63 protein-coding genes and 6 pseudogenes are annotated in these 99487 nt (G+C 38.8%); 34 read left to right on the top strand and 35 right to left on the bottom strand.

Annotated elements, in window-relative coordinates:
- Positions 1-984: 984 nt before the first annotated feature.
- The gene (locus tag NNJ73_RS01115; protein WP_254492333.1) at positions 985-2061 is read right to left on the bottom strand and encodes a TIGR04086 family membrane protein; all 1077 of its coding nucleotides are present in this window, start codon (positions 2059-2061) and stop codon (positions 985-987) included.
- Positions 2062-2581: 520 nt separating this feature from the next.
- Here NNJ73_RS01115 and pyrF point away from each other — a divergent pair.
- From pyrF to NNJ73_RS01095, 4 genes and pseudogenes are all read left to right on the top strand, one after another.
- The gene (gene pyrF, locus NNJ73_RS01110; protein ID WP_254492332.1) at positions 2582-3427 is read left to right on the top strand and encodes an orotidine-5'-phosphate decarboxylase; all 846 of its coding nucleotides are present in this window, start codon (positions 2582-2584) and stop codon (positions 3425-3427) included.
- Between the two features lie 577 nt (positions 3428-4004).
- A pseudogene (locus tag NNJ73_RS01105) lies at positions 4005-4367 on the top strand (helix-turn-helix domain-containing protein).
- 390 nt (positions 4368-4757) lie between these two features.
- Positions 4758-6244 (top strand): annotated as a pseudogene (hisS, locus tag NNJ73_RS01100) (histidine--tRNA ligase).
- Positions 6245-7127: 883 nt separating this feature from the next.
- Complete coding sequence (locus tag NNJ73_RS01095) at positions 7128-7673, top strand: replication protein (protein ID WP_254492331.1); 546 nt, start codon at positions 7128-7130, stop codon at positions 7671-7673.
- A 572-nt stretch (positions 7674-8245) separates the two neighbouring features.
- Here NNJ73_RS01095 and NNJ73_RS01090 read toward each other — a convergent pair.
- The gene (locus tag NNJ73_RS01090; RefSeq protein ID WP_254492330.1) at positions 8246-8770 is read right to left on the bottom strand and encodes a peroxiredoxin; all 525 of its coding nucleotides are present in this window, start codon (positions 8768-8770) and stop codon (positions 8246-8248) included.
- A gap of 217 nt (positions 8771-8987) precedes the next feature.
- Between NNJ73_RS01090 and NNJ73_RS01085 the strand changes: the two genes are divergently transcribed.
- From NNJ73_RS01085 to NNJ73_RS01075, 3 genes are all read left to right on the top strand, one after another.
- Complete coding sequence (locus NNJ73_RS01085) at positions 8988-10616, top strand: alpha-D-glucose phosphate-specific phosphoglucomutase (RefSeq protein ID WP_254492329.1); 1629 nt, start codon at positions 8988-8990, stop codon at positions 10614-10616.
- Between the two features lie 269 nt (positions 10617-10885).
- On the top strand, positions 10886-11221 hold the full coding sequence (locus tag NNJ73_RS01080; RefSeq protein WP_254492328.1) for a zinc ribbon domain-containing protein YjdM: 336 nt from the start codon (positions 10886-10888) through the stop codon (positions 11219-11221).
- A gap of 436 nt (positions 11222-11657) precedes the next feature.
- Positions 11658-11897: a hypothetical protein gene (locus tag NNJ73_RS01075; RefSeq protein ID WP_254492327.1), complete on the top strand. Its 240-nt coding sequence runs from the start codon at positions 11658-11660 to the stop codon at positions 11895-11897.
- Between the two features lie 599 nt (positions 11898-12496).
- Here the strand turns inward: NNJ73_RS01075 and NNJ73_RS01070 are convergent.
- The 22 genes from NNJ73_RS01070 to NNJ73_RS00965 form a co-directional block, all read right to left on the bottom strand.
- A complete protein-coding gene (locus NNJ73_RS01070; protein ID WP_254474617.1) occupies positions 12497-13075 on the bottom strand; it encodes a NifU family protein in 579 nt (192 codons plus the stop codon).
- 61 nt (positions 13076-13136) lie between these two features.
- A complete protein-coding gene (locus NNJ73_RS01065; RefSeq protein WP_254474615.1) occupies positions 13137-13628 on the bottom strand; it encodes a universal stress protein in 492 nt (163 codons plus the stop codon).
- 63 nt (positions 13629-13691) lie between these two features.
- Positions 13692-14762: a tryptophan--tRNA ligase gene (gene trpS / locus NNJ73_RS01060; protein ID WP_254492326.1), complete on the bottom strand. Its 1071-nt coding sequence runs from the start codon at positions 14760-14762 to the stop codon at positions 13692-13694.
- Positions 14763-14821: 59 nt separating this feature from the next.
- Positions 14822-16393 (bottom strand): murein biosynthesis integral membrane protein MurJ, encoded by a 1572-nt coding sequence (gene murJ, locus NNJ73_RS01055; RefSeq protein ID WP_254492325.1) that lies wholly within the window; start codon positions 16391-16393, stop codon positions 14822-14824.
- A 784-nt stretch (positions 16394-17177) separates the two neighbouring features.
- Positions 17178-19223, bottom strand: coding sequence for a BID domain-containing T4SS effector (locus NNJ73_RS01050; protein WP_254492324.1), 2046 nt, complete (start codon positions 19221-19223; stop codon positions 17178-17180).
- A gap of 285 nt (positions 19224-19508) precedes the next feature.
- Entirely contained in the window at positions 19509-20822 is a 1314-nt protein-coding gene (locus NNJ73_RS01045; RefSeq protein ID WP_254492323.1) for a BID domain-containing T4SS effector, read from the bottom strand.
- A 356-nt stretch (positions 20823-21178) separates the two neighbouring features.
- Complete coding sequence (locus NNJ73_RS01040; protein ID WP_254492322.1) at positions 21179-22003, bottom strand: BID domain-containing T4SS effector; 825 nt, start codon at positions 22001-22003, stop codon at positions 21179-21181.
- A 342-nt stretch (positions 22004-22345) separates the two neighbouring features.
- Positions 22346-23491, bottom strand: a complete 1146-nt coding sequence (locus NNJ73_RS01035) for a BID domain-containing T4SS effector (protein ID WP_254492321.1) — start codon at positions 23489-23491, stop codon at positions 22346-22348.
- A 304-nt stretch (positions 23492-23795) separates the two neighbouring features.
- Positions 23796-25394 carry a BID domain-containing T4SS effector gene (locus NNJ73_RS01030; protein ID WP_254492320.1) on the bottom strand — a complete coding sequence of 533 codons (1599 nt, stop codon included), beginning with the start codon at positions 25392-25394 and terminating at the stop codon, positions 23796-23798.
- 1165 nt (positions 25395-26559) lie between these two features.
- A complete protein-coding gene (gene traG / locus NNJ73_RS01025; RefSeq protein WP_254492319.1) occupies positions 26560-28476 on the bottom strand; it encodes a Ti-type conjugative transfer system protein TraG in 1917 nt (638 codons plus the stop codon).
- Positions 28477-28624: 148 nt separating this feature from the next.
- Positions 28625-30259, bottom strand: coding sequence for a BID domain-containing T4SS effector (locus tag NNJ73_RS01020; RefSeq protein ID WP_254492318.1), 1635 nt, complete (start codon positions 30257-30259; stop codon positions 28625-28627).
- An 11-nt stretch (positions 30260-30270) separates the two neighbouring features.
- Positions 30271-30486, bottom strand: a complete 216-nt coding sequence (locus NNJ73_RS01015; RefSeq protein WP_254492317.1) for an antitoxin VbhA family protein — start codon at positions 30484-30486, stop codon at positions 30271-30273.
- Positions 30487-30566: 80 nt separating this feature from the next.
- The gene (gene virB11 / locus NNJ73_RS01010) at positions 30567-31637 is read right to left on the bottom strand and encodes a P-type DNA transfer ATPase VirB11 (protein ID WP_254492316.1); all 1071 of its coding nucleotides are present in this window, start codon (positions 31635-31637) and stop codon (positions 30567-30569) included.
- Positions 31634-32812: a type IV secretion system protein VirB10 gene (gene virB10 / locus NNJ73_RS01005; RefSeq protein WP_254492315.1), complete on the bottom strand. Its 1179-nt coding sequence runs from the start codon at positions 32810-32812 to the stop codon at positions 31634-31636. The genes virB11 and virB10 overlap by 4 nt, the downstream gene beginning before the upstream one ends.
- Positions 32805-33671 (bottom strand): P-type conjugative transfer protein VirB9, encoded by an 867-nt coding sequence (gene virB9, locus NNJ73_RS01000; protein ID WP_254492314.1) that lies wholly within the window; start codon positions 33669-33671, stop codon positions 32805-32807. The genes virB10 and virB9 overlap by 8 nt, the downstream gene beginning before the upstream one ends.
- The gene (locus NNJ73_RS00995) at positions 33668-34372 is read right to left on the bottom strand and encodes a virB8 family protein (RefSeq protein ID WP_254492313.1); all 705 of its coding nucleotides are present in this window, start codon (positions 34370-34372) and stop codon (positions 33668-33670) included. Before NNJ73_RS00995 ends, virB9 begins: the two co-directional genes overlap by 4 nt.
- On the bottom strand, positions 34326-34640 hold the full coding sequence (locus tag NNJ73_RS00990; protein WP_254474541.1) for a type IV secretion system protein VirB7: 315 nt from the start codon (positions 34638-34640) through the stop codon (positions 34326-34328). The genes NNJ73_RS00995 and NNJ73_RS00990 overlap by 47 nt, the downstream gene beginning before the upstream one ends.
- Before the next feature lie 211 nt (positions 34641-34851).
- Positions 34852-35856 carry a type IV secretion system protein gene (locus NNJ73_RS00985; RefSeq protein WP_254474540.1) on the bottom strand — a complete coding sequence of 335 codons (1005 nt, stop codon included), beginning with the start codon at positions 35854-35856 and terminating at the stop codon, positions 34852-34854.
- On the bottom strand, positions 35843-36376 hold the full coding sequence (locus NNJ73_RS00980; RefSeq protein ID WP_254492312.1) for a type IV secretion system protein VirB5: 534 nt from the start codon (positions 36374-36376) through the stop codon (positions 35843-35845). The genes NNJ73_RS00985 and NNJ73_RS00980 overlap by 14 nt, the downstream gene beginning before the upstream one ends.
- Entirely contained in the window at positions 36373-38727 is a 2355-nt protein-coding gene (locus NNJ73_RS00975; protein WP_254493183.1) for a VirB4 family type IV secretion/conjugal transfer ATPase, read from the bottom strand. Before NNJ73_RS00975 ends, NNJ73_RS00980 begins: the two co-directional genes overlap by 4 nt.
- A 22-nt stretch (positions 38728-38749) precedes the next feature.
- Positions 38750-39058, bottom strand: coding sequence for a type IV secretion system protein VirB3 (locus tag NNJ73_RS00970; RefSeq protein WP_254474537.1), 309 nt, complete (start codon positions 39056-39058; stop codon positions 38750-38752).
- 1 nt (position 39059) lies between these two features.
- Complete coding sequence (locus tag NNJ73_RS00965) at positions 39060-39383, bottom strand: TrbC/VirB2 family protein (protein ID WP_254492311.1); 324 nt, start codon at positions 39381-39383, stop codon at positions 39060-39062.
- Between the two features lie 394 nt (positions 39384-39777).
- Here NNJ73_RS00965 and NNJ73_RS00960 point away from each other — a divergent pair, with 394 nt between their 5' ends.
- The gene (locus NNJ73_RS00960; RefSeq protein WP_254492310.1) at positions 39778-40524 is read left to right on the top strand and encodes a hypothetical protein; all 747 of its coding nucleotides are present in this window, start codon (positions 39778-39780) and stop codon (positions 40522-40524) included.
- Positions 40525-41155: 631 nt separating this feature from the next.
- On the opposite strand, the gene NNJ73_RS00955 is transcribed toward NNJ73_RS00960, so the two are convergent.
- Positions 41156-41515 (bottom strand): helix-turn-helix domain-containing protein, encoded by a 360-nt coding sequence (locus NNJ73_RS00955; RefSeq protein ID WP_254474533.1) that lies wholly within the window; start codon positions 41513-41515, stop codon positions 41156-41158.
- Positions 41516-43046: 1531 nt separating this feature from the next.
- Here NNJ73_RS00955 and NNJ73_RS00950 point away from each other — a divergent pair.
- Positions 43047-43892, top strand: a complete 846-nt coding sequence (locus NNJ73_RS00950) for a TIGR01459 family HAD-type hydrolase (protein ID WP_254492309.1) — start codon at positions 43047-43049, stop codon at positions 43890-43892.
- Positions 43892-44908 carry a bifunctional riboflavin kinase/FAD synthetase gene (locus NNJ73_RS00945; RefSeq protein WP_254492308.1) on the top strand — a complete coding sequence of 339 codons (1017 nt, stop codon included), beginning with the start codon at positions 43892-43894 and terminating at the stop codon, positions 44906-44908. Before NNJ73_RS00950 ends, NNJ73_RS00945 begins: the two co-directional genes overlap by 1 nt.
- A 591-nt stretch (positions 44909-45499) precedes the next feature.
- Here NNJ73_RS00945 and NNJ73_RS00940 read toward each other — a convergent pair.
- Positions 45500-45835, bottom strand: a complete 336-nt coding sequence (locus tag NNJ73_RS00940) for a TIGR01244 family sulfur transferase (protein ID WP_254492307.1) — start codon at positions 45833-45835, stop codon at positions 45500-45502.
- A 1243-nt stretch (positions 45836-47078) separates the two neighbouring features.
- Between NNJ73_RS00940 and parA the strand changes: the two genes are divergently transcribed.
- From parA to NNJ73_RS00905, 6 genes are all read left to right on the top strand, one after another.
- Positions 47079-47708 carry a ParA family partition ATPase gene (parA, locus tag NNJ73_RS00935; protein WP_254492306.1) on the top strand — a complete coding sequence of 210 codons (630 nt, stop codon included), beginning with the start codon at positions 47079-47081 and terminating at the stop codon, positions 47706-47708.
- Positions 47705-47932 (top strand): hypothetical protein, encoded by a 228-nt coding sequence (locus NNJ73_RS00930; RefSeq protein WP_254492305.1) that lies wholly within the window; start codon positions 47705-47707, stop codon positions 47930-47932. Before parA ends, NNJ73_RS00930 begins: the two co-directional genes overlap by 4 nt.
- Before the next feature lie 1123 nt (positions 47933-49055).
- A complete protein-coding gene (locus tag NNJ73_RS00925; protein ID WP_254492304.1) occupies positions 49056-49346 on the top strand; it encodes an EexN family lipoprotein in 291 nt (96 codons plus the stop codon).
- A gap of 454 nt (positions 49347-49800) precedes the next feature.
- Positions 49801-50070: an EexN family lipoprotein gene (locus NNJ73_RS00915; RefSeq protein ID WP_254492303.1), complete on the top strand. Its 270-nt coding sequence runs from the start codon at positions 49801-49803 to the stop codon at positions 50068-50070.
- A gap of 3 nt (positions 50071-50073) precedes the next feature.
- Positions 50074-50292, top strand: a complete 219-nt coding sequence (locus NNJ73_RS00910; RefSeq protein WP_254492302.1) for an EexN family lipoprotein — start codon at positions 50074-50076, stop codon at positions 50290-50292.
- Between the two features lie 3003 nt (positions 50293-53295).
- The gene (locus tag NNJ73_RS00905; RefSeq protein ID WP_254492301.1) at positions 53296-53700 is read left to right on the top strand and encodes a flagellar protein FlgN; all 405 of its coding nucleotides are present in this window, start codon (positions 53296-53298) and stop codon (positions 53698-53700) included.
- Positions 53701-55306: 1606 nt separating this feature from the next.
- On the opposite strand, the pseudogene NNJ73_RS00900 reads toward NNJ73_RS00905, so the two are convergent.
- The 7 genes and pseudogenes from NNJ73_RS00900 to NNJ73_RS00870 form a co-directional block, all read right to left on the bottom strand.
- Positions 55307-56149, bottom strand: a pseudogene (locus NNJ73_RS00900) (tyrosine-type recombinase/integrase); the annotation flags it as partial.
- A gap of 67 nt (positions 56150-56216) precedes the next feature.
- Positions 56217-56459: a hypothetical protein gene (locus NNJ73_RS00895; RefSeq protein ID WP_254492300.1), complete on the bottom strand. Its 243-nt coding sequence runs from the start codon at positions 56457-56459 to the stop codon at positions 56217-56219.
- Between the two features lie 454 nt (positions 56460-56913).
- A complete protein-coding gene (locus NNJ73_RS00890; RefSeq protein ID WP_254492299.1) occupies positions 56914-59529 on the bottom strand; it encodes an autotransporter outer membrane beta-barrel domain-containing protein in 2616 nt (871 codons plus the stop codon).
- A gap of 129 nt (positions 59530-59658) precedes the next feature.
- The gene (locus NNJ73_RS00885; protein WP_254492298.1) at positions 59659-61440 is read right to left on the bottom strand and encodes an autotransporter outer membrane beta-barrel domain-containing protein; all 1782 of its coding nucleotides are present in this window, start codon (positions 61438-61440) and stop codon (positions 59659-59661) included.
- Between the two features lie 146 nt (positions 61441-61586).
- A complete protein-coding gene (locus tag NNJ73_RS00880) occupies positions 61587-64010 on the bottom strand; it encodes an autotransporter outer membrane beta-barrel domain-containing protein (protein WP_254492297.1) in 2424 nt (807 codons plus the stop codon).
- A gap of 677 nt (positions 64011-64687) precedes the next feature.
- Positions 64688-67165: an autotransporter outer membrane beta-barrel domain-containing protein gene (locus NNJ73_RS00875; RefSeq protein WP_254492296.1), complete on the bottom strand. Its 2478-nt coding sequence runs from the start codon at positions 67163-67165 to the stop codon at positions 64688-64690.
- Positions 67166-69442: 2277 nt separating this feature from the next.
- The gene (locus tag NNJ73_RS00870) at positions 69443-75265 is read right to left on the bottom strand and encodes an autotransporter outer membrane beta-barrel domain-containing protein (protein ID WP_254492295.1); all 5823 of its coding nucleotides are present in this window, start codon (positions 75263-75265) and stop codon (positions 69443-69445) included.
- 355 nt (positions 75266-75620) lie between these two features.
- On the opposite strand from NNJ73_RS00870, the gene NNJ73_RS00865 reads away from it, so the two are divergent.
- The 15 genes and pseudogenes from NNJ73_RS00865 (at position 75621) to edd (ending at position 92395) form a co-directional block, all read left to right on the top strand.
- Entirely contained in the window at positions 75621-76067 is a 447-nt protein-coding gene (locus NNJ73_RS00865; RefSeq protein WP_254492294.1) for a phage tail protein, read from the top strand.
- Positions 76064-76318, top strand: a complete 255-nt coding sequence (locus NNJ73_RS00860) for a tail protein X (protein ID WP_254492293.1) — start codon at positions 76064-76066, stop codon at positions 76316-76318. The genes NNJ73_RS00865 and NNJ73_RS00860 overlap by 4 nt, the downstream gene beginning before the upstream one ends.
- Positions 76318-77298: pseudogene (locus NNJ73_RS00855) on the top strand (phage late control D family protein). The gene NNJ73_RS00860 and the pseudogene NNJ73_RS00855 overlap by 1 nt, the downstream one beginning before the upstream one ends.
- Entirely contained in the window at positions 77295-78785 is a 1491-nt protein-coding gene (locus NNJ73_RS00850; protein WP_254492292.1) for a replicative DNA helicase, read from the top strand. The pseudogene NNJ73_RS00855 and the gene NNJ73_RS00850 overlap by 4 nt, the downstream one beginning before the upstream one ends.
- A gap of 779 nt (positions 78786-79564) precedes the next feature.
- Positions 79565-79974, top strand: a pseudogene (locus NNJ73_RS00840) (hypothetical protein).
- Between the two features lie 323 nt (positions 79975-80297).
- Positions 80298-81302 (top strand): MFS transporter, encoded by a 1005-nt coding sequence (locus NNJ73_RS00835; protein ID WP_254492290.1) that lies wholly within the window; start codon positions 80298-80300, stop codon positions 81300-81302.
- A 711-nt stretch (positions 81303-82013) separates the two neighbouring features.
- Positions 82014-82229 (top strand): hypothetical protein, encoded by a 216-nt coding sequence (locus tag NNJ73_RS00830; RefSeq protein ID WP_254492289.1) that lies wholly within the window; start codon positions 82014-82016, stop codon positions 82227-82229.
- Between the two features lie 302 nt (positions 82230-82531).
- A pseudogene (locus NNJ73_RS10065) lies at positions 82532-83047 on the top strand (class I SAM-dependent methyltransferase); the annotation flags it as partial.
- Complete coding sequence (locus NNJ73_RS00825; protein WP_254492288.1) at positions 83004-83144, top strand: hypothetical protein; 141 nt, start codon at positions 83004-83006, stop codon at positions 83142-83144. The pseudogene NNJ73_RS10065 and the gene NNJ73_RS00825, both read left to right, overlap by 44 nt.
- Positions 83145-83156: 12 nt before the next feature.
- Entirely contained in the window at positions 83157-84773 is a 1617-nt protein-coding gene (locus NNJ73_RS00820; RefSeq protein WP_371923242.1) for a GNAT family N-acetyltransferase, read from the top strand.
- A 654-nt stretch (positions 84774-85427) separates the two neighbouring features.
- Positions 85428-86855, top strand: a complete 1428-nt coding sequence (locus NNJ73_RS00815; RefSeq protein ID WP_254492286.1) for a glutamine synthetase family protein — start codon at positions 85428-85430, stop codon at positions 86853-86855.
- An 11-nt stretch (positions 86856-86866) separates the two neighbouring features.
- The gene (locus NNJ73_RS00810) at positions 86867-88150 is read left to right on the top strand and encodes an FAD-binding oxidoreductase (RefSeq protein ID WP_254492285.1); all 1284 of its coding nucleotides are present in this window, start codon (positions 86867-86869) and stop codon (positions 88148-88150) included.
- 120 nt (positions 88151-88270) lie between these two features.
- Positions 88271-89743 (top strand): glucose-6-phosphate dehydrogenase, encoded by a 1473-nt coding sequence (zwf, locus tag NNJ73_RS00805; protein ID WP_254492284.1) that lies wholly within the window; start codon positions 88271-88273, stop codon positions 89741-89743.
- Positions 89744-89760: 17 nt separating this feature from the next.
- Positions 89761-90513 carry a 6-phosphogluconolactonase gene (pgl, locus tag NNJ73_RS00800; protein WP_005773994.1) on the top strand — a complete coding sequence of 251 codons (753 nt, stop codon included), beginning with the start codon at positions 89761-89763 and terminating at the stop codon, positions 90511-90513.
- Positions 90514-90571: 58 nt separating this feature from the next.
- Positions 90572-92395, top strand: coding sequence for a phosphogluconate dehydratase (gene edd / locus NNJ73_RS00795; RefSeq protein ID WP_254492283.1), 1824 nt, complete (start codon positions 90572-90574; stop codon positions 92393-92395).
- A gap of 65 nt (positions 92396-92460) precedes the next feature.
- On the opposite strand, the gene folD is transcribed toward edd, so the two are convergent.
- Complete coding sequence (gene folD, locus NNJ73_RS00790; protein WP_254492282.1) at positions 92461-93360, bottom strand: bifunctional methylenetetrahydrofolate dehydrogenase/methenyltetrahydrofolate cyclohydrolase FolD; 900 nt, start codon at positions 93358-93360, stop codon at positions 92461-92463.
- A 320-nt stretch (positions 93361-93680) separates the two neighbouring features.
- Between folD and NNJ73_RS00785 the strand changes: the two genes are divergently transcribed.
- The gene (locus NNJ73_RS00785) at positions 93681-95561 is read left to right on the top strand and encodes an AsmA family protein (RefSeq protein WP_254492281.1); all 1881 of its coding nucleotides are present in this window, start codon (positions 93681-93683) and stop codon (positions 95559-95561) included.
- 319 nt (positions 95562-95880) lie between these two features.
- Here the strand turns inward: NNJ73_RS00785 and NNJ73_RS00780 are convergent, their stop codons facing one another.
- Complete coding sequence (locus NNJ73_RS00780) at positions 95881-96024, bottom strand: hypothetical protein (protein WP_254492280.1); 144 nt, start codon at positions 96022-96024, stop codon at positions 95881-95883.
- A 233-nt stretch (positions 96025-96257) separates the two neighbouring features.
- On the opposite strand from NNJ73_RS00780, the gene NNJ73_RS00775 reads away from it, so the two are divergent.
- Together NNJ73_RS00775 and NNJ73_RS00770 are read left to right on the top strand one after the other, a co-directional pair.
- The gene (locus NNJ73_RS00775) at positions 96258-97001 is read left to right on the top strand and encodes a 16S rRNA (uracil(1498)-N(3))-methyltransferase (RefSeq protein WP_254492279.1); all 744 of its coding nucleotides are present in this window, start codon (positions 96258-96260) and stop codon (positions 96999-97001) included.
- A 68-nt stretch (positions 97002-97069) separates the two neighbouring features.
- Complete coding sequence (locus tag NNJ73_RS00770) at positions 97070-98443, top strand: glutamate--cysteine ligase (protein ID WP_254492278.1); 1374 nt, start codon at positions 97070-97072, stop codon at positions 98441-98443.
- Positions 98444-99487: the final 1044 nt, after the last annotated feature.

The following is a 99487-nucleotide window of genomic DNA, read 5'->3' as shown; positions in this document are numbered from 1 at the left end:
AGAAAAATACCCCCAGTATAAATAAAAGTATAAATAAACATATTGCGCTTTCAAAAGCTAAAAACGTCAAAAAATGACACACTTCCCAAAGCATTAAAGAGCTGAAATCAATAACACTTGCAACCTTTCTCATATCGGAGAAAAAACACAGGTAAAGTTATGTTGAGGGGCTGGGGGCGACGGAAATCTTCCCGCGTAAAAGAACATAATGGACCGTAATAGAGGGGAAATGCCACTAAACAGCTTTCTCGCTAAGGCTAGAAGGTAGGAGCCTAGAGATATGTCATTCTGCGCATAAAAGCTTTGCCAGAAACTCAATCGATACTTCGCTCTCGAAAAGCCACTTGAAAAATAGGCTATATGCTCTCTTGTATGATATCTCTTCCCTTGGCTATTTCCAGAACGCACATCTCTATTCTGTGCACAATAGGCTTCCTTCTTGCGGCAACACCTGTGCATTATCTATCGGCTCTCTTCCCACCCTCCCTCCGTGAGGAAAGCTTTTTGCCTGCGCTGAAATGAAACTAACATTGAAATCGTTTACATTAACCTCCAGTTCTTTCACTATGTGGGGGAGCTTTGCTTGCGCCGATGATCATTGCAAGGGTGGAATGTGGGGGTGTTTTGTTTATTGATTTTGTGCGTGCGGTGTGATTTTCCCCATTACGGTAGCGCGCGCAGAGAAGGCTTCGTGTGCTATAGATGGGAGGTCGCTTGTAGCGTGCTTATGGGTTTATTACGCATTTAAATGCGTGCTTAATCCCATGGAAATTGCCAAAAACGCTAAAGCCTCTATACAACAGGTTTTTAAAAAAAACGCCATAAAACATGTCTCTAAAACCTTCTTCCTATCCTTTTTTAAAAAAATCTAATCAAGGGAGCTGTTAATCCGTAAAAATGCTTAACTCAAAAACGTATAGTAAGGATGAAAAAGCTGTACAAATCTATACAGCTTTTTTTACCTTTGTTTAAAGATGAGAAGTTTTAAAGCTTGAAAATATCCTTACGGCTTCTGTAACCATAATAGCCACAAATACTGGAAATGATGGCACCTATCAGACTCCCTAAGAAGCCCCACCATCCCATGTGTGATGCTTTTGTCGTGGCTTTGTCAGCTATGTGAAGAGCATCTTTGGCTCGTGCATCAAGCTTTTGAGACAAGGTATCGGCTTGTTTTTCTAGAGCTTTGAGGGTTTGTTCTGTTTTTTCCTCTGCCCCTTGATAGAGTTGAACGGCGCGGGTGGCTGTCGTTTGTGCCTCTGTACGCGACATGCCATTGTTCATCAGCGCTTTGATGATACCGCTTTGATCAAATTTTTCTGTCAGCGTTTCTAGGCGATTAGAAAGGGTATTTCCTAGATTTTTCAGAGTGGTGCGATAATGCGAAGGATCATTTTTAAAAGCGGTGATTGCAGAACCAATATCGTTGAGCGCAGCCTGATAGGTTTGTTTCAAGCGTTCAGGATTGAGAGCTAGAATATCACTTTTTTTGAGAAGCGTACGCAACTCATTACCCAGTTTATCAAAATTAATCCCATTGTCACGGTTTTCTGCAAAAAACTTTTCAAAATTTTCGCTGTTTAATTTTGCAAGTAGAGAGGGAAGGTTGTCGACGGTTTGTTCTATCATAGAAGTGCTTTTTCCAACTGCTTTAGCGCTTAAGTTTGCTGTATGTGAAATCACGTGGATGGCTTGGAATGTCATCAGCAGTGTGATGAGAGCCCAGGTTAAGAAACCGTGAAGAGCGCCAGAGATTTCAGCAAAACGCCCAGCAACAAAGCCTCCACTTGCAAGACTGATCACCATAACGATGAGGGAGCCAATACCCATCGAGAGGAAAGAACCTCTAAAAGGGGAGGACGAGGTAAAGTCCATTTGGCTTAAACCTAAAGCGGCTATGAGGAAAGACAGACAGATTGAAACAGCAAGAGCTGTAACCAGTCCAGCAAAAATGGCGGACCATGAAATAGGTGTATGAAAAAATGAATATTTTGTCTCTAGAGATGTTTCTTCTAGAAAATTCGTATCGAAAGGTGTTTTTTCAGGAATGCGGGTTTCCATGTTGTATCTCCTTGAATATGCTGGAGATACAATGTCTTTTTGCCAATTATGTTCCAAAGTTTATAGCCCATTTTGGATAATTTAGCTGCTACAAGGTGAATCGGAGAGATCTAAAGTTAAGATTGAAAACATCATGATGGTGCGTTTTTTTTGAAGCTTTTGTTTAAAGCGCATTTATCGGGAATTTTGGTTGAGCCTAGAAAAGGGGCGTGAAAAAGATAAAATGGGAGGGGTACGAGGGCATCGAACGAAATAATATGAAGTGTTTTTTTGTTCGTATTCTGTCATAAAGTTTGAATCTTTCATCTCATGATAACGTCCTGATTGATAAAAGTGTCTTGATCGATCAACGTGCGATAAGCCTTGTAAATGGGAATATCTTTCATAAACGAACGCAGACTTTGTCTATAAGAGCAATATGAGAGTGCTTTCTTAAAGGGGAGGCGTGTATTCTTTTGACAAATGCTTTTCTTTTTGATTGTATCAAAAAGTTTAAAGAGAGACCGTGTTAGGATATCAAATGTTTTGTTCAGTTTTTTTTAAAAACAGTGAAAAATATGGCCCCCTTTGTGTTGGGTTTGATCCGAGTCATAAAGTTTTGCAAGCATGGAATTTGAGCTGCGATGATAAAGGTCTAAAAGATTTTTGTGATATCCTCTTAACAGCGGTTGTGGGGAAGGTGGGGATCATAAAGCCGCAAGCGGCATTTTTTGAGTTATATGGGGTGGAAGGTCTCCAAGTTTTGAAAGAACTCATTGAAAATGCACAAAAACAAGGTTTGTTGGTTCTCGTTGATACAAAAAGAGGAGATATTGGCTCTACTGCTGAAGCTTATGGACAAGCTTGGCTTGGTTTCAATAGTCCCTTCAAAGCCGATGCTATAACAGTCAATCCTTTTTTAGGGTTTGATGCTCTTATTCCTTTGATAAAGATTGCAGAAGAAACAAAAACAGCGGTTTTTATGGTTGTTCAATCGTCGAACCCAGAGGGAAGACAAATTCGGAATGCTCGCATTGGGGATCAAACGGTTTCGGTCCATTTGGCGCAGCATATTTATGACTATAATAGCCAATCTTCAAATCAATATCGCCATATTGGTCCTATCGGAGCCGTGATTGGCGCAACATTAGGCAATGAAGCAAAAGAGACAATTGAACAGCTAGAAAATAGCTTGTTTCTTGTTCCAGGAATTGGGGCGCAAGGGGGAACTATAACACAATTAACCCAGCAATTTCCTCAAAGGCTATGGCAGAATATTATTCCTTCAATTTCAAGGTCGATTACAGAGGTTGGCCGAAATCCTGTTGATTTAAAAAATGCCATTCATAACTTTGCTGAACAATCTAAAAATACGCTTCTCTCTTAAATTTTTGGGCTCTTGCTCTAAGGGGGAAGGCTCTTCCTGATCAAAAAGATTTCACTTTCTGATTACGTATGGGGGCTCTCTTCTTTCAATGACGATGTTTTTATGGGAGAGCAGAAGAATCATTCGCTCAGAGCTCGTGTGAAGAATAAAATAAAAGCTGTTTTATTGGTTAAGGATGCTGTCTAGGTGAAGAATTAAGGTGAGATTTTTTCATAAAACGCAGGGGCTTGAGGATATGATTTTGATGTGTGTGTGTTCAAGAATTTGAAAAGACGATAACTTCTCATGAAAAAGAAATTCTGCGATCTCCTGAAAAACTATTTTTATTGTAAAAATCTTGAAATTACTTTACACATTGAAAAATGTTTTTGGTCGTATACGCGGCGACCAAGTGGGCTTTGAAAACCCTAAACCTTAGCGTGAAAATAACCCCACTTTGTGGGTGTCCCGGAATTCCGGGAGATTTTGTACTGTCCAGGTGTGTCTTACGCACTAAAAGCAAAATGCTGACTCGGATTCAGTTTTTTCAAGCTCCTGGAATACCAATGCGAGGGCGCTCGCACTAGGTGGGGGGCAAATGCAAGCTCAGAACCTTAATATTGATCTTTTTGTTGGCAAAAAAATTCGCTTTAGGCGAAAAATGTTGAGAATGTCTCAAAAAACATGAGGAGACGCTTTAGGGGTAAGTTTTCAACAAATCCAGAAATATGAAAAAGGCTTCAACCGTGTAAGTGCAGGACGTTTAAAGGAAATTTCCGATCTCCTAAATGTTCCGGTTTCCTTTTTTTATACGGATATCGTCACAAAAGAAAACACCCCATACCATCATGATGAGATTGCCTCAAATAGAGAAGAATATTTGCTTTTAAAAAGTTTTAGAGTTCTGACCTCTGTCAAACAAAAAGCTATTTTAAAATTAATTTCTGATCAGAAGATATGATGTATGGCGCTCTCTTTTCTCTATTTCCTTCTGATCTTAAAAGATGAGGATTTTTCACGCACACTGATTTTTAAAAAAAAAATCATTTGTAAATAATCCGGTGTTTTTTCTAACGCCTTTCATTGGGTTGGTTTTATATGAATATAGAGTACTTCTTTTCATAAAGATTTATGAAAGTATCTAGAAACATCTTATGGCAATAATGCGCTTGTTTCGCTTTGATCTTTTAACGGTTTTCAAGGGTAGAGATTTTTAAAGTTCTACAGAACCGTAGACAATAGAAAACCTCTAACATGTTGTTAAAAGTTTTAAGGGCGATAAAGTCATTGCAGCGTTTGTTTCTATGGGATAATGGTTATCCGTAAACACATATTGTTGCTAGAGAATAACATGTCATTAAAACAAGAAAAAACCAAAGCCCGTTTACCCCGTGGTTTTGTGGATCGTACAAGTGCACAATTGTATGCAACCGAAACCATGATTGCGAAAATTCGTGAAGTTTATGAACTTTACGGTTTTGAAGCGCTTGAAACACCCGTTTTTGAATATACGGATGTGTTGGGGAAATTCTTACCGGATTCCGATCGTCCCAATGCAGGGGTTTTTTCGCTTCAAGATGATGATGAACAATGGATGTCTTTACGCTATGATCTAACGGCTCCTCTTGCTCGTCATTTTGCTGAAAACTTTGAAACGTTAGCAAAACCCTATCGCAGTTATCGGTTGGGGTTTGTTTTTCGCAATGAAAAGCCTGGTCCAGGGCGGTTTCGACAATTTATGCAATTTGATGCAGATATCGTTGGAACACCAACCGTTGCAGCAGATGCGGAAATTTGCATGATGGCAGCCGATAGTTTGGAAAAATTAGGCATTGCACGCCATGATTATGCTATTCGTTTGAATAATCGAAAAATTTTGGAAAGTGTTTTGCAGGTGATTGGTTTAGGAGAAAAGGAGCAGCTTGATCGGCGCTTAACTGTTCTTCGAGCCATGGATAAACTGGATAAATTTGGTCCTGAAGGCGTGCGTTTGCTTTTAGGCAAGGGACGTTTAGATGAAAGTGGTGATTTTACAAAAGGGGCTGAGCTTCGAGATAAAGAGATTGAATGTATTCTTTCCTTACTCACGATAGAAGCAAAAACGGCAGAAGAAACGCTTGATGATCTCAGAAAAATCGTTGCTCAGAGTGCGCAAGGTCTTGAAGGGGTTCGCGAGCTCGAGGAAATGCAAACAATTTTTGCCGCCAATGGGTATCACAATCGCATTAAAATTGATCCTTCGGTGGTGCGTGGATTGGAATATTATACGGGACCTGTTTTTGAGGCGGCATTGCTTTTTGATGTCCTCAATGATGACGGGCAAAAAGTTGTCTTTGGCTCTGTTGGGGGGGGGGGCGTTATGATGGGCTGGTTGCGCGTTTTCGTGGGGAAAATATTCCGGCAACAGGCTTTTCAATAGGGGTTTCACGTTTGATCGCTGCTTTGCAAAATCTTGAAAAATTACCAGCAAAAAATACGCGTGGACCTGTTGTGGTGTTGATGATGGATAAAGAGCCAGAAGCTGTTGCACGCTATCAAAAAATGGTCATGAAATTGCGAAATGCGGGAATTTGTGCAGAACTCTATTTGGGGGCATCGGGAATTAAAGCACAGATGAAATATGCTGATCGGCGAAAAGCTCCTTGTGTGGTGATCCAAGGGACACAAGAACGTGAGAGTGGAAAAATACAGATCAAAGATTTGATTGAAGGGGCGCGTTTGTCTCATGAAATTAAGGATAATCAAACATGGCGTGAAAGCCGTCCTGCACAAGTGATGGTGGATGAAGAGCAATTGGTGCAAACAGTACAAGATATTTTGGAAGCCCAAAAACGCTAATGGTTTTTTTGAAAGAAATGGCGGGAAAGAGCTTGAATATTTCTTCTTCAATTTCACGGTGCCGTCCATGAGTACTATAACGATAAAGTCCAAATCATATAAAATCTATTGAACATCCCCATCTTTACGCTTGTGAAGGAGTAAATCGGCACCATCTCATACTTTTCCAGCCCCAGGGTGTTGCGGACCACCCCTTGGCATTTCTCGACGATTCAAGAAAAGGCATTTTTATTGTACAATTTTTACTCATACGCCAGCTCCGCTTGTGACGTGCAAGCCAATAGTTTTAATTGATGCAAGATAAACAGGTTTGAAATAAGAAAATCTTACCATATTAGGTTCTTGCATTCAATATGCAAAAAAGTTATTTATCATTATAAATCAATGTCTTATTTTTTAAAGGTCGTACAGCATAAAAAGAAAATCTTTTTAAAAGGTGCTTTTGTATTCATGATAAAATGAATGTTTTGAAGGCAGAAAAAGAGATCTTTTTAAGGTGTGGTGAGAACATCTTCGTGAGGTAAAATAGGGGGTGACTGAAGCGTTTGAGATTTTTACCTCGACCCTCTTTAAAAAAATCAATAATTTATCATGCAAAATCCAATCGTTTTTAGAATTATAGACCACTTGTTTAAATTTTCATGGGTTGGTGCCCTATTTTCTGACGGTTTCTTCATCACAGTCTAAAATTTCACATCCCTGAGAGATAAAAGAGATCTTTAAGCGTTTTATTTTAGAAGATTTTTTCGTTCCAAAAACAACAAATAACTTAAATCAGACAATTTTTAAAGAGAGAATATGAGGGTTCATTGTAAGATGTTACATTGATAACTCTTTGAAATAATTTATTTTTCATAAAGATTTTTTTAATGGAGAAATCAAAATGGCCCGATATGATTTTACCGTGTTATATGAAAGAAATCCCTTCATTTTGAAAAAACCCGAAGATATTGGAAAATCATTTAAGCTTCCTCCTTCAGGTTTTGGATTTGAAAATCTTCCACAAATTGCTTTTTCAGGCGCCTCGTCGTGTCGGCGTATGATTTTTGGATTGTCATTTAATGGAATGAAAGCTTTTTTTATGATGTTGTGGCAAGTAGGAAAAATGCTCGATGAGGGGGATGATGTGGATTTATGGTTTGATCAGATAATGTTGGATCATGATAGTCTGGAGGAGTTTTTGGCTTGTGATTTTTCAATTCAAGAGCCAGAATATCTTAATTTTAAAAGTTTTAAAGAAGGTCTTAAGGAATTAGAAGAGAATAAGATTGTCGCGAAGGGGACAAAGGAAGACTGTTATTTCATTAATCCCGATATTTTTGGTCTGCCTGAATGTGATGAAGATTTAGAGCTCGATGAAGAGGAAGAAATAGAAGAAGAAATGAAAGCACACTTTGCGGTAGAATATCCCAATAAACGCCTGCTTTAATCCTTTCTCTCTTAGAGAAAAATAAAAGTTTAGAATCAATAGCCATGAGAAAACCAACCTTGATGGTGTGTGGAGTGGAATGTTTGCGGGGTCTGTTTTGTTTTATCCTCTTTACCAACAGTTATGGGGGCTTATGGAGGCAGGGTCGTTTTTATGCCCTCTTTTATTCTCTTGATCATGAGATCAATTTGACGCGTGCGCCTCTTCAAACAAATCATTGATCTGTATTTTTCTTCTTGATGTTTTTATAAAACCTCGATGATCAATTCTCTTGGCATTCGAAAGCGTTTAATAAGAGGCATGTTTACGCCTTTTAATCGTTTTATTGATACGCCAGTCCTGCTTGCACGCGTGCAGCTCAGTGATTTTGATTGATGCAAGTTAAACAGGTTTGAAATGGAAAATATGACGATATTTCAGGATCTAATCCAAGTTGAATAATGCTTAAAGGATCATTATCAATCAAAATGTTATCAGGAAGAGATGTTTTTTAAAAAAATACAAACGACACAAATTCCCTTTTCTAAAGAAATTTGTGCCGTAAAATTTAAATAGAGGAATTTGGATTGGGATTAGCTTTTTAAAGCTTTTAAAACATTTTGTGGTGAAGAAACTTCATAAGGATCGGTTGCACAATTGTCTGAAAATCCTGCTTCTTCAAACCATTGTTCAATCTCACCATCATGAATCACAGCAGCATAGCGCCATGATCGCATGCCAAAACCAACATTGTCTTTTGCAACCAGCATACCCATTTTGCGTGTGAATTCACCAGAACCATCTGGAATTAATTTCACATTTTTGATATTTTGTGCTTTTCCCCAAGCATTCATGACAAAAGCATCATTGACGGAAAGACAATAAATTTCATCAATACCAGCTTGTTTAAATTCATCATAGAGTTTTTCAAAATCAGGCAGTTGAAAGGTTGAGCATGTGGGGGTAAAAGCGCCAGGAAGAGAAAAAAGAATAACGCGCTTTCCTTTAAAGTAAGCATCACTGTTAACTTCTTGCCACCGATAAGGATTATCTCCACTCACTGATTCATCGCGGACACGTGTATGAAATGTGACATTGGGAACTGTTTTTTTCATCATAAGGATGCTCCTGTCTTTATTTACGAAAATTGTGTTTTAAAATAGCCTTCATCTTTAAAAGCATATGGGAAAGAGTGTTTTAAAGAAAAAGGCTTCTTAAAAAATCCTGACTCCTCACAAGTGTGCAAATATTTCATTGTTCCGTCAAGTGGAATTAATGGTCGACTTTAAACACTCTTCATCTTAAAATTAAAGGAAAGAATATGAAGGTATTACCATGACCATAAAGACAGTTTTGACCACGGCTTTTGAGGGACAAAAACCGGGAACATCTGGGTTACGCAAAAAGGTGTCTGTTTTTCAACAACCCCATTATGTGGAAAATTTTATACAGTCTCTTTTTGATAATATTGGACCTCTTGACGGAAAGCTGTTGATTCTTGGGGGCGATGGACGCACCTTTAATCGGACTCTCCTTCAGATTGTGTTGAAGATGGCAGCGGCGCATGGTGTCTCTCGTGTTAAAATGGGGAGGGGCGGTATCCTTTCCACACCTGCTGTTTCGCATCTTATTCGTAAATACCATGCGCATGGTGGACTTATTCTTTCTGCAAGCCATAATCCTGGGGGGACAGATGGAGATTGTGGGATAAAATACAATATTGCCAATGGGGGACCTGCGCCTAATTCTTTATGTGAGGCTATTTTTGCAACATCGCAACGTCTTTCCTTTTATAAAATTCTTGAAGCGCCAGATGTTGATTTAGAGCGTCAAGGGATAACCTTTATGGGAGAGATGCAGATCGAGATTATTGATCCTGTTGCCGATTATGTTGCTTTGATGCAGGAAATTTTTGATTTTGATTGCATTGCTAAGGCTGTAGAACGAGGTTTGACTTTACGCTTTGATGCTATGCATGCGGTAACTGGACCTTATGCCCATGAAATTTTTGAAAAATGCTTAGGATTTTCTAAAGGGACAGTGGTCAATGGTCTTCCGTTACCAGATTTTGGAGGCGGTCACCCAGATCCCAATTTGGTGTATGCTAAGCCTCTTTATGATTTATTGATGTCAGAGAAAGGTCCAGATCTTGGCGCTGCGTCTGATGGTGATGGTGATCGTAACCTCATTATTGGACGTCAGCAATATGTCTCACCTTCTGATTCCTTGGCAATTATGGTAGAATATGCCAATCTTATTAAAGGGTATCGCCAAGGCATTGTGGGGGTTGCGCGCTCTATGCCAACAACGCCTGCTGCAGATTTGGTTGCTGAAAAACGCGGATTAAACTTTTTTGAAACGCCAACGGGATGGAAGTTTTTTGGAACGCTTTTGGATGCTGGGAAAGTAACCTTTTGTGGTGAAGAAAGCTTTGGAACTGGCTCTCATCATATCCGCGAAAAAGATGGTTTATGGGCTGTCTTATTTTGGTTAAATCTTTTAGCGGTAACAGGAAAAACGGTTGCACAAATTGTTCAACAGCATTGGCGCATCTATGGGCGCTTTTATGCACTGCGTCATGATTATGAAGAAGTTGAAGAAGGCAAAGCTTTGGCCTTACTCGAACACTTGCGGGCACATTTACCACAAGCTGGAACAGAATTTTTGGGATTTTTGATCAAAAAAGCAGACGATTTTACCTATCATGATCCTGTTGATCAGAGCGTGAGCACGCGGCAAGGGATCCGTATTTTTTTCGAGAATGGTGCACGATTGGTAGTTCGTTTATCGGGAACAGGGACGTGTGGTGCGACCTTACGGCTTTATTTTGAACAGTATGAAGGAGATCCGCGCAGACACAATTTAAATCCTCAACACGTTCTTCAACCTTTGCAACAGGTGGCCCTAAAACTGTTAAACATACAACAAGAATTGGGACGAGAGCGCCCTGATATTATCACATGAGATCATGGGAATGTTTTTTGCAAAGATATGATGATTGATCACATTCGAAAGGTTTTGATTGATTCAATATAAGAGGATTTTATGATCTATGAGGGGTATTGTACAATGTTATAAACGCATCGATTGTAGGGGATGATTGCATTTATGAACACAGGTGGCAGATCAAGAGGAAATAAAAGAACATGTTTTTCTAAAATAATGGACAATAAGCTCTTCTTGCTTTATGACCCATCGTCATGAATGGTTTTTCTTAAATAAAGGGGAAATTTATGACCCAATATCCCAAGTGTCCTCGTTGTGATTGCCTTTATAGTTATGAAGAGGGTGAAAATTTTGTGTGTCCTGAATGCGCACATGAATGGCCCCAAAAGGATGATGATACTGTTCTTTCTGAGATTGTTTATGATGCCAATGGTCAGATTTTGACTAACGGAGATACCGTTATGGTGATAAAAGATCTGAAGGTAAAAGGTGCTTCCTCTGTTTTAAAAGGAGGAACGAAGGTCAAGAATATTCGCTTGGTGGATGGGGATCATAATATTGATTGCAAAATTCCTGGGATTGGACAGATGGGGTTAAAGTCGGAATTTGTTAAAAAAGTTTAGGCAGTTACTCTCTTGCTATTGTTTTTGCTTTTCGTTGGTTTTCTGTTTTCATATTCTGCTTCAATAGAGTTCTTTTCCAATCGTTCTTTTCTTATTTCATAGATGATGCTCATTCGATAGACACAATATCTCTGCCCTTATGGGGATACAAAAATTATATCTTGTGAGAGAAATAGCTGTCTTTCCTTTCAGATATGTCTGTTGGTGATAGGGATTGGATGTTTATTGATTAAGAAAACAGTAAAAGAACGCGCTTTATGAGAAGAATAATGCCGTAAAGTGAGAAATTTACCATGGCTGAATTGAAGAATTCCGTGTTTTATTATCAGATCATTTCCAAAACAGCCCTCATAGAACTTGGCTTTGATTGATTTTTTTACAGGTTTTGATCACTTTTGCGTCTTCAGTTATGGAAATAAGAGTAAAGGGGATAGAGGTGGAATTCTTGATTTCAAGAAGAGGAAAAGCTGCTATGATCTTAAAAAAAATATCTTTCTTAAGATGTTTAAACCTATTTTGCAATGAGACTTATGCATGGTATAGGGAAAGCGTTGTTGAGCACTATCATTTAAAAGGGCAAACCATCATGCTCTTACATATTTTGTTAGTTTTCATCGTTGCAACAGGACTGATATTTGCTTTTATGTTGCGTTTTTCTATTAAAAAATATTCATAAGAGGTATTTTAAAAATCGTTTTTGTTATCTTCCAGTTTGTAATGTGTTTGCGAATGATTTTGGTTGATGCCATAAAGACAATTGAAATGAGAAGACTGTTAGGATTCCCACGAAAGGTGTGAAAGTATGGTCTTTGTTGATTGGTTGTTACAAGAAGAAATTTACGGAATTTTATCGTCGAAAATACTAAAAATGATGGGATGCAAGGGGACAAGTTTGTGCTCTGTCTTATATTCTTTTCTTTTTACTATAATGGATTCCTTATTTTGGAGGGATAAAATTGCATGACAAGGTTATAAGACAGAATAAATTTAAAGTACGCTCTGCCGGTGCGTTATTCTTGTATGTATGTGATGGGTTAGTGGAAATGATGCCTTTAAAGAGAGCAAAAACCATTTAAAGACCTATGGGTTAAGTAAAAGGAAAATTTCTCATTTTCTAGGATTTTTTTGAAGCCGTATTGTATTTTTTATGGTCAGCATGGCTTGCATCTAAAATGATGTAGGATAAAATGGTGTAAGATTTTTGCACCCCATGTTTAGAGCGTTGGTGAAGAAAGATAATCTGTGTGGTGGTTTTATCTATTGAAGTGTCAATATTTATTGTGGCATGGCTTCAACGCCTAAAACTTCAGGGATAAAATGACGTAAAAGATTTTCAATCCCATGTTTGAGCGTTGCCGTTGAAGAGGGACATCCAGCGCAGGCGCCCCGCATATTGAGATAAACAATCCCATTTTCAAACCCACGAAAAGTAATATCACCCCCATCATTGGCAACGGCTGGGCGTATACGCGTTTCAAGCAGCTCTTTAATGGTTAAAACAATATCAGCGTCTTTTTCGTCATAAAATTCTTCATTAAGGGCATGGGCTTTTGCTTGTGTTGTCGCGTTGGTGGTGATAACAGGCTCATTGGACAAAAAATGTTCCATAATTGTGCCTAAAATGACGGGTTTGAGATGTTGCCATTCCCCTTCTTTTTTGCTGACGGTGATGAAGTCATAGCCTAAAAAGACACCATTGACATTGGGAATATTAAACAGTTTGGCTGCCAAAGGTGAGTTTTTAGCTGCTTCTTCACGGTCACGAAATTCTAAGACGCCTTCAGAGAGAACCACCCGCCCTGGGAGAAATTTAAGTGTCGCAGGATTTGGGGTGGTTTCAGTTTGAATAAACATAAACTCTCCTTTTATCATGAAGAATTGGATAAGATCATACCATTTTAAAATATTATATTTTTTAGGCAATAGACTTAATATCTTCATCAGCAAGATTGCTAGGAATGACAATGACAGGGATTGAAAAAGCCGTTCCTCTATTCCCGATTAGTTGGATAAGGGGGCCTGGTCCTTCTGCATGTCCGCTGGCGGCTAAAACAATCAGTGCAATTCTTTTATCTTCGTCGACCAGTTTAGAAATTTCATCAATTTTTTTTCCTTCACGCACTACTATTTCTGTTTCAAGGGCATGGGAGGTGCGGACATCACTGGCAATGTCTCCTAATATTTTATGAGCACTTTGCGTTGATTCTGTACGCATAACATTGTTTACACCCAGAAAATGTTGAAATTCTGCACTATCAACAACACAAAGCAAGACCAAAGTTCTCTTGGTGTTTTGGGCATGTTGTGCGGCGAACGCAACGGCACGTCGACACTCCGGTGTTTCATCGATGATGACGAGGTTTTTTTTCTTGGGCTCTTTTTTCGGATTTTTGGGTTTAGAAATCATGCACTTTCTCTATTTTGTACAAACGATTTTTTTGCTCTCTACAGTTTTTTAAGTTTATTGTTTTTATGTATTATGCAAAAATCCAACAATTTCACGAATTTTTTTCATATTTTCTTCTGCGAGCATACTAGCACGTTCTGCGCCATCATGCAAAACAGAGTCAATATAATCGCTTTCTTGATGAAGACGACGTAATTCTTCTGTTATAGGGGCAAGCTTATGGACGGCAAGGTCGGCTAGCGCTGTTTTAAAATGTGAAAATTGATGACCAGAAAACTCTAAAAGGACCTTTTCTTTACTAACTTTGGCAAAGGCGGCATAAATACCAAGCAGGTTATCCACTTCTGGTCGTTCTGTTAAAGCGTCAAGAGAATCTGGGAGAGGCGCGGAATCCGTTTTGGCTTTGCGTATTTTTTGGGCAATAAGATCTGCATCGTCGGTCAAATTAATGCGTGAGAAATCTGAAGGATCTGATTTTGACATTTTTTTTGTCCCATCACGCAAAGACATAACGCGTGTGGCTGTTGTTCCAATCAGCGCTTCAGGGAGGGGAAAAAAGCTTGGTCTTTTTTCTTCATCCGTTGGCATAGAAATGCCAAAATTTAAGTCAGCAATACGGTGTGCATAATCATTGTTAAACTTTTGTGCAATATCGCGTGTGAGTTCAACATGCTGTTTTTGATCTTCCCCTACCGGAACATGCGTTGCACGATAGACTAAAATATCAGCCGCCATCAATGTGGGATAGGCAAAAAGCCCAAGGGATGCTTTTTCGCGATCTTTTCCTGCTTTATCTTTAAATTGTGTCATGCGTTGAAGCCAGCCGATACGGGCAACACAATTCAAAATCCAGGCGAGTTCAGCATGTTGAAAAACACGTGATTGGTTGAAAATAATGTGTTTTTGGGGATCAATACCGGCGGCTAGAAAGGCGGCTGTCACTGTTCTGGTGGATTCGCGTAAAATAAGGGGGGCTGGGTTGACGGTGAGCGCATGCATATCCACAACACAATAAAGGCAGTGATAAGCGTTTTGTAGTTCAACCCAATTTTGAAGGGCTCCAAGATAATTGCCAAGATGTAAGTGACCACTCGGTTGTACGCCGGAAAAAACAAGGGGAGTGAAGGTATCCATAGGAGTGCGCTTTCTAATTTAAGGTTATTCGTTTTATTATTTTTGACAAAGTATAGAGATTATGGACGTTTTTTCAAATTCTTAAGCGTGTGAAAAAAGGAACGGGGGTTGGATAAAAAATAGGCACTAAAATAGAGCAGGAATATGCCCAGCATGATCCCTGCCAAGGTGCTGAAACGCAAGAAAAAGGAGGCTTTTGAGGATAAAGGAAAAGATAAAAATCCAAATACATGTAATCCGTAATAGAGGGCGAGTGCACTCAAAAGGGAAGCGATCATGAGGCATAATATTCGCTTGATCAGTTGGGCGTCGTATTTCCAATACCCCCGTTTGATGAGAACACCCCAAAGCAGTAAGGTATTGACCCATCCAGAAGTAATTTCCGCAATAACAATGCCGCGTGCGGAAAAATAAGGAAATAATGTTAAAGCGAGGCTGATATTGATGAAAACACAAATGCCCGTAAAAATCATCGGTGTTTTGGTATCTTCATGGGCAAAGAAATTAGGAATAAAGACCTTGATGAGTACAAAAGCTGGAAGTCCTAGTCCATAAAGTCCCAATAACTGTGCAACATGCTGTGTTGATTGATCGGTAAATTGTCCACGTTCAAAGAGTAAACTAACAATGGGGGTGGACAGCAGCAAAAAAGCGATGGATGCTGGAAGCGTTAACAGGAGTGTTAATTCAATAGAGCGGTTTTGCAAATGGTGGGTTTCTTCCTGATTTTTGCTCCGCAACGCGCGGGTTAATTCTGGTAAAAGAACGGTTGCAACGGCAATGGCAATCACGCCTAGAGGCAATTGATAAAGCCGATCAGCATACATCAAGGAAGAGACAGCTCCCGATTGACTAGAAGCAATGTTGGTATTGATGAGCAAATTAATTTGTGTGATACCACCCGTGATGGCTGCGGGAAATGCCAAGGTTAAGAGCTTGCAAACATTAGGGGTTAAATGGGGACGACGGAAAAAAAATTTCATGCCACTTTGACGTAAAGCAACAGCAATTAGGACAAGTTGAAGAAGTCCTGCCGCCAACACACCCCAAGAGAGATTTAAGCCAATGTGCCAAGCGTCAAGTTGATAGATCCAAGCATAGGCGAGAACACTAATCAGAATAATATTTAAAAAGAGCGGCGCAACGGCGGCAATAAAATAGCGGCGCAGAGCATTGAGCATGCCCCCCATCATCGCAGCGAGCGACATGCAGGTTAAGTAAGGAAACATGATCGCAGTAAAATGAATGGTGGCATTAAATTTTGTTGCGTCTTCACTAAAGCCTGGAGCAATAATGGTTCGGACCAAAAAAGGCATACTCAGTTCCATCGCAATCGTTAACAGTAAAAGCAGCGAAAAGAGAACACCAAAGACTTCTTCTGCGAATTTGCAGGCAGATTCTTGACCATCTTCAGTGATTTTTTTAGCAAAAAGAGGAATGAAAGCAGCATTAAAGGCACCTTCAGCAAAAAAACGGCGGAATGTATTGGGAAAACGAAAAGCAGCATTGAAGGCATCAGAAACAGGACCCGTCCCTAGTGCTGCTGCCATAAGCATTTCACGGATGAAGCCAAAAATACGGCTCATAAGGGTCCCGGAAGCAACTGTTGCAATTTTTTTAATTAATGTCATAAAGATCTATCAGGTTCGTGGTAAAAGAGAAGCGGTGACAGGAAAAATAAGCCGTTTTAAATCGTAAAAATCTGATCTGTATTCCCATACAAGAATATATTTGTGCAGCGTTTTACGACGGTGTTTGTCTTTCTGTCAACAATGGTTGCGTGAAGACTTTTAACATGCTCCTTGTTTTATTGTTGCCTTACAATTTTTATTGTTGCCATAAAATCATTAAAATTTCTTTTTCAAATTGGAATATGGGAGTAATGTCATCACAATTTAAGGATATAGAATGATCATTTCTCTCTAGGGGAGTGATGTTCGTGAAGCGTGTACTCCAATGGCGCTGTGTTTTATTCCATGAGAGGCGTACCCCTATTTTAGGGACACGCAAATAAAAGCGTGAAGTGATGCGCCATTTTCATTTTTGAAAAAGATAGAGGGCTTTTGAGGCTTTTAAAAGCTTGTCAGGTTGAGCTCAACGGTGATGGCAAAGCCGTGTGATGGGTTTTCACTTTTACAGTTTTATAGCTTTATGTTCTCCTAAATGAAGATACCTTCCCGTTTCAGAGATTCTATAAACAGAGGACGGCAAGACGTAATTTTTCAACAGCGTCTTGCCTGTTTTTAGCCCTACAAGCAAGAGTACCATAGGCAATGAAAGGGATGAATGATCTTTTCAAATTGGCATAGGAGAGTTTATTCAAATTTTTCTGTAGGTTATACGCTATCCTTGGTGCAATTTTGGCAATATAATTGCACCAAAATTTTGTATGAAAAGCCAAAGGTGATGAGACTATCACGACATAGCCATGGCTTTTGATGCTTCACTTCTGCGTGGTTGAATAGGGGGGCGCTCTTCTTGTCTCGATGTTTCAGAAAGCTCTTGACGTCGCTTTGTTGTTGAGCGCTCAGGTAGCTGCGGGGGGTGCGATAGGCTTTGCTGCTTTTGCAATTGTTTATCGAGATCGGTAAGCGGTTGATGGCGTTGTTGTTGTTCTATCTGATGGTGTTGCACAATGGTTTCTCTTAATTGCTTTATCGTATCAGCATAATCCTGAATGGCGGTACAAAGGGTAGGAAGATTTTCTTCAGCGGCTTTGCGTGCTCCGTTTTTTATGCCAAGGACTTTTCTACCAGCAAGCGGAGCAAAAAATGTCGAATCCTTTTTAATTTGAAAGACAAGTTCTTCTCCCATATCTGGAATTTTGTGCATATCTTCCATTTGATATTGTAAAATAAATGGATTTTTATAGACAATTTGACACCAATATTGGACTTCTCTTTGACCATATTGAACCGATGGATCTTGTTGTACTCTGCGGGCAATTTCCTGATTTGACAGAGGCTGGATTTTCTTTTCTGAATTGAATGGATTTTGTGTGTGTTGAGTGATTGCTTCTTCCTGTTGCGCGTGTTGCTGCTGTCGTTGTTCCCCGTGAGGACTCTGTGAAATATTCTCTTGTATATATTTTGAGGTATATACAAAACCGTTAATGGCTTCACACAGATTAGGGAGCGTTTCTTCAGCTTGTTTGCGTGCTCCATTTTTTATGCCAAGAACTTTTTTACCCGCAAGGTTAGAAATAGACAGAGGTTTTTTTTGCATATCCCATAAGAGCTGTTCTCCCATAGCGGGGTTTTCTTTGATTTTTTCTATTCTTTGTTCTAAAATAAGCCGATCACCATAAACCTTTTCGCACAAAAATCGTATTTCTTCTTGATATGCTATGAGCAAGAGCTCTTTTTCCATTGTATTAATAGAGGCTTTTTGTTTCTGAGACGGTTTTGGTGGTTCACTTGCTGTTTGTTGAGAGCCCGTTTTTTGCACGACAGCGTCGCTTTTTTGTCTGTCTCCTCTTCGATGCGATTTTCTTGAACGAGGGATTGCATATATTTCACTATCTTGTGATGATGAACTGCTTTGCTGCCTGACTGTTCTATGCTGTAATGTTTTGGGTCTAACACTTGGGGCGAGGGGTTCAGGATTTTGGATTTTTGCGCCGGTTTGAACTCTGTTTTTCATGTATGCGGACGTTTGTGAAGGAGGCGTTGCATAGAGGGGAGCGCTCTCTGGAGTTGTTGCTTTGTGCTGAATTCTATCTTTTGCACGTGGTGGTCTTTGTGGCGCTGCTTTTATGGGCGCGGAGGGGCGTTCAAGGGTTTCAGGTTTTTGGATTTTTGCGCCGGTTGGGGTTTTGTCTTTTACACGTGGGGGTTTTGGCGGTGCCATTTTTGTTTGTAGAGGAGGCATCTCTTGGTTTTTTGTGCTGGTTTGCGTGTTTTCTCTCATGCGTGAGGGCGTTTGTGAAGGAAGCCTTGCATAGAGGGGGGCGCTCTCTGGAGCTGTTGCTTTGTGCTGAATTCTATCTTTTGCACGCGGTGGTCTTTGTGGCGCGGTTTTTATGGGTGCGGAGAGGCGCTCGAGGGTTTCAGGATTTTGGATTTTTGTGTCTATTGGTGTTTTGTCTCTTCCGCGTGGAGGAGGGGGGGGCGCCACTTTTTTTTGCGGGGAGGGCGAGGATTCAACTTGTGGGCTGTGTTGTTGTCTCTCTTTTGCACGTGGGGGTTTTGGCGGCGCTACTTTTTCCTGTAGAGGAGGCGTCTCTTGGGTTTCAGGCTTTTGGATTTTTGTATCGCTTGATGTTTTTTCTCTTCCGCGTGGGGGGGGCGGTGGCGCAACCTTTGAGGAGGAGGACAGATTTTCTGGGTGTTTTTGTACAGATGGTTTTTGCGGTTTGGGAGAAACTTGGGGAGGGGGGGTTCTGGTAGGGGATTGTTCAGCCTGTTGTTGAAATTTTTCCATCATTTCGGTGATAAAAGGGGAGGGGGTTCTTTTTTTCATGCATGGTCCTTTCAAACTCTTCCAATATTGCTTCTCAATACTATTTAAGAATATGCGTTGGTGTTTATTCTGTTTTATGCTTTTTCACTTGGGGTGTATGAGAGAGGATATGAAACTGAACGGTTTGATGAGATTTTGCTTTTTGGATAAAGTCTGTTTTATCAATAGCTTAGATTTAAGTGATGGGGAATGAACCGGTTTCAACGCTCTCTCTTTCTTGGCGCAAAGTAACTCTATCCTGTGTTGCGCCAAGATGTTGGATTCAATGTAAAAACTTATGTCTGCTTAGCTGGCAAAAGCCATCGCTTTTGGGGCGGTAGTTTTGCGAGGACGCAAATCTGTTTCTCTTTCTCGTTGCTGGGTAGAGGTCGTTGCTCCTTCATGCGTTATTATTGAAGCCTCAAGGCGTTGAGCAGACTGTGAGACGCCTTGTTGTTGCTGCAAGCTTTGCCTTCTTTCAGATGCTTCAGGGCGTTCTTGTTTTGCTTGCTCGGTTTGTAAAAGACTCTCTCTTACCTGTGTGACAGCTGTTGCATAATTGTCAACGGCATCAATGAGGTGAGAAAGACCCGCTTCAGCATGGATGCGTGCTCGATTTCTAAAGCCACAAAAATTACGACCAGCGTATTTCTGAAAAGATTGAGGGGCTCCGGCAAGTTGCTGTGCGAGCTGTTCTATTGTTTCAGGGTTTTGGAAAAGCTCTTCTACTTGTGATTGCAAAGTGTTTGCGTCGCCAAAAACAACTTTGCTCCAATATTGGATTTGCGCATGGTGTCTTTTGACTTTTGAATTTTGATGAATTTGGGTGGACATCTCTGCTTCTGAAAGACTTTCTTTTTTCTTTTCAGAATGACTCGGTTTTTTCAGCAGTTTATCGACAGCCTCTTTTCCCATGAGGCGTTGATAGTTTTTGAGTTCTTGCTCTGGAGATTGTGAGAGGCTCTCTCTTGCCTGTCTTACGGCTTCTGTATAACAATCAACGGTGACACAGAGGGCGGAAAAACTCTCTTCTGCTTGTCTGCGTGCTTGATTTTTTAAGCCCAAAATGCTTTTGCCGGAAAGTTTAGCAATGCTTTCAGGATGGGCTGTCATGCGCCATGAGAGCTCTTCTCCCGCTTGAGGGTTTCTTTGAATTTCCTGCATTTTCTCTTGCAAAATGTTGGGGTTGCCATAGGCTCTTGCGGATAAACGCTCGATTTCTTCTTGATAGGTTTTAACCAATGAATGGTTGGGAAGTAATCGAGAGATTTCTTCCTCTGAGAGAATTCTTGCTGCTCCTTGGGCAACCTGTGGAGCAGCTGTTGTGCGTGTTGTTTCAGCTTCTTGCGGTCTTTGGGTCGCGCGCGTGCTTGAAAGAGGCGTTGTTGAATGCGTCATTCTAACAGATGCCTGTGCACTTGTCTGCACAATCGTTTCTTCTTCTAAAAGAGAGAGCCTTCCCTCATCTTGTTCCGGTATCGTTGATAGTCTTTTGCTTTTTGAAGGCGTTTCTTTAGGAAGGGGGGCAGTGCCTGAGACCTCTGCTGCTGCTTGTTCATAGAGCCTTATCAGTTCTTGTATTGAAGAGGATGGAAAAGGGTGAGGGTGATCTTTTTTCATGCACGTTTCCTTTCAAAAATTGTTTTAGAAAACCTCTTTGGGGCATACTCATTCTTTATGCTTGATCACTTTGAGACAAAGGAAGATATCGAACTGATATGCGCTCCAAAGACCTGCGCTATTCGAGATCAGAGTAACGGATATTTATGTCTTTTATACAGTTTTTTTGTGAAATATTATCAATAAGTTACAATAAATAACAGGGGTCATTTTTAGGACCGTTTTAGGACTATTTTTTGTACCATTGTAAAACAATTCTTGGCGCAATCGTAATAAGATGCTTTGCGCCAAAAAACTCTCTGAAAAAAAGATTAAATAAAAAACAAAAATTGATCTGTTTTGATGTTTATGCCCCTTTACATGGCATAAGCCATTCCATGCCTTTGTCTGTGAGGGCTGTGCTCTGGACTATTTTGTTCTTGTCCTCTTGTGTGATGATGACGATGATGATGGCTTTCACCTTTCTGAGTATGTTCTTGATGGCGTCTTTGTTCCGCATGAGGGGTTTGCAAAAGCCTCTCTCTTGTCTCTCCTACAGCCTGTGTATAACCATCAATGGCGTTAACGAGGTGTCTAAAACCCTCTTCAGCTTGTTTGCGTGTTTGAGTTCTCATGCCAAGTGCGGAGCGGCCAGCGAGTTTATGAATAGTCTCAGGATTTTCAGCAAGTTGATCTGACAGTTCTTTTCCTTTACTGGGATTTGTAAGGATATCTTGCAAGTGTTGCTGTAAAATATTGTCTTGTCCATAAACAATTTTACTCCAATACACGACCTCTTCCGCATAGGCTTGCACCTGTGGATTTTTTAAAAGCTGTACAGTCATTTTGTCAGCTGTAAGGGGAGCTCTTCCTCTTTGTTGTGGGGAAACCTCTGTGTAATCGGTTTCAGATTCTGATAGTCGTTGTTGATGACGTCCAGCCCTTGAAGGAGAAACGCTGCTTACGGATGCGTATAAAACTTCCTCTTCGCGTCTTGGAGGAGCAACCGTTGTATAGTCTGTTTCAGATTCTGATAGTCTTTGTTGATGACGTCCAGCTCTTGAAGGATCAACGCTGCTCACGGACGCGTATATAATTTCCTCTTCAGGGATTGGACTGCGCTGGTTTCCTCTGTTTTGTTTATTCACGGTTGCATAGAGGGCTTCTGGATTTGCAGAAGGGTGTGGATGATGTTTTTTCATGCCTGTTTCCTTTCAATATTTTTAGAAAACCTCTTTGGTGCATTCCCCACTTTTAGTTTTGATAACCTTTATACAAAGGAAGATATCCAACTGAATGACCTCCAAAGATTTCGCGCTATTCGAGATCAGTGTAACGGACCTTTGTGTCTTTTATACAGTTTTTTTATGAAATCTTATCAATAAGTTACAATAAAATACAGCGTTCATTTTTAGGACTATTTTTTGTACTATTCTAAAACAACTCTTGGCGCAACCGCTATAAAACAATTTGCGCCAAGAATTTCACTGAAAAAGAGATGATATGAAAAACAAAAATTGATCTGTTTTTATGTTGATACCCTCTTACATGGCATGAGCCATTCCTTTAATCTCTGTTTTTCTTTGTCGTTGTGGGCTGTGTTCTGGACTATTTTGTTCTTGCCCTCTGGCGTGACGATGGTGGTGATGGTGACGTCTGTGTTCAGGGCTTCTTTCTGGGCTTTCGTGTTTTTGACCTCTTTCCAGATCACGTGTAAAGTCTTTGTGGAGCCTTTTTGTCTTATCTATATGTCTTTCAAGAGCTGAGCAAAGGTGGCGAAAACCGTCTTCAGCCTCTTTGCGGTCAGGGCTTTTTATACCAAGGACTTTGCTTCCTGCAAGCCTACCAACACTTTCAGGATTGGCTGCAAGGTTCCATAAGACTTTTTCTGCCCCTTTAGGATTTTCAAGAATCTCAGAAAGTTGCTGATTCAAGGCATGTGGATTACCATAAACAACTGTACACCACTCTTGGGTTTCTCTTATACCATATTGAAAGTCTGTGTGTTGTAAGAGCTTTGTCATAACCACATCTTTTTGGGTTCTGGGAGGGGGCGTTGTTGCTCTGCCAACGCCTTCGTAGAGGGGATTTTCCCGTTTCTGGGATTCTTGTCCACCTTCAGCGCCCATGCCTAGTGTTGCATAGACAGATTCTACTGGTTTATAGGGAGCGCGTCTGACTTCTGTTCTCGGATCAATTTCTGCATAGAGATGTTCTTCTGGTCTTGGGGGATGGCGCAGATCTTGATTGCTTCCGCTTGGTGAGTCATAGAGGGGGTTTCTTCGTTCTTGGAACTCTGTTTCACCCGTCGCTAGATTAACGACTGCATAGGGATCTACGAGTTTGTCGGGGGAGGGGGTACGCGATCCCCTTCCAACGGCTGCATGGGTGGATCCTAATGGGTATTGGGGTGCATAGATCGTTCCTCCCAGTGGATTTTGGGGGGCATAGACAGTTTCTTGTGGTCGTTGAGAAGGGGAGGTATCATATCCAGCTGCTTCCGTTCTTGGTGTGTTGTAGGGGGAATCTTCTTGGAGGGTTGGTTGACTTCTATTTGCTGCTTGTAAGTCTTCTGGGCTTGGGGTGCGCGGACTTCCTCTTCCTCTGTTTTTATTCACTGTCGCGTAGAGAGGCTCTGGCTTCTGGGTTTCTGGGGTTTGAGATTCTTGGTGTGGGTGGCTTTTTTTCATGGCTGTTTCCTTTCAATATTTTTAGAAAACCTCTTTGGTGCATTCCCCACTTTTTTGATAAATCTAAAGCAAATGAAGATATCAAATTGAATGCTTTCCAAAGATTTCGCGCTATTCGCCCCTAGTTTAATGGAGATTTATGTCTTTAATACAGTTTTTTTGTGAAATTTTATCAATAAGTTATAATAAATTACAGGATTCATTTTGGGGACTATTTTTTGTAATATTCTAAAACAATTCGTGAGCGTAATCACGATGAGGGTTGGCGTCAAGATTTCCGTTGGAAGACAAAAGATAGCATCTTTTAGCCAGTCAGAGCCAGTGATGAGGAACGGCTAACTTTCAAGCTGCGGGCTTGACATTGGACGTCTTTGGTGTTCTTGACAGCCTGTGCAATTTCTTTGGCTTTGCTTTCCGATGTTCCAAGGAGGCAAGCCAATCTTGGATGATCTTTTTCTTGTATGGCTTTACGATCTTCTGAGGAGAGACGATTGTGTAATTGGCGTGAAAAGGTATGGAGTTCTTGTCGGAGTGCAGGAGAATGCAATAAAGCTTCCCTTTGTCGTTCTTCTGGTAAGGCAAAAAGGTTTTGTAAATTTTTTCCAGGTTTTTCAATTATGTGGCTTAGGCGTTTTTGTTCTCTTTGGTGTTGTTTTAAAACTTCATCTTTTGTTTGTTTTGTTATGGCACCATAATTTTTAAGAGCTTGGCTGAGTTGTGGAACGGTCTGTTCGGCATGTCTGCAACTTGGACTTTTCATATCAAGGATTTTTCTCCCTGAAAGTTTAGAAACGGATTGAGGGTTTTCTAAAATTTCATCAGCAAATTGATTTCCTAAGTTTGGAGCTGCCGTTATGATATCTAGTTTTGTCTTTAAGGCTTGGGCTTTACCATAAACAATCCTTGATAGGTCTTCGACCTCTTTTCGGCTTGCTTCAACATAAGTGTCATTTGAAACTCTTGCAAATAACTCGTCGTTTGTGAGAGGAGCTAAGGTTTCTTGTGGAATGAGGGTTTCTTTTACACTTTGAACGTTGGTTTTTTGAAAGCAGAGGCGGTCGCCGTTCTGTAACGTTTTGATTTGTTCTGGGGGAAGATCATCTTTGTGGCCCACGACGAATCCCCCTCCGACTTCCATGACAAAACCTTCTGCTGAAGTGCCTCTAAAGATGCCGTCATAGGAAACACCTTCTTTTGCTGCAACAACAACGCGATTGTTAATTTCATCCAGTTTAGCTTCTCGCATTTGAGAGATAAATTCTTTTAAAACAAGAGATTTTTGCGGATGGGTAACATCTTCAAAAAGATCTTTCATCGGTTGAGGATTGCCATATTGCATGGCTTCAATACAAGCTGCTGTCATGCGTCCTTTTGTGATGAACGAAAAGTCAATGGTATGGCCTGCTGCTTGTCCAAGTTTTTCCATAAACATTCGATTGACGCGTCCATTGCCTTTTCGGAAAGGGTGTGCGTGCTCGAGCGCCATAAAAACTTCAGCGGCACTTTCAGCAAACTCTTGGCGTGATAAGCCTTGTAAATTGTTCTTCTCTCTCAGTGTTCTTTCCAGTTGTTTGAGCTCTTTTTTTATCTGTGGACCGATGGCAAAAGGAACTTCATAGCCTTTGGGGCGCATCGCTGGCATATGGGCGGAGGTGCCATCTTCAAATTTAAAGGATGTATCGCGGGTCTGACCTGCCCATTCAAAAGTTTTGTAGAACAAGCTCCAGTGGATTAATTTGAGATACGCGGTATCAAACTGTTGGGGTGGGGGGGCATGACGAAAATTAACAGCCTCTTTTGCGCTGTCATGGGCGCTGCGTTCATACAGTTTTTGGGGGTTTTTGATGCCATATTTATTTTTGAGTGTTGAAGTTCCTTTATAGAGGTAATTTTGCTCTAACATATCGTCTCTCCTGAGAAAGTAGTAATTGATACGCGCCCTTAAACGCGGGTCATGTTGAAAGTCCCCCATCGCGTATTCTTTTGAGATTTTGAGTGTTATGAGAGAAAGTACTCTTCCCTCTTTGAGGTAAGGGAAAGAAGCTAAAAAGAAAAATATTGTTTAAGATTTTTGCTGTTTTGCTTTTAGTAAAGTTGTTTGCAAAAGCGCTTTGATGAAGGACGCGGATATGGCGGAGAGAATTGCTCTTGGTGATCGGATGGCTTTGAGACTTTTCATATACAGCACTTAGATTGGGAAGTTTATGAATAAAAGCAGTCATCAAGAATTTTACTCCATAATATTTTTCTTCTTGGTCTCTGTGAACATCTTGTTGGTCTATATTTAAAACAAAATGTTTTTTACTTGGTCTTGTTACTCTTATTGTATTGTGCTCCTTTAAGATCCATAAGAGGGAAAAAACTTTCTGTGGTGAGAAAGAAAGGTGCTTTTTCAGCGCTTAGTTGTTAAAATAGAACACATTATGATATCGTAAAGGGGGGGGAAGCTTCTATAAGAATGATTTATTCATTTTGGTGTATCTCCTGAATGTTTTTAGGAAAAAATCAATGCTTATTGTGGGGGGAGAGCTCTTGTCTCAAAGGGAAATCTTTTGTTTATTATGTTCTTTCATGGAAGGTACGTCCTTTACGTAAAATAGAACACCATTGTGGTGCATCTTCTCAAGTTTGTTTTAAAGAGAAATCATTTATCCATTTAGCAATGGTGGCTCGTGAAGGGTACAACGGGAAAGCCTCCATAAAGTGTGTAAAATCTGTTGAGTGCTTCCATTTTTAAGCTTTATTTTTTACGTTTCATAAAGAAGCGGGGACCATTACACACTTTGCTAGCGCTAAAATATTGCGGATCAAACCTTGGATTTTGGGGTGTTTTGGGTATTGCTCTTGGTTGGGGGATGGGCGTTTTTTATAAAAATTTAAAGATCATGGGCGCTGGTAAAATGATACGCAAAATAGAAAGGGGAAAATATAAAAAAGAAAAATCACGGGCTTTTTGACCCTGTTTTTCTTGTATGGTAGCGGGGAGTTTTTTTGTTCGTAGGCTTTAAAAAAAACAGCAATGTATACTTTTTGTTGTTATTTTTCTTTCAGTATCTCATTGATGAAGGTTAGTTTTTCTTTTGTGGGGCAAAGCGGTTTTTTGCCGCTGCGGCTAGCATTTCTTTTCTTCTGAAATAGATGGCACGACCACATCGCAGAGGGGGTTGCCCTTGCATAAGAATAATTTGTTCATCTTGACGCATTTCTTGAATAACTTCGTGGGGTAAAATAAGAGCTCTTTGTTGGTAATTGATGTTGTAAGAACTCTTTCCTAAAGATAAACCTCTTGATTTGTTCGTTCCGGTGACTTCAACGGTCATTTGACCACAGCGTTCTGAAATGTCTTTCGCTGTTTGAAGGTCTTTAATGGCAGCATAGCTGACAAAGGAGCAGCTTTCAAACCATGAACGTGCTCCTGCTTCTCCAAAGTGATTGACCAACTGACCAGAAGATTGATAAAAGAGCATCAAGGATGTTCCGTATTTTCGTCCACGATCACGTGCTTCTTCTAAAATATTCATATAGCCTAAAAGATCAACTTCATCTAAGACAAATAAAACACGCTTTTTATACTTACCATCTGCTGTGACCATGGCATTGAGAAAGGCACCAATAATCACACGTCCGATTGCTGGATAACTGTTTAAAATGCTGGCGGGGAGATTGAGAAAAACATCTGTATTGCCATCTGTGATATCTGAGGAGGAAAAATCATCGCCGCAGACAAGATTTGCGTAATTGGACAAAGAAAGCCATTGGGTATCTTTTGAGGCGGTTGTATAAACGCCTGAAAAGGTTTGTTCTGCCATTTCTGTAAAAATCCCCACCATTTCGCGAATAAAAGGAGAAGGGGTGGTTTCTTGAATCATGCGTAATTGATTGACAACCGCTGTTTCTGATTGTGAGAGAATGCCACGCAATGTTTTTAAATTGCGCTCATCGTCCTCATATTCATCAGAAAATATAACATGAGCAAGAAGAGCCGTTAAAAGATTATGGGCTTGTGTCGAGAAATATTCCGCTGAAGAATTGTCGGATTTTTTATCTGTAAGAAGCAGTTTGGAAAAGCTTACAATATTCGCTTCACGTTGTGTGCGTGGGACGCTGTCATCTAAAAGCCAATCGATAACATTAAAATTTTTTGTTAAAAGTGAATTAGGATCGAGAACAATAACATTTCTATTGCCCATTTTTTGACGCGCAAATTTGACCATTGGGGCAACTTCTGTTGAAGGATCAAGACAAATAATAGAGCCTGGATAGGTTAAACACGTAGGAACTACTGTACTTGTGGTTTTATAACCACCAGAACCAGCAAAAAAAATCATATGGGTTGAACCAAAATCGAGATTAAAGGTGAGCAAAGGGGCTGTTCCACCCTTGCCCCATGTTGTTTTATTGCCAGGGGCAAAGGGAATTTTGCACACATTATCTTGATCAACACGGTATCTTTCTCCCACAACAATTTGCCCATTGGCAGGAAAGATTTTTGCTGCTTCATTTAAATTCATCCATGCGGCATCCCCAAAAACACCTTTTTTGGCACGCTTGACCCTATTTTTAGGGGGAGAGGTTGTGATGAATTGAATGATGGAAAAAAAAACACCAATGATGATGCCAAAGATAACCATGGGATCCATGAATTGAAGCGCATAGCTCCACGTTATTCCTTGTTGGCCAACATAGGGACTTAAACGTTTTAGTTCACCCCCAACATAGTAAAGAGCAATGGTGCCAAAAAAGACCAAGGAAACAAAAGTGATGATTTTACGCAAATGCAGTTTTTGCGAGAGACTATACAACAATGAAACAGCAGCTGTTAGTGCTAAGACTAATAAAGGCTCTGAACGAAGGGTCCAATACATTTGATCGCTCTTAAGGCCATTTGTTAACAGCAACAAAAAATGAGGGACAAGAAATATCGTTAAAGCACCTAAAGCAATAGGGGTTAAAATAAGGACCATTTGTGTCTTGGTATATTTCATTGTATATTACTTTCAATTCTTTTTAGAATATGCTGTGAAATGCTCTTTTTTCAGGGGTGCAATACTCTTTTTTGCAAAGGCGCAAGATAACGCTAACTCGTTTTCGTTTATGCGCTCTTTTCATGAAAGAGGAAGGTTTTATCCATTCTTAGCTGGCCATAGCGAGCACATTTGAACGGTTGATTGTACGCGTGCAAGTTTGTTGGTGTGCTTCTTGGACTTGCTTAATGGTTTGTGTAATTTGCTTGGCTTTATTTTCTGAGACACCAATGCTTTGAGCCAATGTTTCATAATTATTATTTTTGACAGCTTTATGTTCAGTTGCGGAAAGACGACTATTGATGTTTTTTACAAGATTGGTCAGCTCTTTTTGAAGTCCAGGATTTTTTGCTAAAGCTTCTTGCTGTAATTCTTTTGGCAAGGCAAAAAGATCTTGCAAGCTTTTACTTGGCATTTCTACTGTTTTTGCACAGCGCTTTTGTTCTGCCGTATGTTCTTGAGTAATTTCCTTCTCCGCATGTTTTACAGCATGAGCGAAATTTGCAACAGCAGTACAGAGGAGATCAACATGGTTTTTAGCGTTTGCACGTGCTTGATTTTGGAGCCCACATAAATCAAAACCTGCAAGATGAGCAACAGAGTCTGGTGCCTTTTCAATCTGGTTGGCAAGCTGTTGACCTAAGCTTGGTTTTTTAATAATCTCGACCATTTGTTTGTCTAATGTTTTTGCGTTGCCATAAACAATTTTTGCCAACTGATGAATTTGGTTTCGTGCTGTTTGAACACAGGCATCTTCTGCAACCCTTTCAGCCTTTTCACTTTTTGTCAAAGGGGCTAATTTCTCTTCAGGAATGAGAATGCCTTTTAACTCTTGTGTTTGTGGAACGGTGAAGGTAAATCTATCACCGGGTTTTAATGTTTTGAGTTGTTCTGGTGTGAGATGTTCTTTATTTCCGATGATGTAAGCTCCTTTCACATTGAAGGCAAAGCTGTTAAGGCCAGCACCTCTATACATGCCCGTGTAAGTTTCACCTTCTTTTACAACCATAACAGGACGATCATTCACGTTGCGTCCGCTGTTTTTCATGTTATCCATGAATTCTTTTAAAAGACATGCCTTTTCTGGATTGGAAATATCTTCAAACAGGTGTTGCATCGGTTCTAGATCACCCTTTTCTGCTACTGCAACACTGGCAAGAAGCATGCGTTCTTTTGTGACAAGCGAAAATTCAAGTTGATGGCCTGCGGCTTGAGCGAGATTTTCAAAAAATGCCCGTTGTGTGCGTCCATTGCCTTCTCTGAATGGGTGGATTTGGTTGAGAGTGTTAAATAAGTTTATTGCTTCAGAATTAAATTCTTCGCGCGATAAGCCTTGCAAATTGTTTTTTTCGGCAAGCGTTTGATCTAATTGTTGTAAACCTTCTTGGATCTCATCTCCGATTGCAAAAGCATTTTCCCAGCCTGTTCTTTTCATTTCGGGCATGACGGCTGTGGTGCCATCTGAAAATGTAACGGGGATATTCCGAGTCAAACCAGCCCACTCAAATGTGTTGCTAAACAATTTTTTATGAATATGGCATAGATAGGTGCTATCGAACTTTTCTGGTAAGGACTCTTCGCGCAGATTAATCATCGCCTTTGCTGTGTCATGCGAACATTTTTTCAAAAAAGTATCAAGGTCCTTTGTGCCATATTTATTTTTTAACGTAACAGTTTTAGGATAGAGATAATTATGGGGAGAAGGGGTGTTTATATTTTTTGTTTTTGCTTTTGCTTTGGGCATGGTTAATCTCCTTATAGTGGCGCGTTTTCCATAAGCGTATTAAATTCTTCGAGTGAAATATTTCCCCTTGCGTATTCTTCTAAAATTTTTAGCGTTGTGGAATGAAGCTTTATCCCTTCTATTGTATGGGTGTTGATGGCGGCATCAACGGCTTGGCGGCGTTGTTTTAATTCTTCCGCTGTCATCGATAAAAGGTTTTCTTTGTTTCCTGTTGTTTTGCTTTTCATGCATTTTTCCTTTTTCCTTTTATGGGCGATGTATGTTCAATCGTTGCTTTAAAAGAGCCTTCAACCGATGTGATCTTATTCTAGTCCCCGCCAAAGATGTTCCGTTGTTTGAAGGGATCATAATAAATTTCTGTGACCTTAAATTTCCCTTCAACCCGTTTGCATTGGATGATGATATCAATCATTGAAATCAATAAACCGCGAATATCATCACGCTCTAAATCACCCCCTCCTTCACTTTCTTTGACTAAAAGGGTCATTTGCTCAAAGGCAGCAAGGGCTGTTGAGGCATGGACCGTCGTAATGGAACCTGGGTGGCCCGAATTGACATTGCGGATATAATAAAAGGCTGTACCATCTCGAAGTTCCTGCAAAAGAATACGATCAGGACGCATTCGTAAAGATGATTCAAGCAATTCCTTGGGGCCAACAGAAGCTAAGCCTTGTCCATCTTTTGAATAGATCATCGAGACATGATTAGGGTGTGGGATTACTAATTCTTGGGTGTCTTCAATGGTGATAATACGCTCGTCTTGAGGAATTTTGGCGATTAATGCTTTTGATAATGTTGTTTTCCCCGAACCGGTTTTTCCCGCAATCAAAATATTTTTTTGGCATTTTACAGCTTGATTTAAAAAGGAAACAAAGTCTTTATCGCAGTAGGCATTGGCTAAGTTATACTCAATGACTTTGAGTTCATTAAAACGAGAATGATAATCATTCAATGGTGTGAAAGAAACCTGCTCACAGTGTGAAAAAAGACCTTTATTCGCTAGTTCTTCGAGAGAAAAACTCTGTGATGATGGTTTACGAATGGTCATACTAATCGTGTCTTTTTCGACAGCTGGTGGAATGACAATTTGAATGCGCTCATTACCTGGCAGAGTCGCGGATAATATTGGATTCTTATCTGATATATTTTGCTTGGAATAGGACGCGACAACTTTCGCGATCCCCATAAGCTCATTAAAAGAGAGAGCCGGTGCTTCTATTGTTTTCCATCCATCAATCCCTTCCGTCATTACTTGATAGGGACGATTGATCACAATTTCGAAAAGACTCTCATCTTTCAAAAAAACACTGATCGGTTCAAGTTTTGTTAGAACAATCGCGACGGTTTCATCGCTCATGGTGTGTAAGGTTTGGTTCATTCTAAAGGTATCGCAGAATTTTTGTAAAAGTTTTTTGAAACAGCTCGATTGATAATCTGTTTTTTGTTTTCGATGACGTTCAGTTTATAAACGCCAGAAAAATCTAAATCGCGGGCAACAAAAACATTCACTATTTCTCCTTGATTTTTAGATAAGGTTGGAGGAATATTGGCGTAATTTTCGACAATAATATTTGCGATGTTCTGTCCGGAAGAGATTGTTTCAGTCTCTTCTTTTTCTTGTTTTTTTGATAAACGTTTATTGGTATAGCTTGTTACATCTTTTATCAGGGATACAAGAAGTGCAGAGCCAATCCTCTCTAACCAATGATTATCAATATCACCATCAATTCCAGAGCGTCCTAAACTGTCTGTTGCCGGTGAAGCTAAGGATATAATGATACCATTGGGGGTTTTTGCTCTATTCCATAACACAAAGAGACGTTTTTGGCCTTTTTTCAATCCAGCGCGATATTCACCAACAATTTGAGTACCTTTATCAAGAAGCACAACACGACCATTGTCGGATAAAATATCTCTGGAGATGATACAACTGGCAAAACCTTGTTGATCGCTATTGATGGCTGTTTCTAAGATACAAGGGATAGAAGTTCCCATTGTGATGATATAATTTCGATTGCCAAGGGTTGAAGCACGAATCCCTTCAAGAACCGTGGGTTTGAGAAGATGATTAAAGCGTTGTGTTGTTTCATCAGGCTTGCTTTCTAGTTGGTGAGGCAAAGCGCTGTTATTGGTTTGTGAATCTGTTTTGCCTTGTTGTGCATTCGTATAAGCTAATACGGGAGCACGTTGTGCAGCTTCCAACAGAGGATCATCAGAATTTAATTGATTGATGTTGGGTGTTGGGAGCTCGACTTTGGGTAACAAAGCGTTCTTTCGGTGCGCCTGTTCAGGGGAAGAAGGGGTAGGCTTTGCAGGACGGAAAAGTTCTGTTTGTTTGATAACTTTTCCTTCTTTTAAAGACTCAATCGATTGTTTTTTCTCTGTTGGTTGTTTTTTGTCTGTGACAAGTGTGGAATAGGCTAAATAAAGACAGACACTGAAAAGAATAATAAGAGCAATGGCTTTGCCTACATTGCTTTGTTGACTTTTTCCTTGAGCATTTTTTATGGTATCGCGATCATTAATGTTTTTTTCATCCACGGTATTATTCATGGCTGTTTCCTATGTTCACTTTACGTTGTACAGATGGTGATGTTGTTCCTGTTTCAGGGTTAATTCCTTCTGGGACGAACCTTTTATTAAAGATGCACAATACTTCATTTCCACGCCGTAGCGTGAATTGTGCCGCTGTCGCATGAACAATAACCTTGTTGCCTTTGATTGATTTAGGAATAAGAGCTTCTTGCCCATCAGGCGTTACAAGGTAAATGGTGGGGATTTCAACATTGCCTAAAAAGGTAAAGGTGGTTGTTTTCCCATTGTCATAGACAGAAGCAGGTTCAATGAGGGATGAACCTTGGGCTTCATAAGCCCAATTGCGGGGGCCAAAATCTTCATGGATATTTAAAATATCATTGACATAATTTTCTTCACGTTGTGCGGCTTTTGCTGCTTCGGCTAACTTCTTACGCAAGGCTTCATCTTCTGGATAACGAAACTTGACCAAGAAATAGGTTTCATTGCCGGCTGAAACATCGCCTTCACGGATTTGCAGCTCAAATTGATAAGAGCGTTGTATTCCATCTTGGCGGCTTGTGACGATTTGTAAATTGGTTACAGGTTGGATTTCACGCGGTTTGAGAAAAACAAAATGGCCAGCTGGCGCAACTTGCCAAGCAACCGAATTGCCAATTCCTACATAGGTTACTTCTTCATCATCGGCAAATTCCAGCTGAACGGAAGAGCGAATGGAGCCAATGATTTGTACGACGTTGTAGGGGTCATAATTGACAAATCTGATGCGGTTGTCTTTACGGGCACTGACAGGCGCTGTTTCCGCAAATGAGAAAACTGTGTGAAAGCCTTGAGTGATCGTAAAAATTAAAAAGATTATTTGTAAAAGTCTGATCATTTTATCACCTCTGGATCAGATCTATATTCCGATACTTGAAAACCAAGTGGGTTGATGAGACGATCAGACGTTGAAATATGTGCGTTTACGTAAGAAAAATTTAAGATTGAAACCCAATGGGAAATATTTTCTTTTTCATTAAAGTCTCTGACCGTTTTATAGTAACGAACTTGAATAAGATCTTTGCTTATAAAAGAGATTGATTTGATTGTGACCGTTGCAATCATGTTATGATAAATATTTTGCGGACTTTCTGGATTATTGCCTGCGTACCATGTTGCAAAACGGTTTTGTTCTTTTGGAGAAGATAAAAGAGAGACTAAGCGAAAATTGTTTTCTGCTTCTGAGGCTTGAAAACCTTCACGTGCACGAACATATTGGCTGGCAAAATAACGCGTTATCGCTTCATCATAGTCATTAGGAGAGTCTTTTAGGGCGCTTACAGTATCGATGATGCCTGTTGAGTTATCAACGCGGATAACAAAAGGCTCTACCGTTTTCAAAGGCGTTAAAGCTGCGACAGCCAAAGCCAGTGCAATCGTCATCAATCCAAAAAGCACTGTTAAAGCCATGGAAATTTTCATCCGTATACGCATGCCATGCATGCGATCAATATCAAATGAGCGGGCTTCTTTTATATATTCTTCAAGGGCATCACTTTTCATGCGGAACCTCCACAGTTTTGTCAGATCGTGCTTCATGAATAGCCGGCTTTAATAAAGCTGGGTGAATTGCTAAGTTGGCTGTTGCTTTTTCACTTTCCAAAGTATTGAGAATGATAGGTGTGGTAACAGGCTTTACAGCCTTTTCTGGGTAGGCAACGTTTTTATTGTCCCAATTCCACTTATCTTTATTTAAAGCACGTGTCTGTTTGCCATTACAGCGTGGTGGTTTTTTGGGACCACTCAAAGAGGCACAGCCGGAAAGCGCGATTGTTAGGATCATAACAAAAGTTAGTTTTCGTTTCATTTTTTGAACTCACAGATATCTTGGAATACAATGCATGAGAGCCTTTTATTTTGAACACTTTTACAAGTTTATGGGAGGCAAGATTGTGATTGGTTTTATTGTAAGACTCAAGATGTTAAGTCTTTCATGGAACAGGATCATGGTGCGTGCGCCAAAGGGCGCACGCAAAGCAAAAACCAAAATGCTTCTTCTTTTAAAGAAATGCTTTATCTTAAAACCGACCACGACCACCTCCAAATCTTCCTGCTTTTGCTGCCGCGCCTGCTGCACCTTTAGCAGCATTCCCGGCAGCTCCTGAGATTTGTGAAGCAGCACTTTTTACAGCATTACCACTCGCTCTTGCACTATTGGCAAGCATTGTGAAGATCTGTCCTCCTGAAGAGACACCAGCACTAAAGTATGGTCCGCCAGAGGCCAGCGCTGTGGCAATACCAGGAAGCGCCCGGAAGATAATAACACCTATGATCGAAATGACGATGACAGGGGGAAAAAGAATGTAGATTGATTCATAGGAAACTTTGAGGACCTGTATGATAACTTGACATATAATTGTTCCAAGCATGATTACGAGAACTTGTAAAATGGTAAAATTAACCAAAGTTGTAATCCACGCATCGGTGTATTTTCGCGTTGCATTGAACAAATATAAACTAATGAACAGAGGTCCAAGACCTATAATCATGACCAGTGCAACTTGGGCAAACATTTGGACAATAAAACCACCTATACAAAAGAGAATAACAGCAAGAAGCATGATAGAACCAAGAAGACCCACAATGATCTTTTCAAAAAACCAAGCATTGTATAAAACTTCTTGATAGCGGTCACTTGCCTTTAACAAAATATAATCAAAAACATTGGAGTTTGCAGGATTGCTGTTTAACGCATTTCCAATAGCGTTGGACAAGTCATTGAAGAAAATATCTTTAACATAACTATTAAACGTTTCCGCATTCGTTGCCATCGTTGTTACAACAACGATTTTAACAACATTATTGAGAAGACTATGCATGGAAAGGGCAACGCGACCTGTCATAACATTATAGCCATAAAGAAAAATAAAAATGATTGCGGCAAGATTTAAGGGCGCTGAAATTGCAGAAGATAACCCACTCACCGTTGTGTCCATCACATTATCGAGGGGCTTTAAAATATACCCAGAAATGCTTTCAAAGGGAGAAAACTTATCAAATGTAGGAAAATTATAGTCTGACATCTGCACTAGTACTTTCAAGTTTTTCTTTTAGCTTTTCTTCTTTTTCTTTTAATTGTGTTTGAAGTGTTTTATGTTTTTGTTGCTCCTTTTCTTCACGCAGCTCTTCTTTTGTCTTCGTATCTCTGGCTTGAATCATATCAAGAGACTGAAGTTTTAAAGCATTCGCTTGAAGATCGGCTTGCAGAAGAGAAACTTTTACTTGAAGCTCTTGTCGAAGAGCTTGAAGATTCTGCAATTCTTCAAGTTTAGAGTTTTTGTCAGCGTCTGATGTCGTTTCAGTTTTTGTTCTCTCTATTTTTGATTTAAGTTGTTCAAGTTGATCTCTTAGTTCTTTAATTTTTTTTGTCGTTTCAGTAGCAGCCTTATAAATTGTCTCAGCGGTTTCTGATTTTGCAGCCTCGAGTTTTTGTGTATTCTCGAGCGCTTGCTTATAATATTCGTCTGCATCGGGGGATATTTGTGAGAGCGCATGAGAAATAAAAGAAAAAGATAACAGTGTCACTAAGCCATATTTTTTCATTGTTTTTTTCTCCTCTGATAAAAGATGGGCAGCCATTTTTCAGGGTCTGCGCCATGTTCGTTTATAATTTCATTCATAAGTTCAATATTTTTTGTTGTGCCGCTTAAAACGGCAATCTCATCGTTCATTCCCCGTAAGTTAAGTTCTGCAACGACGGAACTTTGCCCTTGTTTGACGAGAAAACGACGGGATTCTCTACTTAATTCTGACTGTATCAGTTCAAATTCACGCTCAGTGAGTTTAAAAGCTTCAACATAATCATTGTAATTTGCTTTTTGATTGGGAAAAAATATTTGGGTGGGGCATTGTTCAATAATGGTATGGGCGATTGTGGAGTTTAAAGCGTCTTTAGGACTTTGGGTTGCAAAGAGCATCATGCCATTTTGTTTACGGATTGTTTTAAGCCGATCTTGCGCAAAAGCTTTAAAGGAATCATCTTCCAAAGCTTTCCAGAACTCATCAACGACAATAATGATGCGTCGTCCATCAATCAGATCAAGAATGCGGTGAAAGAGGTACATCATCAAGGGGCGCCGAATTTCTTCATTGTCTAAGAAATCGGTCATGTCATAGCCAATGAATTGTGCATTTAAATTAAGATCATCTTGATCATTGTCAAAAACCCATCCTAAATCATTGCCTCTAATCCAGCGTTGTAGCCGCATGGCAATCCCTTCTTTGGATGTGTTGTCAAAAAACAGTTGAAGGGCTCCAAGAGAGCGGTGTGTTGGGGGTAAGTTTTCTAAAGAGTCAATGGCTTTGGCGATATCTTGTCGCTCTTCTTCTGTTACAATTTGCCCTTCAGCTGTGACGAGCTTTAAGATCCAATGACGAAGAAAAATTTTATTTTTTTCATTGTATTCCATGCCCTTTAAGGGAGCAATCCCCGTGGGCTGTCCATTTTTGAGAGGTTTATATTTTCCACCTCCAGCGCGGACAAAAATCTCCGCTCCTTGATCTTTATCAAAAAAAACCATGGTCGGATTGTGTTTTTGTAATTGTGCAAGAAGAAAATTAACAATCACTGTTTTACCAGATCCCGATGGACCACAAACAAACGTGTTGCCAAGATCACCATAATGAAAATTAAAATAGTAAGGTGAACCAGCCTGTGTTTTGAGCAATGCGACAGCTGCTCCCCAAACATTATCGTTCAATTTGCCAACGGGGAAAGAATGGAAGGGCGATAAAGCTGCAAAGTTTCGGCTGGTAATGGCGCCTGAACGCGCACGATAGCTAAAGTTTCCAGGCAATTGTGCCCACCATGCGGCTTCTAATCCTAAATCTTCTCTGGCAATTACGGCACCCCCATTGGTTAAATGAGAACGTGCTTTTGATAAGTTCTCCGTCAATATTTTGGGGTGATCCGCAAAAACGGCTAAAGAAATATGATGTTCGCCCAAAACAAAACGGTTTGACTCTAAATCATCCAAGGCTTCATCCAGTGCATCAATTTGTGAGCTAGCACGGTCGGCTGCATTAATCATTTGATTTTGCTTGCGGCTCATAATGGCACTGGCAACCGCTTTACTTTTAAAAACAAACGATTGTGTTAAGATGAATTCAAAGGGGACCGTAAGCAAACCATCGGTCATCCCTGGGCGGGTTTTTGAAGGGTATTCTTTCCAGCCAAACATGCCGACAAAGCGTTCATTGCTTTCATGGCGAATTTCAATAATTTCTTTCCCAAAAATAACACGATCTGAGTAAATCGTTGAGGCAATGGTGCCAAATGTAAGAGGAATACGTTCACGTCTTCCTCCCACCAGTTGGTGGAGAAATTCACTTTGTTCAGAAAATAAAAGTCCTTCATGTTCATAGATTGATAGGAGACGGACTTCATATTCTTCTAAACCTTGCATGAGATCTTGGCTTAACTCTTCGAGTTTCCGAATAGCTTCTGCGTCGGGTTCAGATTGTGTTTTTTTTGCTTTGCTCAAGCGCTGAAAAAATGAAGCTAGTTGTTGTGTCTTGTCCGCTGCGGGATTCCAAAGCAGTGAAATAAACAGATCATTGCGATACAGCTCTTGCGAAACCATTTTCTTTTTATATTTTTCATCTAATGTTGTTGCAAAAGATGAAAGAAAATGACCTTCTGGATAAATTGTTTCACGACGACGGATGATGTGAGAATATAAAGCAACCCGTTCATCTGCGATATTTTTCAAAAGAGTGTTTAATTGGTTGTGTAAAGAATTGAGTTGATCAATGTCTGCCGTGTCAAAATTGACACCTTCAACAGCCATCACAACCATTAAACAGCGTGAGTTTAAAGCAATGACATGCTGGTTGATGTAGCGTATGTAGGGAATATATTCTTCAGGCAAAGTTTCCCGTTTCATCATTGACATCTGTTTCACCGGTTTTGTTCCTTCAGCGTAGTTCCTTATAAGTGCGGACAAGGCGTAAGGGGGAGGTAGAACCGCCTCCCCATCGGCTGAGATTTTTTTGTTTTCCTCTTGTATTGAGCCACGCAAATAATACGCGAAATTGGTTGTGATCATATTTTGTCACTTCACGTAAAATAAAGTGCATCCCGATGCCTAAACCAAACATGGTAAAACCACTGGTCAAAATAAAGAGAATAGATGTTGCCATGACATTGAGTGCCATCGCTTCCATTGTAACACCGGCAAACATGGCCGGACGTGTACAGGCCAAGAAAAGGGTATCTTCGTTCATTTTATGTTGTGCCCGCTAATTTACCGACGAGAGTGGGAGCCCCAAAAACAATCGCAATACCCAGAACACAGTAAGCTGCTTTGCGTAAATCAATAAAGCCGTACATCCAGCCAATACCTACAGCAGCAACACATATAATGGCAATGAGCTTTGCCGTTGCGCCCGTCATCATTGTAACAATGTTGCCTAAAACACCATCAAGATTCCCGAAATCACCCCCACTAGGAGAAGAAGGAGCAGCATAAGAAAGATCGGACAAAAATACTGCTGTAAAAAGCAGCATGGTCACGATAAAAATGATGTTCTGAAATCTATTATCTGTCATTTTACCTCTCTTTAACAAACAATATTTGTTCATCTGTTGACATTTCATTGCCTCTAACAACTGGAGAATTCTGTTATTTTTGACAGTTTAAACTCCTTGTTTTTTTTGTTTTTAAAGTCTTGATCGTGGATTTTCTCACTCTCAAACGCTCTTCTTAAAGAGACAGAAGTCTTTTCAAACTGAGATTGTGTTATATAAAAATGGCAATTTTAAGTTGTGTTTCTGGTTAAGACAACAATATTAAAATAAGGTGAGAGAGAATATTATTTTTTACAAAATGTAGTTAATATACAAAACAGATATTTATATTTTTTTCTTTAAAAACAAGGGGATTGCTGATAAATAATGTAAAATGATAGAAAAATATGAACTTTTTGAGCGAGCGTGTTAAGAAATGCTATTTAAATGGATTGTTATTATTTACATTATGGGGGCCATAGTGTGGGGATTAAGCCAATATAGAGATAAAATAGATTTCAGCTTTCTTAAAATATTAAAAACGCAAGATATCCAAGATATTGTGGATCTCTATCGGGAAGAAAAAGATTTAAGTCAATCGATTACTCAACAGTCTTTAGAAAAAAATGAACCTGCGCTTGAAAAAAATAAACCAGTGCTCGATCGGCAGAGGACAGTTTTATCAAGTGATGGTGTCAATAATACAGTTGTTTTTCATGGAAGGGCATCGGTTACCAGTGGGGTTACGTTTAAATTGCTGACGCCTTCTGCACAATCTTGGCGATCTCATATGACTCGTGATATTCATCTTTATGGTGTGGACACATGCGCACCCCGCCAAAAAGCAAAATTAAAGGATCAAGAATGGCCCTGTGGTGTGGTTACAATGGCTTGGCTTGTTACCAAAACACTTGATCAGGATTTATCTTGTAAGCGGGCTTTTATGCACAATGGTGTTTATTATGCGCAATGTTTTGTTCAAGGGGTTGATTTAGCCGAGGCAGGTCTTACAGAAGGGATGTTGGTGCTCTCAAAGGAGGGCAAAAATCCTCTTCCAACGCAGTACCATCATGCAGAAGAAAAAGCACGTAACAACAAGATTGGTCTTTGGTCAAGCGACTTCACCGAACCTTCAAAATGGCGGCAAGATAATGGATCTTACAACCCCTTTGCAAGCCCGTGATTGGTTTTATTGATTCTCCTTGATGTTTATTGCAAAAATGTGTGAGATCAGGACAAACCTTACAGTCTCATGAGAGGCGGTTCCTTGAGGTTGGTGATATGAAATAAATCAAGTCAATGTGCTCACTTAAAAAGCTGGATTGTTGCATTATTTACAGACTGGATTGGATTGAAGCGTTTTTGCGCTTCAAGGTGCGCAGGAAGTTAACTTTTTAGGACGTTTTTGCTCGTAGAGCTTCATGGAACATTGTCCTTTGAGATGTTGAAGTCAGCTCAGTGAAACTGTTAGACAAGACATCAGATTGTAAGCTGGTCCTTTTAAACGCAGGGGAGAGGATAGAACTTTTTCAAATTTGGAACAGTCAAAAGAAGTATCGCTCAATATTTAAGGCTTATATCATAAATTGTTTTCATGATGGCTCAATGAGAGCACTCTTTCCATGATGTGTTGCGAGATATTTTCAGAAAAATATTGATGAAGTGGCATGAAGGCTTATGAAGAAAAAGTCGTGCTTTCTATCCTATAAAGTCAATCAAGGAGAACCTGTAAAAAAACGCGTTGTTTATAAATTGCAGGGCTTTGTTCTTTAAGATAGTAAGAAGATTAAAGGATAGAAATCACTTAAAATATTTTAATTTTGATCAGAAATTAATTTTAAAATGGCTTTTTGTTTGACAGAGGTCAGGACTCTAAAACTTTTTAAAAGCAAAAATTCCTCTTTGCTTGATGCAATTTCTTCATGAGGGTACGAGGTGTTTTCTTTTGTGATAATATCCGCATAAAAAAAGGAAACCGGAACTTTTAGGATATCGGAAATTTCCTTTAAACGTCCTGCGCTCACGCGATTTAAGCCTTTTTCATACTTTTGAATTTGTTGAAAACTTACCCCTAAAGCGTCTCCTAAGGTTTTTTGAGATATTCCCAACATTTTTCGCTTCAAGCGAATTTTTTTGCCAACAAAAAGATCAATATTAAGGTTCTGAGCTTGCATTTGCCCCCTCCGGTTGCGAGCGCCCTCGCATTTAGTATTCCGGGAGCTTGAAAACACTGAACCCTAGTCAGCATTTTGCTTTTAGTGCTGGGAAGCACCTGGACATAGCAAAATCTCCCGGAATTCCGGGACACCCACAGAGTGGGTTCATTTTTACGCTAGGGTTTTAGGTTTTCAAGGCCCACTTGATCGTTGCGTAGACGACCAAAACACCTTTTGATTCATAAAGTAATTTTAAGAGCTTGGCAATATTAAGATTTTGAGTTTGCATTTGTCCCCGCCTAGTGCGAGCGCCCTCGCATTTAGTATTCCGGGAGCTTGAAAACACTGAATCCTAGTCAGCATTTTGCTTTTAGTGCTGGGAAGCACCTGGACAGTGCAAAATCTCCCGGAATTCGAAAAAAAACGCAAAGCGGGATAAATTTATGGTTTGAGGTTTTGAATTTGTCGTTCCTCTTGATCTTTGCGTATGTGACCAAAATATCTTTCAGTGGGTAAAATAATTTTAAGAGCTTGGCAATAAAAATCGTTTTTCTGAAAACGGGTAGATTTATTGAAGGAGAGACTGTTTGCCTTTCAAATTTTTAAGACGTGCTCAGCAAAATGATGTCCTCAGCTCTGCATTTGTGAAGGGAGCAACAATCTCTCTGTGGAGTTTAAAATTCAGCTCTCTGTGGGTGCCTCACGAGGTCTTTGATCAATAACCAAAATGGCTTTTCTTATGTGGTTGAGATATCATAATGAGAGGGAAAAGCTTTCATGAGTGAACATCCCTCATGCAACACACAAAAACAGAATAGCTTGGATTTTGTCACTTCATCTGCTTGTTTAAAAAAAATCTTTCTCAAGGCTCGTCCTCATTTCATGAATGGTGCTGCGTGAAGTGTAGCAAGGGAAAGCTTCTATGGATAGGATAAACGCCATGTTTCTATCTTTCCTGAAAAAAGGTGTACAATGGCGCATAGTTCTAATCCTCTGTCAGTTCAAAATACTCCCACAATTTTTGCGTTTGAGAGGAAGAAATATTTTATTCTTTATCTTTAAGTGTTTTTATTGCTCATTCTACTCAATGAATGGGCAAACAAAGTGTTGTGATTGATTTAATATAAACAGATTTGAAATGAGAAAAGATATTTGGGCTTCTCATGAGGCTTGAAGAATAAACGATAATTATAAATCAAGGATTTTATCCCTAAGGAAGTAATTTTTAGGCGTTTTTTAATCTGTTTATTTTCCAAATTAAGAACTTGAGTATTTTCGCTAAAAAACTGTATCAACGCAGTTGTTGTTGGAATTGAAGTTTTTATGAAGAAATGAGTATTGTGGAATGATAAGCTTTTGTTATAAAGCGTTTTAGAATTTTGCACGACTTAACGATAGCTTATTTATTTTATCATTTCTTATGATCTTTAATAAGTGATGTAAAGTTGGGATATGGTTTGAGAAAGCAGATGACAGAAATATTATCTTTCGGTAAGTAGTTTTAAAGTAAAAGACAGCTTGATCAATGACAAATAGAGATAGGTCCCCCATGAATGAACTTACCCATATTGAGACTGTTATAGAACGTTATGATGCTGTTTTTTGTGATGTATGGGGTGTTGTGCATAATGGTGTACAGGCATTTGAACCAGCGTTGAAAGCATTGTATAAAATTCGACAAATGGGAAAAACGGTCATTTTATTGACCAATTCTCCTCGACTCCGGGAAGATGTTGCGGCCCAATTACAAAGCATGAATGTTCATCGTGACTATTATGATGCCATTATCACATCAGGGGATGTTACGCGGGATCTCATTTGTGCTGCACCGCGTAAAGTTTTTTTCATTGGTCCACAACGTGATTTGGTGTTGTTTGAAGGATTGACGTGTGAATTTGTTGAAGAAAGAGAAGCTTCTGTTGTCGTTTGTAGCGGTTTTCTTGAAGAGTTTGAGAAAGAACCCTCTGCTTATGAGGCGATGTTTCGTCGCATAAGGGCGCGGAATTTACCGTTTATTTGTGCTAATCCGGATGTGATTGTCCATTATGGAAATAAGGAATTTTGGTGTGCCGGCGCATTGGCACGTCTTTATCAACAATTAGGAGGGGAAGTTCGTATCGCTGGAAAACCTCATGCGCCTATTTATGAGTGTGCCTTTGAAAAACTTCAAAAAATACGGGGGACAGTAGAAAAAAGTCAAATTTTAGCGATTGGTGATGGTCTTTTGACGGATATTAAAGGGGCGGCTCAATTTGGTCTTGATGCCCTTTATATTATGGGGGGGATTCATCGTTATGATTATATGCAAAATGGTGTGGTTGATAAGCAAGCTTTGTATTCTTCTCTCGAACGTCATGGTTATAGGCCACAAGCAATCATGTGGGCACTTCAGTAATGGCTAATTTTTTGCGTCTTCAGGGAATTCGTACTTTTCCCTCAGTTTGGCGGGGAGCTGTGTTGGCACTTGGAAATTTTGATGGTGTTCATTGTGGGCATCAGGGGGTGTTGCAAAAAGCCCTTGATTTCGCACGGATAAAAAAGAAACCAGCTGTTGTTTTAACCTTTGAACCGCATCCAAGAAGTTTTTTTCAACGTTCAGCGCCTGTCTATCGTTTGACTGAGGCGGCTGAAAAAGCTGAAATTTTTAAAATCCTTGGCTTTGATGGCGTGATTGAACAGCCCTTTGATGCTCAATTTGCCACTCTTTCAGCCGATGAATTTATCAAATCGATTTTAAAGGAAATTTTTGATGTTTCCGTTGTGGTGACAGGTGAAAATTTTCAATTTGGTCATCAGAAAAGTGGAAATGTTCTTCTTCTTTGCCAAAGAGGAGAAGAAATTGGATTTCAGGTCGTGCAAGTCCCTTGCGTTTCTCATCCAGGTGTTTCTCGTTCTCAAGATTCACAACCGTTGATCATTTCCTCTAGTTTTATTCGGCAACTTCTTTCACAAGGGGAAGTGGACAAAGCTGCTCATTTGTTAGGCTATCACTATCGGGTATGCTCCAATATTATTCAAGGCGACAAACTTGGACGTCTTTTGGGATTTCCTACCGCTAATCAGATGTTGCCTCCTCAAGTTCGTTTGGCTCATGGTGTTTATGCGGTACGCTTGCGTCGTGCCAACGGTATTTTATATGATGGGGTTGCAAGTTTTGGCTGTCGTCCAACGGTTGTTAAAGATGGGGAACCCCTTTTGGAAACCTATTTATTTGACTTTAATGACGACCTTTATGGGGAAAGCTGTACCGTTTCTTTTTTCCAGTTTTTGCGCGGGCAAGAAAAATTTGATGGGCTTGAACCTCTGATTGCACAAATGCACCATGATGAAAAAAAAGCAAAAGAAATTTTAAAGACAGTTCAACCCCTCTCCAAGTTGGATAGGCTACTTACTTTTAAAAATATGCTCTAACTGTATCTGAAAAAGAGAGAAAACTCGCAAAAATAGCACTTAAAGTGATGATCATCACAAACATATATTCCAAAACATCACGGAATATATGTTTCTTGCGTTGTTGAGAGGGAGAATCGAATATCTGAAGATCTGATTGAGGCATTGTCTTTTTCAAAGTTAATTGTATGGTTTTTGTTGTCAATTAAAACTTTACTGCTTGTTTCTTTCTGATTCGTTAAAATTTATGATGAATCGTAAATGAATAAGGATACAGCATCTTTGGCAAGAAGAGATGAGAAGAAAAAGGAGAACTGTTTTTTTAACTTCTTACACTTTTAACCTTACAATTTCACAAAATTTAAAATCGATGACTTTTTTCTTTTAAAAGCTAATCGCTTTATCAATTTGCAGGAATTTTTATAGCTTTAGGGGTGGAGGTTTGTTGTATCTTTAAAGAGCAAAGCGTTTATCGTGTCCTAATGAAGAGGGCTCCAGGAAGAAGCTCAAGGAGAAGGCACGAGACAACGATGATTGACAGAGGATTTTTTTACAGATCAGTGCGCATTGAAGAATCTTTGCCTTTTAGAGTGTATGGGAAGCATGCGAAGCTTATGATTCAAGACGTGCTAAACGGTAAAGATGCAGCGAACGCGTTCCGCGATGGCAATAGGCGAGAAGAGGCAGAGATGCTGTTTTTAAAATTGTTTGCATGGTCTCAATATCTGATTTTTCTATGGTCGGAGGAGAAATGGGAAGGTAATAGGCTTTTATGCCATAGTCATTTGCGACCGTTTTAATGCTCAAAAAAGCAGGTTGATGAGGTTCTTCATGATCAGGGCGGTTACAGATAATTGTTTTAAAACCAGCTTCTGCCAATGTTTTGATATTTTCTATATTCACTTGAGCGCCGATAAAAATATCAGGAGCAATTTGCTGTAAATTCATTTTCGTTTATTCCCAATTGCACGATTTTTACGATACTCTGAGGTCTATAAGAGGACATGAAGAAGGTAAAATCTTTCAAGGGCATCTTAACAAAAATATTCTTTTTGTCGAGAAGACTTGCTTGGAAAAATGCGTTGTAAGGTGAATAATATTTCACAGCGCAACATATTCGATCTTGAATAAGATATTGATCTATAATGATAATATAGTGCTGTTGAACTTGAATTAGAACTCTGAATACCCTAAGATTCCCTTATTTTAAGTCTGTTCTATATTGCATCAGTCAAGATCTCTTGCTGATACAGCGGGGGGCGTGTGGAGTAAAATTGTATAAGAAAGGACGAAAAATGCCTTTTACCGTTTCAAGGGCCAAGAGCCTTATCGTATGCCCACGAGCTGGCACAAGTCTTATGATGGGGGCGGTTTTGTTCCTTCTCAAGCTTAAAGATAGATGTGCTTAATGAATTAACCGTTGTAAAAGATAACGCTCTTTATGGATGACTCATTGTTCTTGCGAAGCAGAGAACACTCCATTGTATTGCTTTTTTACCCTTATTTTCTCAAGCTCATTTCACTCTGTCGCACGGAACTGTATCAATTTAAAGAGTATAATATTCATTGTACACACCTCTTCTTTCATTCAAGAAAAGGAACAAACCGATACAATTATATACGCGCCACCGATGCGGACAGCCGTTCTTGACATTTCAGATATTTCATAAGACGTCTTTTTTTTTGTGTTTGTTCTCATATGTTAGCTTTGCTGGTGATGGTAGATAAATAATTTTAATTGATTGAAGATGAGAGTGGGAAATGAGCCAATTTTATGGATTTTGCTTTTCTCATTCAATATTCTCTCCCTGAATTCTCCTAGGGTATTTGTTATCTCTTTAAGGAAAAGGCTTGTTTGTCTGGGTGGAGCAAGGATCTCATGAAAGGTGAAACCCAAGGAAGATTATGGAGAGACCTTATTGATCTATTGGCATGGATTTAAGAAACCTTCATTTTAAGGCGAGGAGAGAGAAGCCTATCACTTGTTTAAACTTATTTTTTTCTTTTTAAGAATATTCCCTTCATAATGTTTTGGGCTTCATACTAAAAGAATATTCTCAAGATAAAATTGCGGGCTGTTGTTTTTATCGTAAAAGTTAAGAGAAATGGTTGTTTTGCAGGTGTTGGATGCTTGCTTCTTTTGTTGTTTTCAGTATAATCGTAAAAACGATAATACTGAAAGATGTAATGAATGATCATTGGACTTTTGAATCAAAAAGGGGGCGTCGGAAAAACCACGTTGAGTGTGAATCTGGCGGCGAGTTTTTCCCGTACCGGTGCACGGGTATTGCTTATTGATGTTGATCCTCAAGGGAGCGCATTGGATTGGGCTGCTGCACGTGAAGAGGCTCCTTTATTTTCCGTTATTGGTTTACCGCGTGCAACGGTTCACAAAGAGATTGCACAGATTGGTCATAGTTATGATCATATTATTATTGATGGTCCTCCGCGTGTGACGGATCTTGCGCGTAGTGCTCTTATGGCTTCGGATTTTGTGCTTATCCCTGTTTTGCCTAGTCCCTATGATATTTGGGCTGCTGATGGAATTGTAAAGTTGATTGACGAAGCACGCGTTTATAAAGAAAATCTCAAATCTGCTTTTGTTATTAATCGTAAAATTGTCAATACAGCGATAGGGCGTGATGTGAACGAAGCTCTTGGCATATATCCCGTGCGTGTTCTTTCTTCTAGCGTTGCACAACGTGTGATTTTCGCAGAAGCTGCAGCACAGGGTAAGGCTGTTTACGAAGTTGATAAGCAAGGACCAGCAGCTGCAGAGATTGAAGCTGTTGCAGCGGAAATCAAGGAGTTAGCGTCATGAATAAAAAAATTAAAATTAGTATGAAACCAACCAATAAATCTATTCCTTTAACGGCTGATGCATGGGTAGGAAGCCACAAAGGAAACGCGAATGGAGGGATGAAGCGTCTCACAATCGATATTCCAGAAACTTTGCATCGATTAATGAAGGTCAGTTGTGCAAGTCGTGGAACTAAAATGGCTGATGAGGTGCGCGAATTGCTTGCAAAAAAATACGGAAAATAAAAATAATATACGATAACAGATCTATGATAATAAATGTGCGTTGGTTTGTTTTTTTTAAAAAAAAGATGATATCGGTCATTTTTACATGAAAGTAATCGTAATAAAAGCGCTCATTTTTTACGTGTTTTTTTCATACGATTCATTTCATGAAAGAGTCATGAACCTATAAAAATTCTTCATTTCAACTTTTCTCCGATGGATGTGATCATCATCTCCTTTGTTATTTGTATCATCGCTGGATAGTTCAGTTTATTCTTCCATAACAATTGTTTTGATCATGATTTTAAATGTGGAGTTCTTTGTTGTTTATTTTACTAAAATACATGGATAAATAATGTAAATTAACAGTAGCGTTGTTTGTTTTTTTCTGCTAGATAATACTTCCTTTTTAAAGTTATATTCATGTTTATCAGGGGGGAAAAATCAATAAAATTGACTGATGTGGGTGCGCTATAAGCTTTCCTCATAACCAAAAGAAATCATCGCGTATGATATGAAAATTATTTCTTTCATTTGTGTGATTTTATAGACTATATGATTTTAGAGTCTGAGTATTGAAGGCTACTTGATGATGGTCAAGGAATAATCTTTTCTATGGCTATCAGGAATGTATAAGATCGCTTTTTTAGAATTTCTATTGGTATTTTAAAAGTGTAGGGGGCGTTTAAGTTTTTTCTTTCTCGGCGGATTAAGAAATAAGGAAGAGCGCAATCAAATCATTAAAAGAGTTGTTGTTTCATTTGCAGAAAGCTTGCAATGGATCTAGCTATGGTGAATTTTTGATACGATATTTGTGCTGCTTTTCATGATAAAGTAGTTCTTGAAAAAAAGAAAAATTCTTGAAAAAAAAGTGATTAAAAAGCTTTTTGAAAATATCAAGATATCAAATTGCTGCTGAAGTCTAAATAGTTCAAATATAAAGAGCCACTGCGTAGATAACATTCCAAATGCAAGTCCAATAAAACAACTCTCATGATTCAACATATTGGCGTTGAAGCTGTTCGTGTTTGTCAAAGGAAAGGTATACGTAAGAGCACGATACAGGGTTTTGTGAATCCAACGATGTCGTTCTCAAAGTATAAAACAAGTTCTTAAAGTATAAAATAAAGAGAGGGGTCAATTCATGAACAAGATCATTCTAACAGCACTATTACTTTGCACAGGACTTGTTGTTGTTGGTTGTGAAAAAAACTACAGTGTTGAGGAATTTAAAAAAGATGAAAAATTACGCAAAGAGTGGAAAGAGAAATGCGATAAGTTAGAGCCACCTGCTTTTATGAAATCCCAAAATTGTGTAAATTTTGTACAAGCCGATATGGAACTTTTTCAAGAGCATTATAGAGATCTTGCAAAGAAACTTCGTGAAAATAGCAAAAAGGGGAATGAAACTGAAAAACAGCAGGACAATAATTAAATTATCAACACTATCAATAGGAGGGCTTTCTTTGCATTCTATTGATTTAGGGATTGTAAAAAAAATTGCGTACAGAAGTTGGATTTAAAATTTTTGAAAATGCACAATGGACCAAATGTGCAATTTTTATGGGACGTTCAATTGTGTCCAAATTTTATCATCTAAAAGAAGGGGAATTTATTGATGAATAAAGTCGTTATCACAGCATTGCTGCTTTGTACTGGACTTGCTGTTGTTGGTTGTGAAAAAAAACTATAGCGTAGAAGATTTTAAGAAAGATCCTAAATTACTCAATCAGTAGTTAGAGAAATGTTTTATTGAAGGGAGTTTTGATTCAAAAAATTGTAAAAACGCAGAGAAAGGTGAATTAGAAACGCGTAAGAAATGGGGGATTTTCGGCTCTGGAAAGGACGACTAGGAAAAATCTGAAGAAAAAAAGGAAGGGAATTTATTGATGAATAAAGTCATTATCACAGCATTGCTGCTTTGTACTGGACTTGCTGTTGCTGGTTGTGAAAAAACCTATAGTGTAGAAGATTTTAAAAAAGATCCCAAATTACTTGAACAGTGGGCAATGAAATGCATGATATCAGGGGATTTAGATTCAACAAATTGTAAAAATGCAGACAAAGCTTATCGTATAGTTCATAGAAACGATTGGCCTGGCGCAAGTTTTGTACATGATGATGAGGAAAAATCTGAAGAAAAAAAAGAAGGGAATTAAATCATGAATAAAGTCATTATCACAGCATTGCTGCTTTGTACTGGATTTGCTGTTGCTGGTTGTGAAAAGACTTATAGCGTAGAAGATTTTAAGAAAGATGAAAAATTGATGCAAGAATGGGGAATGAAATGTGAAAAGATGGAGGAATCTTCCAGAGAAAAATCTAAAAATTGTCGACATGTTAAACAAGCATATATGGAATTTCTTTTTGGCTTTCATTAAAAAATAAAATTCAATAAGTTATTATCTCAATAAGGGATTGGGCCGTTATTGATTTTATTCCGTTTTTTGGATTTTTGTCTCTAACTTTTGGGGCGCTTTTGACTTCAAGAGCTAATCTTTTACGGTTTGCACTCTTTGTGGAACAGATGACATACTGTCATCTGTTCAGCTAAAAAGCGCTTTTAATTGTGGTCGTTGCACCGGAATGAGCAGCCGCGTGTTGCGGTTCATTTTTTTAAATTATGCGCTGATTTTTTTAATGTCTTGGTTGCATACATGATGAAATATGAGATTCAATCTATGCTGGGGTGTTTAATACACATAAAATATTTTATCACACGAAGAATGGCTTTAAGCTTTACGGTTAATTTTGAAAAAAATTAGGTGGGAAATATCTATTTGGAATTTATTTTTTTCTGTTTTTAAGAGAGGGAAAATCATTCTGAAGGGACTTATTATCGTTTTATAGTTAAATATTTTTCTTAAACTATTTAAAAAAAACCGCTTTTTATTGGTGAATATTATCACATCAATTAGAGTGTGAGCCAGTGTTGCTAGGATGGCTTTGCTGGATCTCTAAGATGTTGTTCGCCTTCCATGTCTTTTTGTTTTTTTCTTTCAAGTTTGTACGCCTTTTTCTTGGTGTTTGTTATTATAATTTTGCCGTAGTATTATCGTCTTGAGTGGTGGTGGAGCCCATGTAAAATTTACGCATGAGGTTTCTTTGTTCTCAATTGTTTGGTGAATATTCTTCGGACAATGCTTTGATGTGTAAAGAGTGTTCGTTGTTTTTCATATTGAATGAGCCCCCGATACTCATAGAATTCTCTTATTTCAAATCTGTTCTCGGTTAAGTTACGCAACCCCATGTTTTTTGTACGTCAAAAATGAAAGTGTTCTCTCGCGAATAAAAAACGATTAAGAAAGGTATACAAATGCTTCTTATAAACTTATTCTCAAGAGCCAAGGGGTGTCGCACCATGAGGGGGGTGAGTGTATGATGGGGCGGCTTACTTTCTCATAGAGGTCAAGATGGTGGTGCTTTTTAGCGTAAGCTTTAATATTATTCTTTAGGGGCGTGATATGCCTTGAGGGAGGAAATTAAGTGAAATCGGCTCGGTAAGCTGCTTGATAAGAAGATAAATTGTTTACAGATTGGATCTGCTCGAAAACTCTGTCCTTTAAGGCGGGGATGACGTTGGGATTCAAGGGAGCGTGAAAAGACAAAAACTAGTGGTTAAAAATGCAGATAAAAAGGAGAGGTTAACACCAAAAGAGTTGCAAGTGATGTTTGAAACTGGGAGGTGATTTATCTAGAGAGCTAAAATTTTACTTTGACCTTATGGAAAATTAAGATGCTTATTTGCACAGATTACGAAAAGTTAAGAGATTATGCTTAATATACCTCTATGATGAGCGCTAAAAATACAACAAAAGCGTTGAGGGTAATGATCAAGGTTGAATAAAGCATCGCGGCTTTTACGAGATCAGCCATAAGAATCTCTTTCTGTTCTTTTGGAAGTGATTTTATGAGTAACAATATGTTACAGCCTGTAATATATGCGGATACACCATATTCGGCAAGCTTAAAAACTTTTCTTTATTTAAAGGGGTGATGGTGAGAAGGGGGATGTCGTCGAAATTGGGCCTTTATTATAAACTATGTTTTTAGGTTAGGGTGCCTGTAAAGCTGCGATATTAAGAGTGGATTGTATGCTGTCCGTGAAATAATAGACAGGAAGATGAGGGGAAAATTTGCAAAGAGTTATAGGGGGAGAGTTAGGCGTTATTTATTGATAATATTTTTATTTATAAGAATAATCTAGAGTTCTTCAGCTTGAGTGAGAGTCTTGAATACCGAAATATTATCTTATTTTAAATCTTTTTATATTCAATCAACCAAAACTATGTTTCTTGAACATTACAAGTAGAGAGAGCCGTACGGTGTGAAACTGTACAAGAAAGGTATACTTCTTATGAAGCGTCTTCAAGTGCTAAAGGAGGTAACATTGGGGGATTGAGTGTGTGATGGTGGCGGCTCAATGGATTGGAGATTTATCATTATACTATTCATGGGAGCCGGTGCGCAATGGACTTGTCAAAATGGACTTGTGCGCAATGGGTTCGGGTGCCTTTTAAGAGATTGTTTTTTTCAAACAAGCGCGTGAAGATGTGATTGAAGACGTCTCGAACGGATGGGTTAAGAAACGCTTGAAAAGGTTTAAAAAATCTTATATAGTCGCTCATTGCAAAGAAAAGCAAAATGATAATTGAAAAAGAAAGATGGATGGCTATTTAGCTATTTTAAGATGTCTTTTTTAAGAGTGCTATATGGCTGATCTGTTCAAAAGAGCATTCTCTTTGTGTGTTGTGCAGAATACTGCGTGTATGCAGAAAGAGTTTGGGGTGGGGGTGTTTCCTTTTGAGTGGGAGCAAACTAATCTTGTAAGGTGCTATCTTATGGCATCAGAGAGTATGCAGGTTTAGGTGCGGGAAAAGCCGTAAAGTTATGGAGGGTAAAATGCTGCTATCGATGAAATGCTGAAGTTCTTAATGGGCTTAAGTCTCTATATGCTGCAAATTTTTGCTGGCAGGTGTTTTTTGCAGGCGTTTTTTTATTGTCAAGGTTATTGTCAGAGCATTGTCGTTTTCTGTTGAAGGCTTGGGGGTGATGAAATGGGCAAAGATAAAATAGGCAAGGCGAAATAGACAGAGAACGTGTGGGAAAATTTGGAAGTTTCGATATTGTTGTGCAGGGTTTTAAGTTTATATCGTTTTGGTGAATGCGTATACTAGCAAGAATGATTTTGGAGCAAAGCAAGAAAATATTTCAGAGAATACGTTGAAAGTTGAAGTGGTACGCACTTTGAAGGATTGTCGTGCTGTTGTCTGAGAAATGTTCACGTCACGAGCGCGATTGGGTGTATCAGCATTGAAGAGAAACTGTTTAATCTCCCTCATTTAAAAGCAAGATTGAACAATACGGTTGAAGGGGAAATAAAAATGTCTGTAGTGCAATATGGTGATGATAGTTTTGCAGCAAAAGCAAAAGCTCTTGATAATAATCTTATTGATCGTGATTGGGCGATGACAAAATTTGTCGCTGCTGTGAAAGGTTTAGCCCAAGTGGTTGATTATGAAAGCAATATGCTAGAGAGCAGTGGTATTCCAGATTACGAAGAAATAAATTTATGTAAAATACGTGGTTTGCGTGATCTTAATAAATCGATGAGCGATGTGAGACGCTACATGAATCAAGATATTGAGCATGAAGTTGAAAGTTTGCTGTCTGATTTACAAAAAAAATTACAGCGTAATAGTGAACTACTTCAAACACATTTAAATGCAGTCAATGACCTTTCGCAAGCTATGCAACTCTCTGGATTTGCAAAAGAATTAGAAGAGTAATTTAAATTTGATTCATAGCGGTTGTTCTACGCGATTATAATGATGAGGTAGGGCAGTGATTTGAATAAAAAGTGTGTTTGTTGAGTTTCCATGTTTTAAGCGCGTTTGGGTCTTAAAATTATCATTTTGCTGTTCTGTAAAACAGAGTCTCCAGTTTCTTTTAAGGTGATGTGACGCGTACACCTGTGTGGCGGTGAGCCAAGTGAAGCGGCTTTAAGAGAAGACGGATTGTTTATAGAACATTGTTTACAGAGTGGGTTGGTAGGCACTTCATTTTTTCGTTTAGGGAAGGGGGCAAGAGAATATTAAGACCGCCCCGTGATGCCTTATGCAACAGTCTCCTTTAAAGTGTTGTGATGTAAAAAGTATGGTGATGTAAAGTTTTCCTCATTAAGTACTTTTTAGAGTCTTTAGTGAATATTGCTTTTAAATCTTATGAAGCTCTGCTGTTTGAAGTGTGGTGATGTGAAGCGCACACCTGTGTGGTGGTGAGCCAAGTGAAGCGGCTTTAAGAGAAGACGGATTGTTTATAGAGAATTGTTTATAGAGTGGGTTGGTCGGTACTTCATTTTTTCGTTTAGGGAAGGGGGCAAGAAATATTAAGACCGCCCCGTGATGCCTTATGCAATCGTTTCCTTTAAAGTATGGTGATATGAAGCGGTTAGTCACTGCAAGCTCTATGTTTGAGATAAAGAGGCGGTTTAGTATTTTCTCTTCTGTTGTCGTTTTTGTATGCCAGATTGGAGTACGCGTTTCTCTGTTGGGATTCGTATTTGAAAAGGAGAGGGAGCTTCATTGGTAGAGAATTATAAAATTGTAAAGGTGATATTTTTACCATCACCTTTTTGCTTTACAGCTTTTAAAGGAATTTAAAGCGCTGTCTTTTAAAGAGTGAAGATCATACATTTTTTCATGTTTTTATATTTATTGCGTTTTTAATGGGATCGCGCCTCTCATGCAAAACAGAACGATTCAAAAAGAATAAATTTATTGTTTGCAATATACGCGCTTATTGTAAAGAAATATTTCTCAAGGCTTGCACATCCATTTTGTAATAGTGCCTATTTTGTGATGTCGATCTGTGACGTGACGGTATCCATGAAGGTATAAAGCCTTCATGGAAATAATATAAAATCTACAGAACACTCTCATCCCTATAAAGAAGCAAGTTGGCATTGCCATATTTTTCAGCAACGTTACTTTATCATTTTCCAATGTTGCGACAGCTTTTGGCACTTGAGATTCTGGGGATATTTTTATTCTTGTTTTACTTATATACACCTTTGCTTGTGATGAGAAAACAAGTGATTTTGATTGATTTATCCATAGGAGAAGGGCGGTGATGAGAGAACCCTTACACTATTTGGTCTTAAAGTTGTAAAAGATGATTTATGAGGATAAATCAATGTGTTATTTTAATAGAATGATGGGTGCAGAGATATTTAGAAGATGGATTGATAGGAGTGATCAACAGTGAGACCCCTCTTGATAAGAAATTGGATTGTTTACAGATCTGAGGAGGAAGTGAAGGACAAACAAGAGTGCTCTCGCCGTGATGCGTTTTAAGATATTTTCAGAAGTATTTATGAAGCGGCAGGAAGGCTTATGAAAAGAAAATATCGTGTTTCATATTGTAGGAAGTCAGCCCAATAGCCTGTTCAATTACTTTCATCGCCTCTGATGATAAAGGCACGCGAAACTCTGTTGTAGCATCACGTCTACCTTTCATATTCTCAGCAGGGATAGTCCAGATATCACCCTCAACTTGATCTTCACGAATATGACGCAAGGAATTGGTACGAACCCCTGTAAGGATAAGCAAGCGCAAAGCCAGTTGTGTTAGGGTTGTTTTTTCGCAAAGTGTTTTATAAAAAGCCGGTATATCTCTCCAATCCATGGCTGGTATATTTTGTGCTTTATGGAGTTGCTTTCCTAAGAGAGCGCGTGCTTTTTCTGTTGCTTGTAAATCAACATTCAATCCTAAGGCAGCCGCATGTTTGAGACAAATATTAAGACGATTCAGTGCTTTACGCGCTGTATCAGCTTTTGTATGCCAGATAGGGGCAAGGGTATTGCGTATCTCTGTTTGTGTAATCTCAGAAACGGGCAGACAGCCTAATTTAGGGAGAATATAAAGCCGCAAAGGTGCAAACCAATGTCCATCTTTCCCATCCCCTTTTAATTCAGCTTTACGACTTTCAAAAGTATCCAAAGCGATATCTTTTAAATAATGGAGATTACGCATTGCTTCACGCTTTTGTTTTTCACGTTCTTTAATAGGGTCACGCCCATCATGTAAAACAGAACGCCATTGGTTTGCCAATTCACGGGCTTTTTTTAAAGAGACATGTCTTAAGGCACCCAAGCCCATTTCACGACGGCGCCCGTGAATGGTATAACGATAAAGCCATTGAGCACCACCATCAAAAATTATTTTTCTAGAGTGAAGAGATTTCTTGAATAAGAGACTGTTTGCCGTTCAATTTTTTTAAGATGCGTTCACTCAACTCATGTTCTCAGACTTGCTTTTCACAGAGAAAAATCTTGGTTGTTAAGTTTAAAGCATCTCCTACGGTGCTATTCTTAATCAATAACCAAAATGACTTGTTTTGTCCTTTTGCTGCGGTTGAGATATCATAATAATAGGGTAGAGCTTTCATGAGCGGATACGCTTCATACAAAATAACATACCCCAAATAGAATAGATTTGTTATTGCCCGTTCAATGCTTGTTTTAAGGAGATTTTTCTCAATGTTCATACTTATTTCATAAGAGTGTTCATGAAGAGGGATAGGGTGCTTTTTGAAGTGATAAAGACTCTCATGAGTAGTACAAAAGAATGGTACAAAAGCTGCTATTTTTGTGCATAGCAAAGGAGTAAGCGGGTCGTATGATTCACTTTGCCAATTCCCTGTGTTGCTTTTTGTTGTGGTTCATAAAGAGGCATGCTTTTTTTGTACCGTTTTACTGCATCGAAGTTTTCTCGGCTTGTGATGCGCAAGCAAAGCGTTTTGATGGCTTCAAAATGAGCAGTTTGGACATGAGAGAATGCTAAGCTTTCTAGTTTTTTTGTTTGGTTGGTAAAAAGTATTATAAATCAATATGTTATTTTGATAAAATAACGGCTTTTGAGAATTTTAAAAATAGACGTTTAAATAAAAAGCAGCACACTGTGCTGCTTTTTATTTTATTGAAATTAAAAGTGCTTTTGCTTTAAAAATGATACCTTATTCCACCAGAAACATTGGTCCCCGATACACCGGTTTTTTGCAGTTTTTGCCGATAGCTAATGTCGGCGTTTAGCACGATCTTTTGAGAAAGATAGGCATTCACACCCATGCCTCCCTCAATTGAAGAACCCGCAGGATCAAGATCAAAGGTATCCGCAATTTTTATTGTTTTACCATCACCAAAAGTTCTGATCACATTCATTTTACCATAGAAGGAAACAGCTTTGTTTTCTTCAACAGCTGTTATCGTTTTTGTTAAACGTCCACCAAAACGGATCAACCATTGACGCGGATTGCCCATGTCTACTTTTAAGCCATTGGCATCTGAGAAAATATCAAACATGAGATTTTGATAAATCAATTGCGCTTGTGGTTCAAAGACTAGCCCTTTTGTGCTGGTTGCTAATTTCTGACCAAGGGTTGCAGAGAGATTAAGGATTTCAGTCCCATCCAATTTTGCAGCATTCCCAACAAGAGCTGTGGTAATATTTCCTTTTAACCTTCCGTAAGAAAGAAGCGTGTTGAGATATAGACCATTGCTATGCTCGATGGTGCTATAAGCGGCGAGAGACCATTTATCAAGGGTCGTCTTTTCAGAATCTTGCATCTCTTTTGGTGTAAAGGCAAGTTTTCCGTATGTTCCTAAAAGACCAAAACGTGCGCTTATGTCTTTGCTTTTCGAAGTGGCTAATATAACCCCCAATTGCAAAGCTTTATAGTTCACATCAGCATCATAACCATAGCGCAGGGGGCCACGGTTGGAGGACAAGGTGACTTTCTCGCCGTAGGAGGAGAAAAAGAGATTATGCTGTTTATGATCTGCTGCGCCAAAGACTGTTGTTCGCATCGCATCTAACAACCTGTTTTGGTTGTTTACATCAGCAAATCCAGAAGAAAATAAAGTATTAGGTAGGGTTAAATAGTTTGCCACCTGTGGCAAAAGTGCTCGAACTTTTTTATCCTTATCAATGTAGGCATTTTGTAAGCGGAAATCCCAGAAATCATTCTTATTGCCAAAAAGACTTTGACTTTCATGAGATGTTCCAGGTTTATAGCTTGCGAGGACATATTTATAAGGTTGTCCACCTATTGTCATATAGTTTCCGGCGAGCGTAAAGGAATTTTCGTTTGCTTGTCCGGAAACTTGAATGATTGAAACCCCATGTGTCCCTAAAGGAAGAGGAGCCATCTGCTCTCCCCAAACAACAGAGCCATCGGTTATCATTTTATCTGTTTCTTGGAGATTGATGTGAACAATGGTATTCCCTGATACATCACCATTAATCACAATACGATCGGTTTGTTGTTCCGTGACAGGAGAATGTTTGTTCCATTGCGTGTTGACATAAATCTCTGCAACACCTGTTGCATGATAAACTGCTGTTGTATGTGCTGTTTCGTCTTCTTGCGAAAGATGAGGCCCTATAAACAAAGTTTGGTAATGTCCTTCCATAGGCTTGTCAAACATAATGGCACTGTCGGTAAGGCGCAATACAGAAAGATTAGAGAAAGATTTTTCATCAAGACCAAACTGTCTATAGTTATACGAAATAGTATCGTCCTCTGAGATACGATCGTTATTTGCAGTGTTTTTATTGGGCTTTAAGAGCCATTTTGTCCCTTCTTTTAGATCAAAAGTTGTTCTATTATCTCTGGAAGTTCTGACGCGGCCTTCTAAAGAAGAGTGGTCCGCAACAAGCGTAAGGGTGTTTGTGGATCCGCTTTCATTTTTTATATTTTTTAATAAAATATCGGCATGAATTTCTGAGTTTTTAAGGCTGACGTCACCGTTTGTGTTTGTTCCATAAAGGCTGATACCTGTATCATTTTCAACAAAAAGCTTTGTATTCTCTAGATTTACTTTACCGGCAATATCTTGTTCTTGAATGGCGTTGGCATTTCTTTCTGCATTGCGTGGATGTCGCCTTTGAGGAGCACGATAGAGATTATTGCGGAAAATAATACCATTCGCTTCATATTTCCCTGTGACACGGATGCTTGAATCTTTAAGATTGATTGTCCCTTCTATGTTGACCAACCCCGTTGTTTCTGCTGTCACTGTAATATCTGTGGCCTCAATTTTTCCACCCTCTGATACACTGAGTGCAATAAAACCCGCATCAACGCTTCCCCCGTTCATTTCGATTTTTGAATTCTTCCCCTCTGCATCTAAAGCACTCCATCTATCTTGAATCTTTTTGTTATGCAGCGTGACAGTTGCACCGTTCTTAGCTTTAACGCCAGCGCTTATATCTTCGATTTGTGCAGGCTTTTTAGGCTGTATGGGGGATATCGGTTGTGAATCATTTAATTTTTCAGATTGTGAAACTACAGTAGAATTGGGTGCTGTTTTTTCACTAGAAGAATCCGTAGGAGAAGCAGGAGCACCTGGACGTCTTCTCGATTTGGCTACGTCTATTGTTGAATCTGTTCCAGTTCCATCAGGTGAATTATCATATGGATCAAAAGTTGTGGATGTATCTACTACTTTACGCGGTGGGAGATTAATAGAAGAAGAGTTCTCAAGAGCATAAGACAAACTGGTTGAAGAATAAAATAGAAGTCCAGAAACGGTGCAGAGTAAAACATTTTTTTTCATATAGATGTATTCCTAAATATTTTCCCCCTCATAAAATATAAAATTTTTACCTCATTATGTCTCTTTTGTAAGAGACAAAACGAAACATAATGAGAATACTTTATATTTCAAGATAGAATACAAGTATTTTTAAAAGTGGTAGCGCATTCCAGCAGAAATATTGATTCCAGAGATGCCAACTTTTTTGAATTTATGTTGATAGCTTAGATCACTATGAAGCTCAAGATTTGGTGATAAATGCGCCTGGAGACCAAATCCACCTTCGATTAAAGACCCCATCGCGGCAAGCTGAAAATTTTTACTAAAAGTTTTAATCAGATTCAGTTTGCCGTAGAAGGAAAAGGCATGGCCTTTGTTTTGCGTTAAGCGACTGCCAATACGCAGCAACCATTGATCAGGTTTGCTTATGTTTATTTTAGAGTTATCGTCATTTGAAGAAGAGCCATCATCTGAGGAAGTGGTATTATCTGAGGGAGAACCAAGTATGAGACGCTGATAAACAAGTTGTGCTTGCGGTTCTAGGATGACACCCTCGAAACCGGTTGACAGTTTTTGACCAATCGTTGCAGCAGCCCCTAAAATTTTACTATTTTCTATTTTGGGGGATTCTTCGATGAAATCTTTGCCATCATTTTCTTTAAAAATTCCATAAGAGAGAAAGCCACTTGCATAGATGCCACCATCATGCTGAATGTTTCCATAGGCGGTGAGTGACCATTTATCAAACATCTTCCTATGAGAGTTTTCTGCATTTTTAGGAGTAAAAGATAATTTTCCATATGTTCCGAAAAAACCAAAATTGGCGCTGATATTTTGATCTTCTCGCGCGATTAATATTGCCCCTGCTTGCAATGCGGCATAGCGAATATTCGCATGAATGCCCCCTTGTTTTGCTTGAACATCCTCTTGTTCTAATTGAATGTCATTTTGTTCTGCTTGAACACTTTCTTGTTCTTTTTGAACGCCCTCTTGTTTTATTTGAACGCTATTTTGCGCTGAATTCTGTCGAGAGAAAAACGTGTTTTTATTGCCATAAGTGGATAAGAAAATGCTTCTCTCTTGATACTCTCTGGGTTCAAACATTGTTATTTGCATATTGTCTAACAAGATATTTTGATTGTTGACATCAGAAATTCCAGCAGCAAACATTGCGATAGGCATGACCAAAGAGTTTTCTATTTGTGGTGTAAGCGTTTTGCTGTTTGCTGCTCCATCAAGAAAAGCAGGGGCAGTTGCTTTACCATCTGTAAGTGGAGATGTACTCTCAGTATCAGCTGTGGGGGTATTCTCAATCTTTGTGGGCAATTTTACATGAGATTCTGCGGATGTGTTAAGAGCCATTTTCGATACTGAGGAAGCCGTGTTTGTTTTGGGATCAACATCAGATTGCGTCTTTTTATTTGTCTCAGTCTGCGTAATTCCACGATCTGTTCTTAAGGATGAATTGTCCTTGTGTTGTGAAACGACATCAGCGGATAATTTATCACTGGTGCGTTTTTGTCTTGCGTTGGAATCAATCACAGGACGCTTATTCTCTTTATGTGCAAGAGAGGTTTCTTGTCCTTCCACGTTTGTTATTCTACCGGTGTTTGAGGTATTTTGGTGGTGTGTGTTAAGATACGATGTATTGGGTAAAACGTTTGTCGCAGTATTGTTTTGTCCTTGTAAGGCACTCCGTTTTATTCTCACTTGGTTAAGTTTTCCGTTGGAATCCATTCTATATTGTGTATCTTGAGGATATTGGTTTGCCATGGCTATGGCATAGCGATATTGTTCCGGTAATTTGATCATTCCTTCAAGGGCGTGGCGTGTTTCAGGACTTAGGCCAGAGGCGGTACTGATCGATGTGAAGGTAAAAGAAGAAAAAAACAAAGCACAAGCGGCTGTACATAACAAAAGATTCTTATACATAGAGACGTTCCTTAAGATATTTTCTTTGTTTTGATAAAAAATGTACCACTCTTTGACACATCATGATTTTTTTAGAATGTGCCAAAATAAGCAGCACTGCTTACATTTGAGTGCTGCTTATGTGTCAAAAGTGAAGGCTAATATTTCTAAAAGCGATAATGCAACCCACCGGAAAAATTCACTCCAGAAATCCCAGATTTTTGAAGTTTATGTTGGTAATTAACGTCAGTATGAAGCACGATATTTTTAGAAAGTTGCGCGTTAATGCCAAGTCCTCCTTCAAGGGAAGAGCCCATAGAATCGAGACGGAAAGGTTCAACAATATCAATCGCGCTTTTTTCATCAAAAGCTTTGATGACGTTCAATTTACCGTAAAAAGAAAGAATACGATCGTTTTCAATAGGAAGTATGGTTTTCGTTAAACGCCCTCCAATACGCACCAACCATTGATGAGGAGTCTTGATATTAACTTGGAAGCCATCGATATCCGAAAGCGTGCCAAATGCAACATGTTGATAAATAAGTTGTGCCTGCGGTTCAAAGGCCAATCCTTCAACACCAGTTGCTAGCTTTTGTCCAATGGTTGCTGATATATTTAATGTATCCGTATTTTTAAACTCCGTGGTGTTGCCGATAAGAGCTGTTGTAATATGTCCGTTTAAAATACCGTAAGAGAAAAGTGCATTAACATAGAGACCATTATCATGGTGGAGGTTCCCATAAGCTGTCAAGGACCATTTATCCAGTATGCTTTTGTCAGAACCTTCCATATCCTTTGGCGTAAAAGCGAGCTTTCCATAGGTGCCTAAAAGACCAAAATTCGCGGTAATGTTTTGATTTTCTAGCGTTGCTAATGTCATGCCTGCTTGTAAAGCAGCATAGCAAACATCCGCACCATAACCATATTCCAATGGACGACGGTTGGAAGATAACGTCACCTTGTTGCCATAAGTTGATAAGAAAATCCCTTTCTTTTTATGACCTTCTAATCCCAAAACGGTTGAGTGCATATTATCTAACAGTGTATTTTGATTACTTACATCCGCCAATCCAGAAGAAAAGAGTGCGTTAGACATAACCAAATAGCTTGCCACTTGAGGAACAAGCGCTCTGATTTTTCCTTCATCATCGACAGTCGCACTTTGTAAACGGAAATCCCAGAAATCCCCATTTTCTTCCAAAGAGACTTGGCCATTGTTTTCTTTTCCAAGAGATGATGCATTGGTATTTTGCGCATCTTTCCCTTTTGATTCTTGTGATATTCCACTGAAATGACTTTGTGTCCTATCGGCTTTCCCACGGCTGGATGTTGGTCCATAGCCATTGAGTGTATATTGATAAGGTAAGCCCCCCATTGTGGTATAGCCATGGGCAAGTTTGAAGGAATCTTCACTGGCTTGCCCAGAAACTTGAATGAGTGAAAGCCCTCGCATATTCAAAGAAATGGAACCCTCTGCTTCTTCATTATCGGATGTTTCTGCATGCTTTGACAATTTGTTGAAATAGATTATTGTGGTGCCTGAGACATCACCATGAACGAGAAAACGGTCAGTTTTTTGTTGTTCTTTTGTCAGACCATTACTCCATTCAGTATTAAAGTAAATCCTTGCGTCGCCCATTGCATTGTAAACGGTTGTTGCATTGGAGTTTCTGTTTTGCTCTGCTTTTTGTGGATATCTTCCTACATGCAAGGTTTGATAATGATCGCCTGCTAGTTTATGCGGCGCATTAAATAGGATAGAGCTATTATTAAGGTTTAGGACTGAAACATCTGATTGTGCGCGTTGCTTAAGGTCAAGGAGCTTGTAATCAAAGAGACTAAAACTATTTTCTAATTCGAATAAACTAATCTTTAAATGCCACTTGCTGTTATTGTTTAGGGTGAAAACTGTTGTATTTTGAGGAAGCGTTTTGGCTCTTCCTTCCATAATCGAATTATCAGCGTCTAATGTAAAAGTGGTAGGTTGAACCTCAGTGAAGGGTGAGCCTTCGTTTTTTAATAACATATCAGAACGAATTTCTGAGTTTTTAAGGTAAACCGCATTCGCAACAGCTTTGGAATAATAAGGTCCGAAAATACCGACACCATCCTTTACAAGAAGTTTTGTATTGTTAAGAATGGCTTTGTTTACAACTTCTTCTCCTTCTTTTATTGTGGAGCTTAGAATATAACCAAAATTGATCCCATAGATTTTGCTGTGCCCTATGACGTTGATGGTTGAATCTTCAACATGGATTGTGCCGTTTGTGAGTGATAAACCACGCTCTTCTGCTCTTCCCACAATTCCTTTAGCATTAATTTGACCCCCTGACGTTGCAGAAAGCAAAGTAAAGCCTGAATGCATGATTGAGTTTGTAATGGTAACATGACCTTTTTTAGCAACTACGGCATCATACTTACCACGAATAAAAATGTTATTAAGGTTCTTCTCTTCTCCATTAGCGACTTGAACCGTAGGAATCTCAGGAGGTTGTTTATTTGCATAAGTTGGAGCAAAATGAGAAAAAATGAAAGTTCCAGCAATTGTACATAACAAAAAATTTTTCTTATAAATATATTTCTTACACATAGAGATGCCTTTAGTATTTGGTATGCTTTGATGCTTACTTCATTCCCCTGATGGCGCAAGTACCCAATCAGCTTTTTATATCATTATGTTTTTATTGTAAATAACAAAACAAATATTAAGTTTTGTTGTTTATCTTTTAAAAATTGATCTTAGAAGCGTTTTTTTTTTTAATAGAAAGCGCAATCCATAGCGACGATGAATTTTAGAAAACCGAGCTTGATAAATATTTTTTGTTTTAAAGTGCTAAGAATCAAAATATTTTACAAGGATGTTTATTGCTTAAAGCTGTTTAAAAACGCTACAAAGTTTTGAAGAAAATTTGTTGTCTGCTTATAAAAAGCTTTCAGTCAATTTTTTTGCATATAGAATTATTCACGGTGAATTTTTGAATATAAAAAAAGCTAAAATATTGTGTATTTTCCATCGATATACAACACTGTTTATTAAATTCATTCGATTTTTATAAATCAAAAAGACCGCTCTTTTGAGAACTCAACCGTCATTGAGGGATAAAGGATTGTGTTGTATTTCGTTTGAATGAAATTAATCTTTTCAAGAAAGGTGTATAGACAGAATCGTTATCGATGGATCTTGCCAAAAGACTGCAAAAAAGGCAGCATATTGTGCTGCCTTTTTTATTAAATTAAATAAGACTATAAGTTGCTTTTTGCTTGTTCTTAAAACTGATAGCGTATTCCACCTGAAAAGCTTGCTCCAGATATACCCGTTTTTTGAATTTTCTGTTGATAATGAACATCAGCATGAAGGGTAATATTTTGTGATAATTGTGCATTCACACCAAATCCACCTTCAATGGCTGCGCCCATAGAATCAAGACGGAATGATTCACCAATCTGTATAGTACTATTATTGGAAAAAGCTTTAACAATATTCAACTTCCCATAGAAAGAAAGAATACCGCCGTTTTCAGTGGGAACTGTTGTTTGCATTAAACGCCCTCCAATACGAACCAACCATTGATGAGGATTGCCCATATCCACATCAAAGCCATCAATATCTGAGAGTGTGCCAAGCATAAGACGTTGATAAACAACTTGTGCTTGTGGTTCAAAGGTCAATCCTTTCGTACTGGTTTCGAATTTTTGTCCAATGGTTGCCGATGCACTGAATGTATCAGTGTTCGTCAATTCTACTGTCTTTCCTATGAGAGCTGTGGTGATATTTCCCTTGAGCATTCCATAGGAGAAGAGTGCATGGACATATGTCCCATTATGATGATGCAGGTCACTATATGCAGTCAGTGACCACTTATTGAGCGTACTCTTGTCAGCACCTTCCATATCTTTTGGGGTGAAAGCCAATTTCCCATATGTTCCTAAAAGACCAAAGTTGGTGGTCACATTTTGATCTTCTAGAGCGACCAATGTAAAGCCTGCTTGTAAAGCAGCATAGTGAATATCGGCACCATAGCCATATTGTAATGGCGTACGGTGAGAGGATAATGTCATCTTGTTGCCGTAAGTCGAGAAGAAGATTCCTTTGTTTTTATGATCCTTTGTCTCAAAGCCTGTTTCTTGCATCGTATTCAGTAACGTATTTTGATTGTTTATATCAGCCAATCCAGCTGAGAATAGAGCGTTAGGCATGACCAAATAGCTTGCTACTTGAGGAACGAGAGCCTTGATCTTTCCTTCATCATCGAGCGTTGCACTTTGCAAGCGGAAATCCCAGAAATTCTGATTTTTTCTCAAATGGTTTTGTTCGCTGTCTGCTTGTCCAGAATTTGATGTTGATTCACCTTTTATATTATTCTCAACGCCTAAAATCATTCCCCCTAATACAACGGGAGTTGTATCGATTTTTGCGCTCTTGTCTTTTGATTGTTGAGATACTTCCCCTAAATGGCTTTGTGCGCTCTCTGCTTTTCCAAGACTTGATGCCGGTCCATAGGCATTTAAAACATATTTATAGGGCAAACCACCCATTGTGACATAGCCATTTGCTAGTTTGAAGGCATTTTTATCTGCCTGTCCAGATACTTGTATGAGTGACAGACCACGCATATTCGCTGGAATAGAAGACTCTGCCTGTGATGGCTCCCCTTTTGAGAGACTATTGAAATGAATTGTTGTGGTACCTGAGACATCTCCGTGAACAAGAAGGCGGTCCGTTTTTTGCTGTTCTTTTGTCAGACCATCACTCCATTTTGTATTGAAATAAATCTTTGCATTGCCTGTTGCATTGTAAACAGTTTCTTTAGCGGAGTCCCTATTTTCTTGTGAATGAGGAACCTCAAGGGTTTGTCCTATACTCAAGGTTTGATATTGACCCTTTGCCAGCGTATGGGGCGCATTAAACACAATAGAACTATTATTAAGGTTCAGGGCTGAAACGGTAGACAGCGCTCGCTGCTCAATGTCGTGGAGAGCATAATTAAATGTACTAAAATCACGATTTATGTCATATTGACTTACATTTAAATACCATTTGCTCTTGTTGGTTAAATTAAAAACAGTTGTATTGACTGCTAAGGTTCTTGCTCTTCCTTCCATAATTGAATTATCGGCGGTTAAGACAAAAGTCACAGGATGAGGATCTGAATCTGTTTTCTTTTTTACATTATTTTGTAATAATACATCAGCACGAACTTCTGAATTCCTAAGTTGAACTTCGGCAACAGACTTTGAAGAGGAAGGTCCTAAAATACCGACACCATCTCTCACAAGAAGTTTTGTATTGGTAAGAATTGCTTTATTGACAACTTCTTCCCCATCTTTCACAAAAGCATCTAAAATGCTATGAAAAATAATACCGGATTTTCTTTTGGTTTCTATAAATGAATCTTCAATGTTAATGATACCGTTTGAAATTGATAGACCAGTATACAAGGCATTGGCTTTAACTTCTTTCGCATTAATGCGCCCACCTTGTGATACAGCAAAGGCAAACGAAGCTGAATGTATTGTTGAATTCGTAATTGTAGCAGTTGCTTTTTTAGAGGCGTACACTGCGCTTAATCCATTGCGGATAAAAACATTATTAAGAGTCTTTTCCTCTCCGTTCTCCAGCTTGAACTCATCAATAATTTCAGGAGGTTGTGTATTTGCATGAGTTGAACCGAAATGAGAAAAAATCAAAGTTCCAGCAATTGTACATAACAAAAGATTCTTCTTATAAATATATTTCTTACACATAGATATGCCTTTAGTATTTGGTATGCTTTGATGCTTACTTCATTCCCCTGATGGCGCAAGTACCCAATCAGCTTTTTATATCATTATGTTTTTATTGTAAATAACAAAACAAACTATATTGTAGTGTTCTCTATCATTTGAAGTTTTGCTTCAGAAAAGCTTTTTTCATTGATCATAAAAAGCAAATGAAATAATGGATTTCATAAAATCTAGCTTGATAAGCTTATGCTAAAACCACAATGGAGCTATTTAAAACACGCTATTTAAAAATTGGTACTTCAGGATAATCATTATAAAAGCTCTATAGCATTGATATGGATTGTTTTCGGTACTCAGAAAAAATCTTAGTCTATTTTCTCTACTCTAGGAGAAAATATGCTATAAAAAGAAATGAGGGGGATATTGGGGTTCTTCAAAGAGATCTTTTTTAAAGCTCCAACGCTCATTTTCTAAGGCATCATAGCGCATTTTGCGACGGCACTCGTGAATGGTATAGCGATAAAGCTTGTGAGCTCCATCCTCTTTATGCTTGTGAAGGAGGAAGCAGGTGCCTTTTGATAAAAGAGCAACTCCATTGCATATTTTACCAGCCCTTAATATTGCAAAACAGCCTTTGGTGCTTGAGACGGTTCATAAAAAGGTTATTTTAGGCTTTTCTTAATTTTTTTCCACATGGTTCACCTGCTTGTAAGGTGCAAGAGACAGAGGTTTGATTGATTCAACGTGGAACAGGGGGGAATGAGAAAGTTTCTTACGGTATTGGGTATGCCTCTTCAACAGGAAAACAGTAAATATTCTTTATAAATCAATGAGCTGTATTATATTATTATAAATAATAATGCTCTTTAGTCATTTAATTGCCCTGTTCATTCCTTCAGTTTTGGCAGCTGTAGAAGTATTTTTAGAGAAAGCAGTTTGTTCTCTCGTTATGATTAAATATTTGTCGATGATTTTTTTTATCATGTTTTGTAGGAGGTATTGCATAAGTTCTATGGGATATGTTTTTTGCACCAAAAATTTTAAGGGATTTCATTTCAGCATGATAGGTGGAAAATCGTAAAATTTTTACAGCTATTATGCCCGATAAAATATTTTTAGCTAAAAATATTTTCTGTTTATGTTTAAAAATAACAATATATATTTTATCTTGAATTATATTTTTTATTTTAAAATAAAATATCAACAATATTGTTGAGTTTATTATAATTTTATTTATTTTAATATTATATTTTTTTATTATAGATTAAATATATTACTATTTTATAAATTTTAATAGTCTTACTGCTTAATAAACTATTAGAAAAATAGCGTTGTTTGTTAAAAAATAAAGAAAATAGAATAAACAGGGACTGCTTTTACAGTATCTCTTAAGATATGATAACATCATATTGCGCTTCAAAAACTTATTTCTATTATACTGATTTTGATCGTTTTCCCATCGTTTATTTTCTTTCAGTGAGATGAGCTTGGAATGAGAAGGATGAGCTTTCTCAAAATTGTTTACCTAAAATGCTACAGGAAAGTATCAATGAAGCTTTATAGATGGTGTAATAAGCTCGTTGATTGAAAGAATAGAGGGTATCAACAGAGCAAGGGGGCGAAGAAAGAGCTTTTTATTATTATCTTTTTAGATATTGTTATCTGTCTATTTTCTCAAAATGCATTTTTCTTAACTTTATGGATAAATTCACGAATAAAATATGCCGCAGAATTCGTGTAAAGAGAAAGAAAAGCCTATTTTAAGTGGAAAAAGGCAATTTATAAAGAGCTTCATGTTGAAAGCTTTGAAATAAAGGGTGCTTTGGTCCATAAAAGTGCACTTTTATGAGAAATTGTACTTTTATTAAAAGGTCTCGGTTTTCATCATTTTGGGTTGTTGAGATATTCTCGATAAAAATCCCTGACATTTTTTCTTGAGAAAAAGGGAAGGGGATTTTATGAAGCAAACGAGATTTATCAATAACATTTGGGCCGAACATAGTTATCTCTAGGTGTTTTTTTCTGAGCGTTTTTCTTTCACTTGGAGATGAAGCACTTTATGCCATTTTGTTTAAGGGAGATGAACGCATTTAATCTGATAGGCTTCAAAGATAATATCCAACCTTATAAATCAATGAATCTCGATGGAGATGATGTTAAAAGGGGATAAATAACAACGTTATTCGAGCGATCTTTTAATGAAAGAGTGTTAAGAATAAAAAAGGCAGCATGATATGCTGCCTTTTTTGTTTGATGAAGTGTATAGAATAACAATACACTTGTTGTTAAAGTTTTGCCTTAAAACTGATAGCGTATTCCGCCTGAAAAACTTGCTCCAGAGATACCCGTTTTTTGCAGTTTTTGTTGATAACTCACATCACCATGAAGGGAGAGGTTCGTGGACAATTGCGCGTTGATGCCAAGCCCTCCTTCAAGTGCAGATCCCATAGCATCAAGTTTATAATCCTTATCAATATGGAGGGACTGATCATCCCTAAAAGTTTTGATCAAGTTGACTTTTCCATAGAAAGACATAGGACGGTTGTTTTCAGTGGAAATGCTTTTGGTCAAACGCCCGCCAATACGGATCATCCATTGATGAGGATTTTGCATGTCAACGGTAAAATTATCGGCATCTGCAATGGTATCAAACGTCAAATGTTGATAAGCAAGTTGTGCCTGCGGTTCGAATGTTACACCCTGAATTCCTGTTGCAAATTGTTTGCCAACAGTGGTGGAGATGTTCAACATTTTGGCATTTTTCAACTTTGCGGTTGTCCCAATGAGGGCATTGGTGATCTCTCCTTTTAGGAAGCCATAGGATAACAGCGTATCAAGATAAAAGCCATTGTCGTATTGTATGGTTCCATAGGCTGTGAGGGACCATTTATCAACGGTGTTTTTTCCAGCATCTCGCATATTTTTTGGCGTAAAGGAAAGCTGTCCATAGGTTCCTAAAAGACCGAAACGTGTTGTGGTATTATGTCCTTCCAGTGTTGCGAAGTTCACCCCTCCTTGTAGAGCGGCATAGCGAAGATCAGCACCGCTATAACCATATTGACGTGGTGCACTTTCAGAGGAGAAGGTTCCTGTGCTTCCATAGGTGTGTAAGAAAAAGCCATTCTGTTTTTCTTGTCCTTTATCTATGACCGCTGTTCTGATATTTGCCAACAATGCGTTTTGTTCAGCCATATCGGTCAATCCACTATAGAAGAGAGCATTTGGCATGACCAAATAGCTTGCCATTTGTGCTACAGGTGCTTCTACTTTTGAATCAGGAAGAAATTCTTTATGTAAGCGGAAATCCCAGAAATTCTCATTCTTTTCATCAAAGAGACTTTGTTCAATATTCGCTTGGCCATAGCTTGATTCTGGTCCGTAACCTGTTAGCGTATATTTATAAGGCGCTCCACCTTTTGTGATATAACCATGGGCTAATTTGAAAGAATTTTCATCAGCCTTTCCAGAAACTTGGATCAATGAAAGCCCGCCTATGTTAGAAGGATCGGAAGCATTTATGACACTCTCTTTATCTCCTAAATCGCTTTGAATGTAAACTGTTGTGGAACCTGAAACATCGCCGTGAATGAGAAGATGATCGGTTTCTTGCTCTGTGATTGGCGTGCCATCAGTCCATTTTGTATTGAAATAAATTTTTGCATCGCCTGTTGCATTATAAACAGATTCGGTATCTGGTTTTCCTGAACCTATATGCAATGTGTGGTAATGATTTTCTGTTGGCTCTTGAAAAATGAGAGAGCTGTCATTGAGGTCGAGAACAGAAATATCAGAACGCGATCTTTGAGCGATATCAAGCAAATTGCCCTCAGCATTTTTTTCTTGTGTGCTGTTTTTTAAGAACCATTGTGTACCATTTTTTAGGTTAAAGTGTACGTTTCTCTCTTGTGCAATGTTGGCTCTGCCTTCTAAAGTGGAATGATCTGCATTTAATGTGAAGCTACCGTTGGAGATCTTCTTCATGGTTTCATCATTCCAGAAATTTTTATCGTTGCCAGAAATTTTGTCCCAAAAAATACCATCATCTAATAACATATCGGCGTGGATTTTTGAATTATTAAGATTAATTGTACCGATTGATAGAGCAGGACTATTTTCAATGCTTTTTGCGGCGAAAGCTCCAACAAGAATTCCAGTGCCATTATCAACGTGAATATTGCTATTGGTCAGATTGATTTCGCTATTTCCATCTATTTGTAGATCATCTAATTTATCTGTATTGGTTTTCGATAAAGCCACTAGTTGCATACCTATGCTTTCTGCTTTTACATCAGTATTTGCTAGGTCAATCTTTCCCCTAGCTGCTGCGGATAGTGCAACTTTTTTGACGTCTATTTCATTTTTAGTGCCATTCTTCATGATAATTGAGGCATCACCAGCTGCAGCAAGACCAAGATCAAAACTTTTAATGGTTGTGTTCCCATTTAATTCAATTTTGCTCTCAGGCTCGTAAGAGCCTACAGCAGTGGTTATTTTTTCGCTCTCACCAGCGGTCATTACTAGATCGCCACTGGTGATCTTGCTTCCACCGTCTGCATAAAAACCTTCATCAACATTTTGAATGATTGTTTTGCCTGTTAAGTTAATTTCACTTCCAGCGCCTTCTGTCGTTAGACCAGAGCGTTCTGTGTCGGGATCCGAATTGATAGCTTTTCCACCGGTGATATTTAAATTTTCACCGGTAATTTTACCACCATCAGCTGTTCTAAGACCGTCTAAAGTATTGTTGATTGTTGTATTGCCATGCAATTGAATTGTGCTCTCACCAAGCGCAAGTGCGCCGGTCCCTATGCCATTTGTTGTGAGCGTAACATCTGTGGCATCGATCTGTCCTTGGTTTTCTGTCAATAATGCTGCACTGTTACTTTTTGCAGTTGCGCTTCCTCCTACCATTATAATTTTTGAATCTGGACCGTCTGCATAGACACTATCTCCATAAGATGACGTGACCGTAGCGTTGTTTAAAGCAATGGAACTTCCTTGTTTTGCATATATTCCATCACCTTCGCTTTCAAATGATCCTCCAGAGACTGTTATTGTCGAGTGGTCATCTGCAATTATGGCACTTTCTGCTTTTGTCACGGTTACATTGTTTAAAATGATGGTACTTTTATTTGCTTTTATTCCATAGTGTAATAGCGCATCATCTCCATCTTTAACGCTTGATATGGTCACATTTTCTAGTTTGTTTTCTTCTCTCTTACTATTCTCGAAGCTAGCTCCATTATAGAAAGCTTTAATGCTTCCCCCCGTCATGTTGATTGCGCCACCATCTTTTACATAAAGTCCAGTGTCTTCAGATGATGTAATTTGGGCATTGTCGGTTAAAATAATAGTACCACTATTTTGCGTAGCTATTGTTGCGTATTTTGCATCAAATGATCCTCCAGAGACTGTTATTGTAGATTTATTATCGGCAACTACGGCATTTTCTGCTTTTGTAACGGTTACATTTTTTAAAGCGACTGTACTTTGATCTGCAGATATCCCTGCTTTTAGTCGTGCATCGTCTTTAACGCTTGATATGGTCACATTTTCCAGTTTGTTTTCTTCTCTCTTACTATTCTCGAAGGTAGCTCCATTATAGAAAGCTTTAATGCTTCCCCCCGTCATGCTGATTGCACCGTCATTTTGTGCAAGAAGTCCATCGTTCTCAGATGATGTAATTTGAGCATTGTCGGTTAAGGTAATGATACTGTTTCCTTGAGAACCTATAGTTACTTTTTTTGCGTCAAATTCCCCTCCAGAAACCGTTATTGTTGATTGATCATCTGCAATTATGGCGCTGTTTGCTTTTGTCACGGTGACATTTGTTAAAGCGACTGTACTGTTTTGGACTGCTAATATTCCATTCAGAAGCAGCGCATCGTCTTTACTGCTTGATATTGTCACATTTTCCAGTTTATTTTCTTCTCTCTTACTGTTCTCGAAATGAGCGCCAACGTTTGAAGCTTTAATGATTCCTCCTGTCATGCTGATTGCACCGTCATTTTGTGCAAGAAGTCCATCGTTCTCAGATGATGTAATTTGAGCATTGTTGGTTAAGGTAACGATACTATTGCCTTGCGAAGCTATTGTCGCTAGTTTTGCATCAAACGATCCTCCAGAGATTGTTATTGTAGACTTATTATCTGCAACTACCGCGTTTTCTGCTTGAGAGACAGTTACATTTGTTAAAGCGACTGTACTTTGATCCGCAGATACCCCTGCTTTTAGCCGTGCATCGTCTTTACTGCTTGATATTGTCACATTTTCCAGTTTGTTTTCTTCTCTCTTACTATTCTCGAAGGTAGCACCAACATTTGAAGCTTTAATGGTTCCCCCCGTCATGCTGATTGCGCCCCCTTCTTTTGCAAGGAGACTGGTGTTTTCAGATGATGTAATTTGAGCATTGTTGGTTAAGGTAACGATACTATTGCCTTGCGAAGCTATTGTCGCTAGTTTTGCATCAAACGATCCTCCAGAGACTGTTATTGTAGATTCATTATCTGCAACTACGGCGTTTTCTGCTTGTGTGACAGTTACATTTGTTAAAGCGACTGTACTTTTATCTGCAGATACTCCTGCGTTCAGAAGTGCACCGTCTTTATTACTTAATATAGTCACATTTTCCAGTTTATTTTTTTCGCTGTTACTGCCTTCAAAGTCAGCACCATTATAGAAAGCTTTAATTGTTCCTCCCGTCATATTGATCGCGCCACCTGTTTCGGCAAGAAGCCCATCGTTCTCAGATGATGTAATCTGTGTAACGTCAGTTAAAATAACAGTGCTGCCTTTTCCAGCGTATATCGTTGCCTCTTTTGCGTCAAATGATCCTCCAGAGACTGTTATTGTAGATTCATTATCGGCAACTACGGCGCTTTCTACTTGTTTTACAGTTACATTTTTTAAAGCGACTGTACTATTTTTATCTGCAGATACTCCTACGTTCAGGAGTGCACCGTCTTTATTACTTAATATAGTCACATTTTCCAGTTTATTTTTTTCGTTGTTACTGCCTTCAAAGCCAGCACCAACCTCTGAAGTTTTAATGGTTCCCCCCGTCATGCTGATTGCGCCACCATCTTTTGCATAAAGTCCAGTGTTTTCAGATGTAATTTGAACGTTGTTGTTTAAAATAATGGTGCTACCATTAAGAGCGCCTAATGTTACCTTTTGCGTCTCAAATGATCCTCCAGAGATCGTTATTGTAGATTCATTATCTGCAACTACGGCGTTTACTGCTTGAGAGACAGTTACATTTGTTAAAGCGACTGTACTGTTATCTGCAGATACTCCTTTTTTTAGTAGTGCATCCTCTTTATTACTTGAGATGGTTACACCGTTTAGTTTGTTGTTATCGCTTTTACTGCTCTCGAAGGACGCTCCAATTTCTGAAGCTTTAATTATTCCTCCTGTCATGCTGATTGCACTACCGTTTTTTGCATAAAGTCCGGAGTTCTCGGATGTAATTTGAACGTTGGTGTTTAAAGTAATGGTACTGCCATTAAGAGCACCTAATGTTAGCTTTTGCGTTTCAAATGATCCTCCAGAGATTGTTATTGTAGAGTTATTATTTGCAACTACGGCATTATTTGTTTGTGTCACTTTTACATTTTCTAAAGTGATGGTACTGTTTTCAGTTTTTATTCCAGCGTGTAGTGGTGCATCATCTTTACCACTCGATATGGTCACATTTTCCAGTTTGTTTTCTTTGCTATTACTGTTTAAGAAGTGAACGCCAGTGTCAGAAACCGTAATAGTGCCCCCTGTCACTTGAAGTATCGCGTCATCTTTTACTTCAAGACCCAAACGGATGTCAGAATCCGTTCCTTTAATGGTTGTGTTATCGCCCTTTAATTCAATTGAACTGCCTTTACCTTCAGTGCTTATAACGTAAATGTTTGTGTTTGAGCTTGAGTTTGTGTCTTTATTTCCAGTTATCTTCAAATCAGTTCCGATAATTTGACCGTCTTTTAGAGCATGAAGAGTCTCATAAGTAGCATCTTTGATCTCTTTTTTTTCTCCAGAAACTTCAAGAGATTCAGCATGAACATTGAATTGGATATTAAACAACACAATAGCTGCTGTTGCTATAGATGACAGAAGGGATTTTTTATACACGAATACTCTCCTTTTAAAGCCCCCAATATTATTCCCCGCACTCTTCAAAAGAAGAACAGAAATAGATATTGCTTTTCATTAATTACTCATAGCTTTGATAATTTATTTTTTTTTCTCTGTCAAAGTTAAATTTATCATTAAATACGCAATATTTAAGTTTAATTTATAATGTATTTTTTAGTATAGTTAAAAATACTTTTTCGTATTTAGTGCAATATTATAAGGCACGGAGAATTTCCTCATGATATTTTATTAATGGTCAGATGTGCTTTGATGCCAATATTCATGGGTATATTAAAACAAGAGAGGAATGGCAGGACAGAATAATACGAGAAACAGAATAAGGGGAGGGAGTATGCAAGATCCTTTGCTGATGTTGGGACCGCATCAATTTTATGTGGACTGGTTGAACTTCCAATCTTTTGAGGAAGAGTTTTCTGCCTCATGGGTTTGCTTAGAGCGTTTTGGTGGGGCCCCTGGTTTGCAATTTACCGGTTATGGCAATGATCCCAAAACCATCCACGGGGTATTATTTCCAGAAGAATTTGGTGATCGTGTAGCCATTGATGCCATCACCACAACGATCAAAAGAGCAAAGCCGGTCCAGATGCTTCGTTGGATCAATGATACCACCTATAGTGTCCTTCTCCATGGACCCGTGGTGATCACCAGTATCACGAAAGACCACGACTTTATCAGTCGCTCCGGTCAATCCCAGCGTATCCGCTATTCCATCAGTCTCTTACCCTTTTTTAATGGCGGAAAACCGCAAGGACAATATCAGGTGGGGCAAACTCTATGAAGATACCAGAAAAGCGTGTTGTTGTAGAGCTGGAGGATATGAGTCTCGATCTCCTCTGCTTTCAACATGCCATGGCTGTGTTAGGAGACAGATCGCAAGTTGGGGCACTAAACGGCTATTTAGAAGCCACATTGGAAGCCAATCCAGAGATTGCCAAATATGGTCCAATTTTACCGCGAGGCTTAACGGTCATTCTGCCTGAATTTGCACTTCACAATCCCCAAAGTATGGTGAAACGGTTATGGGATTAATGCGCACACACCCTTTTATTGTGGTTAAGGTGGGAGACAAACCTGTTCATGAGGTTTTTTACCAGCGTCTTTTAACCGCAACTATCACAGATCATGCCGGTAATGAAGCCGATACATTTGAAGCAGAGTTTGATGATAGCGGCAATGATTTATAGATTCCCTCCAGTAACAGTGCGCTCCATGTCACCTTTGGTTATGAGGACAGCATCCGTGCCTTTATGGGGCGTTTTGTTGTGGAATCGGTGATCAGTTGTGGGGGCAGTGATGGAGAGATTTTGCGCCTTTGTGGCAAAAGCGCTTCCATGCGTGCGGAGATCAAAGAACAGGTGAGCGAACATTTTGACCACAAAACCATTGCTGAGATTGTTGAGAGCCTTGCCAAACGTCATGGTTATCAAGCAAAGGTCAGTCCACAATTTACCAAACAAACCTTGCCTTATGCGATTCGTACCGATCAATCGGCGATTGATTTTTTAACCCGCCTTGCTGATCGGATGCAGGCACGTTTTTTGATCAAAGACAATAAGTTTTTATTTTTAAGCGGCGATAACTTACCAGCACTCGACATCCATAAACACGACTGTTCCAACTGGGAATTTACCCTCGAGCCACGCACCCAATATGGCATCATTGAAGCTGCTTATTTTGATCGCTCACAAGGGCAGCAATGCCAAGTCAAGCATCAGACAGGTTTTAGCGGTCCTGTGCGTCGTCTGCGTGGTTGTTACACTTGTAAAGAAGAAGCACAAGCTGCTGCTGCATCAGAATCAGACAGGCTGTGTCGTGCTGTGGGCAGTGGTTCTTTGACCCTTGCGGGACGCCCCGAAGTCATGGCCGATCAACCCCTTCTCCTCCAAGGATTTCGTATGCAAATCAATGGACCATGGAAAGCCGCAACCGTGACTCACCGCTATGAAAAGCAAAGCGGCTATACCACAGAAATAACCCTAGAAGCGCCAAATCAAGGAAAAGAGGCATGAGAAAATTAAACGTGTTAGAAATAGAAAACCCAAGAGATACTTTTGCCCCTTCTTTTCGGCAACTTCCCCATAATATTGAAGCAGAACAAGCGTTGCTCGGGGCCATCATGATCAATAATGATGCTCTTGAGAGCGTTTCTGATTTTCTCAAACCAGAACATTTTTTTGAAGCCTTCCATCAAAGGCTTTTTGATATCATCTTACAAATTGTTCAAAAGGGAAAAGTTGCAGACCCCATTACCATGAAGCCCTTTATTGCAAATGATGAGAAAATTGGAGATATCACTGTATACCAGTATGTTGTTCGTTTAGCCAAAGAAGCTGTCACAATCATCAATACTCAAGATTATGGACAGGTTATTTATGATCTGTTTATTCGGCGTTCTTTAATTAACCTTGGCACTCAAATTGTGAATAGTTCTTTTGATTCTCCTCTAGAACTTACCCCTTCGCAACAAATTGAAGCGATTGAAAATCAGTTGTTTGCATTGGCAGAGAAAGGCAAATATGGAGGGGGTTTTGAAAACTTTGATAGAGCTATTGTAAAAGCCATTAACATGGCAAGTGCTGCAAAACAGCGTTCCTCACAGCTCTCTGGCATGGCAACCCATATTAAAACTCTTGATGAAAAAATGGGCGGGTTGCAACCATCTGATTTGATTATCCTAGCAGGGCGCCCTGGGATGGGTAAAACGTCCCTTGCAACCAATATTGCCTTTAATATTGCCAATGCTTGCAAGAATCATGATGATAGCCAAGCCAGTGAAGGGGGGATTGTCGGTTTCTTCTCCCTTGAAATGTCAACAGAACAGCTTGCAACCCGTATTATCTCAGAACAAACAAAGGTTTCTTCTTCTGATATTCGACGGGGTAATCTTTCTGATGATCAATTTACCAATATCATTCATGCTATGCGTTCCCTTCAAACCATTCCTCTTTATATCGATCAAACGGGAGCTGTATCTCTTGCACAACTAGCCGCGCGTGCAAGGCGTCTTAAACGACAACATGGTCTAGATGTTTTGATCATTGATTATATTCAATTGATGACAAGCGGTTCAAAGCGTTCTTCTGAAAACCGCGTTCAAGAGATTACGGTCATTACTATGGGTCTTAAAGCGCTTGCAAAGGAACTCAATATTCCCATCATTGCGCTTTCGCAATTATCGCGACAAGTTGAAAATAGAACAGATAAACGTCCACAACTCTCCGATTTACGTGAATCAGGTTCAATCGAGCAAGATGCCGATATTGTGTTGTTTGTTTATCGTGAAGAATATTATCTCAACAATGAAAAACAAAAAGAAGGCAGTGTTGAATATCACAAATGGAAAGAAGCAATGGAGCAAGTTAAGGGCAAAGCTGAGGTTATCATAGCCAAGCAACGCCATGGACCAACAGGAATCATCCCTTTGGCTTTCCAATCTGACTTTACATGCTTTAGTGACCTAACGGATAACGACAACTTTCCAGAAATATCCGCTTGAGCTCAAAATAATGATCCGATGATTGAGAAGCAAAATTCCATAGATTCTCACAAAAAATGACGAATCTTAAAACACCCTTTGAAAGGTCTGTGAAGACCCTTTGAGAACCCCTTAAAAATCATGTGAAACAAAATAAATTGGTACAAAACCTGGTGTCAAAATATACAAAACCTGCTGACAAGCTACAGTATGCTTTATGAATATGCATTGCAATGTCAAGTTTCTTTGGTTGATGTTTTTGCGTTTGAGGATGAAGGTTGTAGAGCGTTAGCAGCGAAGATGCACGGGTTTGCTGCGAGCAGCTTATTGCTGAAATGTATAGATTTTTAAATACTAAGGGTAGAAAATATGATAAAAAATGATAGAAAATACGGTTAGTTAGTCGTTGGTGGTATAAGAATGTTGGCTCACTTGTGTTTGGTTATTAGGGTTGGATGATGTGAGTATCGCAGTACGTTTTCGTTTTCATCAATCCGAAATTGAGTTATTTCAGACAAAGACTAAATATGTATTTTGAGATTGTTATTATGATAAGTCATAGGTGCAATTTTTAAAAGGAATACCCTATGGATGGGTTTGGATACAGTATTTCATAGGCGAATTCGCTTACACATGTATTTTCGTGTAGATTGATTGAGTAGCTGGCCTTATTATTGAAGCCGCTGCATGTTTTTTGGCTCTCAAGCAGATGATAAAATAATCGCTGAATGTGCGCAGCGTAATAAAGTTGATTCCACATCTGTAAAATGAGGACATAAAAGGCGATCATATAGCCGGCAGTGGTCAACGAGAAAAGTGTTTATGATCATGTGATTTGTGAGAGCCGTATTGAGAAAGAGTTTGTGCAAAACCTCGATAATGCCCTTGATGTAAGATTATTTTTTAATTGCCAAGAAGTTTTAAAATAAAAACTCCCATTGGTTCTTATACACCTGATTGGACGGTATTTTTAGAGTGTGATGGCAAACAAAAGCTTTATTTTGTGCTGGAGACAAAAGGGGCAGACAGCCAGTTTAATTTGTGCCTTAAAGAAATGCTGAAGATTAAATGCGGCAAAGCGCATTTTTATGCACTGCAAACGAGCGTTGCTTTTAATGACCAGCCAGTGAAAAATTGGCGTGAATATAAGCGTACTTTATCCGCAGGGGCGCATAAGTTTCCAAGCATTGTGGTGGTTGTTGCAGAATGATTGGTGTATGAAATATTTAACGTGGGTGTGGGCGAAGAGCAAAGCTTTTTATATCAAGATAATAAGTTGACAAAAGCTAGCTATAATAATGTACACCTCATATTAAATTTAATTGTTTTCATTTAATACAGAAGGTAAAGTTATGAAAACTAAAGAGATATATAAACCACTGAAAAAAATTAAGCGGCTTGGTGTTGCTACGTTCAAAGTCCGAGCAAGTGAGTAGAAAATGGTTGCTCGAGGCGCTCTTTTGAATTGAGGTTTTAAAATATATAAAACTGCTTGCAAAAAAGCTGCCAGCTTTACAGCTTTTGGACATATTAATGACGATAGATTATGAAGTTAAAAAGTTGCTGTATGGCTGTGCGGCAATGAGCGGGGTTCGGCTGATTACGGGTTCCTTCCATGCCTTTTTTCTATTGTCTATGGGCATTAGTATAACACAGCTCGCTTTATTGCAAATTGTGTTTAGCGTGGCTATTTGTATTTTTGAAGTGCTTTGTGGGATTTTAGGAGATAAAATCGGCGTTAAACAAAATGTTATCTTATCATGTTTCTTTTTTTCGCTCTTCTTCTTTTTATGTACCTACGCGCCTAATCTTTCTGTCTTAATTCTGGCAGAAATTATTTATGCTTTAGCCTTTGCTTTATGTTCTGGCGCTGATAGCGCATGGATTAAAGGCTTAATCGACGGCAGTGGTTATAAGGGTAGTTTGATCTACCACCAAACAAACGCCTATAAGCGGGAACTGATAGCATTCATGAATATGGTTGCTGGTGCACTAGGTGTTCTTATTGTTTTGTGTATGGATAATTATCAGTCGGCATATTATTTTTGTTCTTTCGGGTTTCTCGTGCTGGTATTCTGGTTTAGTCGGGTGACGGGGATAGGGATTGCATCCGTTTGGAGTCGTCAGCCAAGAGACTTGGGTTCTTTGTTGCATGCAACAGAAGCTTTTACTTATTTAATTACCTCAAAAATCGGGTTATATTATATAGTGATATGTGGTTTTATTGTTGCTGCATTGCAGCTAGTATTTCATTTTTGGCAACCTTTTATTTTAGGGCAAACAGGCGTATTAGACAATGCAACAGGAAAGACTAAAATTCTTATTCTTGGCCTGTGTTTTGTGTCTTATAGTTTTGTCAAGTACTTATTTAATCGCTTTGTCATTAAATATCTTATGCAAAAATATGCTCCTATGGCGATAACTTTGTGCTCGCTAATTTTGAGTGCTGTTGTTATGCTTGCTCTGCTTCTTGTTGCAAACAGTTGGGCCCCCATTATTTTATTCACCATATTTCACAGTTTTTTTCTGTCCCTGTAACACAGTTTGAAGCAGAATTTTTTAAACATATTCAACAAAAGAATGCGAATACGGTTTTATCCATTGTTAGTTTTCTTGCGCGTATTTTTGGTATTTTAGCGCTTGTGCTGATTGGTTGGTTGGCGAGTAATGTTTGTATAGAAGCAGCTTTTTCATTTTCCTTGCTTTGTATATGTTTCGTTATCCCGCTAAATTGGGCCTGGCTTTGTACTGATAAAAAGTTAATAAAAGACGAGGAGGTTTGAGGGTGAAGATACAGTTGAAGAGTGCCTTGCCTATGACTTACATAAAGACACAGGAAAAAATAGTGTGTGGGTCATCTTATATGGATTTCGTCGAAATTGATAGCTGTCCATCGTTTTTAGGAGAGATGCTTACCGATTTGAATGTGCCAAATGGTTGTGCTGCTATTAACCAGAAATATCGGAGCGAACATATCAAGAGGTTTATGATATTGATGTTTTGCTAATAGAGTGGGCGCATATTAGATTTTGCAAAAAAAATGCAAGCTTCTTTGGAGTGCGTGGAGGAAATCCTCAATAAAGCGCATGTTAATTTTACTATTGATGGTATTAAATATTTAAAACTAGCTGGCTAAAACTATAGCGTGCAAGAATGTTTTGCAAGTAGCAAACTTTTGGCGAATTTAGAACGGACCGCTGTGACGAGTGAGAAAAGTGTGTATGATCATGTGGTTTATTAAGAGTAATATTGAAAAAGAATTTGTGCAAAATCAATGATAATGCTCCCGAAGTAAAATTATTTTTTAAATTGCCAAGGAGCTTTAAAATTGTGCCGCTCATAGGACCTTACACGCCTGATTTGGCGGTGTTTTTAGAGCGCGAGGGAGAACAAAAGCTTTACTTTGCGCTGGAGATCCGTTTTAAAGAAATCCCTATAAGGAGGAAATTATATGATGGAGCTTAGTGATACATTTGCGAAGTTTGAAGACGTTTGTTCGATGAGTTATCCTGATTTTGTGGCGCTGATGAAACAGGATAATACGCTGCCCAGTGGTAATTATACTGTTGATTATTGGATCGCATGCTAGCATTCACCGCGAGTCTGTGTTGTTGGATCTTGCCTGCTCTACTGGTTACAGTTCGCGTTATTGTTTTGAAAAAAACTATATCTTCTGCAGAGGATATTGATATATCTGAAGTAGCAATCATTATTGCCCGTGAGTCGGCAGCTAAGCTTGCAGAGGATGATCTTTACGCTATCAAGTTCCTGATGTCTGTAGCCTTCCTTTTTATGCAGAAACGTTTACTCATGTACTTGGTGGATGTAATTTTGCATTTATTCAAGCAAGGGAACAAGCGCTGTCTGAGGTTAGTCGTGTTTTGAAAGTAGAAGGTGTTCTTTGTACTTCAAATTTTTACGATAGAAGGATGTCTAGCGATAAAATTATTACTGACATTTATAGCGCCATAGGGTTCAAACTTAATTCTGCTTGGACGCTGCATTATTGGCGTGACTTTTTTGGCAAAGCAGGATTGGAACAGGATCGAGAAAAAATTATGAATTATCGTCCCGATCCTATGATGAGCTTAAAGAAAATCTTCGTAGATATATTAGAATTGAAAATAAGGTCACTTGTCAGCTTGAGGAAAATATGCAGGATGCATTTTATGAGCGATATTTTGCTATCCGTGTTTCTCTTAATGCTCAACGAGATTATCAGGGAGTTACGATACAGTTATGGCGCAAAAAATAATAGCTCAAAATATCATCACGGCAGCTAAACGACTGCGTGGACGCCAGCCTTATGGCGACGAGCCGTTTTTTATATTCGATGTTGATTCTGCACTGAAATGGGTTTTGCATTTGCAAGCGATCTGACAGCAATATTTTCTGAACGCAGTTATCACTGTTTCGGTTAAATCATGCTCGTTAGGTTTGCTGTTGCGACTAATCGCTGAGCATGGACTCAGTGCAGAAGTATGTTCGGCAGATGAGCTTCAGCTAGCTTTAAAGGCTGGTTTTACTGGCGATAGGATTATATTGGATGGATCTTATAAATCTCTCAACGATCTTTTTCAAGGGATTGCTGAAAATGCACTGATTCATGTCGACAGTCCGCACGAACTCAAGTCCATAATTGATCTAGTTTCTGGTACTGATCGCGTAGTAGGTCTGGGTTTAAGATTGTCGTATTTTTACAAAGATAGCCAGCGTTCTCGTTTTGGAGTGACAGTGGAAGAATTTGAGGAAGAAATCGTTCCTTTACTGCAATCTTGCAAGAATGTTTATCTTAAGGGCTTTCATCTTCATATCGGTTCGAATCTGGAAAGTCCGGCACGAGTTATTGAGAACTTGCGTGATTGGCTTCCCTTCCTTTTAAAAAATATGCCTAAGGGAGGGTATCTTGATATGGGGAGCGGATTTCCAGCAGACTCCTTCTCAGAAGATGCTGAAGTTACGGTTACGAAATCACGGGAGTTTTTCCAAGGAATTTTTAATGTTTTATCTGAACAAGACCCCACTTTACCTGCTAGATGGAAATTGGTTTTTGAGCCTAGTAGGTATATCAGCGAAGATCATTGTTATGCTGTAGGGAGAACTGTGAGTATTAAAAAGCGCGGTAAGGTTGATATCATACAGACAAATCTTGACATTAACTGGATACCTTCTTGGCGTGTTTGGCATCATTCGCTTGTACCGTTAGAAGAGAAAAAAAGCGCTTGTGGTAAACATGATCAGATATTAGCAGGTTTTAACTGTTTTGAAAATGATTACCTTTTTCCCAAGGCAGATTATGGTTTGGGCAAAGATCAGTTGTTTATTATTCGCGGTTGCGGTTCTTATGATTTACAAACTGCTAATGAATGGACGCGTCTTAAACCTCCCATATACGCTTTATACAAAAAAGAAATTGTAACAGCTAGGCTTGCAGAAAATGCCTTACCAGCTGGGCGAGTGGATTTATTGCATGCAGAGGAAGCTATTAGTGTGGATAAAAATATCCAACTCGCACCTGCATCCTCGAGATATGCTTCCGAACTTTTTAATATCATAGATCGTAATAGAAAGGAATTCAATCAATATATGGCTTGGCCACGTTATGTTATGAATGAACATGATGAAGCTATTTTTCTTGACATTTGCTTTTTGCAACATCAGAAGAATGAGGGAAAAACATATGCTATTTTGTTTGATGAAGTTCCAGTGGGGTTACTTTTTTTCAATAGGATTGATAGTGGTAATAAGACCGCTTATATCGGCTATTGGCTTGATTTAAAACTTCAAGGAAAAGGGATTATCACTAAGTCTGTGAAAGCTTTGATGCAGTCTTATTTGAAGTCTGGCAAAATAAAAAGATTTGTCATAAAATGCTCAGTAGACAATCAGAGAAGCAACGCAGTAGCGCAGTGCTGTGGCTTTGAGCTTGAAGGCAGATTGAGAAAATCTGAATTGTTGAACGGGGTTTTTCATGATCAGAATATTTATAGCTTTATAATGTGTGATTAGCTAAAAAAATTATTTCTTGATATACTGCGTGGGTTTGTACCGATGAGGTAAATTATCTGTGCTAAATAAGATTCAGCCACGCAGATAAGAAGTCATATGTGCAACGCATCTGGAGAGGGGAAAAAAATTATTGAGAGGGCTAGTGCTCTAAATCAAGCTAGATTTGTTAGCAGAATAGGAAATTCGTCTTTCGTTCAGCTGCCCACGAATGCTGACTGCTTCTAGTTGTTTCAAGCGTTTATCGGAGTTGCGGTAAGGCGTAGTTAATGAGACGTTGGGTATTTTGCTGTATAGATTGAGGTGGCAGAAGGGGCGGTGTGCGGATCGCTTCTTTGTGGTCATTAAGAGTAGAGATGTAATAATTACGTTGAGTATCCATATGAGATTTTATACGATTATTGCTTGCCAGAATGGCTTTAGAGCTTTTATTTTTTATTAACAGAACGTTAGCGCGCGATGTATCGCGTGCAGTACCAATTTTGCACTATAATTGATAGGATAGCTTATTGAGTGTAAGGTTCTCTTACCTTGATGAATTTTGTAGCAGTCTTTAAAAATATTCGTTGATAAGTTTTTTTCGTGTCATTCATACATGGCTGATATAAGTCTGATATAATAAGAATAGGACTTGATTATTTTTAAAGTTGATATGTTATGGCTGTGAAGAATGGTAAACAAATAAAAAGTAAGGGTTCTAAGCCTGTCGCTCATTTCCTTAAAAATTTAAGGGGTGTAAAAAATTGGGAACAAGTTTTACAATGGCTGGCTTTTCGTAAGGTAGAGGATATTGAGTGTATCACGCCTGATCAAGCAGGGGTGCCGCGTGGCAAGATGATGCTTTCTAAAAAATTTACATCGGAAACATCATTAGCATTGCCTTCAGCGGTTTTTATGACAACAATTTCAGGAGATTATCCTGAAGATGGTCATGGCTTTGAATATCCTAAAACCGATGGTGATCTGCGTCTTGAGCCTGATTTGTCTACGCTAAGCATTGTGCCATGGGAAGATGCTCCCACAGCACAGGTGATTTGTGATCTTGTATATCAAAGTGGACAGGTTGTCGCTTATACACCACGAAATGTTTTGCGAAAAGTAGTCAATTTTTATACGCAAATGGATCTAAAGCCGGTTGTTTCACCAGAAATTGAGTTTTATTTAGTAGAAAAAAATCCTGATCCTGATTATCCTTTAGTTCCTCCAGTTGGTCGTTCTGGACGTTCAATTGGTGGGGGACAGGGCTATTCGATTGCCGGTGTGAACGAGTTTGATGAGTTCATTGATGATATTTATCATTTTTCGGAAGCACAAGGATTGGAGATTGATACACTTATTCACGAAGAGGGGGCAGGTCAGTTTGAAATCAATTTACGCCATGGTGATCCAATTGAATTGGCTGATCAAGTTTTTATGTTCAAACGCACAATTCGTGAAGCAGCACTGAAACATAATATGTATGCAACTTTTATGGCCAAGCCCATTCAAGGGCAGCCGGGTTCTGCGATGCATATTCACCAATCAGTCGTTAATAAGAAGACAGGTATGAATATTTTTACGCATGAAGATGATGGAGAAAGTATTTGTTTTCGCCATTTTATTGGTGGATTGCAAAAACATATGCCAGGGGTTCTTGTAATGCTCGCGCCTTATGTGAATTCTTATCGACGTCTTGTTCCTGATAATTCGGCCCCTGTTAATTTGCGGTGGGGATATGACAATCGTACCACAGCTTTTCGTGTTCCTCGTTCTGCTCCACAGGCACGACGTGTTGAGAATAGACTTCCTTCGTCAGATGCAAATCCTTATTTAGCTCTTGCAGCTTCTTTAGCGTGCGGTCTTATTGGTTTACAACAGAAAATTGAACCCGATGAGCCAACGACAAATAATGTGAATGCTGATAACATTGAGTTACCGCGTGGACTCATTGAGGCTGTCAATTTGTTTGAACAAGATACAGAAATACGCGCTATTTTAGGAGATGTGTTTGTCAGTACTTATGCTGCAATTAAACGACAAGAATTTGAAACTTTTATGGAAGTGATTAGCCCGTGGGAGCGTGAATATCTCTTGCTTAATGTTTGAGGTTTATCACGATGATTGGCTCTAATTCGATTTCTCCAGGCATTTCGTGGTATGAAGATACTTTAAAAGAGCGCCCCTCTTATCCTTCTTTTTGTGAAGATAGACGGTGTGATGTGGTCATTATTGGGGGTGGATTGACAGGCCTTTCAGCTGCTTATCATTTAGCGAACGCTGGAGTGGATGTTGTTTTATTTGAAGCATCACGTTTGGGGGATGGTGCTTCAGGCCGAAATGGTGGGCAACTGGGAACGGGGCAACGGCAATGGGTCGAAACGTTAGAGAAAAAATATGGTTTTGAGCGCAGTAAAGTGCTATTTGATTTAGCGGAAGAAGCTAAAAGAGATATTTTATCTTTATGTGCAATGCCTGATTTTCAATGCGATTTTATGGTAGGGCAGCTTTCTGTGACCCATAAAAGGCGTGAGCTTTTCTCTTATCAACGGCATATTGAGACGATGCAGCGTTATGGCTATCACGCGCTTACTTTTATGGATAGGGCTGAAACATCTAGGCGACTTGGATCGTCTTTTTATTGTGGTGGTATTTATGATGCGGATACCGGCCATATAAATCCCTTAAAATTGATTGTTGGGTTGGCAAAAAGAGCTAAAGATGCTGGTGCTAAGCTTTATGAGAAGACACAAGTAACAACCGTGAAGAGCAAGGGAACTCATTGGAACGTAATAACAGAAAAAGGGAGTATAACAGCAGAGCATGTTTTACTCGCAACGAACGGGTATAAACTTGGTTTGCAGCATTTTGTTCAGAAAAATATTGTTTCTATTCGCTCCTATATTGGAGCAACGGAACCATTACCAAAGAACAGTTCAATTCTCATGAGGGGTGAATCGGTTGATGATTCCCGTTTTATGGTTCGTTATTTTCGCAAAAGCATCGATAATCGTCTCTTATTTGGTGGTGTAGAAAGTTACAATAATAAGAATCCTATAAATTTAGATGTACGTATAAAACGGCAAATTGCTGAAATTTATCCTCAATTATACTCTGTTAATTTGACCCATCGTTGGGGGGCAACCGTTGCCATCACGGTTGAACGTATGCCTTATGTTCGCCAACTTTTCTCAAAGATGACTTATTGTGGCGGTTATTCAGGGCATGGCGTTATACTTGCTCCTTTTATGGGAAAATTATACGCAGAATGGTTGACTGGGAATTATGAACGTTTTGCCCATTTTCAGAACTTAAAGATTTCATCCTTTCCGGGAGGAAGCATTTTGCGTTATCCACTTATATTTTTAGCAATGCGTTGGTTTTCTTTAATGGATCGTCTTTAACACAAACATTGATTGAAATGTAGAAAATTAATGGCTTATTTAGGTTCTGTCTGCTTTAATGATAAAAGCTTTTATAAGTAATATAGGATTGAATAATCAAATAGAAAAATAAATAAGTCCATGGTAAGTAAAATTATTCCAGTTTCTCCCTTTGATTGTATTGTTTTTGGTGGTAACGGTGACTTAGCAGCACGCAAACTTATGCCTGCTCTCTATCATTGTCAGTGTGTTGGGCAATTTAATGAGCCCACGCGTATTATTGGGGTTGCACGTTCTGCATGGAATAATGAAGAGTATCAAAATTTTGTTCGTGCGTCTTTAGAAACACATATTCATCCAAAAGATCTCAATTCAACTGAACTCCATCGTTTTCTTGCACGTTTAACTTACATTTCTGTTGATGTTTCCTCAAACCGAGGATGGCAAGATCTTGCGCTGGTATTGTCACAAGATTCAGCGGATATTCAAGCTTTTTATTTGGCTGTTGGTTCTTCGCTTTTTGCTGATATTGCGATGAAGTTGGGGAAAAGCAATTTGGTAACACCACAAACACGAATTATCATTGAAAAACCTATCGGTCGTGATGTAAAAACAGCTGTTTCGCTTAACGATGCATTTGCAAGTGTTTTTAATGAGGATCAAATCTTTCGCATTGATCATTATCTTGGCAAGGAAACTGTTCAAAATTTGATGGCATTACGGTTTGTGAATACACTTTATGAGCCGTTATGGAATTCTAATTATATTGATCATGTTCAGATAACTGTTGCTGAATCTTTAGGTTTGGAAGGGCGTGCAGAATATTATGAGAGTGCAGGTGCGCTACGCGATATGGTGCAAAATCATATGTTGCAATTGCTCTGTTTGGTGGCGATGGAAGTACCATTTACGAATAGAGCCAATGCTGTGCGTGATGAAAAATTGAAAGTTTTGCATTCTTTAACACCTCTTGAGATTCATAATGTAGAACAACATACTGTGCGTGGGCAGTATGTTGCTGGTACATTGAATGGTGTTCGTGTGGGATCTTATCTTGAAGACTTGGGAAGAGAAAGTGAGAGCGAAACATTTGTAGCGTTGAAGGTTAAGATTAATAATTGGCGTTGGGCAGATACACCTTTTTATTTGCGAACTGGTAAGCGTATGTTCACGCGAATGTCTGAAATTGTGGTTGTTTTCAAATCCATTCCATATAATATTTTTAATGTAGATTCGGATGAGATTTTTTCTAATCGGCTTGTTATTCGTCTCCAGCCTGATGAAGGTGTCAAACAATGGTTGATGATTAAGGATCCGGGTCCTGGTGGTATGCGATTTCGTCATATCCCCTTGGATATGAGTTTTGCCTCTGCATTTTCTCAACGTAATCCTGATGCTTATGAACGCTTATTGATGGATGTTATTCGCGGAGATCAAACACTCTTTATGCGTCGTGACGAAGTTGAAGCGGCTTGGCGTTGGATTGATCCTATTATTGAGGGGTGGCAAGCAATAAAGCAGCCTATTTATGAATATAGTGCGGGTTCATGGGGACCGACTGCTTCAACAGTTTTGATGGAACGTGATAGACGTATATGGAACAATTTAGTTTAGAGCAATAAGCAGTAAGTATGCATGGAATGAATATTGACCGTTTAAATTTTGAAACACCTACGACTCTTGCTTTAGCATTGGCTGACCGTGTAGCTGCAGAGCTTAGTATAGCTGTTCTGGAGCGCAAACGCGCAATTTTAGCAGTTTCTGGTGGAAAAACACCAGAATTGTTTTTTCATTATTTATCAAAGGCTGACATTGACTGGCAAAATATTATCATCACTTTGGTTGATGAGCGTTTTGTACCAGCTCACCATGAGCGTTCAAATGAACATATGGTACAGCGTTATTTGTTACAAAATTTTGCTGCAAAAGCGCGTTTTGTAGGACTTTATCATAAGGCACGCACCGTTGAACTTGCGGCTTTTTCAGCAGCAAGTCGTGTTAACACTTTGCCTAAACCCTTTGATGTTATTGTTTTAGGAATGGGGATTGATGGACATACGGCTTCCTTTTTTCCTGATGCTGATCGTTTAAAGCAAGCCCTTGATCTTCGAACACAAGCACTTGTTTTACCACTTCATGCCAAGAGTGCTTTTGAGCCAAGACTCTCACTAACTTTGCCAGTTATTATGCAATCGCGTTGTATTATTCTCCATTTTGAAGGTTTTCAGAAACGCGATTGTTTTGAAGAAGCTTGTCAAGATGGATCTGAAATAGAGATGCCGATTCGGGCAATTTTGCGTAATTCCCCTCATCTTGTGCAGGTTTATTGGTCACCTGCAGAAAATGAAATAAGTGAATCAGAACATGAGAGACAAGAGGAATAGAAACGCAATCTCTTTTTAATGAATAAGGGAGAGAAACAATGAAAGGGGGGAAGTAAATATGGCACTTTCCAAGATAATTGCCACAGTTACACGAAGGATTTATGAACGCTCTCTACCTACACGAGAAATTTATTTAGAGCGCATCGCGAACGCACAAAGCCATCGACCCAAGCGGAGTTTTTTGGGATGCGCTAATCAGGCTCATGATTTTGCTGCTTGTGGAGCAATAGACAAAGAGCGTTTGAAGGGAAATATCGTTGGAAATATTGGTATTATCACGGCATATAACGATATACTTTCAGCACATCAACCTTTTGAAAAGTTTCCTCATTTAATTAAAGAAGCAGCTCGTATGGTTGGTGGTGTTGCGCAGGTAGCAGGAGGTGTTCCTGCGATGTGTGATGGTGTTACGCAGGGGAATGCGGGGATGGAGCTTTCCCTTTTTTCGCGTGAAGTGATTGCAATGGCGACAGCGATAAGCTTATCACACGATGTCTTTGATGCAGCATTGTATCTTGGGGTGTGTGATAAAATCGTCCCCGGTTTATTGATCGGTGCACTAACATTTGGTCACTTACCAGGAATTTTTATACCTGCTGGTCCTATGACAACGGGTCAAGGGAATGATGAAAAAGCAAAAATACGTCAACTTTACGCGGAAAATAAAATAGATCGCCAAACCTTGTTGGAATCAGAAGCTCGTTCTTATCATGGACCAGGAACATGTACATTTTACGGGACTGCTAACTCAAATCAGGTGATACTGGAGATGATGGGGCTACATATGCCGGGAGCTTCTTTTGTCAATGCAAATACACCGTTGCGTGATGCTCTAACAAAAGAAGCGACAAAGCGTGTACTTGAAATGACAGATCTTGGTGATCATTATAGACCACTTGGTATGATCATCGATGAGCGTTCTTTTGTGAATGCCATTGTAGGATTAAATGCAACAGGAGGTTCTACCAATCATACGATACATTTGATGGCTATAGCTGCGGCTTGCGGTATTCAATTGACGTGGCGTGATATTGCAGAAATTTCATGCCATGTACCTCTTTTAGCACGAATTTATCCGAATGGTTTGGCTGATATCAATCATTTTCATGCAGCAGGGGGAATAGGATTTATTATTCGTGAGCTTATTGAGGCCGGTTTAGTACATGAAGATGTTTCTACAGTTTTTGGTAAAGATCTCAATGCTTATGCCATTGAAGCAAAGCTTTCTGCTGATGGTTGTGTGGTGCGTGAACCGGCTCTCAAGGAGAGTGGTGATCATAAGGTGTTAGCAGGGTGGAAAAAGCCATTTCAGCCTGACGGTGGTCTTCGTGTTTTATCGGGAGATTTGGGAACAGCTATTATAAAAGTTTCATCTGTAAAACCAGAATATTGGCAGATTAAAGCACCAGTCCTTGTCTTTAATGATCAAGAGGAGCTCCAAAAATCTTTTCAATCTGGAGCGTTGCATGATAAAGATTTTATCGCTGTTATTCGCTACCAAGGACCAAAAGCCAATGGGATGCCAGAGCTTCATAAATTAACCACTATTTTAGGTGTTTTACAAGATCGCGGTCAAAGGATAGCATTGATAACGGATGGCCGTATGTCCGGAGCATCAGGAAAAATTCCCGCTGCCATCCATGTGACACCAGAAGCTTTGGATAATGGTCCCATTGCGCGGTTGCAAGATGGTGACATTGTTTTCCTCGATGTTCATGGGGGTAAATTAACTCTTTTAGAGGATTTAGCAAAATTTAACGCGCGAACAGTTACACCTCCTGATCTTTCAAAAAATGAACAGGGCGTTGGACGCGAACTCTTTCGTGTTTTCCGTCAATCAGTTAATCGCGCAGATCAAGGGGCATCTGTTTTTATGACATGAGAAATGCAAAAAGAAACAAAGTGAACCATGCGCAATGAAGTCATGTACAATGATTGTTAAAATTTTTAGAATTTTGGTATAGGAAGATTGTGTAATCGGGCAGTGGTTTTGAGTGTATTAACCATAAGCATAGCAATTGTCATGGGGCCAACACCTCCTGGAACAGGGGTAATTGCAGCAGCTTTTTCTTTTACATTTTCAAAATCGACATCCCCAACAAGACGCGTTTTTCCTACACCTTTTTCTGGTTCGGCAATGCGGTTAATACCAACATCAATAACAATAGCACCATTTTTCACCCAGTCTTTTTTAATCATTTGTGGGCGGCCTACAGCCGCTACGAGAATATCGGCGCTCCGACATACATCATCAAGGTCACGGGTACGGCTATGGGCAATTGTCACAGTAGCATTGGCTGCTGTTAAAAGAGCAGCCATAGGTTTTCCAACAATATTAGAGCGTCCAACAACAACAGCATCCAGTCCAGATAAATCGCGCCCACAGTGTTGTTCAATCATCATCATAGCACCAGCTGGTGTACAGGGAATAATAGCATCGTCAAGTGCATTTGCTGCGAGTTTTCCTACATTGACATAATGAAAGCCATCAACATCTTTTTGAAAAGCAACGGCTTGTGTTATGCGGTTTGTATTGATGTGGGCGGGAAGAGGTAGCTGTACCAAAATACCATGAATTTTTGGATCAGAATTTAATGTTGCAATAAGTTGAAGAAGCTCTTTTTCTTGCGTTTCTTTGGAAATGACATGTTTAATTGAAAGAAACCCACATTCTTCAGCTTTTTTGTTTTTTGAGGAGACATAGACTTGACTTGCAGGATCGTCCCCAACGATAATGACAGCGATACTAGGTTGTATATTATAGTTATTGCGGAGTTTTGTGGTTTCAGCCTTAACTTTTACAATAATCTCTTCAGCAAGTTTTTTTCCGTCAATAATATTATTCATGAGAGAGATCCTTTCGGTAAGGCTGTTTGTTTTCTTGTAAAGCATTTTCTAATAATACGATAGAGTTTTATAGCAATATTCATAGGGGAACAGTAAGAATGGTTTGATAATGTTGTGGATTTATAGTTTTAGAAGACATTTAAATAATTGCTTTATGAAGAAGCAACAATATTGCTGTTTAAATAAACTTTGGATAAAGAACAAAAATAATGAAAATACAAAATGGATATGGTGAATTATAGGGGGTATAAGAAGTCTTTTAACGATTATTTAAGTTTGTTTTTAATCTGTTACTAGGGGAATATGTGTAGAGGGATATTGTGCGCATCAGAATAATAAAATTTTTGAGCGGAATTTTTATTACAATTATCTTTTTATTTGGGGTGGGGATTCTCGTTTTACCGTATCTTATCTCTACGGATATGATTCGTGTTCGTTTAGCGCAAGAGTTGAGTGCATGGACGGGGTATAAGGTGCAATTGCGCGATCCACCGCGGTTGAATCTTTTTCCTTATCCTAAAGCGTGGCTTTCCGGTGTTACTTTATCATCAAAAATGGATGATGTTGCGCCGCTCATGGAAGCTGAATCCATAGAAGTTGATCTTTCTGTCGTCGACCTTCTTTGGGGGCGTGTTTCTTTTTCAGAAACGCGGATTATGCGTCCTCAATTTGTTATGAAAAAGCCCGTTAAAACAATGGCAGATTTTTTTGATCGATTTTCTCGCTCACAAGGTACTTTAGGGTTAGCCATACGCAAAGCACGTGAAATATTAAAACACAACCCTGATCATCCAGAGATAGAACATCTTTTAAAACAACCTTTTGGGCGGGTTGTCATTGAAAATGGTTCTCTTGTATATCATGATAGTCTTTCAGGAATAGCAGAAAAAATAACAGGATTAAATGCGACTTTAGATTGGCCAGAATCGACTAAGGAAGTACGGTTGCGTGTAGATGCTCGTTGGCGTGGAGAATTTACAAAATTGTCAATTGATGCTTCTCAAGCATTGTTGCTTTTGGCAGGAGGAAAAAGCCAGATTAAGGCAAGCCTCAATTCTGTACGTGGGGGAATAACTTTTACAGGACAGGCTAGGTTATCTGAATATTATATTTTTGACGGAAAGGTGTCGATGCGTTCTCCGGGATGGAATCAGACATTGTCTTGGATTGGAGAGAATCAGTTTTGGGGATATAGATTAAAGGCCCCTATTGTATGGGAATCTCATTTTTTAGCGCGGCCCATGCATATCCAAATGAACAATGTTGCATTTACGGTGGGGAAAGCCAATGCACGTGGGGCTTTGGAACTTGATTTTCAAGATTATGTACCAAATATCATGGGCTCTTTAGCATTTGATAATCTAGACCTTAATCTTTTGTGTTCAATGTTTTTTCGGGTTAAAAAGGAAAATTCATTCTTTGATATGGCGCCTTTTGATCGTATTGGGGTGGATATACGACTTTCTGCACCACAAGCCAAAATAGAAAATATTTCACTTACAAATTTAGCTGCTGCAATACAAATAAAAAAGGGGCATGGGATTTTTGATCTTGGACATGCAAATATTTGGGGTGGATCCGTTCAAAGTACTATTGAAGTTATGCCTACTGGGCAGAAAATACGTATTGGAGGAAATATTTCAGGGGCTTCCATTGATACGCAGGAGGTTTTAGAAGCCTTAGGATTTATTCCATTTGTACAGAGCAAAGCAAATTTTACTGCAACGATACAAACACTTGCGGGTTCTTGGATGGAAGTTTTTACAAAAATGCAGGGTGGATTAACACTAAAGATGTCTTCTGGGCGGCTCTTAGGGTATGATTTGAATGAATTACAAACACAACTTTCAAGCAAACAACAATTTCTTTTAACCAATAATGATTCTCTCTCCACAAGTTTTGATCACTGGGATATTCAGACAAGCTTTTCAGCAGCTGTGATGAAAGTGACAGAGTCATTGATGTGTACAGCAGACTTGAGTTTATCCATACAGGGGGCTGTTACAACTGCTCTTGCTCAAGGACAGCAGAATGAACTGATATTACACGCACAATTGCGCAAAAATCATAGATCAGAAACTTTATGTAAAGATGTCCAATGTCTTGCTAACAGCCTTGCATGGCCTTTTACATTCTCTCTGAGCTCTAAAGGACAAGATCATGGTAATTTTTTGGTTACAAAAGATATTGACACAGATTGAGCATTGTTTTTCATCTGCATAACACTCTATTCTATAATAATAATTCGTCTCTTTGCAATTTAAAGTCGTTTTTAAATTTAAATAAGAGATTTCAAGATCATAAGATTCTCTTACTTTCTATTCGTGATGAGACTAAGAATCTTCCTCTTTGTCACATAAATGCAGTTGTTATGTAGATAAACAATTTAAGAGAGGAATAAAAAACACCTTTTTATGTAATCTTTCAAATACAGGAGAGTCATAATATGCGTGCAGATCTTAGAAAATTGCTACAAAATATTTTGTTGCCTTAAAATGTTCAGGGCATATCAGCCAGCACTTATTGAATCTGAGAAGAAATACCATATCCATCTTGGGTCACTGCATGCTTTCCATCTGCTCCAACAGAACCAATACCCACTGTAATCAAAATAAAGGCTAAGAGGGTTGTAATCGTAATAATTGTAGCTTTTTTAGCAGACATATCTTTCCTCCACTGATGCATGAATGACTGAATGCAGAGATGAATGGTGTATTATTTAAACTTGTATGAAAGCAGAATCACTTAACGATCTATTGGTTCCTATCATTATCTCATAAAGTTAAAAAAACTCTATAATTCTTTAATATATTATAGTTCTATAGATATATTTTTTTCTTTTTGTTATATCTTTTTCTTCATTTCTTGATGACGATAGTAAGCATTGGCAAGATTTTATGCGCATAAACTATAAACTTAAAAGATTATTTATCCGACAGACATTGGCTTTGAATGAAGAAATAAAGATAGAAGGAGCACAAGCTTCTTATCTTGTGCATGTTTTGCGGATGAAAGAAGGAGCAGAAATTCTACTTTTTAATGGACAGGATGGTGAATGGCTTGCTAAACTTATTATTGTTAAAAAAAAATTTGTTTTAGTTCAGCTTATTCATCAAGAAAGATTACAAACGACGCATTCTAATCTTATTTATTGCTTTGCTCCACTCAAAAACGCGCGGTTGGATTATATGGTGCAGAAAGCTGTTGAAATGGGGGTATCGGTTTTGCAGCCTGTTATAACGCATCATACACAGGTTACGCGTATCAATATGGCGCGTATGAAAGCCAATGTTATTGAAGCTTCTGAACAATGTGGTATCTTATCCCTCCCTGAATGCGTATCGGCTCTATCGTTAGCAGAGCTTTTAGCACGTTGGGATGAGACGCAGCCTTTGTTCTTTTGTGATGAAGAGCATCAATCGCATAATCCATTATCTTCTTTTAAAAAGCGTGATGTTACAACACCTGGTGTTCTCATTGGACCAGAAGGTGGATTTAGTGAAGAAGAGCGGAGCTTTTTAAAAAAACATCCTTTTGTGGTTTCAATATCATTAGGTCCACGCATTTTACGCGCTGATACTGCAGCTGTTGCTGCTTTGGCTCTTTTTAATGCTACCGTGGGGGATTGGTCGATGGATTGAGATATCTGTAAAATCATTCTAAACAATTCATTTAAGATAATAATACTAATGATAGGATGCAATAAGTTATGGCGCTTGATGTAATGGATGAAAGTGAAGTTTATAACTTAGATTCCTTGGTTAGCTATTTCCAAGGGGGGTATAAAGCAGAAGAAGATTGGCGTATTGGTACAGAACATGAAAAATTTCCGTTTTATAGAGATGGTTTTCGTCCTGTCCCTTATGACGGTGAGAGGGGAATTCGAGCGCTTTTAGAGGGGATGCAAAGCGCTTTAGGATGGAAACCTATTTTAGATGAAGGGAATATTATTGGGCTTGTAGGGTCAGTTGATCAGGGGGCTATTTCTTTGGAACCTGGGGGACAGTTTGAATTATCTGGGGCACCATTAAAAACAGTAGGTCAGACGTATCATGAGTTAATGGAACATTTAACGCTTCTCAAGAAAATTGCAGAACCATTGGGTATTGGTTTTTTGGGGATGGGAGCGAGCCCAAAGTGGACGTTAGCAGAAACGCCGAAAATGCCTAAATCACGTTATCAGATTATGACTGATTATATGCCGAAAGTCGGGCATAATGGTCTTAATATGATGTATCGCACATCAACAGTTCAAGTTAATCTTGATTTTTCATCTGAAAGTGATATGCGGCGAAAAATGCAAGTATCCATGAAGTTACAGTCTGTTGCGACTGCATTATTTGCAAGTTCACCTTTTACAGAAGGACGCCCAAATGGCTTTTTGTCATGGCGTTCTGAAATTTGGCGTGATACGGATAATCACAGGACAGGTGTTCTTCCCTTTATATTTTCTGAGCATTTTGGTTTTGCCGATTACGTTGAATGGGCCCTTGATGTTCCCATGTATTTTGTTGTACGTGATGGTCGTTATTATGATTGTACACATATAACGTTTCGTCAGTTTATGAATGGAGCATTAAGAGGACACGTTGCAAATTCAATTCCAAACATGGGAGATTGGATTAATCACTTATCAACGTTATTTCCTGAAGTTCGCTTAAAAAGGTTTTTAGAAATGAGAGGTGCTGATTGCGGTTCTTGGAAGCGCATCTGTGCATTGTCGGCTTTTTGGGTTGGGCTTCTTTATGATAGAGAGGCGCTTAACGATGCAGAGGATTTGACTAAAGATTGGTGTTTTGAAGAAGTTTTAGATATGCGTCAGCGCGTTCCCAAAGAAGGGTTTAAAACCCCTTTTCGTCAAACCATTCTTCTAGAATTAGCCCGTCAAGCTATTGCTATTGCACGCAAGGGCTTAAAAAATCGCAAACAGTATGATGCAAATGGTTTTGATGAAACAAATTTTCTTAATCCTTTAGAAGAGGTTGTGGCAACAGGGCAAACAGATGCTGAAAAACTTTTGTCTCATTACTCTTCTATTTGGAATGAGTCTGTAGAACCTATATTTTTAGAATGTGCCTATTAAATTTAAAGCAAAGACACTTTGCGTTCTTTTAGAACTGTATATCATCGGAGTAGTTCATTTATTCATTTGTTTTAGAGAAAATATCCCCGTTTTTTCAACATTGCTCATAAGGGATGCAATACAAAGATCTCGAGCATACTGAAAATTGCTACGATAACGATATTTCCATAACCTCTATATTATATCGTTGTACTAGAGATGATTTGATCTATTTAGCTTATTACTCTTATGAAGAGGAGTAGAAAATAATTTTATTACTTTTAAATAAAGGATAAAAATATTATTTATATTCAATACGTATAAAAATACGAAGTGTTTTATTCTGTAGAGTAAAAATACAAAACCTTAGTTTGTTATGCTGGTAAGTCACAAACACTTCTTTTATTATTTAACAGACCTGCATACATATTGGGATTCCTTACTTAAAAATAGTAAAGCATCCACAAAAAACGAGTAGCTTTGGGTAATACTTTAAAATATCTAATTATGAAGATTCACGTGCTGTTCTATTCGATATTTCTAAAACGATCCCTTATCTTATTCTGTAGATATGACGGGTTCCATCTTACTCTGAAATATTTTTATATATTCTTTTGCTATTTCTTCTTTTTCGCGATACCCTGGACTTTTACAGTTTTTATTGAGATATGACTGATAAAGTTCATCATACAGATTCAGATCGTTCACCTTCGTATATCCAAGTGATATTAATACAGCAAACAAAAGTATCAATAGAGAAGATAAAATAATAAATGTTATGGTACGTTTCATGAGTGATTTAACTCCTTATCTTTGATAAATAGACCGATATTGAATACGGCTATTATGACGGTTGATATCACTTAGTTTGGTCATATCGATAAGATATAGGGTATTTTTGTTGGCATTGTGTTTTAGGTTGTGTTAAATAACTCTGTGCATTATTAGTTGTATTGCCGTTCAATAGGTATTATGGTTTTTAAAGCCTTCACATTTGCGATTTTTTGTTATTGAGAGGGCATATTTTTATGCCTATAAGAAAATTTCGAAAAACAAAAAAGCTTC

The sequence above is a fragment of the Bartonella sp. B1099 genome (assembly GCF_944801835.1).
GTDB lineage: Bacteria > Pseudomonadota > Alphaproteobacteria > Rhizobiales > Rhizobiaceae > Bartonella.
The sequence above is the reverse complement of the archived record's forward strand: the minus strand, read 5'-3'. Positions and strand labels throughout refer to the sequence as shown.

Bases quoted from the DNA above. Each gene is read 5' to 3' on its own strand.
- NNJ73_RS00985 (WP_254474540.1), bottom strand. From the start codon at position 35,856: ATGTCAGACTATAATTTTCCTACATTTGATAAGTTTTCTCCCTTTGAA.
- NNJ73_RS00970 (WP_254474537.1), bottom strand. From the start codon at position 39,058: ATGAACGAAGATACCCTTTTCTTGGCCTGTACACGTCCGGCCATGTTT.
- NNJ73_RS00940 (WP_254492307.1), bottom strand. From the start codon at position 45,835: ATGAATTTACAGCAAATTGCTCCTGATATTTTTATCGGCGCTCAAGTG.
- NNJ73_RS01080 (WP_254492328.1), top strand. From the start codon at position 10,886: ATGACCCAATATCCCAAGTGTCCTCGTTGTGATTGCCTTTATAGTTAT.
- NNJ73_RS00895 (WP_254492300.1), bottom strand. From the start codon at position 56,459: ATGAACATTGAGAAAAATCTCCTTAAAACAAGCATTGAACGGGCAATA.
- parA (WP_254492306.1), top strand. From the start codon at position 47,079: ATGATCATTGGACTTTTGAATCAAAAAGGGGGCGTCGGAAAAACCACG.
- NNJ73_RS00910 (WP_254492302.1), top strand. From the start codon at position 50,074: ATGAATAAAGTCATTATCACAGCATTGCTGCTTTGTACTGGATTTGCT.
- NNJ73_RS00930 (WP_254492305.1), top strand. From the start codon at position 47,705: ATGAATAAAAAAATTAAAATTAGTATGAAACCAACCAATAAATCTATT.
- virB10 (WP_254492315.1), bottom strand. From the start codon at position 32,812: ATGAATAATACCGTGGATGAAAAAAACATTAATGATCGCGATACCATA.
- NNJ73_RS01115 (WP_254492333.1), bottom strand. From the start codon at position 2,061: ATGGAAACCCGCATTCCTGAAAAAACACCTTTCGATACGAATTTTCTA.
- NNJ73_RS01045 (WP_254492323.1), bottom strand. From the start codon at position 20,822: ATGAAAAAAGATCACCCTCACCCTTTTCCATCCTCTTCAATACAAGAA.
- NNJ73_RS00775 (WP_254492279.1), top strand. From the start codon at position 96,258: ATGCGCATAAACTATAAACTTAAAAGATTATTTATCCGACAGACATTG.
- folD (WP_254492282.1), bottom strand. From the start codon at position 93,360: ATGAATAATATTATTGACGGAAAAAAACTTGCTGAAGAGATTATTGTA.
- NNJ73_RS00770 (WP_254492278.1), top strand. From the start codon at position 97,070: ATGGCGCTTGATGTAATGGATGAAAGTGAAGTTTATAACTTAGATTCC.
- zwf (WP_254492284.1), top strand. From the start codon at position 88,271: ATGGTAAGTAAAATTATTCCAGTTTCTCCCTTTGATTGTATTGTTTTT.
- NNJ73_RS00995 (WP_254492313.1), bottom strand. From the start codon at position 34,372: ATGAAGCACGATCTGACAAAACTGTGGAGGTTCCGCATGAAAAGTGAT.
- NNJ73_RS01050 (WP_254492324.1), bottom strand. From the start codon at position 19,223: ATGAAAAAAAGAACCCCCTCCCCTTTTATCACCGAAATGATGGAAAAA.
- edd (WP_254492283.1), top strand. From the start codon at position 90,572: ATGGCACTTTCCAAGATAATTGCCACAGTTACACGAAGGATTTATGAA.
- NNJ73_RS00960 (WP_254492310.1), top strand. From the start codon at position 39,778: ATGCTATTTAAATGGATTGTTATTATTTACATTATGGGGGCCATAGTG.
- NNJ73_RS01020 (WP_254492318.1), bottom strand. From the start codon at position 30,259: ATGCCCAAAGCAAAAGCAAAAACAAAAAATATAAACACCCCTTCTCCC.
- virB9 (WP_254492314.1), bottom strand. From the start codon at position 33,671: ATGATCAGACTTTTACAAATAATCTTTTTAATTTTTACGATCACTCAA.
- NNJ73_RS00885 (WP_254492298.1), bottom strand. From the start codon at position 61,440: ATGTATAAGAATCTTTTGTTATGTACAGCCGCTTGTGCTTTGTTTTTT.
- NNJ73_RS01035 (WP_254492321.1), bottom strand. From the start codon at position 23,491: ATGAAAAAAAGCCACCCACACCAAGAATCTCAAACCCCAGAAACCCAG.
- traG (WP_254492319.1), bottom strand. From the start codon at position 28,476: ATGAAATATACCAAGACACAAATGGTCCTTATTTTAACCCCTATTGCT.
- NNJ73_RS01095 (WP_254492331.1), top strand. From the start codon at position 7,128: ATGGCCCGATATGATTTTACCGTGTTATATGAAAGAAATCCCTTCATT.
- NNJ73_RS01015 (WP_254492317.1), bottom strand. From the start codon at position 30,486: ATGAAAAGCAAAACAACAGGAAACAAAGAAAACCTTTTATCGATGACA.
- NNJ73_RS00875 (WP_254492296.1), bottom strand. From the start codon at position 67,165: ATGTGTAAGAAATATATTTATAAGAAGAATCTTTTGTTATGTACAATT.
- trpS (WP_254492326.1), bottom strand. From the start codon at position 14,762: ATGGATACCTTCACTCCCCTTGTTTTTTCCGGCGTACAACCGAGTGGT.
- virB11 (WP_254492316.1), bottom strand. From the start codon at position 31,637: ATGAACCAAACCTTACACACCATGAGCGATGAAACCGTCGCGATTGTT.
- NNJ73_RS01030 (WP_254492320.1), bottom strand. From the start codon at position 25,394: ATGTTAGAGCAAAATTACCTCTATAAAGGAACTTCAACACTCAAAAAT.
- NNJ73_RS00860 (WP_254492293.1), top strand. From the start codon at position 76,064: ATGAAGATACCAGAAAAGCGTGTTGTTGTAGAGCTGGAGGATATGAGT.
- NNJ73_RS00975 (WP_254493183.1), bottom strand. From the start codon at position 38,727: ATGTCAATGATGAAACGGGAAACTTTGCCTGAAGAATATATTCCCTAC.
- NNJ73_RS00950 (WP_254492309.1), top strand. From the start codon at position 43,047: ATGAATGAACTTACCCATATTGAGACTGTTATAGAACGTTATGATGCT.
- NNJ73_RS00825 (WP_254492288.1), top strand. From the start codon at position 83,004: ATGGCGCAAAAAATAATAGCTCAAAATATCATCACGGCAGCTAAACGA.
- NNJ73_RS00815 (WP_254492286.1), top strand. From the start codon at position 85,428: ATGGCTGTGAAGAATGGTAAACAAATAAAAAGTAAGGGTTCTAAGCCT.
- NNJ73_RS00850 (WP_254492292.1), top strand. From the start codon at position 77,295: ATGAGAAAATTAAACGTGTTAGAAATAGAAAACCCAAGAGATACTTTT.
- NNJ73_RS00865 (WP_254492294.1), top strand. From the start codon at position 75,621: ATGCAAGATCCTTTGCTGATGTTGGGACCGCATCAATTTTATGTGGAC.
- NNJ73_RS00880 (WP_254492297.1), bottom strand. From the start codon at position 64,010: ATGTGTAAGAAATATATTTATAAGAAAAATTTTTTGTTATGTACAATT.
- NNJ73_RS00990 (WP_254474541.1), bottom strand. From the start codon at position 34,640: ATGAAACGAAAACTAACTTTTGTTATGATCCTAACAATCGCGCTTTCC.
- NNJ73_RS00780 (WP_254492280.1), bottom strand. From the start codon at position 96,024: ATGTCTGCTAAAAAAGCTACAATTATTACGATTACAACCCTCTTAGCC.
- NNJ73_RS01040 (WP_254492322.1), bottom strand. From the start codon at position 22,003: ATGAAAAAACATCATCCACACCCTTCTGCAAATCCAGAAGCCCTCTAT.
- NNJ73_RS00905 (WP_254492301.1), top strand. From the start codon at position 53,296: ATGTCTGTAGTGCAATATGGTGATGATAGTTTTGCAGCAAAAGCAAAA.
- NNJ73_RS00925 (WP_254492304.1), top strand. From the start codon at position 49,056: ATGAACAAGATCATTCTAACAGCACTATTACTTTGCACAGGACTTGTT.
- pyrF (WP_254492332.1), top strand. From the start codon at position 2,582: ATGTTTTGTTCAGTTTTTTTTAAAAACAGTGAAAAATATGGCCCCCTT.
- NNJ73_RS00945 (WP_254492308.1), top strand. From the start codon at position 43,892: ATGGCTAATTTTTTGCGTCTTCAGGGAATTCGTACTTTTCCCTCAGTT.
- NNJ73_RS00915 (WP_254492303.1), top strand. From the start codon at position 49,801: ATGAATAAAGTCATTATCACAGCATTGCTGCTTTGTACTGGACTTGCT.
- NNJ73_RS01070 (WP_254474617.1), bottom strand. From the start codon at position 13,075: ATGTTTATTCAAACTGAAACCACCCCAAATCCTGCGACACTTAAATTT.
- NNJ73_RS01090 (WP_254492330.1), bottom strand. From the start codon at position 8,770: ATGATGAAAAAAACAGTTCCCAATGTCACATTTCATACACGTGTCCGC.
- NNJ73_RS01065 (WP_254474615.1), bottom strand. From the start codon at position 13,628: ATGATTTCTAAACCCAAAAATCCGAAAAAAGAGCCCAAGAAAAAAAAC.
- NNJ73_RS00965 (WP_254492311.1), bottom strand. From the start codon at position 39,383: ATGACAGATAATAGATTTCAGAACATCATTTTTATCGTGACCATGCTG.
- NNJ73_RS00810 (WP_254492285.1), top strand. From the start codon at position 86,867: ATGATTGGCTCTAATTCGATTTCTCCAGGCATTTCGTGGTATGAAGAT.
- NNJ73_RS00890 (WP_254492299.1), bottom strand. From the start codon at position 59,529: ATGAAAAAAAATGTTTTACTCTGCACCGTTTCTGGACTTCTATTTTAT.
- murJ (WP_254492325.1), bottom strand. From the start codon at position 16,393: ATGACATTAATTAAAAAAATTGCAACAGTTGCTTCCGGGACCCTTATG.
- NNJ73_RS00835 (WP_254492290.1), top strand. From the start codon at position 80,298: ATGACGATAGATTATGAAGTTAAAAAGTTGCTGTATGGCTGTGCGGCA.
- NNJ73_RS00955 (WP_254474533.1), bottom strand. From the start codon at position 41,515: ATGCAAGCTCAGAACCTTAATATTGATCTTTTTGTTGGCAAAAAAATT.
- NNJ73_RS01085 (WP_254492329.1), top strand. From the start codon at position 8,988: ATGACCATAAAGACAGTTTTGACCACGGCTTTTGAGGGACAAAAACCG.
- pgl (WP_005773994.1), top strand. From the start codon at position 89,761: ATGCATGGAATGAATATTGACCGTTTAAATTTTGAAACACCTACGACT.
- NNJ73_RS00980 (WP_254492312.1), bottom strand. From the start codon at position 36,376: ATGAAAAAATATGGCTTAGTGACACTGTTATCTTTTTCTTTTATTTCT.